Below are 113,205 nucleotides of genomic sequence, written 5' to 3' on the forward strand. Positions count from 1 at the left end.
TCGTAGCGCGCCGCGGGCGGCGGGGCCGGGGCGGGCTCCGCGGGGGACGCTGCGCCATGCCACGCCATCGGCCGCAGCAGCGTGCCCACGGTCGGCAGGGCCGACGCCGACGCCATCACGGTGGCGCCGTCCTGCCGCTGGTGCAGCCACGAGATGCGCAGCAGCTGGCGCACGTAGCGGTCGGCCACGGCGGGCTTGCCGGCCGCGCGCGCCAGCTGCGTGATCATGAGCAGCACCTGCGGGTCCTTCGCGAGCGGGCCGATCTCGCGCTCGGCCATCTCCAGCGCGTCCGCGGGGCGGTTGCCCGACTGCAGGGTGCGCACCGCGGCGAGGTAGTACTCCTTGGCCTTGCCCGCGTCGGGCGTGGCGCTGCGCGCCAGCAGGTACAGCTCGGCGGAGCCGGCGTAGTCCGACTGGCCGAGCGCCTCCTTGGCGGCGCGCTCGTAGAGCTGGGCCGCCTCGCGCGGGTCGGAGGCTTCCTCGGCCATCCGGCGCGTCATCGCGGCGCCGAGCACCCGGTCCTGCAGTTCCGCGGCGCGGCGGGTGAGGAGCACGCGGCGCTCCAGCGGCCAGGGCTCCGCGGACAGCACGCGCAGCTGCCGCAGCAGGTCCTCGCGCATCGCCTTGCGGTAGGTGGCCTCGCGCTCGGGCGTGCGCTGGTAATCGGTGTACGACAGCTCCCAGAGCGCCCAGAGGGCGTCGCGGTGGATCTGCGGGTCGGGCGAATCCAGCGCGGGCTGCAGCGTGGCGCGTGCGTCCGCCATCTGGCCGACGGCGATCTGGCGCTGCGCGAGCAGCAGCCGCAGCCGGGGGTTGTCCGGGTCGCTGCGCAGCAGGTTGTGCAGGTAGGCCACCGAGAGCGCGGAGTTCTCGGTCTCGGCCAGGCGGCGCTCCAGATCCTGCCGCGGATAGAGCAGCCAGAGCCCGCCGCCCACCATGCCGGCGAGCAGCGTGATCAGCCAGGGCGGCGCCAGGACGGGGCGCTCAGCGTGCTGGGCACTGGAGCTGGATTTGCGCAGCAGCATGGGTCAGTCGGAAGGCGAGGACATCGTTGCCGCCAGGGGGGGCGGTGGAGCGTTCGGGGGAGAGCGTGCGCTGGTCGGCGCGCACCTGGCAGCCGCGCGCGTTGGCGAGGCTGAAGGCCAGGGGCGCATGGCCCTGGAGCCGGAAGTCGGTGCGCGTGCCGTCGGCGGCCACGCTCCAGTCCGCGAGGCGCGCGTTGGCGTCGACGAGGTAGGGCAGGGGCCGTGCGGGAACGGGTGCCGATGCCGATCCCGGTTCTGCCGGGGCGGCGGCGGGTGCTTCGGCGCCGGTCAGTCCCGCCGCCGGGGCCGGGGCCGCCGACGTCTGCGCCGTCCGCAGCCAGGCCGAGCCGCCCGCCAAGTGCACGTAGAGCCCCTCGGCGCCGCTGCGGTAGCCGGCCACGTTCCGGCTGGCCGCGATCTGCGGCGTGCCGAGCGCGGCGGGCAGCCGCAGCGTGCGCAGTTCGCCGTCGCCGCGCACGCGCCAGCCGCCGCCGTCGCGCGCGATGGCGATGGTCTGGAAGTCGCGCACCTTGCGGATGTATTCGGACGCGAACACGGGATGCAGCGGCTGCGCGATCGCCCAGCCGTACACCTTGTGCAGCGCCGTGAGGCCCGCGCGCTTGCTGGCGGAATACACGTGGTAGTAGATGTCCACCGGCTTCAGGCGCCGGGGCTTTTCCGTCATCTCGAAGCTCTGGATCACCTGCTCGAACCCGTAGTAGGGGCCCTTCCAGAGGTTGGTGTAGATGTTCTCGTTGGTGATGGGCGCGTACACCTGCAGGTAGCCGTTCTTGCGGATGCCGAAGGCGCCCACCGCGGTGAGCGACGGGTTGGTGCGCGTGATGGAGGTGTCGCCCCCGTTCATGTTGAGCAGGCCCGCGCGCTCGGTGATCTCCAGCGCCTCGGCGCTGGGCGCGGTGTCGCCCGACCACAGCAGGATCTTCACGCGCTTGTCGGGCGGCGCGAGGCGGCTGTTGATGTATTCGGTGGAACCCACGATCTCGCGGCGCAGGTCCATCGTGTAGCCCGGCACGTCCAGGCTCATCGCGGCCTCGGAGTTGTCGTTGAACAGGCCGTGCCGCACGCTGCGGTCCCAGAGGAACGGGTGCGAGTAGGTGTGGCTCGCGATCTCCACGTGCGGCAGGCGGAACATGCGCCGCGCGATGTCCTCCATCTCGGCACTGGTCTCGGGGTGCAGGCCGTGCGGTGCGACCTCGGCCTCGATCACCGACATGGTCTGCGGCACCTGGGTGTACTTCTCGAAGATCTCCTTGAGGAGCACGGCGCCCGCGTTCGGGCTGCCCGCCAGCTCGGCGCGCGAGGGGAATCCGTCGCCGTCCACATGCGAGAACAGCAGGCGCCGGCCGTTCTCGGTGGTGACGTCGGGCACCGGCAGGGGCTGCAGCCGCAGCGCCTGCGTGAGGAAGGCGAACGGGTCGACCATCCAGCGCGCATAGTCGGTGCCGGGCACTTCCGTCACCACGAACGGATCGACGACGAAACCGCCCCACGGCAGGATCGCGCCGCCCAGGTAGGAGGCGCCGCGCGCATCGCGGTGTTCGATCAGCGCGCGGGCCGGCTGCTGCGCCGGAGCGCCGTTCTTCAGCACCCATTCGAAGCGCGAGCCGCTGGAGGGCTGCACGGCCAGCTCGAAACCCATCATCGCGTCCTGGGCGGCGACCTTCTGCTCGCCGCGCGGCGGGCTCGCATTGCCCTTGATGCCCAGGGCCTCGTTGAACTGCCGGTCGAGCGCGAAGCCGAAGTTGCCCATCACGGCGAGCGGCATGCGCTCGCCCAGCCGCGCGAGCAGCCACTGGTTCACCGTGCGCACGCGCCCCTCGGGCAGGAAGCCCGAGAACCAGGTGACGATGCCGGCGTACCGGTCCTGGAAGACGCCTTCGGGCAGCGGGTTGCGGACGTCGGCATAGTCCACCACGTAGCCCATGTGGTTGAGCGGCATCTGCAGGAAGCGGTGGGGCGACGCATAGTTGAGCGACGCCGATTCGCCGCCGTAGTAGAGGATGAGCACGCGGCGCGGCACCAGCTCGACACTGCCCACGCCCACGGTGCCCACCTGCCCGTCGGTCACCCAGGGAATGAAGCCCAGGGCCTTGATGCGCCCGGCCGTCGCGCGGGTGAGTTCCCGGTCGGCGGGCGGCACGTAGTCGATGGCCAGCACCGGCAGCCCATCGCGCTCGTGGATGGTGCGCAGCTGCCCCAGCAGCCATTCCCGGTCGGAGGCCTTCACTTCCTCGTAGCGGCGCGTGCCGGCGTTCCATCCCTGGAAGAGCGATTCGGCGGCGACCATCTGCACCTTGTCCTTGACCCGGGGCACGATCTCGAAGCCCCGGTTCAGGATCAGCCGGATGCCGGGAAAGCGCTGGTGCAGCGTCTCGATCACCCGCACCAGGCCCTGCTGCTGCGCCGCCTCGTCGAACTGCTTTGCCAGCCGGTACGAATCCAGCGTGTCGAGGAAGAAACCCCGATAGCCTTTCTCCCACAGGGGGGCGACCACCCGGGTGGCGAAGAATTCGGGCCACTCGGCGGGCGTCTGGTCGACCACCTCGGAGTTCCAGGCGCCGTTGCGGGCCATCTTCCAGGCCGCCGGAATGTCGCCGAAATAGGGACGCGAGGACTGCACCTCGGCGACCGACACGTAGGCGTACAGGGCGCTGCCGGTCTTGGCGAAGGCCTGCGGGTCGTAGCCGTGGCCGGGTTCGACCACCACGATGTCGAACACCTTCAATTCGGCCAGCGGGGCCGCCGGGCCGTAGTGCAGGGCCACGGCCGGCGGAGCGGCCCAGCCCGCGACGCACCACGGCGCCAGCAGGCAGAAAAACAACAGTCTGAGGCGTCTGGACACGGAAATTCTGGTCTTATGGAAGAAACATCCAGGGTTTACCCCCGGGCTCTGAACACGTCTCCGGAGCGTTTCCCTGTCACCTCGGACAGCCGCTCCCTCCTATGGCGCACATCGTGTCTCAACAGGCGCGCCGTCGTCCTCTTCATAGAAAAAAACAATTCATTATATTATTTTGATAATTATCATTTCATACGATGAATTATTCGATTCCGCCAGATGGGTCATGAGATCTCGCATTTCAGCGCCCCAGGCGGGCACGGACGCAGGTCAGGACGTGCATATGCGTAGATACGCAGTCCAGAATAGGCCGGATTCAACGGGAGAACATCGTGATACTTGTGACGGGCGGGGCCGGATTCATCGGCTCGCACACCTGCGTGGCACTGGCCGAGGCCGGGCTGCCATTCCTCATCCTCGACAACTTCTGCAACAGCCGCCGGTCGGTGCTGGAGCGCGTGGGACGCATCACGGGCCGGGTGCCGGACCTGGTCGAGGGCGATGTGCGCGACGAGGCCCTGCTGGCCCGCATCTTCGCCGAGCACCGCATCGAAGCCGTGATCCATTTCGCGGCCCTGAAGGCGGTGGGCGAATCGGTGCGCGAACCGCTGTCGTACTACGACAACAACGTGGCGGGAACGGTGTCGCTGCTGCGGGCGATGCGCGCGGCGGACGTCCGCACCCTGGTGTTCTCGTCGTCCGCGACGGTGTACGGCGAGCCGGCGTCGCTCCCGATCCGCGAGGACTTCCCGCTCTCCGCCACCAATCCCTACGGGCAGAGCAAGCTCATGATGGAGCAGGTGCTGGCCGATCTGGACGCCTCCGAGCCCGGCCGCTGGCGGATCGCGCGGCTGCGCTATTTCAACCCGGTGGGCGCGCATGAGAGCGGCCTCATCGGCGAAGACCCGCAGGACGTGCCCAACAACCTGCTGCCCTACGTGGCCCAGGTGGCCGTGGGACTGCGCGAGCGCCTGAGCATTTATGGCGGCGACTATCCCACGCCGGACGGCACCGGCGTGCGCGACTACATCCACGTGTGCGACCTCGCCGACGGGCACGTGGCGGCGCTGCGCTACCTGCGCGCGCACCCCGGCCTGCTCACGGTGAACCTGGGCACGGGGCGGCCGGTGTCGGTGCTGGAGATGGTGCAGGGTTTCGAGCGCGCGAGCGGGCGTCCCGTGCCCTACCAGGTGGTGGCGCGGCGCCCGGGCGACGTGGCCGCCTGCTGGGCCGATCCCGCGCTGGCCGAGCAACTGCTGGGCTGGAAGACCCGCCACGGCCTGGAGCGCATGTGCGAGGACGCCTGGCGCTGGCAGGACGGCGTCGCGCGCACCTTGCAGGCGGGCTGACGTCGGCCGCCCGCGGCTGCTGTGCGGGGGGGCCGCGCCCGGCCCGTCCGCTGCACCTTGCCAGGGGCTGCGCAGCGCGGGCCGGCCCGCTACGGCATCAGGCGGCGGGCGCCGCCGCGCCCGGGGTGCCGGCCGGGGGCGCGTCGTCGGGCTGCGTGTCGAGCGTGGCCGCATGCACGGCCGCGTCTTCTTCCGACAGCAGCGCGCCTTCCCACTTCGCCACCACGGCGGCGGCGATCGAGTTGCCGACGGCATTGGTCGCCGAGCGGCCCATGTCCAGGAACGTGTCCACGCCCAGGATCAGCAGCAGGCCCGCTTCGGGAATGTGGAACTGGTTGAGCGTGGCGGCGATCACCACCAGCGAGGCGCGCGGCACGCCGGCCATGCCCTTGGAGGTGAGCATCAGGATCAGCAGCATGGTGATCTGCGTCTCGATCGGCAGGTGGATGCCGTAGGCCTGCGCGATGAACAGCGTCGCGAACGTGCAGTAGATCATCGAGCCGTCGAGGTTGAAGGAGTACCCCAGCGGCATCACGAAGCTCGACACGCGGCGCTTCACGCCGAACCGGTCGAGCGCGTCGAGCAGCTTCGGGTAGGCGGCCTCGGAGCTCGCCGTGGCGAACGACAGCAGGAAGGCTTCGCGGATGTTGCGCAGCAGCCTGAACACGCGCCCGCGCAGCGCCACGAAGCCGGCGGTGACGAGCAGCGTCCAGAGCAGCACCAGGCCCAGGTAGAACTCGCCCATGAACACGGCGAACTTGAGCAGGATGCCCAGGCCGTTCACGGCCACGGTGGCCGCCATGGCGGCGAACACGGCGGCGGGCGCGAAGCGCATCACGTAGCCGGTGATCTTGAGCATGGCGTGGGAGAGTTCCTCCACGCAGCGCACCAGCGTGCGGGCCTTGTCGCCGAGGCTGGCGAGCGCGATGCCGAAGAACATCGAGAACACCACGATCTGCAGGATCTCATTGTTGGCCATCGCCTCGGCGAAGGATTTGGGCACGAGGTGGTTCACGAACTCCTTGAGCGTGAACTTGCCCGTGGCCAGCTGCGTCGCCTGGTGCGTGTCCGGCAGCGGCAGGCCGAGGTTGGCGCCGGGCTGCAGCACGTTCGCGAGGATCAGGCCCAGCGCCAGCGATACCAGCGAGGCCGTGAGGAACCAGGCCATGGCCTTGAGGAACACGCGGCCGACCGACGAAGCGTCGCCCATGTGGGCGATGCCCACCACCAGGGTGGAGAACACCAGCGGCGCGATCAGCATCTTGATCAGCCGCAGGAACACGTCCGAGATGATCGATATGTAGCCCGCCACACCCGCCTTGTCCGCGACGTGGGCGTTGATCAGGTAGCCGGCGAGGATGCCGAGCAGCATCGCGACCAGGATGCTGACGGTGGGGGGGAGTCTTCTTTTGTTCTCTGGCATGGTGCAGGGCAGAAAATGGGCAATGGCCCCCCGGCGCTCTCCGGGCACCGTGGCGGGGACGCGCATTGTCGTTCAAGACGCGGCGCGCGCCCCGGCCCGCGCGTGCCGTTCTTGCGGCGCCGCAAGGGGCCGCACTCCTACAATCCGAAATATGCCGAACCCTGCCTCCGCCGCCGCCGCGGCCTCCGTTCCGATGTTCCCGGACCTCCCCGCGGTCCGGCTGCAAACGCCCCGCGCGGGCTCCGCCACCGTGGCGCTCCAGGGGGCGCAGGCCGTTTCCTGGACCACCGCGGACGGCGTCGAACGCCTGTTCCTGAGCCCCGTGTCGTCCCATGACGGCCACACCGCGATCCGCGGCGGGGTGCCGGTCTGCTGGCCCCAGTTCAGCCAGCGGGGGGCTCTGCCCAAGCATGGGTTCATGCGAAATTTGCCTTGGAAATGGGTGTCCGAGCCGTCGGAAGGCGCCGGCGCCCGGGCCGTGCTGGCGGTGCAGGACGATGCCGCGACCCGCGCGCTCTGGCCGCACGCCTTCGCCGCGCGCCTGGAGGTGGAACTGGCGGAAGACACGCTGCGGATCGCGCTCACGCTGCGCAACCGGGGCGATGCGCCCTGGTCGTTCACCGGCGCGCTCCACAGCTACCTGCGGGTGGCGGACATCGCCGCGGCGCGGGTGGACGGCCTCGATGGCTGCGCCCGCTGGGACGCCGCGACCGACCGCCGCGGCGTGCAGGAGGGCCCCCTGACGTTCGACGGCGAGTTCGACCGCGTGTTCGATGCGCCCGGCGCGCCGCTGCGCGTGGAGACCGGGCTGGGCGTGCTGTCGGTCACCCAGGGCGGGTTCGCCGAGAACGTCGTCTGGAACCCCGGCGCAACGCTCTGCGCCAAGCTGCCCGACATGCCGCCGGACGGCTACCGCCACATGCTGTGCGTGGAATCCGCCTGCGTGCATGTGCCCGTGGAGCTCGCCCCGGGTGCCGAATGGACCGGCTGGCAGCAACTGCAGGTCGTCCGCTGAGGCGGCACCGCCGCTCTCCCGTTTTCCGCTTTTCTTCCCCGATCCCCTTCTTGCAGGACCGCCCATGCTGGCCAAACGCATCATTCCCTGTCTGGACGTCACCGGAGGCCGCGTCGTCAAAGGCGTCAACTTCCTCGAGCTGCGCGACGCCGGCGATCCGGTGGAGATCGCCGCGCGCTACAACGGCCAGGGCGCGGACGAGCTCACTTTCCTCGACATCACCGCCACGAGCGACGGCCGCGACCTGATCCTGCCGATCATCGAATCCGTGGCCAGCCAGGTCTTCATTCCCCTCACGGTGGGCGGCGGCGTGCGCACGGTGGAAGACGTGCGGCGGCTGCTGAACGCGGGCGCCGACAAGACGAGCTTCAACTCGGCCGCCATCGCCAACCCGGACGTGATCGATGCCGCTTCCGCCCGCTACGGCGCCCAGTGCATCGTGGTGGCCATCGACGCCAAGCGCCGCACGCCCGAGGAAGCCGCCCGCCCGGGCCCGGACGGCGCGCCGCGCGGCGAAGGCTGGGACGTCTACAGCCACGGCGGGCGCAAGAACACCGGCCTGGACGCCGTGCAGTGGGCGACCGAGATGGCACGCCGCGGCGCGGGCGAGATCCTGCTCACCAGCATGGACCGCGACGGCACGAAGTCGGGCTTCGACCTGGCGCTGACGCGTGCCGTGAGCGATGCGGTGAGCGTGCCGGTGATCGCCTCGGGCGGCGTCGGCGGCCTCGACGATCTGGCCGACGGCGTGCAGCAGGGCGGCGCGGACGCGGTGCTGGCCGCGAGCATCTTCCACTACGGCGAATACACCGTGGCGCAGGCCAAGGCGCGCATGGCCGAACGCGGCGTGCCCGTGCGGCTGTGAGCCGATCTCCCGGACGGCGTCCGGGTTCATGCTGCAGTGCAGCAAAATGGCGGAGAATGGGGCGATGAACTGGCTCGACGAAGTGAAATGGGATGCGCAGGGCCTGGTGCCCGTGATCGCGCAGGAAGCGGCCACGGGCGACGTGCTCATGTTCGCCTGGATGAACCGCGAGGCGCTCGGCAAGACCGCCGAACTCGGCCGCGCGGTGTATTTCAGCCGCTCGCGCGGCAAGCTGTGGTTCAAGGGCGAGGAATCGGGCCACGTGCAGACGGTGCACGAGATCCGCCTCGACTGCGACAACGACGTGGTGCTGCTCAAGGTGACCCAGCTCGGCCACGAGCCCGGCATCGCCTGCCACACCGGCCGGCACAGCTGCTTCTTCAGCGTCCTGAAGGACGGTGCCTGGCAGGCCGTCGATCCGGTCTTGAAAGACCCTGAATCCATCTACAAGTGACAGCGATGACGAACGTTCCTTCCTCTGCGGCCGCCGCGCCGTCCGTGCATTCCGGCGACGCGCTCGCCCGGCTCGCCGCCGTGATCGAGAGCCGCAAGCCGGCCAACGGCGGCGATGCCGACAAGAGCTACGTCGCCCGCCTGCTGCACAAGGGCCCGGACGCCTTCCTCAAGAAGATCGGGGAAGAGGCGACCGAGGTGGTCATGGCCGCCAAGGACGTGGACCATGGCGCCGAGGCCTCCAAGCTCGTGTACGAGGTGGCCGACCTGTGGTTCCACTCCATGATCGCCCTGGCGCACTACGGCCTCGCGCCCGCCGACGTGGTGGCCGAGCTGGAGCGTCGCGAGGGCACGAGCGGCATCGAGGAAAAGGCGCTGCGCAAATCCCTGCAGCGCGCCGCCGACGAATCCCAACCCTGAGGACCGCTGCCATGGACCGCAACGACATCACCGACATCGACCTCGACGCACGCGCCGACGGCCTGAAGACCGTCGGCTGGGTGAGCTACATCCTGCACCTCATCGTCGCGGTGGGGGCCGTCATCCCGGGCGCGCAGCCCGGCGCGGCCCTGCTCATCATCGCCCTCGTCATCGATCTGGTGAAGAAGGGCGATGCCGAGGGCACGTGGCAGGCCTCGCATTTCTCCTGGCGCATCCGCACCGTGGTCTGGGCCGGGGTGCTCTACCTCGTCACCGCGCCGCTCTGGCTGCTGTTCTTCTTCCCCGGCTGGATCGCCTGGGGCCTGATCTCCATCTGGTTCCTCTACCGGATCGTGCGCGGCATGGTCGCCATGAACAAGGGCCAGGCGATCGATGTCTGATCCGGCCGCGCCGGCACCGGGATCAGTGCCGCTCAACCTCGCGCTGCAGGGCGGGGGATCGCACGGCGCGCTCACCTGGGGCGTGCTCGACGCCTTGCTGGAAGACGGCCGCTTCCACTTCGAGGGCATCAGCGGCACCAGTGCGGGAGCCATGAACGCCGTCGCGCTGGCCTCCGGCTTCGCCCAGGCCGCCCGCCAGCACCCCGATCTGCGCGGCGAGGAACTGCACCTGCGCGGCTGCGCCATGGCCCGCGAATCGCTCGCCCGGCTCTGGGAGGGCGTGGGCGCGATGGGCAGCCTGATGTGGGGCGTGCCGCTCGCCTCCACGCCGTTCATGGGGATGGTGTCGCAGTGGCTCTCGCCCTACCAGACCAATCCGCTGGGCATCAACCCGCTGCGCCGCCTGCTGGAGCGCGAGGTCGACTTCGACGTGCTGCGCGACGCGCCGGGGCCGCGCGTCTTCGTCTGCGCCACCAACGTGCGCACCGGCCGCGGCGTGATCTTCTCCGGCCAGCGCCTGAGCGCCGACGCCGTGATGGCGTCGGCCTGCCTGCCGCTGCTCTTCAAGGCGGTGCAGATCGAGGGCGAGCCCTACTGGGACGGCGGCTACTCCGGCAACCCGGCACTGCACCCGCTCATCTACAAGACGCGCTGCGCCGACATCCTGCTCGTCCAGATCAACCCCATCGAGCACCATGCGCTGCCCGACAGCGCCGCGGACATCATGGAGCGCATGAACGAGGTGACCTTCAACGCCAGCCTGCTGGCCGAGATGCGCGCCATCGAGTTCGTGCGGCGCCTGCTGGCCGAGGGCAAGCTGGACGCCCAGCGCTACAAGAGCGTGCGCATGCACCGCATCGACGGCGGCTCGGTGCTCGCGGAGTTCGGCGCCTCGAGCAAGCTGCGCGCCGACCTGGCCTTCGTGCGCCAGCTGTTCGCGCTCGGGCGCGCGTCGGGCCAGGCCTGGATCGCCCGGCACCACGGCGACATCGGAGTGCGACCCACGGTGAACATCGCCGACAATGCCTGACGCGTTTCCCGATCCGATCCATTACCCCGCCATGCACGATCCCGACTGCCTCTTCTGCAAGATCATCGCCGGCCAGATCCCCTCGCGGAAGGTCTACGAGGACGACGAAGTCTTCGCCTTCCACGACATCCACCCCGCCGCGCCCGTCCACTTCCTCATGGTTCCCAAGGAGCATGTGCACTCCATGTCCGGTGTCTCCGACGCGCATGCCGGCCTGCTCGGCCGCATGATGGTGCTGGCGCCGCGGCTGGCGCTGGAGCAGGGCTGCAATCCGTACCCGGACGGTGGTTTCCGCATCGTGGTGAACACCGGCACGGAAGGCGGCCAGGAAGTGCACCACCTGCATCTCCACGTTATGGGCGGCCCACGCCCCTGGCTGAAGGGCTGAACCGCCCCCGGCGGCGGTCAGGGATATGAAACTTCCATGACATGCGCCGGGTCTAGAATGAACCGTATTCGTTAGGAGATTTCCATGGGTTCCTTTTCCATCTGGCACTGGCTGATCGTGCTGCTCATCGTGGTGATGGTGTTCGGCACCAAGAAGCTCAAGAACATGGGCTCCGACCTGGGCGGCGCCGTGAAGGGCTTCAAGGACGGCATGAAGGACGGCAGCGCGCCCGACGTTCCGCCCACCACGACCACCACCACCGCCCCCCCGGCCGGTCAGGTGACCAACCAGCAGGTGCACGCCGCCGACAAGGGCACGATCGACGTCGAGGCTCGCCACAAGGGCTGACCGGCGCTGTCGTCTTCCCGCACTGAACCGCCTTTGCTGCTGATTTCACCTCCATGATCGACATCGGCTTGTCCAAGATGGCGCTGATCGGCGCCGTGGCGCTCATCGTCATCGGTCCCGAAAAGCTGCCGCGCGTCGCCCGCACGGTGGGCACGCTGCTGGGCAAGGCACAGCGCTACGTGTCCGACGTGAAGGCCGAGGTCAACCGCTCGATGGAGCTGGACGAGCTGCGCAAGATGAAGGACACGGTGGAGGCCTCCGCGCGGGACGTCCACCAGAGCTTCCAGACGCACGCCAGCGAGTTCCAGAAGGACTGGCAGGAGCACGGCCCCGGCAGCACGCCGGCGGACGGCTCCGGCCTCGACCACGACCCGTACGCCCCCCTGGCGCCCATCGTTCCCACCTACCGCCATCCCGGCAAGAACTGGCGCCTGAAGCGCAGTGCCACCCCGCAGTGGTACAAGGCCCGTGCCGGCGTGCGCACCAAGGCCCAGTCGGGCGCGGCGCGGGTGGCGCGCTTCCGGCCCCGCAAGTTCCAGTGATTTCCCGCTGACGGCCGCGTCCGCGCGGCCCCGCGGGGCCGCTCTCTCTTCCCACAATGTCCGAAACCCCCTCCCACGAAGACGAGCTGGCCGGCACCGAGCAGCCGTTCGTCGCGCACCTCATGGAGCTGCGCGACCGCCTCATCAAGGCGGTCATCGCCATCGGCATCGCCGGCGCCATCCTCTTCTTCTACCCCGGGCCGGGCCACCTCTACGACCTGCTGGCCGCGCCGCTCGTGGCGCACCTGCCGGCCGGGGCGACGCTGATCGCCACCTCGGTGATCTCGCCCTTCATGGTGCCGCTCAAGATCCTGCTGATGTCGGCTTTCCTGCTGGCGCTGCCCGTGGTGCTCTACCAGGTGTGGGCCTTCGTGGCGCCGGGCCTCTACTCGCACGAGAAGAAGCTGGTGCTGCCGCTCGTCGTCTCCAGCACCGTGCTCTTCCTCTTCGGGGTGGCGTTCTGCTACTTCTTCGTCTTCGGCCAGGTGTTCAGCTTCATCCAGAGCTTCGCACCCAAAAGCATCACCGCCGCGCCGGACATCGAGGCCTACCTGAGCTTCGTGCTCACCATGTTCCTGGCCTTCGGCCTGTCGTTCGAGGTGCCCATCGTGGTCGTCGTGCTGGCGCGCATGGGCATCGTCGACGTCGCCAAGCTCAAGAGCTTCCGCGGGTATTTCATCGTCATCGCCTTCATCATCGCCGCCGTCGTCACCCCGCCGGACGTGGTGTCGCAGCTGGCGCTGGCCGTGCCGATGTGCCTGCTGTACGAGCTGGGCATCTGGGCCGCGCAGATCTTCATCCGGCATACGCAGGCGCCGGAGGATGCGAAAGAGCAGGAGACGTCGGCCTGAGGAGGGTATCCGCAGGGGGTGCCCGAGCCGGCGCGTGGACGGCTGGCCAGCGCCTCGGCGGAGAAACCGCCGTGTACCGGAAAAGCGGAGGCGTGCGGGAGACCATGGCCTGAACGCCTCCGGCGTCCGTGGTGATTCGGAAGAGGGGCACAACGCTTCGGCTGCTGGTGCACGGATTCCCGCGGGAGACGGATGCTGGGGGGACGCCATTCAACCCACGAGGATCCTCCATGATCAACGCGTCTCTCAGAACGACCGGCGGCCATGCCGCCCATACCTCTTCCACCCCCGCCTCCCCGCCCCAAGCCCCGCAAAAAGGCGCAGGCTCCGCCTCCGGCGTGGCTCATCCGGCATTGAAAGGGCTGCCGCCGACCCAGCACGGCGAGCGGGCGCCGCGGCAGGAGCTGGCCGGTACTCCTTCGTCCGAGCATGCCCGGCGTACCCAGGCTTTCAAGGCCCAGCGCCAGGCCCTCACCGCGCAGGCAGGCCCGTCCCATCACCGGCACCTGATCGCCCTTGACCAGCTCCAGGCACGCAACTTCGAGCCGGCACCCGGGGGGATGAAAATTCCCCTCCCGCCCCATGCACTTCCGGGTGGAGGCAAGCGGGTCCAGACGGTCGGCACGTCATCACGTGACGTTCACGTGGTTCCCGTGGGAGTCATCAATGAACTCAGAGAAGCCATCGCGGACAAGCAACTGATGATTCAGACGCTGGCCGGAGATCTGGCGCAGGCCGAGGAAGAAGGCAATCCCGTCGAAATAGCGCGGCATCAGCAACTTCTGACCCAGGCTCGAGAGGATCTGCGCAACTACATGCGGCAAGCCGCGGTCTACGGAGAAGAGCACCGCCGGATGAACCGTTGAGGCTCGGGTGCCCTGATCCGCCTGCCTGCCGGCGTTCAGCCCGCCCCTCCCTGGCCCGCTCCGGTGCCTACCCTCACCGCCGCTGCGCCCGCTGCTGCCGCGGACGCGTCCCCGGCACCACGTTCACCTCCAGCTGCGCATCCCCGCGCTGCAGCTGGAATGCCGTCGGCTCGCCGGGCTTGAGCGCCGCGACCGCGGTGAGCAGGGCGGAGACGTTCTCCGTGGGCTTGTCGCCCACGCGCACGATCACGTCGCCGGGGCGGATGCCGGCGCGGGCGGCGGGGCCGTCCTGCAGCACGCCGGTGATGATGACGCCCTCGGTGGCGCGCACGCCGAAGGTGGCGGCGAGTTCGGGCGAGAGTTCGTTGGGCTCCACGCCGATCCAGCCGCGGGTGACCTGGCCGTCCTTCACGATGCCGTCGAGCACCAGCTTGGCGGTCGAGACGGGGATGGCGAAGCCGATGCCCATGCTGCCGCCCGAGCGGGAGTAGATGGCGGTGTTGATGCCCATCAGGTTGCCGTTGATGTCCACCAGCGCGCCGCCGGAGTTGCCGGGGTTGATGGCGGCATCCGTCTGGATGAAGTTCTCGAAGGTGTTGATGCCCAATTGGCTGCGGCCCAGGGCGCTGACGATGCCGCTGGTCACCGTCTGGCCGACGCCGAAGGGGTTGCCGATGGCCAGCACCTGGTCGCCCACGGAGAGCTGGTCGGAGTTGCCCAGCACCATGGCGGGCAGCTTGTCGAGGTCGACCTTCAGGATGGCGAGATCGGTGTCCGGGTCGGTGCCGATCACGGTGGCCCGCGTGCGGCGGCTGTCGGCCAGGGTGACTTCGATCTCGTCCGCGCCTTCCACCACGTGGTTGTTGGTGAGGATGTAGCCGTCCGGGCTCACGATCACGCCGCTGCCCAGGCCCGTCTGCGCCTGCTGCTGCCCTTGGTCGCCGAAGAAGAACTGGAACCAGGGGTCGTTGCTGCGCGGGTTGCGCACGGCCTTGCTGGTGTTGATGCTCACGACGGCCGGCGCGGCCTTGCGCGCCGCGGCGCTGAAGCTGCCCGCCACCGGCTGGGAGGAGGGCGCGGGAGGCGCCTCGATCAGCGAGATGCCGGCGCTGCTGCGCGTGGCGCCGCGGCGGATCCAGTCCGGCTGCAGGGTGGCGACGACGAAATAGGCCGCGACGAACACGGTCACGGCCTGGGAGAACAGCAGCCAGAAGCGCTTCATGGTGGCGATGGGGATCGGAAAGGGTAGGGGGAGAACCCGCCCATTGTCGTCCCTTTGCGTGGCCGTGGCCGTGGGAAGAGATGCCGCACCTGGCCGCGGCCTCGGTCCGCGCACCGGGCGCGCAGCGAGGCCATTCGCGCAGGTGACCGGAGGCGGACGGGGAAAACCCTAAAATCGGGGCATGGCCGCCACCCGCGGCCTTTTGCTTTCGCGTCGGCGTCTCGTTGCGCCTTCCTTCCTTCGTTCCCTTTTCTTTTTCTTCTGCCCGCCGGCCCCGTGCCCGGCCGCCCGCACCCCATCCCCGCGGCCGGCCCTGCAGCCCGCGCCACCCCCCGCCACGCTCCCCCGCGGTCCGGCGGCCGCAAGAAAAAGCCCGGGCGCCGCCGCATGCGTGGCCGCGCCCGGGCCGCACCGTGCATTTCCGGACCCCGCCATGACTTCCTCTCCTTCCGCTGCCGCGAGCGCTGACGCCGCGCAGCACCACCGTCCCCTCACCCGCGGCGATTACAAGACCCTGGGCCTGTCCGCGCTGGGCGGCACGCTCGAGTTCTACGACTTCGTCATCTACGTCTTCTTCGCCACGGTGGTGAGCGGCCTGTTCTTCCCGGCCGACATGCCCGACTGGCTGCGGCAGCTGCAGACCTTCGGCATCTTCGCGGCCGGCTACCTGGCCCGGCCGATCGGCGGCATCGTGATCGCCCACTACGGCGACAAGCTCGGCCGCAAGCGCATGTTCAGCCTGTCGATCTTCCTGATGGCGGTGCCCACGCTGGTGATCGGCCTGCTGCCCACCTACGCGAGCATCGGCGTGGCCGCGCCCCTGCTGCTGCTGGCGATGCGCGTGCTGCAGGGCGCGGCGATCGGCGGCGAGATGCCCGGCGCCTGGGTGTTCGTGGCCGAGCACGTGCCGAAGAACCGCTACGGCCTGGGCGTGGGCACGCTGACGGCCGGCATCACGGGCGGCATCCTGCTGGGCTCGCTGGTGGCGATCGCCATCAACCGCAGCTACACGCCGGCCGAGGTGCAGGGCTTCGCCTGGCGCATCCCGTTCATCCTGGGTGGCGTGTTCGGGCTGGTGTCGGTGTACCTGCGCCGCTTTCTGCACGAGACGCCGGTGTTCCAGGAACTGGCCGCGCGCCGCGCCGTGGCGCGCGAGCTGCCGCTCAAGACGATCTTCCGCGACCACAAGGGCGCGATGCTGCTGGTGGCGCTGATGACCTGGGTGCTCTCCACCGCGGTGGTGGTGGTGGTGCTGATCACGCCGTCGTACCTGCAGAAGGTGTTCCACCTGCCCGCCACGCTGGCGCTGGAGGCGAACGCCGTGGCCACGCTCACGCTGACCATCGGCTGCGTGGTGATGGGCTGGGCCACCGACCGCTTCGGCACGCGCGCCGTGATGCTGGTGGGCTGGGGCGGCCTGTTCGTGACCTCGTACCTGTTCTACCTGGGCCTGCCCGGCACGCCGGAGACGCTGGTGCGCAACTACGCGCTGATCGGCTTCTTCGTGGGCTCGATCGCGCTGCTGCCGATCGTCGGCGTGCGCGCGTTCCCGCCGGAGGTGCGCTTCTCGGGGCTTTCGTTCTCCTACAACATGGCCTATGCGGTGTTCGGCGGCATCACGCCCATCCTGATCACCGTGTGGCTGCAGCGCGACCCGATGGCGCCGGCCCACTACGTGGCGGCCATGGGGGTGCTCGGCTTCGTGCTGGGCTTCGTGCCGCTGGCCTCGCGCGGATGGCAGCCGGCGCCTGCGCGGGCCTGATGGACGCCTGATTCCGCGGGGGGCCGGGGACGGGCGGGGGCAGGGCATCCGGGGATGCCCGCGCCGCTCAAGCCGTGGGCTGGGTGCCGCGCATCGCCTCGTCCCATTCCTTCTGGATCGACCGCTTGAAGTCGAGATAGGCCCAGTCCGAGTCGGGCCGGAAATGCTCGACGTGGTGTTTGTCGTCGTCGATGAAGTCGAAGAATTCGTAGTGCTGGCGGTCCTTGTTGGCGTACCGGTAGCACTGGATCGTGGCGCAGAAGTCGCCGCCCGGATACGGCGACGGGTTGCTGAGCCGGTGGATCTGGTAGTACTGGGGCGTGAGGAAGGTCACGTCGCCCGCATGCGCGGTCATGTGGCCCCAGGAGGTTTCATCGTCCGGGCTCAGGGTGCCGAACCACTCGATCCGGATCTGCCCGTGCAGTACCTTGATGATCGCATTGGCCTGCCCGTGGTCGTGGATCGGAGAACGGCTGCCCGCGGGCCAGATCTCCAGCACGTAGGGCTGGCCCGGCGAATCGCCCAGGTTGCCGTCCAGCGTGATGCGCAGGTAGCTGAAGTGGTCCGGGCCCTTCGACTTCTTCTGCAGTTGCTCGAAGCACATCTTGCCGGGCGTGACGATCGAGTACTGGATCGCCTGCGCGAATTCGGGAAAGTCCGGCGATGCGAGGCGGATGTTCGGCCCCGCCACGTTGGCGTAGAGCAGCTGGCATTCCTTGGGCAGGTTCTGCGCCACGCTGACGCTGTTGTTCGCGATGAGGTCGAGCGTGATGTCCTCCGGCCGGACGACGAGCGGGGCCGGATCGAGGTTGACGGGAATCGGCCGCAGCACGAGGTGCGGATGCTCGCCCGCTCCGCGCACTTCGACCCGGCCCAGCGTGGGGGCCAGCTCCCCGAGCCGCAGCGGATCGGACGTCTCCGGAAAGGCATATTCCAGCTGCATCAGGTGCAGCAGCATCTCGCCCTTGCCGAAGCGCAGGCGGCGGTTGTTGCTGTCCAGGCTCAGCCAGTACGACTGTTGGACGCCGGTCTGCAGCAGCGCCCTGGGGTCGGCGGTGCTTGCGAGGGGGTAGCGCTCGCCGTTCTTCTCGAGCCAGAGCACGGCACTTTTCGCATCGACCGTCAGGCCGACGGCGAGGGGCGCGCCGCCGTGTGCCCTGGCCGGCTGGAGCTGGAGGGTGAGCGAGCGCACGCCCGCGCCCTCGGGCAGGCGCACGGAGGCCGTACCCTGGCCGGTGATGCGAAAGTCGCCATGCGGCGCCTCCCTGGACACGAGGTGGAGCCGGATCGGCGAGACGGTGGCGGTGGTGGTGGTGGTGGTGGCTGGCTGTGCTGGGGGCATGGCGTGGCGGGGTGGTCAATGGATGGTGGAGCGGATCGGTGCGGATGCGGGACCGCCGGCCGCGCGCGCAGCCGGGCGTGGCCCGTGGGAGAGCGGTAGCTGTGTGTTCGGAATCCCTCCTGTCGCGGTGCCGTCGAGAAGCGGGCCCGCCGTTTTTCTGGTGTGTCGTTCCCACGCCGGGCGGCCGTGGACGGCGCCCCTCCCGAGCGCCCGCCCTGCCACAATGCCGTGCATGACGGACTCAGTTGTACCTTCTCCCACGGATGACTTCACCCCCGGGGTTTCCCGGCAGTCGCTGCTCGCCGCGTTCGACGAGCTGCTGCAGCCCGGCCGCTTCAAGGACTACGGGCCCAACGGCCTGCAGGTGGAGGGCAGGGACCGCATCCGCCGCATCGTGAGCGGCGTGACGGCGAGCCGCGCGCTGATCGACGCGGCGATCGAAGACGGAGCGGACGCGGTCTTCGTGCACCACGGCCTGTTCTGGCGCGGCCAGGATGGACGCGTGACGGGCTGGATGAAGCAGCGCCTGCAGCGGCTGCTGGCGCACGACATCAACCTCTTCGCCTACCACCTGCCGCTCGACGCGCACCCGGAACTCGGCAACAACGCCCAGCTGGGCCGCGTGCTGGGCTTCGCGCCCGCCGACGTGCGCTTCGGCGAGCAGGACCTGGGCTTCTGCGCGCCGGCCGACTTCGCCGACGCGGCCACGCTCGCGGCGCGGGTGCAGGCGGCGCTGGGCCGGCCGGTGACGCTGGTGGCGCCCGGCGAGTGCGAGGCCCGGCCGATCCGCCGCGTGGCCTGGTGCACGGGCGGCGCACAGGGCTTTTTCGAAGGCGCGATCGCCGCTGGGGCGGATGCCTTCATCACGGGCGAGATCTCCGAGCCGCAGGCGCACCTGGCGCGCGAGGCGGGTGTGGCCTTCATCGCCGCGGGGCACCACGCCACCGAGCGCTATGGCGCGCCGGCGGCGGCGGCGTACGTGGCGGCGGCACTGGGCATCGAGCACCGCTTCATCGAGATCGACAACCCGGCGTGAGGCGGGCTACAAAACTCTTCCGAACCACCACAGCGATAGCAGGCCCGCCAGCACCAGCAGCGCGGCGCCCGCCAGTGCGAACAGGGCGGCCACCTCGGTTTCCTTCTTCTCCACGGTGAGGCGCGAGCTGAGGGTTTCGTACACCTTCTTCAGATCGGCCGCCGTGGCCGCGTGGAAGTACTCGGCCTGGGTGCGCTGCGCCACGGCCTTGAGCGTATCTTCGTCGAGGCGCACGCGCATCGACCAGCCTTCGAAACCGATCGTCTCCCCGGCCACGGTGCCCACGCCCACGGTGTAGACGCGCACGCCGCGGTCGGCGGCCCATTGCGCGGCCTCCAGCGGGTCCACGCCGGTGGTGCGCTGGCCGTCGGTGAGCATGATGATGGCGGCCGAGGTGTAGGAGCCCGGCGCCACGGGGGCGGGGCGGTCCGCGCCCCGGCCGCCGCGGTGGGGCGGCTTGCCGACCTCGTCGATCGCCTGCGGCCGCACCATCGCCTGGCGCCCGCCGAGCGCGGAGACGTCGATGCCCGTGTCCGGGAACAGCGTGGCTAGCGACAGCAGGATGCCGTTGCCCGTGGCGGTGCCGCGCTGCAGCTGGAAGCTGTCGATCGCGCGGACGAGGTCTTCGTGGTTCTGCGTGGGCAGCTGTGCGAGCTGCGCGCTGCCCGCGAAGGCCACGATGCCCACGCGGACGTGGCGCGGCAGGTCGGCGATGAAGGCCTTGGCGGCGTTCTGGGCGGCGGTGAGGCGGTCGGGCTGCACGTCGGCGGCGCGCATGCTGCCGGATACGTCCATGGCGAGCATGATGGTCTGCTGCTGCGAGGGCAGGGCGAGCACGGCCAGCGGCCGCGCGGCCGCGACCAGCAAAGCAGCGAGGCCGAGCAGGAACAGCAGCGGCGGCACATGGCGCCGCCAGCGCGAGCGCGTGCCCTGGGCTTCGCGCGCCAGGGCCAGGGCGGGGAAGTGCAGCACGGCGGCCTTGCGGCGGCGCAGCAGCCACACGTAGAGCAGCACCAGCAGCGGCAGCGCGAGCAGCAGCCAGAGCAGGTCGGGCCAGAGAAACACCATGGGGGCTCCTTTCTGGTCGTGTCGTGTATTCGGGGGGAATGGGTACGGCGCCGCGCGGCCCTCAGGCGCGGGTGCCGGCCTGCGGCGCGGCGGCCATGCGCGGGGGCGGCACGAGCGGGGCACGCCGGCGGGCGCGCACGGGCTGGCCGCGCAGTTCCATGAAGCGCACCAGCGCGCCGAGCAGATCGTCGTCGGTGGCGAGTTCGAGCGTATCGGCACCGGCGCGCGCCAGGGCCGTGCGCAGGGCCGCCTCCCGGTCGGCGGCGAGGCGGGCGAAGCGCTGGCGGAAGGCCCTGTCGCGCGTGTCCACCGTGAGCCGTTCGCCGGTCTCGGGGTCGCGCAGATGCAGCAGGCCCACGTCGGGCAGTTCCAGCTCCAGCGGGTCGAGCAGCCGCACGGCCACCACGTCATGCCGTTGCGCGAGCCGTGCGAGGGGCTTCTCCCAGCCCGGGGCCGAGAGGAAGTCGGACACCACGAACACGGCCGAGCGGCGGCGCAGCGCGCCCGCGGCGGCGCCGAGCAGGCGGTGCAGTTCGGTGGTGCCGGGCAGCGCGCCCGATGCTCCGGCAGCGCGTGCCGCAGGCGCCAGCGCGTCGATCAGCCGCAGCACCTGGGTGCGGCCGGTGCGTGGCGGCAGCACGGTGGCGGCGCTGCTGCCGGCGGGAGTGGATGCACCGCCCAGCAGCAGGGCCCCCACGCGGTTGCCGTGGCGCGTGAGCAGCCGCGCCAGCACGGCGACGAAGCCGGCCAACTGGTCGCGCTTGGTGGCGCCGGGCGGCCCGAAATCCACCGAAGGGCTCAGGTCGAGCAAAAACCACGCATTCATCTCGCGGTCTTCGGAGAACACGCGCACGTGGGGCGTGCCGAGCCGCGCGGTGACGTTCCAGTCGATGTGGCGCACGTCATCGTGCGGCTGGTATTCGCGCAGGTCCGCCAGGTCCACGCCCGCGCCGCGCATCAGCGTGCGGTATTCGCCCTGCAGCAGGCCGTCGAGGCGGCGCACCACGGTCCATTCGAGCCGGCGCAGCAGCCGGTCCGCGGCGCCCGCGGCCCCGCCGGCCGCGGCGGCCCGCACCGCGGGCGCGGTGGCCTCAGGCCCGCTGCGCCGCGGCATGCAGCACCTCGTTCTGGGCATCGTGCGCGAGCGGGCGGGCCGGCGCGGGCAGCCGGGCCATGAGCTGGGCGATGAGCGCGTCGGCATCGAGCCCGTCCGACAGCGCCTCGTACGACAGCGTGAGGCGGTGGCGCAGCACGTCGGGCACAAGGTCGGCCATGTCCTCGGGCAGCACGTAGCCGCGCCCGCGCAGCAGCGCCAGCGCCCGCGCTCCCTCGGCGATGTGGATGGTGGCGCGGGGGCTGGCGCCACAGGCGATGCGCGGCGCGAGTTCGGGCAGGCCGTACTGCGCCGGCGCGCGCGTGGCCGCCACCAGGCGCACCGCGTACTGCAGCAGCGATGGATCGACGTACACGCGGCGGCACTCGGCCTGCAGCACCGCCAGCTGCTCCGTGGTGGCCACGGCGGCCACCTGCACCGGCTCGGCGAGCGCGCGCTGGGCGATGACGAATTCCTCTTCCTCGGTGGGGTAGCCGACGAGCACCTTCATCATGAAGCGGTCCACCTGCGCCTCGGGCAGCTGGTAGGTGCCCTCGGTCTCGACCGGGTTCTGCGTGGCCATGACGAGGAACGGGCGCGGCAGCGGATGGGTCTCGCCCGCGATCGTCACCTGCCGCTCCTGCATCACCTCCAGCAGCGCGCTCTGCACCTTGGCCGGCGCGCGGTTGATCTCGTCGGCCAGCAGCAGGTGGGTGAACACCGGCCCCATGGTGGTGGCGAACTCGCCCGTGCGCTGGTGGTACATGCGCGTGCCGATGAGATCCGCCGGCACCAGGTCGGGCGTGAACTGGATGCGCTTGAAGGTGCCGCTCACGGTGCCCGCGAGCGTCTTCACCGTGAGCGTCTTGGCCAGACCCGGCACGCCCTCCACCAGCAGGTGGCCCTGCGCCAGCATGGCGACCATCACGCGCTCCAGGAACCGGTCCTGGCCGACCACCACGCGCTTGACCTGGTAGAGGATCTGCTCCATCAGCGTGGCGGTGGCGGCGGCCGCCGGCGGCGGGGTGGTGTCCATGGGATCTCCTGGCGTGGGGCCTGCGTGCGGTATCAGAACGGCGGCATGCCGGCCGCCTGCGCCGCGTTCTCGATCGGCACGGCGAAGCCGATGCCGATGAAGGTGCGCGCGGGCGTGGGGTTGAGGATGGCGGTGACGATGCCGACCACCTCGCCGTCCATGGTGACGAGCGGCCCGCCCGAATTGCCGGGGTTGGCGGCCGCGTCGAACTGGATGAGGTTGCGCATCTCCTGCTTGCCCTGGGGCGAGTCGAATTCGCGCTGCAGGCCCGACACCACTCCGGCGGAAACGGAGGGCCCGATGCCGAACGGGAAGCCGATGGCGACCACGCCGTCGCCGGGCTTCAGGCCGTCGGTGGAGCGCAGCGGCGCGGCCTGCAGGTCGTCCGGCACGTGGTGCGCCTGCAGCACGGCGAGATCGTCCGCCGGGCGCGCACCCGTGAGGGAGGCGTCGCTCTCGGAGCCGTCGGCGAAGGTCACCTGGATGCGCGAGGCCCCGCGCACCACATGCAGGTTGGTGAGGATCACGCCCTTGTCCACGATCACGATGCCCGAGCCCACCCCGCGCTCCTCTTCCGGGCCCTGGTGCTTGCCTTTCTTGGTGCGGGCGAAGCCGGTGACGCGCACCACCGACGGCGCGACGGCCTCGGCGGCGCGCGCGGCGGCCGAGGGCAGGGGCTGGGTGGAGAGCGTGTGCAGGACGGCCGCGTCGATGTCCTGCTGCGTGAGGCGCTGCGGCACGGCCCGAGACTGCTGCCAGCCCCACCAGAGGCTGGCCGCCAGCGCTGCGGCGAGCAGCGCCGCAGCGGCCCTCCAGCGCAGGCCGCCGTGCGCCGCAGGGGCAGGCGCACGTTCAGAAGAAGCCGGGGAGGGGGACGGGGCAGCCGGTGCGCTGCTTTGTGCTGCCTCACCCCGGGATGCGTGCCGGCCCGGCGCTTGCGGGCCTGCGGCCTGCGCGTGGCCGGGCGCAGAAGCCCGTGCGGCCGCATCGTCCGCCGTGCGGGCTCGGGGGCTGGGGCTGTAGCGGGCGGGCCTGGGCATGCGGTCACCTCGGGGCAGGAGCGGCGTCGGACGCGGGTGCAAAGGGCGCGGATGCAGGCGTGGAGGCGGAAAGAGGCGCGGACCGGCGCGGCCACAGTGCCTCCGCACGGTAGCACGGAAAGCGCTCCGGTGCCTGTGACAGGCAGTATCCACGACGGCATGGCGGCCACCGCCTGGGGCATGATCGCGGCATGCCAGAACGCCATGCTTCTCCACCGCCCGGCAGCGGGCCCGCGGAGCGCGCCGCGGCGGCGCCCCCGCTGCCCGGCCCCGCCGCGGGACCGTGGATCGACACGCACTGCCATCTCGACGAATTCGAGGCCCACGCGGGCCGCGCCTACCAGGACCGCGTGCGGGCCGGTGCGGCGCGCGCCGGGGTCGCGCACTGCGTGGTGCCGGCCGTGGAGCTCGGCAACATGGACACCGTGCGCGCACTCGCGCACCGCCACGGCGACAGCTATGCGCTCGGCATCCATCCGCTCTTCACCGGGCGCGCGGGCGATGGCGACCTGGACGCGCTGGCCCGGGCGCTGGAGCAGCACGCGCAGGACCCGCGCCTGGTCGCCGTGGGCGAGATCGGACTCGACTTCTTCGTGGAGGACCTCGACCCGGAACGGCAGGCGCATTTCTTCCGCGAACAGCTGAAGCTCGCGCGGCGATGGAAGCTGCCGGTGATCCTGCACACGCGGCGCTCGGTGGACAAGGTGCTCAAGGGCCTGCGCGACGTGGGCGCGGAGGGCGGCATCGCGCACGCATTCAACGGCAGCCTGCAGCAGGCGAGGGCGTTCATCGACCTCGGCTTCAAGCTCGGCTTCGGCGGCGCCGTGACCTTCGACCGCGCGCTGCAGTTGCGCCGCCTGGCGGCCGAGCTGCCGCTGGAATCCATCGTGCTGGAAACCGACGCGCCGGACATCCCGCCGCACTGGCTCTACGTGACGGCCGCGGAGCGCGAGGCCGGCGCGGCCCCGGCGCGCAACACCCCGGGAGAGTTGCCGCGCATCGCGCAGGTGGTGGCGCAACTGCGCGGCATCCCGGCCGAAGCGCTGGGCCGGGCCGTACGCCACAATTCGCTGGCCGCGCTGCCGCGCCTGGCGGGGCTGGTACCCGGCGTGCCGGCGCAGGGCTGACGTCGCCCCGGGGCACCGGCCTCGCCTGGGCACGCCGCGCGAACGGCTACGATAGTCCATCGCCCCCGTACCGCATGCCGACCCGCCCGAACGCTTCTCCCTCCCTGCCTGCCGACGGCCCGGCGCCCATCGCGCCCGCACGCCTGGTGGGCCTCGCGCCGGTCGTGTCCGAGCGCACCGTGGTGCTGGTGCTCGGCAGCTTTCCCGGCGTGGCCTCGCTGCGCGCGGGCCAGTACTACGGCCATCCGCAGAACCATTTCTGGCCGATCCTGCAGGCGCTCTGGCCGCGGCATCCTCTGCCCGGGCGGGACCGTTATGCGGAGCGCTGCGCCTGGCTGCTGGACCGCGGCCTGGGGCTCTGGGACGTGTACGCCGCCTGCGAGCGCGAAGGCAGCCTCGACACCAGCATCCGCAACGCGGCGGTGAACGATTTCGCGGCGCTGCGCTCGCGCTGCCCGCGGCTGGCAGCCATCGCCCACAATGGCGGCGAAAGCTTCAAGCACGCGCGCGCCGTGCGCACCGCGCTTGCGCTGCCCGCCGGGCTGCAGGACGGCCCGGTGCCCTCGCTGCGCCTGCCCTCCACCAGCCCCGCGAACGCGTCGTGGAGCTTCGAGCGCAAGCGCGCCGCCTGGGCCGCGGCCTTCGCCCCCTTTGGATTGATGGACTGAATGACCACCCGCAAGAAAGCCGCAGCCGCCGAGCTGCCCGAAGTCAGTGTTTCCGACGATGGCGACGTGCGCCACCTGCACCTGGGCACGCCCTGGATCCAGGGCTCCATGCGCATCGACGAGCCCTTCGAGATCGAGCTGGAGTACGTGCAGCGCATGATGGCGTGGCTGCTCTTCGTGGAGCCCGCGGGCGTGGCCAAGCGGCATGCGATGCAGCTGGGCCTGGGAGCGGGCGCGATCACCAAGTTCTGCCACAAGAAGCTGCGCATGTGCTGCACGGCGATGGAGCTGAACCCGCAGGTGCATGCCGTGTGCCGCGCCTGGTTCAAGCTGCCGCCCGACGGCCCCAAGCTGCGCGTGGTGCTGGCCGATGCGGCGCAGGAGATCCGCAAGCCTGAATGGCACGGCACGGTGGATGCGCTGGCCGTCGATCTCTACGACCACGAAGCGGCGGCGCCGGTGCTCGACAGCGCCGAATTCTATGCCGATTGCCGCGCGCTGCTCACCGAAGACGGTGCGATGACGGTGAACCTGTTCGGCCGGTCGTCGAGCTACGAACGCAGCCTGGCGCGCATGGCCGAGGCCTTCGGCGCCGACGCGCTCTGGGCCTTCAAGCCCACGCGCGAAGGCAACACCGTGGTGCTGGCCCAGCGCACGCCGACGCGCCCGCGCCGGGCCGACCTGCTCGCCCGTGCCGAGGCCGTACAGGCCCGCTGGGATCTGCCCGCGGCGAAGTGGCCGCGCGTCTTCAAGCCCGTGGAGTGAACCCGCCATGAACTCCAGCCTGCCCCCCTTCCCGGAAAGCGCTGGAGCTGCGGCGCGGCCCGCGTCCGCGCCCGCCGGCGGGCTGCAGGCCGGCGCAGGCTCGCCAGGCCGTTTCACCGGCCCGCTCGACTGGCGCCGCATCGTCGAATGGCTGCGCGCCGACGGCGCGATCTCGCCGGAGGAGGCGGCCCGCACCATCGCCCGCTGCTCGCAGGCCGAGAGCCGGCAGCACCCGCTGGTGCGGCTGGCCAGCGTGGCGATGGCGCGCGCAGGCGACGGCAAACCGCTGGATCTGGAAACGCTGACCGAATACCTCGCGGGCCGCAGCGGCCTGGCCTACCTGCGCATCGATCCGCTCAAGGTGGACGTGGGCCGCGTCGCCGACACCATGAGCGCGAGCTACGCCGAGCGGCACAAGGTGCTGCCGGTGCAGGTCACGCCGCGCGAGGTCGTGGTGGCCACGGCCGAGCCGTTCATCGACGACTGGGTGGCCGAGGTGGAGCGCCAGTCGCGCCGCACGGTGCGCCGCGTGGTCGCCAACCCGCAGGACATCCACCGCTACACGGCGGAATTCTTCGCGCTGGCCAAGTCGGTCAAGGTGGCGCAGAAGGCCGGCGGCGCGAGCGCGGGCAGCAGCTTCGAGCAACTGGTGGAGCTGGGCCGCAGCAACAAGCAGCTCGACGCCAACGACCAGGGCGTGGTCAAGGTGGTGGACTGGCTCTGGCAGTACGCCTTCGACCAGCGCGCGAGCGACATCCACCTGGAGCCGCGGCGCGAGCAGGGCGTGATCCGCTTCCGCATCGACGGCGTGCTGCACCCCGTCTACCAGATGCCGATGGGGGTGCTCAATGCGATGGTGTCGCGCGTGAAGCTGCTCGGCCGCATGGACGTGGTCGAGAAGCGGCGCCCGCAGGACGGCCGCATCAAGACCCGCAACCCGCGCGGCGACGAAGTGGAAATGCGCCTCTCCACCCTGCCTACGGCCTTCGGCGAGAAGATGGTGATGCGCATCTTCGACCCCGACAACACCGTGAAGGACCTGGATGCGCTGGGCTTCACGCCGCACGACGCGCAGCGCTGGGAGGCACTGGTCAAACGGCCGCACGGCATCATCCTGGTGACCGGGCCCACGGGCTCGGGCAAGACCACCACGCTCTACTCCACGCTGCGGCGCCTGGCCACCGAGGAGGTGAACGTGAGCACGGTGGAGGACCCGATCGAGATGATCGAGCCCAGCTTCAACCAGACGCAGGTCCAGCCGCAGCTCGACTTCAGCTTCACGGAAGGGCTGCGCGCGCTCATGCGGCAGGACCCGGACATCCTCATGGTGGGGGAGATCCGCGATCTGCAGACGGCCGACATGGCCGTGCAGGCGGCGCTCACGGGCCACCTGGTCTTCTCCACGCTGCACACGAACGACGCGCCCTCGGCCGTGAGCCGGCTGATGGAGCTGGGGGTGCCGCCCTACCTGATCAACGCCACGCTGCTCGGCGTGCTCGCGCAGCGGCTGGTGCGCACGCTGTGCCGGCAGTGCCGCCAGCGCGACGATGCGGCGGCCATCGAGGGGCTGGCCGAGGCGGTGCGCCCCTGGAAGCTCAGCGGCGGCTACCACCCCTACCGGCCCGTGGGCTGCGTGGACTGCCGCATGACCGGCTTCCGCGGCCGCATGGGGCTCTACGAGCTGCTCACGGTGAGCGAGGCGCTCAAGGAGCGGATTACCCAGTCGCCCTCCATCGACGCCCTGCGGCGGCAGGCCCTGCAGGACGGCATGCGCCCCCTGCGGCTGGCGGGCGCGTTGCGCGTGGCCGAAGGCGTGACCACGATGGAGGAGGTGGTGGCCGCCACGTCGCCGCTGGAGTAACGTGACCGGGCCGCGCCGGCCGCCCCCGCCTGACCCTGCTCTGTCGCCTTTCCGTAGAACGAAAAAGTCCAAAACCGTTCCGTACGCCGGAGCGCGGTTTTCGCTGTGCGCGTTGCGGTTTTCCCTAGGTTGCGGGTAGGTGGTATCCACATCGCGGGGGCAGGGGCGCGATTGCACAATCGCCCGTCAACTTCGTGTAAGGAGTCGTTTCGTGAAAATCAAGAGCCAGAAAGATTTCTTTTCAGGCCTCATGTTCATGGGTGTGGGGGTCGCTTTCGCTGTGGGCGCCACCAATTACAGCGTCGGCAACGGCGCGCGCATGGGCCCGGGGTACTTCCCGCTGATCCTGGGCATCCTGCTCGCCATCCTGGGGACCGCCATCACGTTCTACGCCACCGTGGTGGAGAGCGCCGACGGCGACAAGATCGGCAAGTGGGCGTGGAAGCAGCTGTTCTTCATCCTCGCTTCCAACTTCGCCTTCGGCGTGCTGCTGGCCGGCCTGCCGAGCTTCGGCGTGCCCGCCATGGGCCTGATCGTCGCCATCTACGCGCTCGTGTTCATCGCGAGCCTGGCCGGCGAGAGCTTCAACGCCAAGGAAGTGTTCATCCTCGCCACCATCCTCGCGGTGGGCAGCTATGTGGCTTTCGTGTGGGCGCTGAAACTGCAGTTCCCCGTGTGGCCCAGTTTCATTTCGGGTTGAGCGGGAGCATCGAAAACCATGGAATTGTTTGACAACCTGGCGACCGGCTTCGGCGTCGCCTTCACCTTCCAGAACCTCATCTACTGCCTGATCGGCTGTATTCTGGGGACGCTGATCGGCGTGCTGCCCGGCATCGGGCCCGTGGCCACCATCGCCATGCTGCTGCCCGCCACCTACGCGCTGCCGCCCGTGGCCGCGCTCATCATGCTGGCCGGCATCTACTACGGTGCGCAGTACGGGGGCTCGACCACCGCCATTCTGGTGAACCTGCCGGGCGAGTCATCCTCGGTGGTGACAGTGATCGACGGCTACCAGATGGCGCGCAAGGGCCGTGCGGGCCCGGCGCTCGCCGCCGCCGGCCTGGGCTCGTTCTTCGCCGGTTGCGTGGGCACGCTGATCCTGGCCGCCTTCGCGCCGCCGCTGACCGAAGTCGCCTTCAAGTTCGGCCCCGCCGAATACTTCTCGCTGATGGTGCTGGGCCTGATCGGCGCCGTGGTGCTGGCCTCGGGCTCGCTGCTCAAGGCCGTGGCCATGATCGTGCTGGGCCTGCTGCTCGGCCTCGTGGGGACCGACGTGAACTCGGGCGTGGCCCGCTACAGCTTCGACATTCCCGAACTGACCGACGGCATCAACTTCGTCGTGATCGCCATGGGTGTGTTCGGCTACGGTGAAATCATCGCCAACCTCTCCAAGCCCGAGGACGACCGCGAGGTGTTCACGGCCAAGGTGCAGGGCCTGTTCCCCACCAAGGAAGACTTCAAGCGCATGATTCCCGCGGTGCTGCGCGGTACCGCCCTGGGCGCGGCCCTGGGCATCCTGCCCGGCGGCGGTGCGCTGCTGGCGGCCTTCGCGGCCTACACGATCGAGAAGAAGACCAAGCTGCAGCCGGGCGAAGTGCCCTTCGGCAAGGGCAACATCCGCGGCGTGGCGGCTCCCGAGTCGGCCAACAACGCCGGCGCGCAGACCTCCTTCATCCCGCTGCTGACGCTGGGCATTCCGCCCAACGCCGTGATGGCGCTGATGGTGGGCGCGATGACGATCCACAACATCCAGCCCGGCCCGCAGGTGATGACCAGCAACCCGGAACTGTTCTGGGGCCTGATCGCCTCGATGTGGCTCGGCAACGCGATGCTGATCATCCTGAACCTGCCGCTCATCGGCATGTGGATCAAGCTGCTCACCGTGCCCTACCGCTGGCTGTTCCCCTCCATCGTGCTGTTCTGCGCGGTGGGTGTGTACGGCACGAACAACAACACGTTCGACGTCTGGCTGGTCGGCATCTTCGGCTTCATCGGCTACGTGTTCCACAAGCTGGGCACCGAACCCGCGCCGCTGCTGCTCGGCTTCATCCTGGGCCCGATGATGGAAGAGAACCTGCGCCGTGCCCTGCTGCTGTCGCGCGGCGACTGGAGCGTGTTCGTCACGCGTCCGATCTCCGCCGGCCTGCTGGCTGCCGCCGTGCTGCTGCTCATCATCGTGCTGCTGCCGGCCGTGAGCAAGAAGCGCGAAGAGGCATTCGTCGAGGACTGACCCCCGGCGGGTACCCCTCCACGATTGGGAACGACGGCACCTTCGGGTGCCGTTTTTCTTTGGTGGGTGGGGGTTATTGCAGTGGGGCGAGGCGGGAGCGCAGAGGGAAGGCGCTCGGGGTATGACGGCGGAATCCGGGAGGGGGTGGGCAGTCCGTGCACTCCGGCGGGATGTTCTCGAAGACCACGTCGCGGCCTACGCGGACCTTGTTCATCGGGGGATTCAGGTACCAGTAGATCTGTCCATTGATCCAGAGGTCTACTACGTCGCTCTCTCCAAGCAGTGTCTTTGGATCGACACGGTAGAGCCGGATGATGTGGGGGTAGCGCATGTCCTGATGAACAAGCTTTTGTAGCCATGAGGCTTCGTAATAGTCCAGGCGGTATACACGGTGGGGGCTGTAATGGCTTCGCTGGTATTGGTTTTTCGTCAAGCATTGGTGAGCGCCAGCAACGACCAATGCGGCAAGAAAAAGCAGTTTGAATGATTTTATGCGCCAGGGTGCAATCATTTTATTTTTTACATTCGACTGCCGAAGCGAAGCTGCCACAAATTAATTGTTGAGATTCTTTCGCCCATCGTCGAGGGCGATTAAGGCATCACTGCCGATTCAGGTAGGGGTAGGCAGTCTGTGCATTCCGGTGGTATGTTGTCAAAAACAATATCTCGCCCCACGCGGACTTTGTTCATTGGTGGGAATGTGTACCAGTACAATTCTCCATTCATCCATAGGTCGACTACATCGCTTTCTTTTATCAGTTTTTCTGGGTTGATGCGGTATAGCCTGGCGAAGGCAGGCATCTTGTATTTGCGATGCACCATTTCCTGCAAGAAAGACGCCTCATAATATTCAACTCTATACAACTTGTGAGGGCTGATGGCGGAGTGAAAAAGTTTTGGCTTCGATCCCTGCCATAGGCCTACTACTGCAAAAAGCAGCATGGCTAGGTAGGCTAAATTTTTAAGACTGTTCTTTTTTTTGACTTTTACCATGAGAAAGTCTGTGGAAAGGCGAGTTTGATGCGGTGGACGTCGGAAACAATCATGAAATCGGCACCCTTGTTGTTCTTTTCTCTCCACCGCCTGAAGTCTTGATTCTGTATGACATATTTGTAGGCTTGGACTGATTCAGGAGATTCATCTACTGAAGTTTCTTCAATAGGTACCCTGAATTGCGTGTGAATGCCGCATTCCATTCTACCGAATCCCCAGCAGCCGAGAGGCTGAGAAATAAAGGATCTACCGTCATTGAAATCATAGGAGTCACGTAGATAGAATGCCAGTTCATCAACTTTGACCGTGGTTTTGCCATTGTCCATTGGAACTACGACTCCGGACGCCGCCACCTTCATTTGCGCTTCTCCCATCGCACCGTAGAAGTCGTCCAATGGATCACTCAACCGGCCAAAAACCAAATAGTTGACCTGGCAGGTGTTGTCGAGAATCTTAGCGTGCAGACCGAGGTCGCCGAGTCGCCAACACTGTTGTTGCCGTCCCAGCCTTTGCCTGTCCACATGTTCCTTCAACTGCGCAATCCCAGCCGGACTGGCCCAGTTGGTCCGCAGTTGTTCGAGGGCTGCTTGAACTCGTGAAAATCCCAGCGCCCACGCCATCGAGACGGTGTTTTCATCCAGTTGCGCTGCTGGCAGTTGGCTCAGACGTTGCCCTTCCACGCTGCCTTTAACCGCAGGCGTCATCTGATACGCCGACCCATTGAACCACCGCTCCATCAACGCCGCAGCTACCGGCCATCCCAGCCGCGAGCGCATCACGGACGGGATGTCGCGCAACTGGAACAGGCGCGTGGCATATTGCGGCGGCTTCTTCCGCCCGAGCAACGTGTTGAGCGCTTCCTCCGGCGCCTTCAAGAGATCGACCATCTATTTTCCCTCTCTGCTTTTATGGATCGGCAGGCCGCGCAGCCTGCCGGGCCGCGCGGATTATCAGCAGGAAAGGGCACTGTGGCGCGATCTCCCACGGATGAGTTGGTTGCGAGAGGTAACCGATCCGTGGATGGTGCGGGGGGCCAGGTAATTTCTGCGGCATCGGCTCGGAGGATCGAGGCCCGGCAGGACAGGACTGCACAAACCGCCATGTTCTAAAGCGGGCCTGCTCCCGCCGACATTGGCGTGGTGGCAGCCCGAGGGTGGTCTGTCTACGTGCGCCGTCACCCGGGTACGGCGATTGCCGAAGACTTCGGAATGGATGCGGCTGGTGCGTCCGGCCAGGCCCGCGGGCTGCGGATGCGGTGCGTAATCCACGGAGCAGAGATGGCAGCAGACATGGCGACAGGCAACTCAACGGGCCCTAATGACGGAATCGGAGATTTCGACAGCAACAGCGACGTGCTCGTCATCGGCGGCGGCCCGGCCGGGCTGACGGCGGCGCTCTACCTTGCGCGCTTCCGGCGATCGGTGGTGCTGGTGGATGCCGGCGACAGCCGCGTCGCGAAGATCCCCCGCTCGCACAACTATCCCGGTTTCGTGGACGGGATTCCGGGCCATTCGCTGCTGGAGACGCTGCGCGCGCAGATGCAGCGCTATCCGATCCGCACCGTGCGGGCCGTGGTCGATCGTATCGAGCGCGTGGTGCCGGACGCGGGCGCATCCGGCCCGGCGGGAGGACGAGGGTTCTTCCATGCGCACTGGCGCGGCGGTGGCAGCGTGCGCGCGCCGTTCGTGCTGCTGGCCACGGGGGTGGAAGACGTCCCGCCGCCGATGCCGCACGTGCGGCAGGCCCTGGAGGACGGGCTGCTGCGCTACTGCCCGGTGTGCGATGCCTACGAGGCGATCGGCCAGGCGATCGGGGTCATCGCCGAGGGGGCGCACGGGGTCGGCGAGGCGGTCTACCTGCGGCATTTCAGCGCCGACGTCACGCTGTTCCTCGCGCCCGGCGATGCGGTGCTGTCCGATGACGACCGCGAGCGGCTGGTGCGCGCCGGCATCCGCTGGACGCAGGCGCCGGTGGACGCGATCCGCCGCGAGGGGGACCGCGTGGTGGTCCATCATGCGGGCGGGAGTTCGTCGTGCGACACGCTCTACTGTGCGCTGGGCCTGCAGATCCATGCGGGCCTGGCCGCCGGGCTGGGGGCCGCGCTGGATGCTTCCGGCTACGTGGTGGTGGATGCCCACGGCGCGACCACGGTGCCGGGCCTGTATGCGGCCGGGGACGTGGCCCAGGGGCTGAACCAGATCGCGGTGGCGGCGGGCGGCGCGGCCATCGCGTCCTCGGCGATCCATCTGGCGCTGGGGCCGTCGTTCCAGGCGTGAGCGTTGCTGCCGCGGAGCCGGCATCGCGGTTCACGGCGCCTGCATTCCGCACTGCAGGGGGCCCGCCGGCGCCGTGCGTGCGACACTGACCGGCTACCCACGATCGCCCGAGCGCCTCTCCCGTGCCTTCTTCCGACTCCGCCGTTCCTTCCCCGTCCGGCAAAGCCGCCACCGGCCTCGCCCTCGCGCTCATCGGAGCCATCGCCTTCAGCGGCAAGGCCATCATCGTGAAGCTCGCCTACCGGTACGGCGTGGACGCGGTCACGCTGCTGATGTACCGCATGCTGTTCGCGCTGCCGATCTTCGCGGCCATGGGCTGGTGGGCGAGCCGCGGCAAATCGCCGCTGTCGCGCCGCGACTGGCTGGGCATCGCCTGGCTGGGCGTGACGGGCTACTACCTCGCGAGCTTTCTCGATTTCGCCGGGCTGGCCTACATCACGGCCAGCCTGGAGCGGCTCATCCTGTACCTCAACCCCACGCTGGTGGTGGTGCTGGGCTGGCTGCTCTACGGGCGCGTCATCCGCCGCGGGCAGGTGCTGGGCATGGCGATCAGCTATTGCGGCGTGGTGCTGGTGTTCGGCCACGAAGCGAGCCTGCAGGGCAAGGACGTGGCCTGGGGCGTGCTGCTGGTCTTTCTCTCGGCCGTGAGCTACGCGGTCTATCTGGTCTACAGCGGTGAGATGGTGCGGCGCGTGGGGTCGCTGCGCCTGGTGGGCCTGGCCACGACGGTGGCATGCGTGTGCTGCATCGCGCAGTTCGTGGTGCTGCGGCCGCTTTCGGCGGCGCTGGTTGCGCCCGAGGTGCTGGGCCTGTCGGTGCTCAACGCTGTGTTCTGCACCGCCGTGCCGGTGCTGCTGGTGATGATGGCCATCGAGCGCATCGGCGCGGGCGCGGCGGCGCAGGCCGGCATGATCGGGCCGCTCTCCACCATCCTCATGGGCGTGTGGCTGCTGGGCGAGCCGTTCACGCTCTGGGTGGCGGCCGGCACGGCGCTGGTGGTGACCGGGATCTTCGTGTTCACGCGCATGAGAAATTGATCCCTCTTGAGTCGCCTTCGGCGCCTTCTCCCCAGGGGGACGACGCCAGCGGCCGGGCAGAACCCGTTCCGCGGCGTCTGCTGGCGTGGCCTGCTCCGCGGCCGTCGGAACGGTGACGCTGCAAGGATTGCGGTAATGCGCCCAGTCATCGGCTATTCCCCGGCGCCCCACGCGGATGCCGGGCTTCCGTACCATCGCGGTTCCGGCGCCGGGGCGCGCCACCACCAACCACCACCACTGCGTCGCCGCGCTGCACGGCGCGGCGCGCAACGAAAGGACGAGCACTATGGATCTGGGTATCACGGGCAAATGGGCACTGGTCTGCGGCGCGAGCAAGGGCCTGGGCTACGGCTGCGCCGAAGCGCTGGTGCGCGAGGGCGTGAACGTCGTCATCAACGCGCGCAATCCCGAGGACCTGCGGCTGGCCGCCGCGCAGCTCGCTTCCGCGGGCGCCGAAATCACCGCGGCCGCCGGCCAGAAGGGCCCGCCGCCGCAGGTGGTGGTGGTGGCCGCCGACATCACCACGCCCGAAGGCCGCGAGGCCGCGTTCGCGGCGCCGGGTGGGCCGGGGCGCGATTTCGACATCGTGGTGACGAACGCGGGTGGCCCGCCGCCCGGCGATTTCCGCGACTGGGACCGCGAGGCCTGGATCCGCGCCGTGGACGCCAACATGCTCACGCCGATCGAGCTGATCCGCGCGACGGTGGACGGCATGGCCGCGCGCGGCTTCGGCCGCGTCGTGAACATCACGTCGAGCGCGGTGAAGGCGCCGATCGACATCCTGGGCCTGTCCAACGGCGCGCGCAGCGGCCTCACGGGCTTCGTGGCGGGCGCGGCGCGCAGCGGCATCGCCGCCAAGGGCGTGACCATCAACAACCTGCTGCCGGGCAAGTTCGACACCGACCGGCTGGCCGCCACCATCCAGGCCGCGGTGAAGAAGTCGGGCAAGAGCGAGGACGACGTGCGCCGCGCGCAGCAGGCGGCGATCCCCGCCGGCCGCTATGGCACGCCGCAGGAGTTCGGCGCGATCTGCGCCTTCCTCTGCAGCATGCAGGCGGCCTACCTGACCGGGCAGAACGTATTGGCCGACGGCGGCGCCTACCCGGGCGCGTTCTGATCGCCGGGCACGGGGCAGGCCGCCGGCCTTGCCTGCCGTGCCGCCCGCGCGCCGTCAGGCGCCGAGCTTGAAGAAGCCGACCGTGGCGTTGAGGTCCTTGCCCTGGTGGTTGAGCGACTGCGCCGCGGCGGAGATCTCCTCCACCAGCGCGGCGTTCTGCTGCGTCGCCTGGTCCAGCACCGCGACGGCCTGGTTGACCTCCGCGATCGACCGGCTCTGCTCGCGGGCCGAGGCCGCGATCTCGCCCGTGATGGTGGCCACGCCGGAGATGGCTTCCGTCAGCTCGCCGATGGTCCTGCCGGCCTGATCGATCTGCCGCGCGCCAGCCTGCACGTTCTCCACCGACGCTTCGAGCAGTGCCTTGATCTCCCGCGCCGCCTCGGTGGAGCGGTGCGCGAGGCTGCGCACCTCGGATGCCACCACCGCGAAGCCGCGGCCGCTCTCGCCAGCGCGCGCGGATTCGACCGCCGCGTTGAGTGCCAGGATATTGGTCTGGAAGGCGATGCCTTCGATCAGGCCGACGATGCCCACGATGCGGTCCGATTGCTCGGCGGCCGTGTGCATGGTCCTGGCAGCGCCCGATACCGCATCGTTGCCCCGCCGGGCCACGTCCACGGCGCCGGAAGCCACCTGGGTCGCGTGGGCGGCCTGGTCGGCCGTGGCGCTCACGGTTTCTGACAGCTCGTTCATGGCTGCGGAGGTCTGCTCGATCGACGCGGCCTGCTGTTCGGTGCGGGCCGACAGGTCGTGGTTGCCGGCCGATACCTCGTGCGCCGCCACCTCGAGCTGGCGGCTGTTGTTCATGACGTTGAGCAGCACGCCGTGCAGCTTTTCGACGAACGCGTTGAACTGCACGGCGAGCTGGCCGACCTCGTCGCGGCTCACGACCGGCAGGCGGCGCGTCATGTCGCCATCGCCGGAGGCGATTTCCTGCATTGAATGCGTCAGGCTGCGGATCGGGTCGGTCATCCGGCGCACGAGCGCCGCCATGCCTGCCAGCGCCACCGCGAGCACGGCGATCCCGCTGCCCACGAGGATCCAGGCCAGGCGGTTGGCCGCCGCCATCATCTCCGTCTCCGGTACGAGCGCATAGTACTTCCAGCCGTTCCGCGGCGAGGTGTAAGCCGTCGCGCGGTAGGCGATGCCGTCCAGAGTGATGGCCGCCAGGCCGTCGGCCGACTGCGCCAGCTGTTCGTAGCCACCGCCCAGGCTTTTCAGGTCCTTGAATTCGTGCTGCTTGTCGCGCGGGTCGATGAGGATCTTGCCGTTGTTGTCCGCCACGAGCAGGTAGCCGCTTTCGCCGAAGACGATGCCCTTGGTGAGCTGTGCGAACCCCTCCAGGGACAAGTCGCCCTCGAGTGCGCCGATGACGTCGCCATTCGGGCCCTTGATGGCCCGCGCGAAGGGAATGATGGCGCCGCCCGATCCCGCCGCGCTCAGGTAGGGTGCGGGCCGCACCACCCGGTCGGTCGCCGTCATCGCGAGCTGGTACCAGGGCCGCACGCGCGGGTCGTAGTGGTCGTTGATGCGCTCGATGGGCCACTGCACGTAGCCGCCCCAGCGCGTTCCCACGTCGAGGTAGCGCATGTTCGGATGGGTGTCGCCGAACTGCTTGAGCAGCGAGAAGATCGACTGCTCCACCGGGCCGTTGGCGTCGGGCGTCATCATGCCGCCGCGCTCCAGGTACGTGGTGAGGCGTTCGTCGGCGGATCGCACCTGCACGGTCTGCGCAAGGTAGTTGAGGTTCTGCTCCACCTCCTTGAAGGTGCCGTCGAGCGACTCGTCCGCCTGGGCGATGCGCGTCCGGCTGGAGCGGGTGAAATCATCGACCGCCTGCTGCCGCACGTTCCAGACGCCGACGGTGGTGAGCAGCAGGAACGTCAGGACGAGGGCCGTACCGGCGGCGGCGCTGAACTTCAGCGTGATCGAATGCGTGGTTTTCAAGGAAGACCTCGAACGTTGGGTAAGGGTGGTGCTTCCAGCCCCGCCGGCAAGCCCTCCCCCTTTATCGGCAACTATGGCCGCCGGTACAACGTTATCCGCAAAGATTTCTGCTGATTCTGGTTTTTTCGATAATTCCGTGCGCCACGGTCGCGTTTCACAGGGCCCAGAGACGCGGCCGGTGCGGCGGCAGGCTCCAGAGCTGCGCGCGCCAGGCGCTCCACACGTGCCGCAGCAGGTCCATGGCCGGCTCGACGACCGGGGCCAGCACACGCACCACCACCACCTGCGGATGCGGGCTGGTCGCACCGGCGGTTCCCTGCAGCGCATGCGCGTCGATCACGGCGCGTGCGGCGTCCAGCGCAGCCTCCCGGCGCTCGCGCGGCAGTGCCTCGCCCGCCACGAAGAACACCGAGGCCAGGCAGCGGTGCCCGTCGAGCCCCAACCGGCCGTCCATCAGCAGCGCATCGGCGGCGTCGATCGTGCCGCGCTCCAGCCAGATGCCGGGCACCTCGATGTGCTGCGTGAACCGGCCTTCCGCGAAAGGCTGGCCGGAATGCGGCAGTCCCAGCGCGGTGACGTCCCAGGCGATGCATTCGGCGCCGGGCGCGACCGACAGCGTAAGCCGGTTCTCGGCCTGGCAGGCGCTGTAGCAGAGCGCCTCCAGCGGCAGCCATTCGAGCCGGGCGCCAGTGGCCAGCGTGGCCTGCGTGCGCTGCAGCGCCGGCGCGCCCGCGGACCGGTAGAAGCGCGAGGCCCCCGGTGTGGTGACGAGGCCGTGCGCCCCCGGCGCCACGGTGGCGGTGATGTCCAGCGTGTCGCCGCCCACCAGCCCCCCGGGCGGATGCACGAGCACGTTGTGGCAGATGCCGTCGCCTTCCGGGTAGAGGCTCTGCAGGATGCGCAGCGGCCCGTCGTGCAGGAAGCGCGCCACGGTGCGCGGGCCTTCCCGCCGGTAGTCCAGTTGCAGGCGGGCGTGCCAGGTCATCGTGCGTCGTACTCTCGGCTGTGGGGATGGGCGCGCATGATAAGCCGGGCGCGATGCCGGTCTCAGTCGGCTTTCCACGCGCCTTCGTGCGAGGCCGACGCCTCCGCGACCAGCGCGGGGCCGATGCAGTCGATCGGATGGGGCGAGGCATCGAACACGTCGCGGCAGGAGAGTTCGGCATCGCGCTGGTCCTGCCGCTCGCCGCGGAAGGCGCGCAGGCGCACCGCGTCGATGCCGTAGACCACGCGGCCGATATTCGCCCAGAAGATGGCGCCCGCGCACATCACGCAGGGCTCGCCTGACGAATACAGCGTGGCGCGCGCCAGCACCTCGCGCGGATGCTTCGGGCTGGCGATGCGGATGGCCGAGGTTTCGGCATGGGCGGTGCAGTCGCCGGTTTCGCCATTGGCGTTCCAGGCTTCGGCCAGCACCGTGCCGTCATCGCCGACGATCACGGCGCCGAACGGCCGGTTGCCGCGCGCCCGCGCCCTGTCCGCCAGCGCGATCGCCTGCCTCAGGTAGCGGCCGTCGCGCTCGCTGATCGGCGTCTCTTCGGGCGGCGTCGCGGCGCCCGTGGGGCCGTGTGCTGCTGCTGCGGGCGAGCCATGGGGCATGGCGGGGCGGCCGCTCATGCCGTGCCCTTCGCGCCCGCAGCCGGCAGGAAGCCGGGGTTGAATACGCGCTCCGGGGCGGGCTTCGCGGCGAGCTGGAACACCGTGGCCGCCTCGTCGAGCTGGCGGCCCAGCACGGTGGGCTGCACGCGGCCCAAGGCACCGGGTGGCAGGTCCGGCGGCGCCAGGTACTGCCGTGCGATCGCCCAGCGTTCGCGCTCCACGTCCATGTTCAGGATGGGTTCGCGGGCCTTCACCGCGGCCAGCGCCTCGTCGGGGTTGGCGAGCGCCTCGCGCAGCGCGCGGTGGCTCGCGCGCACGAAGGCCCGGGCTGCCTCGGGCTTCTCCTGCAGCAGGCGGCCGGCGAGCAGGGCATTGCCGTAGAGGTGCAGGCCCGCACGGCCGTAGTCGAGCACGGCGAGGTCTTTGGGCGGCATGCGCGCGAACAGCGACACGGCGGAATCGTGGAAATAGGTGGCCGCGTCCACGTCGCCGCGCACCACCACGTTGTCGCGCGCGCTGAAATCCGTGGTCACCCATTCGAAGAGATCGGGGCCGGTCTGCAGCGCGCGGGCCACCATCGGCCAGCAGCGGCGCGTGGATTCCACCGCCGCCGCCGCCACGCGCTTGCCCTTGAGCGAGAGGAAGTCCTCGGTGATGCCGCGGTCCCTGCGGCCGATGATGACGAAGGGCGCGCGCTGGTAGTACTGATAGATCGCCTGCACCGGCGCGGTGGGGTTCTGCGACTGGAACTCGGCCAGCGAACTGAGGTCGCCCAAGCCCAGATCGTAGGCGCCGCTGGCCACGCGCGTGATCGACGCCACGGAGCCCGCGCCCACGTCGATGCGCACGTCCAGGCCCTCGTCGCGGTAGTAGCCCTTGGCAAGCGCGAGGAAGAAGGGCGAGGTCTGGCTGGTCACGCGGAAATCGAGCGTGAACTTCAGCGGCGTGAGCGCGCCCTGCGCATGGACGAGGGGCGCGAAGGAAGCGCCCAGGGCCGCGCCGGTGGAGGCGGCGAGGGAGCGTGAAAGAAACTGGCGTCGTTGCATGGCCGTACCTCGAAAGGGGTGTGCGGTGGGCCGGCTCCGGGGCCGCGGCGCGCCGCGCAGCACGCGGCGCACCGCCGGGAACGAAGGCCGGTGCGGGACGAGCAATTTCCGGGCGACGGCGGAACGGGCCTGCCGTGCTGAACGCTTCTACTCGGCGGCGTCAATGCATGAAGCGTGCCCGGAGTGATGCGGCCGGCATGGCGTGCGCGGCATGCCCTGGAGCGTGGCGGCTGCGCGCAGCAATGTGCAGCGATGCAATGCGATGTCCTGTGCTGTGCGGCCGGGTACGCTGGCGCACCCCGCAGGCCGGGATTCCTCGTTCTGGTGCGGTGCTTCACCGCCGCGGGGCGTGCCGCGCGCTGCGCGTGCCGGCGCCGCACCATCGCCGCTGGCCCGCCGATTGCATGGGTATGCGGCGAGAGTAGAAGCGTTCAGTACGGCCGCCGGGCCCCTTCGCGGGGCAGGGCGGGCGGCGGGTCATTGCTCTTGAAGCCGGCGGCGGTCGTCCGCGGTGCGCGTGGCGAGGCCGCGCGCTCGGGGAGCACTGCCGCCTTCATCCACTTCAAGGGCCGCGCTGCACTGCGCCACCGGCGCGATCGTGCGCATTCCCGGCCCTTGCGTGCTGCAACGACGAGGAAACCACCATGACCCTTTCCATCCTTACCGGCGCGACCGCCCGCGCCGACGTCCAGGAAGAACTCTCCCGCGAGGCCCGCATGGGCGGCCTGGGCGAAGAGACCCGCGAGCGCGAAGTGCGCTGCATCGACATCTCGGACTTCGACCGCCGCAAGGAAGAGATCGCCGAACAGCTCTGGAGCGCCTCGGTCGACATCGGCTTCTTCCAGGTCTCGCACCACGGCATTCCGCTGGAGGACATCCACGCGGCCTTCGAGCGCGCCGAGGCCTTCTTCGCCCTGCCGCGCGACACCAAGGCGCAATGGCCGCTCGCGCGCAACGCGGGCTGGGAGCACAAGGCGCAGATCCGGCCGTCCACGCGCACGCCGGACCAGAAGGAGTCCTACCAGGTCACGCGCCCGCGCATGGGGGGCCTGTGGCCCACGGAGGAGGAACTGCCGGGCTTCCGCGCAGCGACGCTGGCCTTCGAGCGCCAGTGCTGGGAGGTGGGCATGCGCCTGCTCTCGTGCTTCGCCTGGAAGCTCGGCTTCGACGATGCGTTCTTCACGCGCGCGCACGATCCGTCCGTGCCGGCCTACCAGAGCACGCTGCGGATGCTGCATTACTTCGCGGTGGACCCGGCGCTCCAGGACGAGCTGGGCCTGTGGCGCGCGGGCGCGCACACGGATTTCGACTGCCTCACGCTGCTCTTCCAGCGCGCCGGGCAGGGCGGGCTGCAGGTGCTGCCGGGCAAGGAGATGGAAGGGCGCCGCTGGACGCCGGTGGATCCGGCCGAGGGCGTGATCACCTGCAACATCGGCGACATGCTCACGCGCTGGAGCGATGACGTGCTGCCGAGCAATTTCCACCGCGTGCGCAATCCGCTGCCGCACGAATACCAGGGTGCGCGCTACAGCCTCGCGTTCTTCTGCCAGGCCAACGAGGACGCGGTGATCGAAGGGCCGGCGGGCACGCATCCGCCCATCACCGCGGGCGAATACCTGCGCCAGCGCATCAGCGCGAATTTCTCCAACCGCTATTGAGGGGGTGGAGGGCGGTCCGGCCGCGCGCCGGGCCGGACCGGGCAGGGGGCATCGGAGCCCCCGAAGCGTCAGCGCGCGCCGGGACGTGCCGGCGGGCGGCCCGCACCGCGGCCTTCGATGTGCCGGAAGGTGAGCCGGCCCTTGTTGAGGTCGTAGGGCGAGAGTTCGAGCGACACGCGGTCGCCGGCGAGCACGCGGATGCGGTGCTTGCGCATCTTGCCGCCGGCATAGGCGATCAACTGGTGCCCGTTGTCGAGCGTCACGCGGAATCGGGAGTCGGGCAGCACTTCATCCACTTTGCCCTGCATTTCGATCAGATCTTCTTTGGACACGGAACTCCTTCGTTGGGAATGAAAAAACGGTCAGGCGGCCGCGCCCTGCAGCGCGATCTCGCGGCCCTGGTCCAGGGCATAGCGCTCGGCCAGCACGTCGCTGTCGAAGCGGGGAAGGAAGCGGAAGATGCGGTCGTGCATGCCTCTGCGGACGGAAACGGAAGCGGCGTAATGGCCCGTCTCGGTGCGCCGGGTGAGCGGCGTCACGAGAAAACGGCCCACCGCGAAAGCGGTCGGTGCGTGCATATCGGAAACAAAGTGACAACGGCGTGCCGTGGCACGCGCGAACAACAGGACGCCGGGAGAGCCCCGGGTGCGGCCGGCGGTGCGGCGGCGCGGAGCGCAAAGGTGGCGAACGGGTCGCCGGAGGGCAGCGCGGGCCGGGAGTCCGGAAACGGAGCGCGCTGGAGGAGGGGAGGGCTTGCCGGGGGCGGGAGCCGCTGTGCTGCGGGCTGCCGGGCGGTGGGGGAAGGGGCCGTGCGCTGGCACGTGCCGCAAGCCCCGGCGAGGCAAGCACATCGCGAGGGCCCATGAGTGTAGCGCATGCAGCGCTTTTCGGGTAGCGCGATTGCATTGTGTTGCGCGTCGGCACCGGCCATCGCGCTGGCACCGGGCCGTGCTAGCCTGCAGTGTGATTTCTCAACCGAAGGTACGTTGCATGGCCACCGCGTCCACTACCACCGCCCGCATGGGCGAACTGCGCGAGGCTCTGCCCCGCATCGACACGCTGCTGCGTGGCAACCGGGCGGGCGAGATCGGCGAGGACGTGATCGACGAACTCGTGCAGCATGCCTGGATGGAGTGGAACGGGGGCGCGTTGCGCCTCACGGCCACCGGCCAGAACATCTGCCGGCAGATGCAGGCCCGCTGAAGCCCGCCAGGGCCGGCACGGCCGGGCGCTGCCGCGCTCCAAGCGCTCCGGTGCGCCAGGCCCGGCGGCCCGGGCGTCAGCCGGCCGCTCCGCTGCCTGCCGCCGCGCCGGTCCACGGCGCGAGCCAGCCCAGGCCCGCGGAGGTGCCGCCCGCCACCGCGCCGCGCGCGGGGCGGTATTCGCAGCCGATCCAGCCCGCATAGCCCAGCGCGTCGATCAGCTGGAACAGGTAGGGGTAGTGCAGCTCGCCCACGTCGGGTTCGTGCCGCTCCGGAACCCCCGCGATCTGCAGGTGGCCCACGCGGCCCGTGGGCAGGTAGCGGCGCAGCTTCGTCGCCACGTCGCCTTCGGCGATCTGGCAGTGGTAGAGGTCCATCTGCACCTGGACCTGCACCGGTCCATCTCCATTCGCCGGGCCCGCGCCCTCCGCGATCTCCAGCGCCAGCGCGTGCGCGTCCTCCTGCCGCTGCAGGAAATAGCCCGGCATGTCGCGCCCGTTGATCGGCTCGATCAGCAGCGCGATGCCGTGGGGGGCCGCCAGCGCCGCGGCATGGCGCAGGTTGGCCGCATAGGTGGCGCGCAACGCGTCGGTCGCCACGCCCGCTGGCGCGATGCCCGCCATCACGTGGATGCGCCGGCAGCCCAGCACGCGGGCATAGGCGATGGCCTGCACGATGCCCTCGCGGAACTCGGCTTCGCGGCCCGGCAGGCAGGCGATGCCGCGCTCGCCGGCGTCCCAGTCGCCCGGCGGCGCATTGAAAAGCACCTGCTGCAGGCCGTAGCGCTGCAGCAGAGCGGCGAGGTGGCCTGCCTCGTGCGCGTAAGGAAACAGGAACTCCACGCCCCGGAACCCGTCGCGGGCAGCGGCGGCGAAGCGGTCGGTGAATTCGAGCTCCGGATAGAGCAGGGACAGGTTGGCGGCGAAGCGGGGCATGGCGGCGGGCGGAAGTGGGCCGCCATTGTGCCGCCCGCGCGCCTGCTGTTCAGAGCAGCTCACAGAGCCCAGCGAAGCGGTCCTGGCCAGGCGCCGAATCGCAGACAGTACGAGTAGTACGACAAGATGAGGCAACGACGCCAGAAGGGTTCTGTGAGCTGCTCCTACTGCTCGGCGTAGTGGTAGGTGAGCCCGCCATCCACGAAGTGCGTGCCGCCGGTGATGTAGCGCGCCTCGTCGCCGGCCAGGAACGCCACGAGGCCGGCCACGTCCTCCGGCTGGCCCAGGCGGCCCAGCGGGATCTGCGCGGTGAGCGCGCGCAGCTGCTCGGGGTTGTTCAGCAGCTGCGTGTTGATGGGCGTGGCGATCGCGCCCGGTGCGACGTTGTTGATGCGGATGCCCAGCGGCGCGAGTTCGGTCGCGAGGTTGCGCGTGAGCATGCGCAGCGCGCCCTTGCTCGCGCAGTACGAGGCGAAATGCGGGAACGCGATCTCCTCGTGCACCGAGCTGATGTTGACGACGACGCCGCGGCCGGGGGGAGCCCCTTCGCCCGACGGCTTCGCCTCGCCCGTGTGGTTCCCGCCCTGGCCGTGCGCGCGCACGTGCCGCACGAACGCCTGCGTGGCGAAGAACAGGCCCTTCACGTTGGTGTCCATGACGAGGTCGTAGTCCTCCTCGGTCACGTCCCAGAAATCGGCACGGCGCTCCACGCCGGCGTTGTTCACGAGGATGTCGAGCCCGCCGAGCGCCGTGGCGGCTTCCTGCACCAGCCGCGCGGCTTCCGCGGCACCGCCGCTGATGTCCGCTGCCACGTAAACCGCGCGGCGGCCCAGAGCGGCGATGCGATCGATGAGTTCCCGGGGTGCACCGTCGGGATCACGGCCGTTGAGCACCATGTCCGCGCCGTCCTGCGCGAAGCGGAGCGCGATCGCCGCGCCGATGCCCTGGGTGCTGCCGGTGACGAGGGCCTTGCGGCCGGCGAGGTGTCCATTCGCCATGGGATTGCCTTTCCTGGAAGAGCTGGAATGAGGCTTTCCACTGTAGAGATGGTGCCGGGCCCCCCGCGTAGTCCACCGCCCCATGGCAAGGCGAAAACGTGCCGCGACGTAGCGGCGCCCCGGCCATCCCGGCGAGGGCGGCCGCCGCCGTCAGTCTCCCTGCGATCCCCGCCGGGCCCAGCCCGTGGTGTGCTTCTCCAGCACGCTGAACAGCTCGTACATCACCATCGCCATCGCGCCCACCACCATCAGGCCCGCGAAGGCCAGGCCCATCTGCATCGACGAGCCCGCCGAGATCAGCAGGTAGCCGATGCCCTCGTTGGCGGCGGTCATCTCGCTCACCGTGGTGCCCACGAACGCCAGCGTGATGGCGACCTTGAGCGAGCCGTAGAAGTAGGGCATCGAGCGCGGCAGGCCGACCTTGGTGAGCACGTCCCAGCGCCTGGCGCCCAGCACGCGCAGCACGTCTTCCAGCTCGGGCTCCAGCGTGGCCAGGCCGGTGGCGATGTTCACCATGATCGGGAAGAAGCTGATCAGGAACGCCGTGAGGATGGCCGGCCCCGCACCGATGCCGAACCACACCACGAGGATCGGCACGAAGGCCGCCTTCGGCAGTGCGTTGAATGCGGTCATCAGCGGATAGACGGCCGCATAGGCGAGCCGCGAGGAACCGATCAGAAAGCCCAGCAGCACGCCCACCACGATGGCGATGCCGAAGCCCGCCATCGTCACCCAGAAGGTGCGCCAGGCATGGCCGGCGATCACCCACTTGAACTCCACCAGCTGGTTCCAGATGGCGAGCGGGCTGGGGAAGATGAATTCCGACACGCCCAGGCCCGAGCAGACGACCTGCCAGAGCACGATCACCGTGAACAGCAGGACCCAGGGCGACCAGCGCTCGACGCGTTTGCGGTGCTGTGCGTTCATTGCGTGATCTCCCCGCCGGACTTGCGCAGCGCGCCGATGTGGCCGCGCAGTTCCAGCACGACGTCCGTGAATTCCTTGGTGTAGGTGATCTCCAGCTCGCGCGGGCGCGGCAGGTCGATCTCGCGGCGCACGACGAAGCGGCCGGGGCTCTTGCTCATCACATAGACCGTGTCGGCCAGGAACACGCTCTCGCGCAGGTCGTGCGTGACGAGGATCACGTTGAACCGCTGCTCGGCCTGCAGGTCGCGCAGGATGCACCACAGCTCTTCGCGCGTGAAGGCGTCGAGCGCGCCGAAGGGCTCGTCGAGCAGCAGCATCTGCGGCTCGTGGATGAGCGCGCGGCAGATGCTCGCGCGCTGCTGCATGCCGCCCGAGAGCTGCCACGGGTACTTGTCCTCGTAGCCGCCGAGGCCCACCTTCTGCAGCAACGCGCGGGCGCGCGCCTCGTACTCCTTGCGGCGGGCCTTGAACTGCGAGCGGTGCGGCTCGACGATCTCCAGCGGCAGCAGCACGTTGTCGACCGTGGTGCGCCAGGGCAGCAGCGAAGGCGCCTGGAAGGCCATGCCCGAGATCTTCAGCGGCCCGGTCACCGGCTCGCCCGCGATGCGGATGCGGCCCATGGAGGGCATGCGCAGGCCGGTGGCCAGCTTCATGAAGGTGGATTTGCCGCAGCCCGAGGGGCCGACGATGGCGATGAACTCGCCGCGCCGCACCTGCAGGTCGATGGCCTCCACCGCGAAATGGTTGGCGCGCAGCAGCTCTTCGTTGTAGGCGAGCCAGACGTCGCGGAAATCCACGAAGTACGCATCGTCGGCCTGCGGGGGCGTGGGCATGGGGGCGGCCTTTCGGGTCACTTCTTCGGCAGGATGTTCAGCTCGGCCGCCGTCGGCAGGAAGCTGCCGTTCCACACGGTGGCCGGATCCACGCGCGTCTTGGTGCCGTAGGCGTCGGACACCTGCGAGGCCATCAGCGCGAGCCGCTGCGGCTTGGCCTGGCCGAAGCCTTCCGCGCGCGCGTCCGGGCTGTTGACCACGGTATCGATCGCCAGCTGCAGGCGTCGGGTCTCCAGCTGCGTGTTGACGATGCCGTCGCGCTCCTTCACGTAGGCGATGGCGGCGCCCGGGTTGGCGATGACTTCCTTCGCGCCGCGGGTGAACGCCTTCAGGAAGGCCCTCACCGCGTCCGGGTTCTCCTTGAGGATCTTCGGGCTCGCGATGATGGCGTTGCCGTAGAGCTTCACGCCGTAGTCCGCGTACGGCATCACGACCACGTCGGAAGCCTTGGCGCCGCGCGCCTCCAGGTTCAGCAGCGAGGTGAAGGTGAAGCCGGTGATGGCATCGACGTCGCCGCGCACCAGCATGGTCTCGCGCAGCGGCGGGTCCATCGCGGTCCACTGCACGCCGCCGATGCCGTTGGCCTTGGCGAAGATCGGGAAGCCGCGCCGGCCCGCGTCGAACACCGGCGCGCCGAGCTTCTTGCCGTTCAGGTCGGCGGGCTTGGCGATGCCGCTCTTCTTCAGCGCCATCACGGAGGCCGGCGTGTTGTTGTAGACCATCATCACCGCCACGGGCCGGTTCTGCGCGTCCGGGTTGTTTGCGTGGAATTCCATCAGCGCGGCCATGTCGGCGAAGCCGATGTCGTACGAGCCCGAGGCCACGCGCTGCACCGCGGCGCCCGAGCCGTTGCCGGCATCGACGGTGACGTTCAGGCCCGCCTCCTTGAAGTACCCCTTGGCCGCCGGCAGCAGGAAGAACGCCGCGGGCCCTTCGAAGCGCCAGTCGAGCTGGAACTTCACCGGCGTGGGCGCACCGGTTTGGGCCAGGGCGGCAGGCACCATCAGGCCGGAGGCGGCGAGCAGCAGGGCGGATTGCAGGAAGGAACGCTTGATCATGGGGTCTCCATTCGTGTCGATCGATACCGTGCGTATCAGCAAGATCGATGCCCGTCCTGCGCCGGGTGCGTGGCGCCGTGCGCCGGGGGTGCACCAGCTTGGTGCGGTGCCGGTGCCAGCCCCGCTCAGCGGTGTTCCCAGAAACCCTGGTGGGCGGCGACGAGCGCGTCGCGCAGTGCGGGGACCGGGCCGGTCACTTCCACGGCGCGCTGGCCCCGCGAGAACACCTCGCGGCAGGGCAGGTCGAGCGTGGGGTTCTCGGGGTGGCTGCCGGTGAGGGCGCGCAGCGCCGATTCCTCGGCGCCGTAGAGCACGCGCCCGATGCCGGCCCAGTAGATGGTGCCGGCGCACATGGCGCAGGGCTCGAAGGTGGTGACGAGGGTGCAGCCGCTCAGGACGTCGGCGGGCCACCGCGCCGCGGCCTCGCGCGCGAGCGTGGACTCGGCGTGGTTCACGGTGTCGATGTTGCCCTGCTCGGCGAGCACGGTGTCGCCATCGGGCGCGACCAGCAGCGCGCCGAACGGATGGCGGCCGGCGTCCATCGCGCGGCGCGCCACGGCGTCGGCCCGCAGCAGGTGGCGGGCGATGCGCTCCGGCGTGAGCGGGGCGGCGGGTAACGGTGGGGAGTGGGGTGCGGAGTTCTGCATGCGCTGGCGCACGCAAGCCGCGTACCTGGTGGCCGCCCGCCGCCCCGGGGTCGGGCGGCGGGCCGGGCGCAGGATCAGCGCTGCGCCTTGGCGGCGGCCGCGCCGGCGGCGGCCAGCGCCGTCATGTTGACCACGCGGCGCACCGTGGACGAGGGCGTGAGCACGTGGGCGGAGGCGGCCGCGCCCAGCAGGATCGGGCCGATGGTCGTGCCGTGGCTGCCGGTGATCTTGAGCACGTTGAACAGGATGTTCGCCGCGTCGAGGTTCGGGCAGATCAGCACGTTGGCCGAGCCGGTGAGCGTGCTGTCCTCCAGCGCGTTCTGGCGGATCGTCTCGGACAGGGCGGCATCGCCGTGCAGCTCGCCGTCGCTCTCGATGTGGGGCGCCGCCTTCGCGAACAGGTCGCGCGCCGCGCGCATCTTGCGTGCCGAGGGCCGCGTGGACGAGCCGTAGTTGGAGTGCGAGAGGAACGCCACCTTGGGCGGCAGGCCGAAGCGCTGCACTTCCTCGGCCGCCATCTGCGCGATGTGCGCGAGCTGCTCGGCGCTCGGGTCCTCGTGGATGTAGGTGTCGGCGATGAACAGCGTGTGCTGCTCCAGCGTCAGGGCGTTCACCGTGGCGAGGCCGGCGGCGCCGTCCTTCAGGCCGATCACCGCGCGCACGTGCTCCAGGTGGTGGTCGAAGCGGCCGACCAGCCCGCACAGCAGCGCGTCCGCGTCGCCCAGGTGCACCATCAGCGCGCCGATGAGCGTATTGGAGCGGCGCACCGCGGCCTTGGCGGCCTCGGGCGTGATGCCGTCGCGGCCCATCAGGCGGTGGTAGGCCTCCCAGTACTGGCGGAAGCGCGGATCGTCCTCGGGGTCGCAGACCTCCACGTCCTTGCCGAGCTGGATGCGCAGGCCGGCCTTCTTGATGCGCACCTCGATCACGGCCGGGCGGCCGATCAGGATGGGCCGGGCCAGGCCGTCGTCCACCGCCACCTGGGCGGCGCGCAGCACGCGCTCGTCCTCGCCCTCGGCATAGGCCACGCGCTGCTGCGCGGCCTTGGCGGCGGCGAACACCGGGCGCATGAACATGCTGGTCTGGTAGACGAAGCGCGTCAGGCTCTCGCGGTAGGCGTCGTAGTCCTGGATGGGGCGCGTGGCCACGCCGGAGGCCTCGGCGGCCCGGGCCACGGCGGGGGCGATGCGCAGGATCAGCCGCACGTCGAACGGCGTGGGGATGAGGTAGTCGGGGCCGAAGGAGAGTTCCTTGCCCGCGTAGGCGGCGGCCACCTCGTCGCTCATCTCGGCCTTGGCGAGGTCGGCGATCTCGCGCACGCAGGCGAGCTTCATCGCCTCGGTGATCTTCGTGGCGCCGCAATCGAGCGCGCCGCGGAAGATGTAGGGGAAGCACAGCACGTTGTTCACCTGGTTCGGATAGTCCGAACGGCCGGTGGCGATGATGCAGTCGGGGCGGATGGCCTTGGCGAGTTCCGGGCGGATCTCGGGCTCGGGGTTGGCCAGCGCCAGGATGATCGGCTTGTCGGCCATGGTCTTCACCATGTCGGCCGTGAGCACGCCGGGGGCCGAGCAGCCCAGGAACACGTCGGCGCCGTTCACCACGTCGGCCAGGGTGCGCGCCTCGGTCTTCTGGGCGTAGCGGGCCTTGGATTCGTCCAGCGGGCCGCGGCCGTCGTAGATCACGCCCTTGGAGTCCACCACGTAGATGTTCTCGCGCTTCACGCCCAGGCCGACCATCACGTCCAGGCAGGCGATGGCGGCGGCGCCGGCGCCGGACACGGCCACCTTCACGGCGCCGATGTCCTTGCCGACCAGCTCCAGGCCGTTGAGCAGCGCGGCGCTGGAGATGATGGCCGTGCCGTGCTGGTCGTCATGGAACACCGGGATGTTCATGCGCTTGGAGAGCTCGCGCTCGATGTAGAAGCACTCGGGCGCCTTGATGTCCTCGAGGTTGATGCCGCCGAGCGTGGGCTCCAGGCTGGCGATGATCTCTACGAGCTTGTCCGGATCGCGCTCGGCCAGTTCGATGTCGAACACGTCGACGCCGGCGAACTTCTTGAACAGGCAGCCCTTGCCCTCCATCACCGGCTTGCCGGCCAGCGGGCCGATGTCGCCCAGGCCCAGCACGGCGGTGCCGTTGGTGATCACGCCCACGAGGTTGCCGCGCGAGGTGTATTCGGCGGCGAGCGACGGATCGGCCTGGATGTCCAGGCACGGATAGGCCACGCCGGGCGAATAGGCCAGCGACAGGTCGCGCTGGTTCGACAGCGGCTTGGTCGGCGTGACGGAGATCTTGCCGCGGCCGGGGTTGCGGTGGTATTCGAGCGCGGCTTCGCGCAGGGCCGCTTCCGCGGCGGAGAGGGGCTGGGTCATACGGGTTTTCCGGAAAAGGGGCGCAATTGCAGTGCCAGTCGAAGCTTAACCGCCGTGCCCGCGGAAAGCAGCCTCTGCCCATGCCATGTGTGCATGGGGACGAACGCCCCGCGCCGGGTGCGGAGCGGGGTGGGTGCGGGCGGGGCCGGGCTCAGTGCGCGTCGGCCTGCCGGGCGGCGTCCACGGCCGCGGAGGTGTCGCGGCTGGCGCCATTGAAGAAAACGTTCAGGAGCACGGCAGTGATCGAGGCCAGCAGAATACCGGATTCGATCAGCGGATGGATGGCGTGCGGCATCCACTGGCGGAAGTTGGGCGCCACCAGCGGCACCATGCCCACGCCGATGGAGACGGCCACGATTATCGCGTTGAAGCGGTTGGTCTTGAAATCCACCGCCCCCAGGATGCGGATGCCGGTGGCCGCCACCATGCCGAACATCACCAGCCCCGCGCCGCCCAGCACCACGGTGGGCAGGGATTCGACCAGCGCCGCCATCTTCGGCAGCAGCCCCAGCAGGACCAGGATGAGTCCGCCCGCCACGCAGACGAAGCGGCTCCTGACGCCCGTCACGGCCACCAGGCCCACGTTCTGCGAGAAGCTCGTGTAGGGAAAGGTGTTGAAGATGCCTCCGATGAGCGTGCCCAGGCCGTCGGTGCGCAGCCCGCGCGTGAGGGCCGCCTGGTCCACCTTGCGGCCGGTCATCTCGCCCAGCGCGAGGAACATGCCGGTGGATTCGATCATCACCACCACCATCACCAGCGTCATGGTGAGGATCAGCACCGGGTCGAAGATCGGCAGCGCGATCTCGAAGGGCAGCACCAGGTCGAACCACTGCGCCTTGGCCACCTTGTCGAAGTTCATCAGGCCCAGCGCCGTGGCGGCCACGCCGCCGATGCAGATGCCGAGCAGCACCGAGATGTTGGCGACGAAGCCGCGCGCGAACTTGGCGATCAGCAGGATAGAGAGCAGCACCAGGGCCGAGACGCCCACGCCCGTCAGGTCCCCGTAGCGCGGGTTGGGCACCGTGGGCACCACGGCGAGGCCCTTCGGGATCGGCGGCAGCGACGAGCCCGGCGCGCCGGCCGCGGCCTGCGCCTCGGCCAGCCATTTGACGTGGTCGGGGTTCACCACCGTGGGCGCCGTGGGGCCCGCCGGGTTGCCGAAGATCCAGTTGATGCCCACGCGCATCAGGCTGATGCCGATCACCGCGATGATCGTGCCCGTGACCACGGGCGGGAAGAAGCGCAGCATGCGGCTGACGAGCGGTGCGATCAGGATCGAGACCACGCCCGCGCCGATCACCGAACCGAAGATCAGCCCCGCGCCGGCCGGCCCGGCGGTCGTCTGCGCCATCGACACCATGGGCGCGACGGCCGCGAAGGTCACGCCCATCATCACCGGCAGCTGCACGCCGAACCAGCGCGTGGCGCCCAGCGCCTGGATCAGCGTGACCAGGCCGCAGCAGAACAGGTCCGCCGAGATGAGCTTGGCCACCAGATCGGGGGTGAGGTTGAGCGCGCGGCCGATGATGAGCGGCACCGCCACCGCGCCCGCGTACATCACCAGCACGTGCTGCAGGCCCAGGGCGGTGAGCTGGCCCGCGGGCAGGCGCTGGTCTACCGGATGGAGGTCGGACGGGCTGGAGGGCATGGCGGGAATCCCGGGCAGGGCGAAGTTGCACACATCGATGTATGGAAAAAATGTATGCAATTTGGGTGCCCACCGCACGCAGGAAAACCCGCGCGCCCATGCACCGCCGCGGTGCGCGGCACCGGCACGGGCGTGGTGCGTCAGGCCAGCAGGGCCTTGACGAGGTCGAGCTGCCGGTCGGCGCGCTCGCTGTCGAGCTCCAGGCTGGATTCGATGCGGTTCAGGTGGTCCACCATGCAGGCGACGGCGGCCTCGGCGTCGCCGCTGCGGCACACGCGCAGGAACGCGGCGTGCTCGCCGGACGAGCAGTGCGGATCGTTCGACGAGTGGTAGAGCATGGCGATCAGCGAACTGCGCGCCACCATCTCCTGGACCAGCTGCGCCAGCGTGCGGTTGCCCGCGGCCTCGGCGAGCGCGACGTGGAAGTCGCCCAGCAGCTTCTCCTGCACGCGGCCGGTGGCGGAGTTCAGCGTGGTGCGCTCGAAGCGGATGTGCTGCTCCAGCAGCTGGTATTCGGCGCGGCCCGCCTGCGCCACGAAGAGCCGCACCACTTCGCTCTCGAGGATGCGGCGCACGGCGAACACCTCGCGCGCCTCCTGCACGCTCGGGCGGCTCACGAACGAGCCCTTGTCGGGAATGGTCTCGATCAGCCGGTCCTTGGCGAGCATCACCAGGGCGGCCCGCACCTTCGTGCGGCTCACGGAATAGATGCGCCCCAGCGCCTCCTCGCGCAGCCAGGTGCCCGGCGGCAGGCGCTTCTCGACGATGGCCGTCGCCAGGTCGCGCGCGATGCCTTCGATGGAAACCTGGGCCGCTTCGGGAGCGGCGGCATCGGGGGTGCCGGCGGGTGCGGAGTCGGTCTTGGGGGAGGGGCGGGGCTTGGGAGCAGGGGCGGCGCGTGGCATGGCTGGGATTGTCGCTTCCTGCCGCCGCGCCGCTATCAGGCCCTCTTGAGCGCAGCGGGTGCGGCCTCCGGGGCGGCCGATGACGCCGCAGATGCCGCAGGCGCAGCGGAAGCCGTGGGCACGGCAGCCAGCGTGAATCCCGACAGCGCCCCGGCCATCGCCTTGGGCAGCGGCCGCGCCAGCTCGCCGTGCTTGCTCGTGGCGAGCCGCAGCGTCACCAGCGATTCGACCAGCGTGGTGGCGGCCGCCACGCCGTCGATCACCGGCACGCCCAGCACCTGGCCGATGTGCTCGCACAGGTCGGCCATGCCGGCGCAGCCCAGCACGATGGCGTCGCAGCCGTCCTCGGCCAGCGCGCGGCGGCACTCGTCGATGATGCGTTCGCGCGCGTTGGAGCCCGGCACCTCCAGCTCCAGCACGGGCAGTTCGCAGGCCCGCACGTTGGCGCAGAAGCGCTCCATGCCGTAGATCTCGGCGAGGTGCCAGGCCTGGCCCATGGTGCGGCCGAGGGTGGTGACCACGGAGAAGCGCGTGCCCACCATGCTCGCCAGGTGCATGGCGGCCTCGGCGATGCCGATCACCGGCCCCCGCGCCAGTTCCCGCGCGGCCTTCAGGCCCGGATCGCCGAAACAGGCGATCACGTAGCCGTCCACGCCGGCCGCCTCGCCGCGGGCGATCTCCTGCAGCAGGCCCGGCACGGCCAGTGCCTCGTCGTAGTGGCTCTCGATGGAGGCCGGGCCCATGGCGGGGCTCACGGCGATGACCTCGGTGCCCGGCCGCGCCACGGCGCGCGCGCAGGCCCCGATCTTCTCGGTCATGCTCCAGGTGGTGTTGGGGTTGATGATCTGGATGCGCACGTCGGTCAGTTCTTTCGGTTCAATGCGAGGTAGAAGATGAAGCCCAGGCCCATGCCCATGAACCAGGCGTAGCTCGCCGCGCCGCGCCACGACGGCACGATCACGCAGAGGATGGGGATCAGGGCGGCGGGGACCAGAGCGCCCACGGCGCGCGGGTTGTAGCCGCCGCTGTACCAGTACGCGCCGCGCGGCTCCATGGTGTAGAGCTCGTCCACCAGCACCTTCTGGCGGCGCACGAAGTAGTAGTCGGCGATCAGGATGCCGAACAGCGGGCCGATGAAGGAGCCCAGCACGTCCAGCGTGTAGTGGATGACCTGCGGGTTGTTGTAGAGGTTCCACGGCGTGATGAAGATCGAGCCGACGGCGGCGATCATGCCGCCCGTGCGCCAGCTGATGTGCTGCGGCGCCACGTTGGAGAAGTCGAACGCCGGCGACACGAAGTTCGCCACGATGTTGATGCCGATGGTGGCGATCATGAAGGTGAGCGCGCCCAGCACCACGGCGGTGGTCGAGTCGATGCGGCCCACGGTGTGCACCGGGTCGGTGATGAGTTCGCCGAACACGGGCAGCGTGGCGGCCGTGGTCACCACGGTGAGCAGCGAGAAGAACACGAAGTTGACCGGCAGGCCCCAGAAGTTGCCCTTCTTCACCGCGTCGAAGCTCTTGCCGTAACGGGAGAAGTCGCCGAAATTCAGCATCGGTCCGCTGAAGTAGCTCACCACCAGCGCGATGGCCGAGAGCATCACCGGCACCGCGTCCCAGCCCTGGAAGCGCACGCCGCCCAGGTTCAGGTCGATGTTCTTCCAGCCGGCCTTCCAGACCAGCCAGCCGCACAGGATGGCCATCACCACGTACACGCCCGGGCCGGCCCAGTCGATGAAGCGGCGGATGGCTTCCATGCCGTGCCAGAACACCAGTGCCTGCAGCACCCACATGACCATGAACGACACCCAGCCCAGCGTCGAGAGGCCCGCGAATCCGTGCTGCGCGACGTCGGCGTAAGCGTCCAGCGAGGGGTAGAAGTGCAGCGCCAGGATCATGAAGGCGCTGGAAGCCAGATAGGTCTGGATGCCGTACCACGCCACCGCGATCAGGCCGCGGATGATGGCGGGGATGTTGGCGCCCAGCACGCCGAAGGAGGCGCGGCAGATCACGGGGTAGGGCGTGCCGGTCACCTGGCTGGGCTTGGCCACCAGGTTGCAGAAGAACTGCACGATCACGATGCCGATCAAGAGCGCCGCCAGCACGTGCCAGCTGGAGAGTCCCAGCGCGAACAGGCTGCCGGCGGTGACGTAGCCGCCCACGCTGTGCACGTCCGACATCCAGAACGCGAAGATGTTGTACTGGCCCCAGGTCTGGTTCTTGAGCGGTGCCAGGTCTTCGTTGGTCAGGCGCGGGTCGTAGCCCGGCTTGATCAGGGCATTGCCCGCGTGGGGCGATGCGCCGGACGACGCCGCGGGCGCCGTGGCGATGGGCGGCGGCTCCGAGCCGGCAGCGCTGACGGGGTGGGTGGCGGACTGCATGGTGTTCTCCTCGTGGCGGGGTTCGGGCCGGCGGTGCCTGCGTCTGCAAGCGATGCATCCATGTTTGTATACAAAAAAAGGATGCAAAAAAAGGCCCATTCATGGTGCGTGGCCTGGGGCTTACCCGGATGCCGGCAGCGGTGTATGCAAGATGCGTGCGCACGCCGCGGGTGTGCGTACGGCTGCGGTGCGGGTGCGCATCCAGGTGCGGATACGGGGCCCGAAGCGCGCCACGGAGGGGAGTGCAGGAAGCCGGGGAGGCGCTGCGGCTGCACGCGGATGGTGCAGGAGCGGCCGCCGCGCTGGCGCACGGGGGGGGTGCGCTGCGGGCGGAGGGAGAGGCGTGAAAAAGGGGAGGGCGCGGCCGCGCAGTGCGGCCCCGCGCCCCCGGGTCAGCGCGGCAGCGCCACCAGATGGCCCGCCGGCGCGGAACCGCCGTGCGCCGCGTCGTCGAGCGTGAAGCCCGCCACGGTGCGCGAGAGGTGGTGGGCCTGGTCGTTGAGCACGCCGGAGGCCGCCGTCGATTCCTCGACCAGCGCGGCGTTCTGCTGCGTGGCGCGGTCCATCTCGGCCACGGCCTGGTTGATCTGGCCGATGCCCGCGCTCTGCTCGGCCATCGAGCCGTTGATCTCGCCGATGATCTGGGTGACGCGCTGGATGCCGTCCACGATCTCGCCCATCGTCTCGCCCGCGGCGCGCACGCGCTGGGTGCCCGTGACCACGCTCGCTCCCGAGGCGTCGATCAGGGTCTTGATCTCCTTGGCCGCTTCGGCGCTGCGCTGCGCGAGGCTGCGCACCTCGCCGGCCACCACCGCGAAGCCGCGGCCCTGCTCGCCCGCGCGGGCCGCCTCCACCGCGGCGTTCAGCGCCAGGATGTTGGTCTGGAAGGCGATGGAATCGATCACCCCGATGATCTCGCCGATCTTCGACGATGCGCCGGAGATCTCGTCCATGGTGCTCACCGCGCTGGCCACCACCTCGCCGCCCTTCAGGGCCGAGGCGCTCGCCGCATTGGCCAGGCGCGTGGCCTGGGCCGCGGCGTCGGCCGATTGCTTGACGGTCACGGTGAGCTGCGACAGCGAGGCCGAGGTCTCCTGCAGCGCACTGGCCGAACCTTCGGTGCGGTTGGAAAGGTCCTGGTTGCCGGCGCGGATCTCGTCGGTGGCGGTCTTCATCGACTCCACGCCGTGGCGCACGTCCTTGAGCACGGTGCCGATCTGCTCCACGAAAGCGTTGAACGAGGACGCGATCTGCGCCACCTCGTCGCGGCCCGAGACGGGCAGGCGCTGGGTCAGGTCGCCGCCGCCGGAGCCGATGCGGTCCATCGCGTCGCGCACCTGCGACAGGCGGCGGAAGGACGTGGCCGTGAGCAGCGCCGCGACACCGGCCGCGGCCAGCGCCAGCAGCACGATCGCGATGGCCAGGGTGTGCAGCACGCTGCGCAGGCCGGCCGTGGCCTCCGCCTTGTCCAGCGCGACGACGAGCGTCCAGTCCGTGCCCTGCACGGGGCGGCCCTTCAGCAGCTTGGCGGCGCCGCCCATCTCCACCTCGACCGGCTTGTCGGCCGTGGCGAGCGACGCCATGGTGGCGGGGGTGAGCAGCGGGGAGATCTCGGTGACGGGCTTGAGCGCCAGCTTGGCATCGGCATGGGCCAGCACCTGCCCGTCGCTGTTCACCACGAACCCGAAGCTGCCCGGCGTGGGCCGGATGGCGGAGACCACGTCGCGCACGCCGTCGAGCGGAACCGCACCGCTCAGCACGCCCTCGAGCTTGCCGGCGCGCAGCATGGGCGCCACGAACGCCACGTAGGGCACACCGGTGGTGGAGTCGCCGTAGGGCTTGGTGACGGCCAGCTTGCCGGCCTGCACCGCGGTCTTGTACCAGGGCCGCGCGGTGGGGTCGTAGCCCGCCGGGGTGGTGGTGGTGGAGAAGAAGGTCTTGTCCTCCCAGCCCACGGTGGTGATCGGGAAGCCGTTGGCCTTGCCCATCAGGGCCACGTAGCGCTGCGGATCGCCCATCTCCACGGCCGCGGCGGTCGCCTCCACGGCCCGGGCCTTGGCGGCGACCCACTGGTCGACGGCCATGGCATTGCCCGCCGTCACCGCATTCAGGTCCTGCTCGATGGTCTCGAAGGTGCTGGAGCGGGTGATGCTGTACGTGGCGGCCCCGGTGACCGCCAGGGCGCATACCATGGTGGCGGTGCTGATGAAGAGAATTTTGGAGCGCAGTGTAGGGAGCATGTCAAACCTTCTTGCAAAGAAGCGTTTGGATTACACCCCAGTATGTTTCTTTCGTTTACGCAAATATCCAAAGTGTTGCGTACGTGCCGCTCGGCAGTAAGCAGTTTGCAGGCAACGGGCTCATGTCAGCGGAGGGACATCCTTGCCGTCGAGCACGGCATGCGCGCGGCTGCGGTCGATGTCCCCCTCCCATGCGGCGATCGCCACCGTGGCCACGCAGTTGCCCACGAGGTTGCCCAGCGCCCGCGCGATGCCCATGAACCAGTCCACCGACAGCACCAGCACCAGGCCGATCGCGGGAATGGCCGGGATGGCGTGCAGCGTGGCCGCCAGCACCACGATGGCCGACCCCGGCACGCCGTGCGCACCCTTGGAGGTCACGAGCGAGATCGCGAGGATGGTCAGCAGGTCGGCCATGCTGATCGGCGTGTTGGTCGCCTGCGCGATGAACACGGCCGCGAGCGTGATGTAGATCGAGAAGGCGTCCAGGTTGAACGAGTAGCCGGTGGGGATCACCAGGCCCACGGTGGAGTCGCGCACGCCCATGTGCTTGAGCTTGGCCATGATCTGCGGCAGCACGCTGTCGGACGAGGTGGTGGCGAACACCACGGCCAGTTCCTCGCGCAGGTAGCGCAGCAGCTTGAACAGGCTGAAGCCCGAGAAGCGCATGATGAGACCGAGCACCACCACCACGAACAGCGCCACGGCCAGGTAGAACAGCCCCACCAGCATGCCGAGCTGCTTGAGCGAGCCGACCCCGTACTTGCCCACGGTGAAGGCGATGGCGCCCAGCACGCCGAGGGGCGCGAGCTGGATGATGAGGCCCATGGCGCGGAACAGCACCACCGAGAAATCCTCGATGAGCCCCGCCACGCGGGCCCCGCGCTCGCCCACCAGCGCCAGCGCGCAGCCGAAGATGATCGAGAACAGCAGCACCTGCAGCACGTCGCCCGAAGAGAAGGCGCTCACGGCCGTGGTGGGAATGAGCTTGAGGGCGAAATCGCTGAAGCCGCCGCCCGAGAGCTTGTTCGCGTTGTCGGTGTAGGCGCTCAGCGCCGAGGCGTCCAGCCCGCGCGGGTCCACGTTCATGCCCACGCCGGGCTCGAACACGAACGCCAGCACCAGGCCGAGCGCCAGCGCGACGGTGGTGACCACCTCGAAGTAGATCAGCGACTTGATGCCCACCCGGCCCACCCGCTTCAGATCGCCCGTGCCGGCGATGCCGTGCACCACCACGCAGAACACCACCAGCGGGATCAGCATCTTGATGAGCTTGATGAAGCCGTCGCCCAGCGGCTTGAGCTGCACCGCCCAGTGCGGCGCGAACAGGCCCAGCAGAACGCCAGCCACGAGCGCAAGGACCACGCGGCCGAAAAGGGTGCGGAAGAGAAAGTGCATGAGGGTTCCTGGAAGGGGCGCATCGTCAACTTGTGCGCCGAACTTGCATACAAAAAATGTAGACAGGAAACGGTCGAGCCCGCTGGGGGTAATCCCGGGTTGCGTGTCGCGCGGGCGAAAAAAAAGCCGGGCGGGTGCCCGGCTGAGGTGTATCGGTCGCGCAGCGCGCCGCGCGTCAATCCGCCAGCAAATCGTGCAGCGCCCGCGCAATCACCTTGGTCGCGCGGCGCAGGTCCTCCAGTTCCACGCGTTCGTCCGCGCGCTTGGCGTGCGAATCCAGCACCGTGCGCGGGCCCGCGCCGTAGATCACGCCGGGGATGCCGCGCTCCACGTAGAGCCGCACGTCGGTGTAGAGCGGCGTGCCCACCGCGGGCGGGCGTTCACCGAACACTTCTTCCGCGTGGCGCTGGATCGCGTCCACCAGCGGGCGGTTGCCTTCCAGCGGCGTCATCGCGTTGGCGAGCAGCAGGCGGCGCACTTCCACGCGGATGCCCTCCATTCCGGCGGCGGCTTCGTCGATCACGCGGCGGATCGCGGCTTCCACTTCCACGGGGTTCTCTTCCGGGATCATGCGGCGGTCGAGCTTGAAGACCACCTTGCCGGGCACGACGTTGGTGTTGGTGCCGCCTTCGATGCGGCCCACGTTGAGGTAGGGGTGCTTGATGCCCTCGACCTTGGACGTGACCTGCCGGTAGAGCGTGTTCTGCTGGTAGAGGGCGTTCAGGATGCGCACGGCGCCCTGCAGCGCATCGACGCCCGTGTGCGGCACGGCGGCATGGGCCATCTTGCCGTGCACGGTCACTTCCATCTGCAGGCAGCCGTTGTGGGCCGTCACCACCTCGTAGCTGAAGCCGGCGGCGATCATCAGGTCGGGCTTCGTCAGGCCCTGTGCGAGCAGCCAGCCGGGGCCGAGTTCGCCCCCGAATTCCTCGTCGTAGGTGAAGTGCAGTTCCACCGCGCCTTGCGCGGGCGGGGCGACGGCCTCCAGTGCGCGCACCGCGAAGGTGAACGAGGCGAAGTCGCTCTTGCTCACGGCCGTGGCGCGGCCGTACATCTTTCCGTCCACGATCTCGGCGCCGTAGGGGTCGTGCGTCCAGCCTTCGCCGGGCGGAACCACGTCGCCGTGCGCGTTGAGCGCGATGGTCCTGCCGCCGCCGCCATAGGGGCGGCGCACGATCAGGTTGGTGACCGATTCCATGCCGTAGGCCCGCACCTCGCTCTCGGGCACGGCGTGCTTCTCCGCCGCATAGCCGAAGCCCTGCAGCAGCTCCGCGGTGCGTTCGGCATGCGGGGCATTGTTGCCGGGCGGCGTGTCGGTGGGCACGCGCACGAGGGCCTGCAGGAACTGCACCTCCTCGTCGAAGTGCTGGTCGATCCAGGCGTCGATGTGGGCGTAGGTGCTGTGGCTGCTCATGGGTTGTTTTCTTGGGCGAGTTGGTTCAGGAGGTGGGAGAAGGCATCGATGGCGAGCTGCATGTCGTCGCTCGTGGTGCTCTCCAGCGGGTTGTGGCTGATGCCGCCGTTCTGGCCGCGCACGAACAGCATGGCCTGGGGCATGATCTCGTGCAGTTTCATCGCGTCGTGCCCCGCGCCGCTGGGCATGCGGAAGACCGGCAGGCCCGCGGCCTCGACGGCGGCCTCCCAGCGCCGCTGCCAGCCGGCATCGCTCGGGGCGGCCGACACGAGCATGGCGCGTTCGGCGGTGAAGCGCAGCCCGCGGCGCTGGGCGATCGCGGCCAGTTCGGCCAGCACGTCCGCCACCAGCGCGTCGCGCTGCGGGTCGGTGGGCGCGCGCAGGTCCAGGCTGAACGCGCAGCGGCCGGGCACCACGTTGATGGAGCCGCCGGGCACGTTCAGTTGGCCGATGGTGCCCACCGAGTCCCCGTCCTGCGCGGCGCGGCGCTCCACGTAGAGCGCGAGTTCGGCCACGCCGCTGGCCGCGTCGCGGCGGCGGTCCATCGGCGTCGTGCCCGCGTGGCTCGCCACCCCCAGCATTTCGCACACGTAGCGCGCGCTGCCGTTGATCGAGGTGACCACGCCCAGCGGCAGGCCGAGTTCGTTGAGCACCGGGCCCTGCTCGATGTGCACCTCCACGAAGCCCAGGTAGCCGGCCGGATCGCGCCGCAGCTTCGGGATGTCGTCGATGCACAGGCCGGCCTGCTGCATGGCCTCGCGCATGGCGATGCCGTCGGCGTCGCGCTGGTCGAGCCACTCGGGGCGGAAATCGCCGATCAGCGCGCCGGAGCCGAGGAAGGTGGCCTTGTAGCGCTGGCCTTCCTCTTCGGCGAAGCCCACCACCTCGATGCCGAACGGCAGGCGGCGGCCCGCGCGGTGCAGCTCGCGCACGCAGGCCATGGGGATGAAGATGCCCAGGCGCCCGTCGTACTTGCCGCCGTTGCGCACGGTGTCGTAGTGGCTGCCGGTCATGAGCCATTTCTGGCGCTCGGGATCGGCCCCGTGGTAGCGCCCGACCACGTTGCCCACGGCGTCCACCTCGACTTCATCGAAGCCGCAGTCGCGCATCCAGTGGCTGATGCGCTGCGCGCAGGCGCGGTGCGCGTCGGTGAGGTAGGTGACGGTGAGCTGGCCTTGTTCGGCGAAGCCCGGGTCGCTGTGCTGCGCGAGTTTCTCCTGCCAGTCCCAGACGTCGTTGCCGAGGGTGGGCTCCACCCCGAACTTGTCGTTCAGGCGGATTTCCGCGATGCGGTGGATGTTGCGCAGCGCCTCGTCGAATTCGGCGTCGGGATGGTTCACGAGGCGGCGCGCGAAGGTCTCGATGATCTCCTGGCGCGGCAGCCCCGTGCCGCGCGGGCCGCGCACGGCCAGGATGAAGGGGAAGCCGAAGCGCGCGTTGTAGTCGGCGTTCAGCTGCTGCAGGCGGTCGAATTCCTCGGGCGTGCAGTGCGTGAGGCCGGCGCGCGACTGCTCACCGGTCGATTCGGCCGTGAGCGTGCGCGCCACCATGGCCTTGCCGGCAAGCTCCGGGTGGGCGCGGATGAGCGCGAGCTGCGCATCGCGCGGGGCGGCGGCGAGTACGCGCACCATGGCGTGCTTCAGCTGCGCGAGCGAGCGGAACGGGCGTTCGGCGAGCGCGCCTTCGGCGATCCAGGGCGAGTGCTCGTAGAGGCCGTCCAGCATTTGCAATGCGTCGGCCGCGGGCGCGGCGTTGAGCTGGTCGAGGGTCATCAGGGTCATGGCGTCACCTTCGGGCAGGGATGGGTCGCGGCCCAGTGGCGCGCGAGGTCGATGCGGCGGCACACCCAGACGTGCTCGTGCCGCTGGATGTGGTCGAGGAAGCGCTGCAGCGCCGTGATGCGGCCGGGGCGGCCCAGCAGGCGGCAGTGCATGCCGATGCTCATCATCTTGGGCCGGTCGTCGCCGGCCGGATCGCCTTCGGCGTAGAGCGCATCGAAGGTGTCCTTCATGTACTGGAAGAACGGGTCGGCGTGCGAGTAGCCCTGCGGCAGCGCGAAGCGCATGTCGTTGCAGTCGAGCGTGTAGGGCACGATGAGCTGCGTGGCGTCGGTGCCGTCGGTCTTCTTCACCTTCATCCAGAACGGCAGGTCGTCGCCGTAGTAGTCGCTGTCGTAGGCGAAGCCGCCGTAGTCGGCCACGAGGCGGCGGGTGTTGGGGCTGTCGCGGCCGGTGTACCAGCCCAGCGGCCGGCTGCCGGTGAGCCGGGTGAGGATGTCCATGGCCTCGGCCATGTGGGCGCGCTCCACGTCCTCGGGCACGTTCTGGTAGTGGATCCACTTCAGGCCGTGGCAGGCGATGTCGTGGCCCAGTTCGCCGAAGGCGGCGGCCACGTCGGGATGGCGCTGCAGCGCGGAGGCCACGCCGAACACGGTGAGCGGCAGGCCGCGGCGCTCGAACTCGCGCAGCAGCCGCCAGACGCCCGCGCGCGAGCCGTATTCGTAGATGCCTTCCATGCTGATGTGGCGGTCGGGGTAGCTCGCCGGGTTGAACATCTCCGAGAGGAACTGCTCGCTGCCCGCGTCGCCGTGCAGCGTGGCGTTCTCGCCGCCTTCCTCGTAGTTCAGCACGAACTGCACGGCGATGCGCGCGCCGCCGGGCCAGCGGGCGTGGGGCGGGTTGCGGCCGTAGCCTGCGAGGTCGCGCGGGTAGGGCAGGGTGGCGTCGTAGAGCGGCGATGCGGTCATGTCGGTGGATCGGCTGGGAATGGGGGAAGGGTTCAGGACAGCGCGCGGGAGAGTTCGTTGGGCGGGTGCGCGCGGTCGAAGGCCAGGCTGGCCTCCACGTGGCGCAGGTGCTCGTCCATGAGGCGCACGGCCAGGTCGGCATCGCGGGCGGCCAGCGCCTTGACGATGTGGCCATGCTCCTCGTGCGAATGGGCGGCCTCGGCGGCGCTCTGGTACATGAGGGTGATGAGGGCGCAGCGCGAGATCAGCTCGCCCAGCAATTGCGCGAGCACCTCGTTGCCCATGAGTTCGGCCATGCGCACATGGAAGTCGCCCAGCAGTTCGGTGCGGCCCGGCACGTCGGCCTGCTCCACCGCCTGCTGCTCGCGCGCCACGTGCTCGCGCAGGGCGCGGATGCGCGCGGGCGTCACCTCGCGCACGAAGGCGCGCGTCATCTCGGCCTCGAGCATGCGGCGCACGGCGAAGACCTGCCGGGCCTCTTCGGCCGACGGTGCCGCCACGAAGGCGCCGCGCGCGGGCTCCAGCGTGACGAGCCGGTTCTGCGACAACTGGAAGAGCGCCTGCCGCACCAGCGTGCGCGACACGCCGAAATGGTCGGCGAGCTTCTGCTCGGCCAGCTTGGCGCCGGGCTGCAGCCGGTGCTCCACGATGGCTTTGGTCAGGCTCGCGACGATGGCGCTGGTGGTGGAAGTCTCCATCGGGCCATGATAGCCGCCGTGGCCTGATTTTGTATGCAGTTTTTGTGCACCATGGTGGGGATGGGCATCGGGGCATACCCGCACCGGGCCGGTGCGCGCAGCGGACGCCTTGCGTCAGAATCCGCGCATGACCTCCACCCGCACGCCGTCCGCCGCCGCCATTTCCTCGCCGGTGCCCGATCCCGCCGCCGACCCTGCGCGCTTCCTGCGCCACCTCTACGACGTGGCGGTGCGTGCGGCCCTGCCCTCGGTGCGCATGGCGGCGCGCCTGCCCGCGCCGCCCAGGGGCCGCACGGTGGTGCTGGGCGCGGGCAAGGCGGGGGCGTCGATGGTGCATGCGCTGGAGGCGCTGTGGCCGGCCGCGGCGCCGCTCTCCGGACTCGTCGTCACGCGCTATGGCCACGTGCCGCCGCGGCCCGAGGGAACGCCCGCGCGCGTAGAGGTCGTGGAGGCCGCGCACCCGGTGCCGGACGCGGCGGGCGAGGCGGCGGCGCGGCGCATGCTGGAACTGGTGCAGGGGCTGAGCGCCGACGATCTCGTGCTCTGCCTGATCTCCGGCGGCGGCTCTGCGCTGCTCACGCTGCCGGCCGAAGGCCTGTCTCTGGAGGACAAGCAGCGCATCAACCGCGCCCTGCTGGAGAGCGGCGCGGGCATCGCGGACATGAACTGCGTGCGCAAGCACCTCTCGCGCATCAAGGGCGGGCGGCTGGCCGCGGCCTGCGCACCCGCGCGCGTGGTGACGCTCGCGATCAGTGACGTGCCGGGCGACGATCCGGCCGTGATCGCCAGCGGCCCGACCGTGCCCGACGCGACGACCTGCGCCGATGCGCTGCGCATCCTGGACCGCCACGGCATCGGCCTGCCGCCGGTCGTGCGCGCGGCGCTGGCGGCCGGTGCGCTGGAGACGCCCAAGCCCGAGCCGGGCCAGGCGCCGGAAGTCCACCTGATCGCCACGCCGCGGCAGTCGCTGGAGGCGGCGGCCGCGGCGGCACGGTCCGCGGGCCTGGCGGTGCACCTGCTGTCGGACGAGATGGAGGGCGAATCGCGCGAGGTGGGTGCCGTGCATGCCGCGCTCGCCCGCTCGGTGGCGCGGCACGGCGCTCCGTTCGCGCGGCCCTGCGTCATCCTCTCGGGCGGCGAGACCACGGTGACCGTGCGGGAGCGCGCGCCGGGCGCGGTGCGCGGGCGGGGCGGGCGGGCCGGGGAGTTCTGCCTGGGACTGGCACGCGCGCTGCGGGGCCAGGAGGGCGTCTGGGCGCTGGCCGCCGATACCGACGGCATCGACGGCCTGGAGGACAACGCGGGCGCGCGGGTGGCGCCGGACACGCTCACCCGCGCGGCGGCGGCGGGCCTGCGCGTGGACGAGCACCTGGCGCGCAACGACGCCTACGGTTTTTTCGAGGCGCTCGGCGACCTGGTCGTCACCGGGCCGACGCACACGAACGTGAACGACTTCCGCGCGCTGCTGGTGCTGTAGCAGGAGTTGCTCGGAGCGCATGGAGGCGCCCGACAGAATGTCTCCGGTCCGCGGCCCTATGCGAGGGGATCGACGACGAATGCCGGCAGTGGCACCTGGGCCCGCAGGCTGCGCCGGTAGCAGTCGGCCACGTCCAGTGCTTCGGCGATCGTCACATGCATGTCGATGTAGCGGTAGGTGCCCAGCCGGCCGAGGAAGGTGACGCCGCGTTCATCGCGGGCCCGCTCCACGTAGTGCGCCAGCAGTGCTTTTTCCGCCACGAGCCGGATGGGGTAGTACGGCGTGTCGTCCGGCTCGCAGAAGCGGCTGTATTCTTTGAAGGTCACCGTTTTCGAGTGCTGTTCCCAGGGAGCGAAGTGCTTGTGCTCCGAGATGCGCGTCCAGGGCACGGACGCATCGCAGTAGTTGATGACCGCGTTGCCCTGGTGGTCGCCCTCGTGGTCCTCGCGCTTGAAATCCAGCGTGCGGTAGCCCAATCGGCCCGCGTCGTGGCCGAACCACGCGTCGATCGGCCCGCTGCAGAAAACGTGGTCGTAGTCCGCCGCCTGCGACCGCTCGAAATGCGTGCCCAGGTGGACTTCCACGTTCGGCAGGTCGAGCAGGTTCTCGACGATGGCGGTGTAACCGTCGCGGGGAATGCCCTGGAACCTGCTGTTGTAGTAGTTGTCGTCGTAGTTGAAGCGCACCGGCAGTCGCTTCAGGATGCTGGCGGGCAGCGCCGAGGGCGGCATGCCCCACTGCTTGGTGGTGTAGCCCTCGAAAAAGGCCTCGTAGAGCTTGCGGCCCATCAGCGCCAGGGCCTGCTCCTCGAAGTTGGCGGGTGCGTGCTCCGTCTTTTCGCCGACATCATCGAAGAACGCCGCCGCCTCCGCGGGGGAGAAGGTGTTGCCGGTGAATTGGTTGATCGTCAGCAGGTTGAGCGGCAGCGAGAACACGCGGCCGCCGGTGATCGCCTTGACGCGGTTGACGAAGGGCATGAACTCGCCGAATTTGCGAATGTAGTCCCACACCCGCTCGTCGCTCGTGTGGAAGATGTGCGGGCCGTAGGTGTGGAGCATCACGCCGCTGGCCGCGTCGCGGGCGGTGTGGCAGTTGCCGGCAACGTGCGGCCGCGTGTCGAAGACATCGACGCGGTGGCCCGCGCGGCCCAGCTCCTGGGCGAGCACCGCGCCGGAGAAGCCGGCGCCTGCGATGGCGATATGGGTCATGGGGTGGGATCCGGGATGGGGCGGGCCTGCATGCAGCCGTTTCAGGCCGTGGGAACCGCGGCCGGCTTCGTCGCGGCGGCCGCCGTGAAGGCCGGCAGCCACTGCGGCCTCGCCGGCCGGGCGGACGTGGGACCGTCGAAGCGTTCGAGCAGGACATGCATCGCGCCCGATGTGAGATCCCACGACGTGGCGGCCACCACGGCGGCGGCCGCGGCCTGAAACGCCGCCTGTTCCTGCGGCGAGCGCGCCAGTACGCTTTCGCAGGCTGCCACGAATTCATCGGCCGACGCGGCGATCGGCACCACGGCGGCGTACTGCTGCGCCACGTCCCGCACCGCGGTGCTGACGACCGCCTTGCCTGCGGCCAGGTACTCCAGGGTCTTGGTCGGGCTGATGAAGCGCGTGGAGGCGTTCAATGCGAACGGCATCAGGCACACGTCCCAGCCCGCGAGGAACGCCGGCAGTTCGTCGTAGCGCCGCTGGCCCATCCAATGCAGGTTGGCTCGGCGCGGCAGCCTGTCCGGATCCAGCTTGGCCACGGGGCCCACCATCACGATCTGCCACTGCGGATGCGCGTCCGCCAGGGCCGCCACCAGCGCGAGATCGAGCCGCTCGTCGATCACGCCGTAGTAACCCAGGCGCGGGCCGGCGAGAACCGCCTGGTCGGGATGGTCCGCGACACCGCGCCGGCCGAAATGCGCGTGGTCCACGCTGCTCGGGAAGCAGTGCACGTGCGGATGCCTGGCGCGCTTGGATTCGTAGAGGCTCCGCCCTCCGGTGAACACGAGGTCCACCATGCCGAACAGCGCGTCTTCGCGGGCGATCAGGGCTGGCGGGGCGAAATCGAAGGCCGAGAGTTCGTCCATGCAGTCGTAGACGCTGCCGCGCGGAGCCAGCCCCCGCGCCAGGGGAAGGGCCATGGGGGTGTAGAACCAGAGAAGGTACTCATCGATGCCCCGATCGACCAGGTGCCGGGCGAGCATGGCGCGCATGCCGTCGATGTGCTCGTCGGCGAAACCGGTGGCGCGGCCCGGCACGTGCATGCGCAGCACTTCCACCCCGGCGCACGGGCTGTAGCGTTCGAGCCGGAGGCGGTCCGCGCCGGGCACGGGCTCCTCCACGAAAAGCACCGCGCGACCGGCGGCCAGGCGGGACATCAGCTGCTGTGGGCGTTGGTAGACGAAGTCCCAGCGCAGGTGGGAGAAGACGATGAGAGGGGTCATGGGGTTGTCCGTTGGAGAGGCGGTGAAAGGAGGAGAGGGGGCGTCGAGCGCCTTCAGCCAGTGCCGCAATCGCTCGGCGTAGGGAAGGCAGAGGGAGCGCGTGCTGTCGCCGGCGTCGGCACCGGGAACGTTCCACAACCCGCTGTGGTGCCAGTGGTGCGCGTCCTGCCAGTCCGGCCGGTCGATGAGCGGATACAGGCACAGTCCCGCGATCGAAATGCCGCGCGACCGGCAGTCGGCGACCTGCGCCGCCATCTCGTCGAGCCAGGCCCCGCGGCCTTCTCCGACGTGCCCTGTTTCCGAAATGCACAACGGCCTGCCGTACCGGCGCCACAGCGTGCCGGCCAGCTCGCGGAAGGGGCGCCTGCGGCGGTCCTGCAGGTGCCAGTGCAGCCGTGCCTGGGAACCGTGCTCCCATTGGTTGTTGTGGTAATAGTTGATGCCGACCAGATCGAGGTAGCGCGGCGCACCGCCCAGTTCGGGCGACGCGCGGCCGCAGAGCATGTCCCAGGCCTCGAACTGGCTGGCGGTTTCCCGTGCGGCGGCCTCGCTCTCGGCGGGGCCGGCGCCGAGCGGCGGCTCGACGTGGATGGCCGGGTCGGTATGGACGATGCGCGCGCCGGGCGCGACGGACCAGAGCGCATCGATGCCGCGCAGTGCCGCTCCCACCAGGACCCGCTTGAGTTCGGGGCCGCGTTCGGGAGCGGGTGGCCGACAGCAGTGGATCAGCTCGGTGCTGGTGGCGGCCCAGGCGAGGAAGGAGATTTCGTTGATGGGCTGATAGACGGGGGGCGGACCTTCGACGTCCGCGATCAGTTCGGCGACCCGCGTGCAGTGCCAGGAAAACGCATCGATGAACTGCCCGGGACGGGCCAGGGGATCCAGCCGGTCCGGCCAGCCGTAGTGCATCAGGCTCCACACCACCTGCACCCCGTGGGACGCCGCCGCGCGCGCCTGGGCCTGCAGCGACAGCATCGCTGCCGCGCCGCCGGCTTCGAAAATCCGCCATCCGATACTTTCACGGACGACGTGCAGGCCCAGGCGTTTCGCTGCCGCGTAGTCTTCCGCAAAGCGCACCGCATGTCCGTTGCGCATGTTCGGGTCCAGCGGCTGTCCATGGCCGTTGACGTGGTCGGCACCTTCGAAGCCGCCCATCCAGAAGCCGAGAAAGGGGCGCGCATCGTGGCCGGGCCCAGTGCCTGAGCGCCCATGTCCTGCGGCAGGAGACATGGTGCAGCGCCCGGTGCGCTCAGCGATCGGCGGCCTCTTCGATGGAGGCGGCCTGGCCCAGCAAGCCGAGCCGCTCGTCCGTTGCTTTCTCTTCGGCCAGCGTGGCCTGGAGCAGCGGCACCGCGTGGTCGTAGCCTAGCTTGGTCGCCAGCAGCACGAGGGTGGTGTAACTGGCGATCTCGTAATGCTCCGCCCGCTGGCCCGCGCCGATCAGCGCGGCGTCGAGCACGGGACCCTTGGCGATCCCATCGATCAGGTCGTTGCCTTCCTCGACCAGGCCTTCCATGGCCGCGCACTTGACGCGCTTGAGCTTGAGACCGGCAACCGCCACGAGTTCGTCAATGCGTTCGACCTGGCCTCGTGTCTCCTCCAGGTGGTCCAGGAAGGCCTGCGAGAGTTCTTCGGACGTGGCGGCACGCGCCATTTTCGGCAGCGAGCGGGTCATCTGCTTTTCCGCGCTGTAGGTGTCCGAGAGTTCGTGGATGAACAGGTCTGCGACGGTTTTGATGGCCATGGTGTTTTCCATAAAGTGAAAACCATGGTGCGCCTGGCCGCATGTCGATGCCGTGGGACAGCACGCCGCATACAGATGGGCGCAGCGGGCCGGTGCGCCAGCCCCGCTGGCAGGCTGGCGCGGAAATGCTCCGGTTCCTCCCCGCCCCCCGATGCGGCCCATGGACCGACGGCGGGTGGTGCGGCCCCGCTTCAGTACCCCAGCGTGAGCCCGTCCGGATTGCGCGGATCGGAATAGCCGAACAGCACGCCGTCCTTGAACTGGATGGTCTGCGTGCGGCCCATGGAGGGTTTGAGGGCCAGGTCGTGACCACGCGACTTCAAAATGGCCAGCGTGTCGGGCGACAGGCCGTTCTCGATGCGCAGCTCGTCCGGCGTCCACTGGTGGTGGATGCGCGGTGCCGCGGCGGCCTCGGCGGGGTTCATGCCGAAGTCGATCACGTTGACCACGGTCTGCAGCACCGTGGTGATGATGCGCGCGCCGCCGGGGCTGCCCGTGACCAGCACCGGCTTGCCGTCCTTCAGCACCAGCGTCGGCGTCATCGACGAGAGCGGCCGCTTGCCGCCGGCGACCGCATTCGCGTCGCCGCCCACGAGGCCGTAGGCATTGGCCACGCCCGGCTTGGCGGCGAAATCGTCCATCTCGTTGTTGAGCAGGATGCCGGTGCCCTTGGCGACGATGCCGCTGCCGAAGTTGGTGTTGAGCGTATACGTCACGGCCACGGCGTTGCCGGCCTTGTCCACCACCGAGAAATGCGTGGTTTGGTCGCTCTCGTAGGGCTGGGGCTGGCCGGGCTTGATGTCCCTGGCCGGGCGTGCCCTGTTCGGGTCGATGGTCTTCGCGAGCGAGGCGGCGTACGCCTTGGAGGTGAGGCCCTTGAGCGGGATCTTCACGAAGTCCGGGTCGCCCAGGTATTCGGAGCGGTCGGCGTAGGCGAGCTTCATGCTCTCGGCCATCATGTGCAGCGTCTGCGCGCTGCCCGCGCCCCACTGGGCGAGCGGCATCGGCTCGAGCATGTTGAGGATCTGCACGAGGTGCGCGCCGCCGGACGACGGCGGGGGCATGGTCACCACTTCGTAGCCGCGGTAGGTGCCGCGCACGGGCGTGCGTTCCACGACCTCGTAGTCGCGCAGGTCCTGCAGCGTGAGCGCGCCGGGGTAGGGCGCCATCTCGGCGGCGATGCGGCGCGCGATCGGGCCCTGGTAGAAGGCCTTCGCGCCCTGCTGCGCGATGAGGCGCATGGACTGGGCCAGGTCCTTCTGCACCAGCCGGTCGCCGATCTTCAGCGGCGCGTCGCCGCGCCAGAAGATCTGCCGGGTGGCGGGCCAGCGGCCCATGGTGTCGCGCTCCTGCGCGAGCGTCTTGGCGAGCGTGAGGCTCACGGGGAAGCCCTTGTCGGCCAGCGCGATCGCGGGTGCGATCACCTTCGAGAGCGGCATCGTGCCCCAGGACTTGAGCGCATGCTCCAGGCCCGCCACGGTGCCGGGCACGCCCACGGCATAGTGCGTGTGCAGCGATTTGCCGTCGATCACGTCGCCCTTGTCGTCCAGGTACATGTCGCGGCTCGCCTTGCGCGGCGCGACCTCGCGGAAGTCGAGCGCCACGCTCTTGCCGCTCTTCGCGTCGTACACCATCATGAAGCCGCCGCCGCCCAGGTTGCCGGCGTTGGGCAGCACCACCGCCAGCGCGAAACCCACGCCCACGGCCGCGTCGATCGCGTTGCCACCCGCGCGCAGGATGTCCAGCCCCACCTTCGATGCCAGTTCCTGCTCGGTGGCCACCATGCCGCTGCGCGCGACGACCGGGTGGAACACGTCCATGTCCATGTCGTAGGCGCGGCCGGCGGCGCGCGCGGCGGGCGTCTGCGCGGGCGCGCTGTTCGCGTCGGGCGCGGCCGCGGCCGGCTCGGAGCCGCCGGGCAGGTTGGCGCAACCCGTGATCGACAGCAGCGCGAGCACGGAACTTCCGGCCAGCAGCCAGGGACGTTGGAGGCGGAGAGATGACATCGGCTGGAGCCCTTCCCTTCTTGTCGTTGATGTGTGCCGGAGCGTGGAATGCCGGCGGAGCGGCGGACAGTGTAGAACGGGTGTCCGCTCCGGCACGTCACGGTTCGTTACGGCGGGGCGCCGCCGTGCATACACTGCCGCATGGCGCGCGCCGGTGCAGTGGGCACCGGCCGGCGCGCCGGCTTTTCCCATCCATTCCCCTCACGGACCGACAGGAGATACGCCCCATGGGCCTCAGCACGCACGTTCTCGACACCATGCACGGATGCCCCGCCGCGGGCATGGCCGTGGCGCTCTACGCGACGGAGGGCGGGCAGGCCCGGCTGCTGCAGTCGCTGGTGCTCAACCACGACGGCCGCACCGATGCGCCGCTCTTCGACAACGCGAGCCTGCGCACCGGCACCTACCGCCTCACGTTCGACGTGGGCGCGTATTTCCGTGCGCGCGGCGTGGCGCTGCCCGAGCCGAATTTCCTGGACCGGGTGAGCCTGGACTTCGGCGTCGCCCATGCCGACCAGCACTACCACGTGCCGCTGCTGGTCAGCCCGTGGAGCTATTCGACCTACCGTGGCTCCTGACGCACGGCAGCGGCGGCATCCGGGTCGGGCGCCGGAACGGGCTTCAGAGCTGGCCTTCGGTGAGCGTGTCGAGCTGGAAGCGGCCCGACTTGTCCCAGAGCCAGGTGTCGGTGTAGGTGACGCGGCCCATGCGCGTGGGCACGGGGTAGGGCGCGGCCGCGCGCACGGTGCGCTCGATCTCCGCGATGACTTCAGGCGCATGGCGCGGCGCGCGCATCCAGTGCAGGCGGGTGACCTGGCCGCTGCGGTCGATATCGACCTGCAGCGTGCCGATGGCGTACAGCATGGGCGGCAGCTTGCCCGGGTAGATGCGCGACTGGTTCAGCCCGTAGAGGTGGGTGGCCGCATCCTGGCGGTAGGCGCGCGGGTCCGCCGCGGCCGACGGGCGTGCGGAACCCCGCGCCGCCGGCTCGGGGCCGGCCACGCCCGCGACCGGGCTGGCCGGCGCGGCCGTCTCTCCGGGCGCGGTGGCCGGCTCGGGGCCCGACTTGCAGGCGGCGAGGAGCGAGGCCACGGCGGCCATCAGGCCGGCCAGGAGCCAGTGGCGGCCGCCGCGCGGCGTGCCGTGGGAAGGGGTGGGCGAAGGCTTCATCGGTGGGTCGTGGCTGGAGGCGGGGGCAGGGAACCGGCATGCGCGCGCGCCGGAGGGCTGCCCGGGCAACGCGGGGGCGCGCCATGGCGTTGACGCAGGCCCTGAACGCCTTGCTCCAGGGCCTTGCCGGGCGGCCCGCCTGCGTAGTGGAGGTGGAGTCTACCCAAGGCTCGGTGCCGCGCGAGCGCGGCGCCTGGATGGCCGTGTTCGAAGACGGGCCACCGCTGGGCACGATCGGCGGCGGGCGGCTGGAATGGGATGCGATCCGCGAGGCGCGGGCCCGCCTGGCGGCCTGGGCGCATCCCGTGGCGCAGGCCGGTCCCGGGATGGCGGCCGAGTCCGCCCTGCGGTTCGCGCTCGGCCCGAGCCTGGGGCAGTGCTGCGGCGGGGTGGTGCACCTGCGCTTCACCTGCGCGGGGCCGCAGGACCGGGCGGCGCTCGCCCGGCGCCTGGCGCCCGCGCGCGTGCCGGTGGCGCTGTTCGGAGCCGGGCACGTGGGGCATGCGCTGGCGCGGGTGCTGGCGCCGCTGCCGTTCGAACTCACCTGGATCGACAGCCGCGACGGCGTGTTCCCCGCGGACGCGGAGGCCGGCGGCGTGCACTGCGAGCATTCAGAGCCGGTGCATGCGGCCGTGCCCGGCCTGGCGCCCGGATCGCGCGTGCTCATCATGAGTTTCAGCCATGCGGAAGACCTCGACGTGGTGGCTGCCTGCCTCGCGCGGCAGCGCGCGCGGGCCGACCTGCCGTTCGTCGGGCTCATCGGCAGCCGCACCAAGTGGGCGACGTTCTCGCACCGGCTGGAGGCCCGGGGGTTCGGGCCGCAGGAACTGGCCCACGTCACCTGCCCGATCGGCCTGCCGGGCATCGCGGGCAAGGAGCCGGAGGTGATCGCCGTATCCGTGGCCGCGCAGCTGCTGGCCACCCTGCCGGCCCCGTCCGGAATGTGAGGGGCCGCGCGTGACGGGGCCGCGGCAGGCCCGCGCCTGGCGGTGTGGCATCCGCGCCCGTTGCGGGCCCGCCCCGTTCCGGCGGGAACGGAACCTGCATACACTCGGGCCACAGGTCGCAGCGGTGCAAGGCGATGCCGCCCTTCCGCCCTTTGGCGGGGGCGCATCCAGCGCGGCCTTCCCGCTGCTCAGAGCGCCCGCCGTGGTGAGCAGGTTGCCGCGCGGCTTCTCCCCCAAAGGAACGGGCCGCGCGCGAAGTTGAGAGCCACCATGGAAAGCTACCTTCTCGACTGGGCCAACCTGCTGCTGCGCTGGGTCCACGTCATCACCGCCATCGCCTGGGTCGGGTCGTCGTTCTATTTCGTCTTCCTCGATTCCAGCCTCACCCCGCCGGTCGATGAGGACCTCAAGCGGCAGGGCGTGAGCGGCGAACTCTGGGCCGTGCACGGCGGCGGCTTCTACCATCCGGTGAAGTTCGCGGGCGCGCCGCCGCAGTTGCCGAAGCACCTGCACTGGTTCTTCTGGGAGAGCTACAGCACCTGGATCAGCGGCTTCGCGCTGTTCACGGTGTCCTACCTCTGGAGCGCCAGCACGTACCTGATCGACAAGTCGCGCATGGACTGGGCGCCGGCCACCGCCGTCATGGTCGCGCTGGCCTTCCTGGCCGTGTTCTGGCTGCTGTACGACGCCATCTGCCGCATCTTCGGGCAGCGCAGGAACGGCGACGCGATCGTCGGTGCGCTGGTGTTCGTGCTGGTGTGCGCGGCCTCGTGGCTGGCCTGCCACTGGTTCGCGGGCCGCGCGGCCTTCCTGCTGGTGGGCGCGATGATCGCCACCTCGATGAGCGCCAACGTGTTCTTCTGGATCATTCCGGGCCAGCGCAAGGTCATCGCGCAGATGAAGGCCGGCCAGCCGGTGGACCCGATCCACGGCAAGCGCGGCAAGCAGCGCAGCGTGCACAACACCTACTTCACGCTGCCGGTGCTGTTCTGCATGCTGTCCAACCACTACAGCTTCACCTGGAGCCATCCGCAGAACTGGCTGATCCTGATCCTGATGATGTTCGCGGGCGCGTCCATCCGCCAGTTCTTCGTGATGCGCCACGGCTGGAAGCTCGGACGCAACGCGCATCCGCTGCCCTACGCGCTGGTGGGCTGCGCGGTGATCGTGGGCACCATCGTCGGGCTGCGGCTGGCGCAGCCGCCGGCGGCTGCGGGCGCGCCGGCCGCCGGCGCGGCAGGGCCCGTGGACTATGCCCAGCTGCAGCCGGTGCTCGCGCAGCGCTGCTACATGTGCCATGGCGAGCAGGTGCAGATGAAGAACCTGCGGCTGGATTCCGCCGCGTCGGTGGCGCAGCATGCGCAGGCCCTCTACCAGCAGGCGGTGGTGCAGAAGCTCATGCCCATGAACAACGCCACCGGCATGACGGACGCCGAGCGCGACCTCGTGCGGCGCTGGTTCGAAGGGGGTGCGTCCACGCGGTGACGCGGTGACGCAGCGCACGGGCCGCGTGCCGTCAGTGCGGTTGTGCGGCGGCCTGCGGATCGGCGGGAGACCGTGCCGGCAGCCAGGGCCGGAGGCTGTCCTGCGGCGGGGTGGGCGCCGGCGCATGCGTGGGCGGAGCGGCGGACGCCCGGGGCGCGGGCTCCGCGGTGCGCCAGGCCAGGCCGCTGGTGCAGCCCTTGGCGTCGTGCTTGGCCAGGGCCGCGGCGTTGGCGACCTCCTCGGCATGGCGCATGCTGCCGGGCACCACGCGCGCGGCGCCGATCGACAGCGTCGTGCAGGGGAAGAAGCGCTTCACTCCGTGCCGGTCTTCCGCCCAGATGCCGCCGGCCTCCCGCGCCGCGTCGTCGAACAGGGCGCGCGCCTCGCCCGCGAATTCCTGCACGATGCGCTCGCAGCGCTGCAGCCAGTCGCCGCTCTGGAACAGCAGCATGAAATCGTCGCCGCCCACGTGGCCGACGAAATCGCGCTGCGCGTCGCAGTGCGACACGGCCAGGCGCGCCACGAGCCGGATCATCTGGTCGCCGCGCCAGTAGCCGTAGTAGTCGTTGAAGGGCTTGAAGTGGTTCAGGTCGGCGTAGCAGGCGACGAACTCGGTGCCGCTGTCGATGAGCCGCTGCATGTGCAGGCTGATCGGGATATTGCCCGGCAGGAAGGTGAGGGGGTTCGCGTGGCGCGCCGCCTCGATGCGCGCCTCGGTTACGCTGCGCACCAGCTGCTCGCCGGTGCCCAGGCCCACGTAGCGGCCGTTGTCGGTGGCGATGAAGCCGTCGTTCAGGTAGCGCTGGTCCTGCGAAGTCAGGATGCCGACGAGCTGGTCCACGTCGCAGTCGAGCTCGACCACGCGCGGCGCATGGTTGGCGAAGGCCGCGCAGGGCTTGCGGCCGTGCACCTCGCGGAAGTAGAGCGTCGCGTAGTGGTTCATGAACTGCTGGCGGTTGATGAGCGCCACGGGCCGCGCGCCGTCGAGCACCGGCAGCGCATGCAGTTCGGGGTGGGCCTTGAAGAAGGCGGCCACGGTGTCGTTGCTGGTGTCTGCCGTGGCCGTGGGCGCATGCACCACCAGGAGGTTGCGCAGGATGCCGGGGCGGGCGTGCTGGCCGCGGTGGGGCAGCACCGCCACGCGGCGGTCGCGCAGCACCTCCTGCGCCGCCGTTTCGATGTGGTCGCGCGGTGCCGGGGCCGGCCGCCCGAGCAGGTAGCCCTGGCCGTAGGGAATGTCGAGGTCGCGCAGTGCGCGCAGGTCGTCCCGCGTCTCGATGCCCTCGGCGATCAGCGTGGTGCCGAACACGTCGGCGATGCCCTTGATGGCCTGCAGCATCTGCAGGTTCTCGGGATGGGCGCTGATGTCGCGCACGAAGTACTTGTCGATCTTGACGAAGTCGGGCCGCGCCTCGGACCACAGCCGCAGGCTGGAGCGGCCGTCGCCGAAGTCGTCGAGCGCGATGCGGGCGCCGCAGGCATGCACCTGCTTGAGGGCCTCGCGCAGCAGGGCCATGTCGGTCACGCGCTCGTGCTCGGTGATCTCGAGCACGACGTGTTCGGTGCTGACGCCGGTGGCGCGCACGGCGGCCCACACGGATGCGCTGGCGCACAGCGCCACGCCGCGCACCAGCGCGTCCGCGCTGATGTTGACGAACAGCCGGCCGTGCGCACCCAGGTCGCCCCACTGCTGCAGCGCCACGGCGACGCACAGCAGCTCGAAATCCTGCAGCAGGCCCTCCTGCAGCGCGGTCTGCAGCAGCCGGTCGGGCGTGTGCAGCGGCGTGCCCTTCGGGCCGCGGATCAGTGCCTCGTGCGCATAGACATGGCCTTCGCCCAGGTCGGCGAGCGGCTGGAAGACGCAGTGCAGGCCACCCTCGCGCATCAGCCGGGCGAGCGGCCCCGTACCGCCGCGCGCGGCAGGCGACAGCGCGGCCAGCACCGCTTCCTGCACGGTACCGGGAGTGGCGGCGGGCGTTGTTACAGTCATACGCAGTCACGGGGAGATTAACCATCCCCGATGACGGGGCCGTGACACGGCCGTGCGTTGCGCGGCCCCGGCCTGGAAGTCAGTGCCCGGGCGGCGGATCGCAGCGGATGTCCGCGTAGGCCACGGCGTATTTCACCAGCGCGGCCTGCCCGTCGATGCGTAACTTGCGGCGCAGGTGCAGGCGGTGCGTCTCCACCGTCCGCACCGAGGTGCCCATGCGTTCGGCGATGTCGCGGTTGGAGCGGCCTTCCGCCAGCAGGCGCAGCACGGCGGCCTCGCGCGGCGTGAGCGAGCGGGCGGAGGGCTGGACGGGCGGCCCTGCGTCCAGCAGGGCGCGCACCGCATCGCTGAAATGGCTGCCGCCGGCGTGCACGGCCTCGATCGCCTGCACGAGCTGCCCCGCGGGCGCGTCCTTGAGCACGTAGCCGCGCACGCCCAGGCCGACGGCGCGCTGCACGTATTCGGCATCCTGGTGCATCGACAGCACCACCACGCGCACCAGCGGGAAGCGCTCGCGGAACACGGCCGCCAGCTGGATGCCGCTGCCGTCGGGCATGCGGATGTCGGTGAGCACGAGGTCCGGCGCCACGCTGTCGGCGAGCGCCACGGCCTCCTGCATGCTGCCCGCCTCGGCGGCGACGCGGATGTGCGGCGTGGCCTCCAGCCGCATGCGCACGCCGTCGCGCACGAGCGGGTGGTCGTCCACCAGCAGGACGCGGATGGTGGCCGGGCTCTCGGCGGCGCTCATGCGGGCACCTGCGATGGGTCCAAGCCCGGGTGGCCTTCGATCGTTGCATCACCGCGCCGGTCGAGCACCGCCAGGATGCGCGTGCCCCCGCGGCCGGAGGTGATGGCGAAGCGGCCGCCGAGCCCCTCGATGCGCTCGCGCATGTTGCGCAGGCCGATGCCGCCCTGGCCGTCGCGCTGCACGCGCTGCATGTCGAAACCCCGCCCGTCGTCGCGCACCGACAGGCTCACGCGCCAGCGCGTGAACCGCAGCGCCACCTCCACCTGCGAGGCGCCGGCATGCATGCGCGCGTTGGTGAGCGCCTCCTGCGCGATGCGGAAGAGCGCCGTGCCGTGGCTGGTGGGCAGCGGGCCGGCGGGGCCGCGCAGCACGAAGCGCACGTCGAACGCGCCCTGTTCCTTCACTTCCTGCACCATCAGTGCGAGCGCGGGCGCCAGGCCGAGGTCGTCGAGCAGCGCCGGCCGCAACCCGTGCGAGACGCGGCGGATCTCCAGGAGCGCATCGTTCAGCCGCGCCAGGCCCTGGTCCAGCATCTCGCGCGGAACCGGGGCCGCGCGGCCCGTCCACTGCACCTGCGCCGTCTCCAGCAGGAACTTGGAGGACACGAGCACCTGCACCACGCCGTCGTGCAGCTCCCGGGCCACGCGCACCCGCTCTTCCTCCTGCGAGCGCACCACGCGCTGCGCCAGCCGGCGCAGCTTGGCGCTGGCCACGCGGTGGTCGCTCAGGTTGAGCGCGAGGCCTGCCAGGCCGATGAGCACGATGCACAGCGCGGCGATCGCGCAGATGCGCCGCTGCGTGCCGCCGATGTTCTCCTGCGCGGCGCGGTCGATGTGGCGCAGCGTTTCCTGCACGTCGTCGAGGTAGAGCCCGGTGCCGATCACCCATTCCCATCCGGGCATCGTCGTGACGTAGGTGAGCTTGGGCACGGTGAGCCGCGACGACGGCTTCTGCCACGCGTAGCGCACCATGCCGCCGCCCTCGCGCGCCCGCGCGAGGATGAGGTTGGCGGGCGCCTCGCTGCGCGGATCGCCCGGATCGCAGAGGTCCACGCCCGACAGGCCCATGTGCCGCGCGTCCAGCAGCACGTTGCCTTCGCGGTCGTAGACGAAGAAGTAGCCGTCCTTGCCGAACTGCATGCGCGCGAGCAGGGCCAGGGCCTGCCGCTGGCGTTCCGCGGCATCGGCTTCTTCGGCGGCGATGCGCGCGAGGGCGCTCTGCGCGAGCTGCACGTACTGGCGCAGCTCGGTCTCCTTGCTGTGCAGGTACGCGGCCTCCACCAGTTCGCGCTCCTGCTGCGCGAGCTTCAGGGTCTGGTGGCGGGCGGTGACGGCCACGGAGCCGAGCGCCAGGAGGATCGGCAGGGTGGACAGCAGCAGGAGCTTCAGCCGCAATTGCATGGGGATTTTCTCTCGGAGTGGGGCGACTATCCGCCGCGCATGCTGGAAGTCAATCGGGTTATGTCCAGGGCGGGCGAGGTTTTCCGTGGGGCGGTGACAAGGTGTTAATGCGGTCGAGCTGATGAATATCCTTTCCGGTGCTGTCCATGCGAACGAATGGTTACGAAGACGGTTGGGGGAGCAATAATGGGGTTAACCGCACCGCCCTGGTGATATTCATACCTGCATCGGTGCGGATGGGGGCCTGCAGCCGGAGTTCGTGCCCGCCGCCGGTGCATCTTCCGAAGCCCGGCAGGGCGCATGTGGTCTCGCTGTGCGGTCCGCAACCCCTCTGCAGGATGCATGCCGGAACCCCGTCTGCGTAGTACTGCGCAGGCCGGTCTGCGTAGTGCTGCGTAAGGGAAAAATGTGCTGTCGCCTGGCGTAAGGCGGGCACAGAATGCGTTCGCGCTTTCCATTTTTCCGGTGATATTCGATCGCGTGGCGGAGATTATCGGAAGGAAGGCCGAGGCGGTATGGTGTAGCGCCGGGACGGCCTGCAGGGCAGGGCGGCCGGATATTCCATGCCATGGTTCGCGTCATTCAATCGAAGGAACGTCATGGATATTCGGTATCCCCTCGCCAGGGGCCTGGCGGCATGCACCGCCCTGGCGGCGGCGGCACTGCTGGCGGGCTGCGCCGCGCCCGCCCAGCGGCAGGTGCTGTCCACCACGCAGATCTATCCCGCGATCGGCCCGTACTCGCAGATGGTGGCGCACGGCAACACGATCTACTTCTCCGGCGTGCTGCCCCTGAACGCCGCCGGCAACGCGGTGCAGGGCACCACCATCGAGGAGCAGACCCGCGCCGTGCTCGACTTCATCGGCGCCAAGCTGCGCTCCCAGGGGCTGTCGTACGACGACGTGCTCTCCACCACGGTCTACATGAAGGACCTGGGCGAGTTCGTCGCCATGAACAAGGTGTACGGCGAGTATTTCCGCAGCGCGGCGCCCGCGCGCGCCACGGTGGAAGTCGCGCGGCTGCCGCGCGACGTGAAGATCGAGATCGCCGCCATCGTCGGGCGCCGCTGAAAGCGCCCGGCCCGTTCCCCCTTCCCAGGAGCATTCCCATGATCGAAACCTCTCCCCTGGCGGCCGCTGGCGCTGCCCGCGATGTCCTCGTGCAGCCCGAGGCCGCCGGCCTGGCGCGCTGGAGCGCCAAGCGCCGCGATTTTCTGCGCATGATGGGCTACGGCGCGGGCGCCGCCACGCTGGGGCCGCTGGTCGCCGCCTGCGGCAGCAGCGGCGCGCAGACCGCCGCCGAGGCGCTGCGCGCGCAGCTCGTGCGCGACGAGGCGTTCTGGAGCGGCGTGCAGGACATGTTCGTCCTCAAGCCCGAGAAGACCTACATGAACATCGGCACCGGCGGCTCCATGCCCAAGCTGGTGCTCGACGTCTTCGACGGCGAGAACCGCAAGAAGGCCGCCGACTCGGGCAGCGGCTACGGCAACCTGCTCGACCTGCGCAAGCAGGTGGCCCCGGGCTTCGGCGTGGATGCGGACGAACTGGCGTTTTCCGCCAACACGTCCTCGGGCATGTGCCATGCCATCCTCGGCATCGACTGGCAGCGCGGCGACGTGGTCGTCACCACCAACCACGAGCACGGCGGCGGCGACACGCCGCTCAAGATCGCCACCGACCGCTACGGCATCGAGGTCTCGCGCATCGAGATGCCCGTGGGCAACAACCAGACCGCGGCCACCTACGTGAACCTGTTCGACGAGCGCATCCGCGCGCTCAAGGCCCAGGGCAAGCGGGTGCGCGCGATGATGTGGTCGTCGCCCACCTACAAGACCGGCACCATGCTGCCGATCGCCGACCTGATGGGCGTGGTGAAGGCGCACGAGCTCATCAGCATCGTGGACGGTGCGCACCTGCCGGGCATGATGGCCTACAACTACGCCGAGCTGGGCATGGATTTCATGTCCGGCGCCGGCCACAAGTGGCAGTGCGGCCCGGGCTCCACCGGCATCCTGATCGTGCGCAACAAGATGCGTGCCTCCAACCCGCTGCCGCTGCCCAAGTGGTATCCGGTCCACACCAGCTCCTACGCCGCGAAGGACCGCACCACCAACGGCACCGAGACCTACGACATCGCCGCCACCATCACGAGCTGCGGCAGCCTGCACACGCCCATGTTCATGGCGCTCGCGCAGGCCTGCGCGCAGTGGGACGGCATCGGGCGCAAGAAGATCGAGACCTACGACCTCACGCTCTCGTCCTACCTCAAGGAGAAGATCGCCGAGCGCTGGGGCGTCGATGCGCTGTACTCGCCCAAGGACGATCCGAAGCTGCTGTCCGCGCTCACGTCCTTCAATCCGTTCCCCAACAAGGCCGACGTGATGAACGCGCAGAAGTCCACCGCCTTCGTCGCGCGCATGCTGAGCGACTATCCGCAGGGCTTCGTGGTCCGCAACGCGGACTTCCCCGTCATCGGCGCGCCGTCCAACCACTACGGCATCCGCGTCTCCACCCACCTCTGGCACGACGCGCGCGACATCGATCTGCTGGTCGATGCGATGTGGGAGCTGTCGCGCAAGATCTGATGCGGGCGCCGCCCGTGCCTGTGGCGGCCGGGCCATGAAAAAAAGAGCGCGGGAATCGCTTCCCGCGCTCTTTCACCTTGGAGACTGCCGCAGGGATCAGAACCGGTGGCGGATGCCCAGGCCGATGCTGTTGCCCGTGCTGCGCGAAGTGATGCGGTCGTTCATCAGCATCGCGTAGACATCCGTGCGCTTGGAGAGGAAGTGGTCGTAGCCCAGCGTGAAGGTCTTGCGGTCGATGTCGGTCTGGGTCATCTCGGTCTTCACCCACTCGACCAGCACCTTGCCGGACGGGCCGACCGGCACGGAGGCGCCGATCTGCATCGTCTTGGCCTTGTTGTCGGTGTTGTCCGCCTTGGCCTCGCCGTAGCTCAGGAAGGGCTTGACCACGCCGAAGTCGTAGGCGCCCAGCAGCATCCAGTCCTTCTTGGTGGTGCCGAGGTATGCGCCCTGGCCCGGGTTGGCGATCTGGTCGCGCTCGTAGAAGCCGGTCAGCGTCAGCGGTCCGCCGAAGTAGAAGAAGTTCGCGCCCACGTTCTTGCGGCCGTTGTTGCCCGCCTGCTCGCCGAACTGGTACTGGATGTTGGCGGAGAAGCCGCCGAACTTCGGCGTGCTGTAGACGATCTGGTTGCTCCAGCCCGTGTCGGCCGGCGTCGTCGCGGCCCAGCCCGTGCCGTTGAAGAGGGGCACGTTCATGTGCAGGATCAGCGGCGAGAACGTGAACGAGTCGCCCAGCGGATTGCCCACCACCGACGGGAGGAAGTTGGGCGACATCCAGCGGCCCAGCAGCACGGAGCCGAAGTCGCCCGACAGGCTCACGTTGGCATCGCGCGAGAAGAAGGTGTCGCCCGTGAAGCGGCCCTGCGTGCCGGTGTCGACCTGCAGGAACGAGGTCAGCTGGAAGCTGGCCTTCAGGCCGCCGCCCAGGTCTTCCGTGCCCTTGAAACCGAACCACGAGGTGGTCAGGCCGCCGCTGTTGACCACCGAGCGGCGGTCCGCGTCACCGGCCATCTTCATGGAGCCCACGTAGGCGTCCGACAGGCCCGTCAGCTGGACCGAGCTCTGGGCGTGTGCACCGGCGGCGCACAGCAGCGCGGCGCTCAGGGCGATCAGGTTTTTTTTCATAGGATTCCCGTCCACAACGACAAACACATACAAAAGAAGGGGGAGGACCCCGGCGCGGCCTGGAATTCCGCCCTCGGGGAGAAAATGTAACCAGCAATTACCGTGCCGGTTCAACCGCGTGTGGAATGCGTTGCGCGGTGCGGCAAGAATGCGACACGGCCGTGCAGGGGCGCGCAGCGCTGCGCAGGCGGCACCCGTTTGACTTCGCTCAACACGCCGCAAGCGCGGGCGCGCCACAGTGCGCACCATGTTCCCGATCCCTTCCACCGATCCCTCCGTGCCGTGCGAAGTCGTCGCCGCCGGCCAGCTGCTGCGCCAGCGCCGCCAGCAGTCCGCCTCGGTGCTGCACCTCGACAGCGGCCGCGTGGTGTTCGGCGTGCGCGAGGAAGGACAGCTGCGGCACCAGCTCGGTGCGGTGGAGGGGCCCTTCTGGCTCGATGCCGCATCGGCCCTGCTCGGCCAGCCCTGCCCGGTCGACATGGTGGCGGATTCGCGCGTGCAGCTGCGCCGCGTGCCGCTGGCGGCTTTCCAGCAAGAGGTAGCGCTGCTGCCGGACACCGTGCGGCGGCTGGTGCGCGACATGGCGGCCGGCTACCTGCAGCAGACCGAGCTCGCCGTGAGCCGGCTCGCGCAGGATGCGGAATCCCGGTGCGCCCAGTGGCTGCTGCGCCATGCCGAGCCCGGCGACGGCGGCGCGCTGCGCGTGACCCTGAGCCAGCGCAAACGCCTCATCGCGGCGCAGCTCGGCATCGCGCCCGAGACCTTCTCGCGCGTGCTGCGCCACCTGCGCGAGCACGGCCTCATCGCCGGCACGGGCAACGTGCTGGTGCTGCCACAGCCCGGCGAACTGCGGATGGTCGCCGGGGGCTGACGCGCCGGCCGCGGGGGTGCGGCCCGCCGTGGGCGCGGGTCACGTGACTGCCGGGCCGGGAAGCGTTTGCCGTCGGCGTTGCAATCCGGATTCACCCCCAGCGCGCTCCCCGGGTTCTACCCAACTCCCGGCGCAGGGTGGCTGCGTATAGTGGACCGGGACGCCCCCTGGCAACTGCCGCGGGACGACCCGCCCTGCAGCATGCCCCGCGACACCCCGACCTCCCGCCCCGCATGCGCACTCTCCCGGGAGCGCGCATGACCCGCCCGACGGCCGCACCGGTGGCCGCGCGCATGCGCCTGCGCCCTTTCGCGACGGTGCACGATGGGCGGGAAGGCGGCTGGCACATGCCCGGGCCGCTGGTGCTGCGCATCATCGCGGCGGCGGTGGTGGCCGTGCTGCTGGCCGGGGGGCTCGGTGCCTGGCTGGTGGCCCGCTCCGCGCAGCACGCGGCGCTGGAGCGGCTCATGGAGCGCCAGGCCGACGAGGTCGAGGCCGTGGCGCTGCTGCTGTCCAGCAAGATCGAGCAGAACCAGCGCGTGCTGGCCACGCTGGCGGAAAGCATTCCGGCCGCGCTGCTGGAGTCGCCCGGCGCGCTCGACGTGGTGCTGCGGCAGGGCCTGCCCGCCGCGCGCTTTTTCGACGCGCTGCAGATCGCCCGGCGCGACGGCAGCCTGAGCCTGCAGTGGCAGAACGGCCGCCTGCATGAAGGCGCGCAGCTGGACCCGGCCGAGCGCGACCAACTGCGGCGCACGCTGCTGGAAGGCAAACCGCTCGTGTCCGGCGTGATCGGCAGCACGCCGGCGGACGGCCGCATCATGTTCAGCCTGCCGCTGCGCACCGCGGAGGAGGGGGCCGTGGTGCAGGGAGCTCTCGCGGGCACGCTGCGGCTGCAGTCGCAGGGTTTGCTGCCGCCGTCGGCTGCGCTGCCGGCGCGCGCCGATTCGAAACTGGTCGTCTTCACGCGCGACGGCACCATCCTCGCGCACCCGGACGCCTCCCGCGTGTTCGGCCGGGTGGGCGACGAGGACGGCCTGGCCCCGGTCTACGAGAAGGCGCTGCAGGCCGGCCAGGCGGCGGTGGCGGGCCGGGGGTTTTCTGAGGCCGTGGGCGGCCACGTGGTGAGCGTGGCCGGCATGCCGCTGCCGCAGTGGCTGGTGGCGCGCGTGAGCGACGGCGCGGCCTCCGGGCTGGATCCGGTGGCGGGATGGCGCCAGTGGGGGCTGGGGCGCGCGGCCCTGGTCACGGCCTGCGCGGCGCTGCTGGCCGCGCTGGCCATCGCCTGGTTCGCGCAGCCGCTGGCCCGCGTCTGCCGCCGCGCGTCCCACGCGGGCGGCGCCGATCTCTCCGGCGACGCGCCCTGGCCGCGCGGCGCCGGCGAGGTGGATGCGATCGGCCAAGCCTGCCGCGCGCTGCTGCAGGACTGCCGCACGGCGCGGCAGGAAGCCGGCGTGCTGCAGGACCGGTTCCAGGCCGTGCTCGACCATGCGCCCGCGGGCATCGTCATCACCCGCGCCGGCACGCTGGAAGTGGTGGGCATGGAGGCCTGCCGTCTCCTGGGCTACGAGCCGCACGAACTGCAGGGCCAGCCCGCGCGGCGGCTCTACGTGAGCGATGCGGCGTATGCGGAACTCGGCCGGCGCGTGCGTGCCGAATTCGCCGCCCATGGCGCCTTCGACGGCGACGTGTGCTTCCTGCGCAAGGACGGCAGTGTCGTGTGGGCGCGCGTGCTGGGCCGCGCGGTGCGCGACGGCGCGACGGCGGAGGCGAGCGGCACCGTCTGGATGCTGGAAGACCTGACCGCCGCGCGCGAGGCCCGGCGCCAGCGGGACTGGCCGGCGGGGCACGACCCGCTCACCCAGCTGGCCAACCGCGAGGCCTTCCGGCAGCGGCTCTACGCGCTGCTCACCGACCACGCGCAGCGGCCCGTTCTGGTGCGTGCGCCGCACCAGGATGGTGCTGGCGCAGGGGGGCATGCCAGCGGGCCGGCCGGGGCGCAGGAGGAATCCGCTGCCGGTGGCGCCTTCCGCGCCGCGCAGGCGGCCGATGCTTCGGAGGAGGGCGGTGCCGGCGTGGTGCTGTTCCTCGATCTCGACCACTTCACGGTGGTGAACGCCATCGCCGGCCACGATGCCGGCGACGACGTGCTGCGCCATGTCGGCCGCCTCATCGAGAACCAGGTGCGGCACGTGGGCTGGGCCGCGCGCCTGGGCGGCGACGAGTTCGCGGTGGTGCTGCCCGGCTGTGCGCTGGCACGCGGCATGTCGATCGCGGCGCAGCTCTGCGCGGCCGTGCATGCGTGGGAGCCGGCCTATGCCGGCCGCACCTACACGCTCGGCGTGAGCATCGGCCTGGTGCCGCTGGACGGCAGCGCCTACGACGTCTCGGCCGTGCTCCATGCGGCCGACATGGCCTGTTACGAGGCCAAGCGTGCGGGCCGCAACCGGGTGGAGGTGCGCCGGCTGCGACCGGAGCCCCAGGGGGCTGCCGCCTCCGGGAGTGCCGAGGCGTATTGAACGCGCTGCCGTACGCGAGCGTGGCAAAGGGGCGAAATGCAGGCGAGAACTTCCTGCTTGGCGTGATCCGGATGGCATGTCCATAGCCATCGTGGAAACATTCTGTTCCTCGGAACACGGGCGGTCCCGGCATAGGCAATGGCGCTTACGTCGGCCATAGTGCGTGCCGTACGCAGGGCACCTGTCCCAGTGCTTGCAGCGAGCCGGCAGCAGCGCTGCCGCGGCGTGCATCACAGGGAGGAATCAAAAGAATGTCGCTTGCGTACTGGTTTCAGGAGCAGCCTGCAGAGCCCGTCGAGGAAGGATGTATCCAGCATGGACCTGGGAAAGGGTTGCCCAAACTGATTTTCAGAGTCTGGATGCTTCCAGGGCCGTCGTGAAAAAAATCGCGACCGTGGACCGGGTGCGAAGAAAAATCATCCTGATACAGCCTTCGGACAAGGCTCTGTATCTGTCCGACCTGCGAGAAAGAGGCGTTCCGGGGTACGTTTACATTTTTGCCCACGCACGGTCGAACAGCCTCCAAGGGGTAACGCGGCAGGACATCGTCGTGGATCTCATCCGCCGCAGCGGAATATGGCATGGGCAGCCCATCATGATCGATGCATGCAATGCTGGTGCTGAGCCTGAGGGTATTGCGAGTTCCCTTGCATTGGCCCTGCGTACATTCGTCACCGCCCGACCACCACCACTTGGAACTATGCCATGGGCGGCTCGGCGATTGGTCAGGGTGCTTTCGAGAAACTGCCGGGCGTACTCGCTGGACTGCCTTTCCCGGATCTGTTCCGTCCCGGGCGCTGGCGTACCTGGGGGCCGGATGGGAAGCCGATTGCCAGCACTCGGACCTCTCCGCGTGACGGGGGCGAACTCGTCAAAGGTCCGCTGGCAGATGTGTTGATGAAAAAACCATGAAGATATTCCGCTGGTGGAGAAAGTCCTCCCTGGCTACCAAACTGCTCCTGGCCTTGTTCCTGCTGGCAGGCGCCTGGACGGCCTGGTGGTGGGCCGACAGCGCGCATTGTGATCGCCAGGATGAATTTACCTTGCGTGGCATTTGCCTGATCCAGATCCGTAACAGTGCCGAGCAGGGCCAGGTGCCCGCCCAGTGGATCTACGGCAATTACCTCGAAGGGGAAGACCGGAAGCAGGAGGGGAACGGCTGGCAGCTTCGCGCCATGCACGGCGCCAGGAAAGGGGTTGAACTACACGACAACATGATCGGCTACTGCGACCGCATCTCCGGCTTCGAGGCGCGCACGGTCGAAGCCATCGTGCAGCGCGTGGCGGCGGACAGCCCCGATGCCCATCTGCGGCTGCTGCAGCTCTACACATACCAGCGCTGTAGTGCTTTCGACCTGGACAAGGCCGCAGCGCAGATTCCGCTGCTCACGCAGTGCGCGCATCTTTCCCTGGAGCAATACCTTCGGGTGGCGCAGGAAGCCGGCCGCCCTGTCGATCCCGCCACGCGGCAGGCCATCCGGGCGAATCTTGCGCTGTGCGCCCGAGAGGTGGCCGATCCGCCGCCCATCGCCAATACCGTCCAGGAATTCATGCCCGTACGCCAGAGCGACCTGGATGCGCTGTCACGCCAGCTGGAAGCGCTGGACCGCTGAGGTGGCCTGATGGCAAGGCTGTCGTGGTGGCACCGGTGCAGCTGCGGATGGAAGTTCCTGCTCACCTTCCTGTCCGTGTTCGGCGCATGGACGGCCTGGTGGTGGATCGACAGCGCCCGCACCTGCGACCGGCAGGCGCCGGCCGCGCTGCACGGCTTCTGCCTGATGCAGGTGCGCGAGCGGGCCGGGCAGGGCGATGCCGCGGCGCAGCAGGCCTATGAGCGCTACCTCGAAGCCCACGGGGAACGCGGGCCGGACAGCGCTCAGGCCGATCGCCGGTAGCGCGCGCCTTCAATCGTCCCGTACGCCGCCGAGCGCGCGCAGCACGTTCTCGGCCGTGGCCGGCGCCAGCAGATGGACCGGCGCGTCCGCTATGCCCTCTGCGCCCTCCGCGCCCTCTGTACGTGCCGCCGCCACGGCATCGCGCAGCGCCTCGTAGACGCTCACGGCCAGCATGAAGGGCGGCTCGCCCACGGCCTTGCTGCCGCCCACGTTGTCCTCGCGGTTGGCCTCGTGCCACAGCTCCACCCGGAAGTGGGCCGGGATGTCGCCCGTGGCCGGGATCTTGTAGGTGCTGGGTGCATGCGTGGCGAGCCGGCCGCGGCCGTCCCAGACGAGCTGTTCGGTGGTGAGCCAGCCCATGCCCTGCACGAAGCCGCCCTCGATCTGGCCGATGTCGATGGCGGGGTTGATGCTGCGGCCCGCGTCGTGGAGGATGTCCACGGCGAGCACGCGGCTCTCGCCGGTGAGCGTGTCGATCGCCACCTCGGTGCAGGCCGCGCCATAGGCGAAGTAGTAGAACGGCCGCCCGGTGAGCGTGGCCTTGTCGTAATGGATCTTGGGCGTGCGGTAGAAGCCGTCGCTCCAGAGCTGGATGCGGTTGGCATAGGCGGCCTGCACCACGTCGCGCCAGGCGTGCGAACGCTTCGGCGAAGTGATCCGGCCGTTCTCGAACTGCACCGCGCCCGCGCCGCAGTGGTCCAGGCCCGCCACGAAGGCCGCGAGGTTGTCGCGCACGTGGCGCGCGGCGAACTGCGCGGCGCGGCCGTTGAGATCGGTGCCGCTGGACGCCGCGGTGGCGCTCGCGTTGGGCACCTTGCTGGTGTCGCTCGCGGTGACCAGCACGCGGTCGAGCGGCACGCCCAGTTCGTCGGCCACGATCTGCGCCACCTTGGTGTGCAGGCCCTGGCCCATTTCGGTGCCGCCGTGGTTCACCTGCACACTGCCGTCGGTGTAGACATGCACCAGCGCGCCGGCCTGGTTGAACAGCGTGGCCGTGAAGCTGATGCCGAACTTCACCGGAGTGACGGCGAGGCCCCGCTTCAGGGTGGGGTGGCGCGCGTTCCAGGACGCCACCGCCGCGCGCCGCTCGCGGTACCGCGCGGTCTGCTCCAGCCGGGGTAGCAGGTCGTGCAGCACGTTGTCTTCCACGGCCATCTGGTAGTGCGTGACGTTGCGGTCTTCCAGCCCGTAGAGGTTGGCCATGCGCACGTCGAGCGGATCCAGCCTGAGCGCGCGCGCCACGTCGCCGAGGATGGTCTCGATCGCGATCACGCCCTGCGGCCCGCCGAAGCCGCGGAAGGCCGTGTGGCTTTGCAGGTTCGTCTTGCAGCGGTAGGACGCGATCTCCACGTGCTCGAGGAAGTACGCGTTGTCGCAATGGAACACCGCGCGGTCGGCCACCGGGCCGGAGAGGTCGGCCGAGAAGCCGCAGTTCACCGCCATGCGCAGCCGCAGGCCGTGGAGGCGGCCGCTATCGTCGAAGCCCACCTCCCAGTCGTAGGCGAAGGGATGGCGCTTGCCGGTGACTATGAAATCGTCGTCGCGGTCCAGCCGCAGCTTCACGGGTCGGCCCGTCTTGTGCGCGGCCACCGCGGCCCACACCGCCATGTGGCCGGCCTGCGTCTCCTTGCCGCCGAAGCCGCCGCCCATGCGGCGGCAGGTCACGGTGACGCGGTGGCTGTCGAGGCCCAAGGCATGCGCCACCCAGTGCTGCACTTCGCCCGGGTGCTGGGTGCTCGAATGCACCTGCCACTGGCCCTGCTCCTGCGGCAAAACGTAGGCGATCTGGCCTTCCAGGTAGAAATGCTCCTGGCCGCCCACTTCGAGGGTGCCCTGCAGGCGGTGGGGCGCCGCCGCCAGGGCCGCGGCCGCATCGCCGCGGCGCACGGTGACGGGCGGCAGCACGTAGCTCTCCTGCGCCAGCGCCTCGCGCACCGAGAGCACCGGCGGCAGTTCCTCGATGTCCAGCCGCACCAGCCGTGCGGCGCGTCGGGCCTGCGCCACGGTATCGGCCAGCACGAGGCCGATCACCTGGCCGGCGAACTGCACCGTGTCCTGCGCGAACACCGGCTCGTCGTGCGCGAAGGCGGCGAGCACCCGGTCGCCCGGCACGTCGGCCGCGAGCACGATGTCGCGCACGCCGGGCAGGGCGCGGGCCGCCACGGCATCCACGCCGCGCAGGCGGCCGTGCGCCACGGGCGAGAGGATGGGCGCCGCGTGCAGCGTGCCCTTCCATTCCGGCAGGTCGTCGATGTATTGCGCCGTGCCCGCCACCTGGGCGCGGGCGCTTTCATGGATCTGGGAGACGCCCACGGCGCGGCGCGCGCTGCGGGGCGTGCCGTCCAGCCCGGGCGGCGGGGCCTCGCCGGCCATCGGGCCGGCGGCACCTTCCGCATCGGCGCGTGCCGCCACCGGGTCCGCATCCGCGTCCCGGCTCAGCGGGCCTTCGGGCGCGGTGCTGGCGGGCAGGGTGTCGTCGCGGCGGTTCATGCCTGTTCCTCCGCCTGGGCCTGTACCTGCGAGGGCGGTTGCGCCACCGGCAGGAGCCGTTCGAGCGACACGGGCAGGGCATCTGCACCGGCGGGATGCTCCGGGCTCTCCAGCCAGCAGCGCCGCATCAGCGAGGCCAGCACGGCGCGCCGGTAGGCGCCGCTCGCGCGCATGTCGGAAATGGGGGTGAACTCCGCCTGCAGCGCCGCGCCCGCCCGCAGCGCGGCGGCTTCGCTCCAGGGCTGGCCGGTGAGCGCGGCCTCGGCACCGCGTGCGCGTGCCGGCACCGCCGCCACGCCGCCCGCGCCGATGCGGGCCGACTGCACCGTGCCGTCCTTCATCGTGAGAAGCACCGCCAGGCAGACGGCGGAGATGTCGTCGTCGAAGCGTTTGGAGACCTTGTACGCGGCCAGCCGGTCGCCCGGCGCGGGCAGGGGCACGTCGATGCGCGCGACGATCTCGTCGGGCGCCAGCAGGTTCTTGCGGTAGCCGGTGTAGAAGTCCTCCAGCGGCAGGCCGCGCTCGCCACGCACGCTGGCCAGCACGATGCGCGCGCCGAGCGCGATCAGCACCGGCATCGAGTCTCCGATCGGCGAGCCGTTGGCGACGTTGCCGCCCAGCGTGCCGGCATTGCGCACCGGCAGCCCCGCGAAGCGTTCGCCGAAGCGCCGCAGCGCTGGCCAATGCGAGGCCAGCGCCGCGAAGGCATCGTCCAGCGTGACGGCCGCGCCGATGGACACCCGGCCGCCCTCGGTATCGATGCGCCGCAGTTCAGCGGCCCGGGTGACGTCCAGCACGCGCTCGAAGCGGCGGTGCTGCTTGGTGATCCACAGCCCCACGTCGGTGGTGCCGGCGACCACCTGCGCATCGGGATGCGCGGCGCGCGCGGCCAGCAGTCCGGCGAGCGTGCCGGGGGCCAGGTAGCTGCCATCCGCGAGGGCATCGCCGTCCGGCCGCGCCGGGCCGGCCTGCAGCGCCTGCAGCCGCTCCAGCAGCGCGCTTTCGTCCACCGGCTGCAGCGGCAGCCCGGCCATGGACTGTGCTGCATCCAGGATCGGGCGGTAGCCCGTGCAGCGGCAGAGGTTGCCCGACAGCTCCGCCACCGCGAGTTCGCGCGTGACTTCGCGGCCGCGGCACACGTGGTTCTGGTACATGCCGAAGAGGCTCATCACGAAGCCCGGCGTGCAGAAGCCGCATTGGGAGCCGTGGCACTGCACCATGGATTCCTGCGCGGGATGCAGCGGCGCGGGGGCGCCGCCGGCCTGCGATGGCGCTCCGCGCTGGATGAGCGGGTCGCGCGCCAGGTCTTCCACCGTCCAGAGCGCCATGCCGTCGACCGCATGCGCGAGGCGGATGCAGCTGTTCACGGCCCGGAAGCGCACGCGGCCGTCCTCGGCCGAGCCCAGCACCACCGTGCAGGCGCCGCAATCGCCTTCGCCGCAGCCTTCCTTCGTCCCGCAGTCGCCGAGATCTTCCCGCAGCACCTCCAGCAGCGTGCGGTCGGGCGGAACGTGGTCCAGCGTCACGGGCTGGCCGCGGCGGAGGAAGCGGATCGGTCGGGAAACAGCGGTCATTCGCGGAGGCTTTCGTGGGATCGGCGCCCGGTGTCCGTCAGGAAGGGACCGGGTGCAGGCCGTGTGCGGCCAGGAACGCACAGCGTAACCTGTCCAGGGGGCTCCTGCCACCGCAAATTCGATGCCAGCGGCGGCACCTCGGACACCGCCGCGGCGGGCGCTTGCCGCAGCGGCAGTGCGGCGGCACGGCGCTTGCATACTGTTGTGGTCGCGCCGTTTCCGCGCCGGCCAATTCAATCCAAGAGACAATCCCCCGCATGAATGCTCCCCCCTCCCCGCAAGCTGCCGCTGGCGCGCCGCCGCGCCTGCAGCTGGCGGGCATCACCAAGCGCTATCCGGCCGTGGTGGCCAACAGCGGTGTGTCGCTCACCGTGCAGCCCGGCGAGGTGCACGCGGTGCTCGGCGAGAACGGCGCCGGCAAGTCCACGCTGATGAAGATCATCTACGGCTCGGTCAAGCCCGACGAGGGCGCCGTGTGGTTCGACGGCCGGCCGGTGGCGGTGCGCAATCCGCAGGAGGCGCGGCAGCTGGGCATCGCCATGGTGTTCCAGCATTTCAGCCTGTTCGACACGCTCACGGTGGCCGAGAACGTCTGGCTAGGGCTGGACAAGCACCTGGCGCTGGCCGAGGTGACGCGTCGCATCCGTGACACCGCCGCGCAGTACGGGCTGGACATCGATCCGCTGCGGCCGGTGCACACGCTGTCGGTGGGCGAGATGCAGCGGGTGGAGATCATCCGCGCGCTGCTCACCTCGCCGCGCCTGCTGATCCTGGACGAGCCCACGTCGGTGCTCACGCCCCAGGCGGTGGAAAAGCTCTTCGTGGTGCTGCGCCAGCTGAGCGCCGAGGGCTGCAGCATCCTCTACATCAGCCACAAGCTGCACGAGATCCGTGCGCTGTGCACGGCGTGCACGGTGCTGCGCGGCGGCAAGGTGACGGGCGTGTGCAATCCGTCGGAGGAATCGAACGCCTCGCTGTCGCGGCTCATGATCGGCGCGGAGCCGCCGGCCCTGCAGCACCGGCCCGCGCGCACGGGCGATGCCGTGCTGGAGGTCGAGGGCCTCAGCCTGCAGCGCGGCGATCCGTTCGGCGTGGAGCTGATCGACGTCGGGTTTTCCGTGCGGGCCGGCGAGGTCGTCGGCATCGCGGGCGTGTCGGGCAACGGCCAGAAGGAACTGCTCTACGCGCTCTCGGGCGAGGACACGCGCGCCGCGCCCGCCATGGTGCGGGTGGCGGGGCGCCCGGCCGGCCGGATGGGCCCGCGCGCGCGACGCGCATTGGGCCTGCATTTCGTGCCCGAGGAGCGCCTGGGCCGCGGCGCCGTGCCCACCATGGGCCTGGCGGACAACCTGCTGCTCACGCGCTCGGACTGCGTGGGCGCGGGCGGCTGGGTGCGCACCGGCGCGCTGGCCGCGCAGGCGCGCCGCATCATCGAGCGCTTCCAGGTGAAGGCGGGCGGTCCGCAGGCGGCGGCGAAGTCGCTCTCGGGCGGCAACCTGCAGAAATTCATCGTCGGGCGCGAGATCGACGCCGGCCCCAAACTGCTGATCGTCTCGCAGCCCACCTGGGGCGTGGACGTGGGCGCGGCCGCGCAGATCCGCGGCGAGATCCTGGCGCTGCGCGACGCGGGCTGCGCGGTGCTGGTGCTGAGCGAGGAGCTCGACGAGCTGTTCGAGATCTCCGACCGCCTGCACGTGATCGCCAAGGGCCATCTGTCGCCCTCGATCGACCGGGCCGACGCCACGGTGGAGCGCATCGGCGAATGGATGAGCGGACTGTGGAACGCCGACGTGCAGGCGCACCTGGGCCGCCGGGAAAGCCAGGACCATCCGGAGGGCGTGCATGCTCAAGCTTGAACCGCGTCCGCAGGCCTCGCGCCTGTGGACCTATGGCTCGCCGCTGCTCGCGCTGGCCTTCACCGTGCTGATCGGCGTCCTGCTGTTCGCCGCCCTGGGCAAGGACCCGGTGCGCGGCCTGCAGGTGTTCTTCTGGGAGCCGATCAAGACGCAGTACGCGATCGGCGAACTGATGGTCAAGGCCACGCCGCTCTTGCTGATCGCGCTGGGGCTGGCCGTGTGCTTCCGATCCAACGTCTGGAACATCGGCGCCGAGGGCCAGTTCGTGATCGGCGCCGTGGCCGCGGGCGGCATCGCGCTGCTGGCGGACAAGACCACCGGGCCGTGGATCGTGCCGGCCATCCTCGTGGCCGGCGTGCTGGGCGGCATGTGCTGGGCCGGCATCACCGCGCTGCTGCGCGACCGCTTCAACGCCAACGAGATCCTGGTGAGCCTGATGCTGGTCTACGTCGCCACGCTGGTGCTGGGCTACCTCGTCTACGGCCCCTGGAAGGACCCGATGGGCTACAACTTCCCGCAGACCCGCACCTTCGAGCGGGTGACGCAGATCCCGCGGCTGATGCAGGGCTCGCGCCTGACCATCGGCCTGCCGATCGCGCTCGCCGCCGCGGCGGCGCTGTGGGTGTTCCTGTTCCGCACGCGGGCCGGCTTCGCCCAGCAGGTGGGCGGGCTCGCCCCGGCCGCCGCGCGCTATGCCGGCTTCTCGTCGCGCCGCGCGCTCTGGACGGCGCTGCTCATCTCCGGCGGCGCGGCCGGCCTGGCGGGCGCGCTGGAAGTGGCCGGCCCTCTCGGCCAGCTCACGCCCTACGTGCCGGCGGGCTACGGCTTCGCCGCCATCATCGTGGCCTTCGTCGGCCGGCTGCACCCGGTGGGCATGGTGTTCTCCGCGCTCCTCATGAGCATGTTCTACATCGGCGGCGAACTCGCGCAGTCGCGCCTGGGGCTGCCGAAATCGCTCACGGGCGTGTTCCAGGGCCTGCTGCTGTTCACGCTGCTGGCCTGCGACACGCTGATCGCCTACCGCGTGCGCTGGGTCGGCGCGCCGGCCCGGAAAGGAGCCGCGTGATGGAAGCCTACGCACTGCTCCTGGGCTCCACGCTCAGCGCCGGCACCGTGCTGGCGCTCGCCGCGCTCGGGTTGCTCATCAACGAGAAGGCGGGCATCGTCAATCTCGGCGCGGAGGGCATCATGCTCTGCGCGGCGATCGCGGGCTTCGCCACCGCCGTGCACACCGGCAGCACCTGGGCGGGCTTCGCGGCCGGCATGGGCGCCGGGGCGCTGCTCGCGGCCGTGTTCGGCGTGCTGGTGATCTGGCTCAACACCAACCAGTACGCCACGGGCCTGGCGCTCAGCCTGTTCGGCGCGGGCTTCTCGGCCTTCGCGGGCATCCAGTACGTGCAGGCCAAGCTGCCCACGCTGCCGCAGTACGCGCTGCCGGTGCTGGGCGACCTGCCGCTGGTGGGGCCGGCGCTGTTCCGCCAGCATCCGCTGGTGTATGGCGCGATGGCGCTCACCGCGGGCCTCGCCTGGTTCCTCTATCGCTCGCGGGCGGGACTGGTGCTGCGCTCGGTGGGCGAATCGCCCGAATCCGCGCACGCGCTCGGCTACCCGGTGCGGCGCATCCGCCTCGCGGCGGTGGTGGCGGGCGGCGCGCTGTGCGGCCTTGCGGGCGCCTACATCTCCACCGTCTACACGCCGCTCTGGGTCGAGGGCATGGTGGCCGGCCGCGGCTGGATCGCGCTGGCGCTCACCACCTTCGCCACCTGGCGCCCGGCACGGGTGTTGCTTGGGGCCTATCTGTTCGGCGGCGTGACGATGCTGCAGTTCCACCTGCAGGCCACCGGCGTGCAGGTGGCCAGCCAGCTCCTGAGCATGCTGCCCTACGTCGCCACCATCGTGGTGCTGGCGCTGATCTCGCGCAATCCGGCCTGGATCCGCGCGAACATGCCGGCCTCGCTGGGCAAGCCGTTCCATCCCGGGGGCTGACCGGGGCGCCGCGCCGTGCCATCATCGCCGTTTCCAAACGTTTCCGATTCATCTCTCTCACCTGTTTCCCTGGAAGGACACTCGACATGACCGATCTGCACAAGCGCTCGCTGATGAAGGCCGCCGCGCTCTCCGCCCTGGCCGCCGCCGCGCTCGCGGGCTGTGGCAAGAAGGACGAGCCGGCACCGGCGCAGACGCCCGCATCCGCGCCCGCCGCCTCGGCCCCCGCGGCCAAGGCCGAGCCGCTGAAGATCGCGTTCGCCTACGTCGGCCCGGTGGGCGACGGCGGCTGGTCGTTCGCGCACGACAACGGCCGCAAGGCCATCGAGAAGGAATTCGGCGACAAGGTCGTCACCAGCTTCGTCGAGAGCGTGCCCGAGTCGGCCGATGCCGAGCGCGTACTGCGCGACATGGCCGGCCAGGGCAACAAGCTGATCTTCGGCACCACCTTCGGCTACATGGAGACGATCCAGAAGATCGCCCCCGACTTCCCCGACGTGAAGTTCGAGCACGCCACCGGCTACAAGACCGCGCCCAACGTGCGCACCTACGACAGCCGCACCTACGAAGGCGCCTACATGGCCGGCGTGATCGCGGGCGCGATGACCAAGTCGAACACGCTGGGCGTGGTCGGCTCGGTGCCGATCCCCGAGGTGATCCGCAACATCAACAGCTTCACGCTGGGCGCGCAGTCGGTCAACCCGAACGTCAAGACCAAGGTGGTGTGGGTGAACGAATGGTTCAGCCCGCCGAAGGAAACCGAAGCCGCCACCTCGCTGATCAACGGCGGCGCCGACGTGCTGTTCCAGAACACCGATTCGCCCGCCGTGCTCAAGACCGCGCAGGAAAAGGGCAAGCGCGCCTTCGGCTGGGATTCCGACATGACCGCCTACGGCCCCAAGGCCCACCTGGGCTCGGCCGTGATCAACTGGGGACCCTACTACGTGAAGGCCACGCGCGACGTGCTCGAAGGCAAGTGGACCACCGGCCAGAGCTGGTGGGGCGTGAAGGAAGGCGCGATCGATCTCGTCTCCATCGCCGACGACGTGCCCGCCGAAACCAAGGCCAAGGTCGATCAGGTCAAGGCCGGCCTGAAGGACGGTTCGTTCTCCATCTGGAAGGGCCCGATCCTCGGCCAGGACGGCAAGGAACTGCTCGCCAAGGACGTGGTCGCCGACGACAAGTTCCTCTCGGGCGTGAACTTCTACGTCAAGGGCGTGGAAGGCACGGTGCCGGGCGGCGACAAGAAGTGATCCGGTAGACCGGGGTTCGGGCCGTTCGCCAGCGTGATGCTGGCGGGCCCGGCCCCTCTCTTCGACAAGGCCGCCTCCGGGCGGCCGTTGTCTTTGCGGCCCCGCTTTTTCCCCATTTGCCTGCGTCGATCCATGACCCGTTTGCTCATCATCGAAGACAACCCGGAGCTGGTCGCCAATCTGTACGGCTTCTTCGAACCGCTCGGCTACGTGCTGGACGATGCCCGCGATGGCGCCACCGGCCTGCGCATGGCCACGCAGAACGGCTACGACGCCATCGTGCTGGATCTGATGCTGCCGCGGCTGGACGGCATGGGCCTGTGCCGCCGGCTCCGCGAGGAGTTCCAGAATCCCGTGCCAGTGCTGATGCTGACCGCCCGCGACCCGGTGGAAGACCGCGTGCAGGGCCTGGCGCTGGGGGCGGACGACTACCTGGTGAAGCCCTTCTCGCTGAGGGAGCTGCATGCGCGCATCCAGGCCCTGGTGCGCCGGGCCCAGGGCCGGCAGGTGCAGGGCCTGCTGGCCTGGGAAGATCTGCAGGTGGACACCCGCACGCCGCGGGCCTGGCGGCAGGGCCGGGCCATCGGCCTCACGCCCACCACCCACAAGCTGGCGCTGTGCCTGGTGCGCGCCGCGCCGGCCGTCGCCAGGAAGCAGGAGCTGGAATACCTGCTCTGGGGCGACGAGCCGCCGGAGAGCGGCGCCCTGCGCACGCACATCCACGATCTGCGCCAGCAGGTTGACAAAAACTTCACGCAGCCGCTGATAGAAACCGTGCACGGCGTCGGATGGCGCCTGCGCAGGCCCGGCGAGGCCGCGCCGGAGTGAGTGAGACGCCGCACTGCAGGAAGAAGGCCCCCATGAAATCCCTTGCCGGGCGCATGACGCTCAGGACGCGCATCACGGTGTCGTTCGTGCTGCTGATGCTGGCGGTGATGGCGTTCGTGGTCATGGCGGAGCAGCTCGATTACGAAGAGCTGCGGGCCTACGTGGCGTCGAAGAGCCTGCAGGGCGAACTGCCGCGGCTGCAGGCCGACATCGCGCGCGGCACCACGCCCACCATGCCGCAAGGCAGCGCGCTCTACACCCCGACCACGGTGCCCGAAGCCCTGCACCCGTATGCGCCGGGCTACCACCGGCTGGCAGGGCCGGAGGTCCGGCATTTGCTGGTGTTCGAATCCGGCGGCGCGCACTATTACCTGCTGCGCAGCGGTGCGCATTACCGGTATCTGGAGCATGCCATCGACGGCTACGCCCTGCTGGTCATCCTGCTGTGCGTGCTGTGCGCGTTCTGGATCGGCCGGCTGACGTCGGAGCGCGTGACCGCACCCATCGCGCGCCTGGCGGACGCCGTCGAGCGCGGGCACAAGCCGTTTCCGTTCCTGGACGCGCACGATGAGATCGGTGTGCTGGCGCGGGCCTTCGCACGGCACAGCGACGAGGCGGAGCAGTTTTTGCAGCGCGAGCGATGCTTCGTGGGCGATGCCAGCCATGAGCTGCGCACGCCGCTGGCCATCATCGGCGGTGCGGCGGAAACCATCGCGGAGCAGTTGCCCGCCGGTAGCCCGCTGGTGCCCAGCGCCGAGCGCATAGTGCGCACCACGGAGGAAATGCAGCGCCAGCTGTCGTGCCTGCTGCTGCTCTCGCGCGATCCGCAACGCCTTGCGCGGGCGGACGTGCTGCTGCGTCCGTTGGTCGAGGAATGCATGGCGCGCTGCCGGCCGTGGCTCGCGAACAAACCGGTGGCGCTGGTCCTGGATGCGCCGCAGGGCGTGCACGTGCACACGCATGCCGAACTGGCGCGCAGCGTGGTCTGGAACCTGCTGCGCAATGCCTGCCAGTACACCGACGCGGGCGAGGTGCGCATCACGCTGCGGGGCACGTTGCTGATGATCGCCGACACGGGCCCGGGACTGCCGCCGAGCATCGACCCGCAGCAGTTCCGGCGCTTCGCGCCGAGTGCGTGCCAGAGCGGCGAGGGGCTGGGCCTGTCGATCGTGCAGCGCATCGTGGAGCACCTGGGCTGGCGCATGGCGGTCGACAGCTCGGACCGGGGCTGCCGCTTCACGCTGGAGATGGGCAGCGCGGAAGCCTGAGTCTTGGAGCAGGTGCTACAGAACTGAATCGGCGCGCAGGCCGTCGGCGGCCAGGGCTTGCGGCGGGCGTCGCTCCGCCCCGCGGCAGGGAGCGAACAGGTCCAGGTCCGCGTCGTACACGCGGGTGCGAACGTCGAGCAGCCCCAGCACCGAGTGGTAGAAGTGGTCGTGGCGGTAGGCCCGGGTGGCCGCATGGGCGCGCAGGCATGCGAGATCGAGCCCGGCCCGCTGCGCGAACCCCGGAGAGAACCACATCACCATCGGTACATGGGTCTGCTCCTGCGGCGCGATGAAGTAGGGTGTGCCGTGCAGGTACATGCCGCGCTCGCCGAGCGATTCGCCGTGGTCCGAGAGGTACACCAGCGCCACGTCGCGCTGCGTGGCATGCCGCTGCAGCAGATCGATCGCCATGCCCAGCACGCGGTCCGTGTAGACGAGCGTGTTGTCGTAGGTGTTGACCAGCGCCTCGCGGCTGCATTTCTGGATCTGGTTGCTGTCGCAGGCGGGGTGGAACACCCGGTCCTGCGGCGGATAGCGCTCGAAATAGGCCGGCCCGTGGCTGCCCAGCTGGTGCAGCACGATCAGCGCATCGCCCTGCAGCGCATCGATGTGCGCATCGAGCCCGTGCAGCAGCACGGCGTCATGGCAGGTGCCATCGCGATGGGTGCAGTGGCCGGCCGGTTTCAGCGTGGGCATGTCTTCGGTCGGAACGCGCTCGCATACGCCCTTGCAGCCGCCGTTGTTGTTGTTCCGCCAGAGGATCTGCATGCCCGTGCGCTGCAGGATGTCGAGCAGATTCTCTTCGGTGGCCGCGCGCACCTCGTCGTACTGCGTGCGCGGCATGCGCGAGAACATGCAGGGAAGCGAGACCGCCGTCGCGGTGCCGCAGGACGCCACCTGCCGGAAGCTGATGACGTCTTCCCGTTGCGACAGCACCGGATTCGTCGGCCGCGGATAGCCGTTGAGCTGGAAGTTCTGCGCCCGCGCCGTCTCCCCGACCACGACCACCACGAGCCGGGGCCGCTCTCCGGCGCCCGCCGCGGAGCGCATCGCATCCTCGCCCACGGTACGCAGCAGCTGCCGTTTCGCGATGAAGCGGCGCTTCAGGTAGCCGTTGGCGTTGCGCACCACATTGAAGGGCAGTGCCTGGTCCCGCAGGTGCCGGTGGTTGCGCAACAGCGAGGCGTAATCCTTGTAGAACACGAAGGTCACCGCGGCCAGCACCGCCGCCGTCGCCAGCACGTTGCCGGCCCACCAGAGCAGGGTCTGCACTGGATGCCCACCCGGCTTGTCCGGCAGCAGCACCATCACCGCGGCCGGCAGCACGCCCAGCACGAGCACGGTGAGCAGCAGCGGAAGCGAGAGGTACGCCGTGAGTTCCGCTTGGTTGGTTTCGAACACGTTCTGCACCATGCCGCGGTCGATCAGCACGTTGTAGTGCAGCATGAAATAGCTGCAGCCCGCACTGGTGACGACCAGCAGCGCGAGCAGTGGCTTGCGCACGCCGGGCAGGGCCAGCACCGGCGTGAGCAGCAGATTCGCGAGGCAGAAGACGAAGACCGGCAGGCTGGCAAAGAACAACAGGCTGCGCAGGCCGTCGATCTCCACGGTGGACCAGAGGGTCCGCCACAGCACGACGTTGCCGAAGGTGGTGAAGAACAGTGCGGCGATCCAGGTGCGTTGCACCGGATGGAGCCGCACGGAGATCGGACGTCGGAGCACGCGCAATTCCCATGAGTGGTGAAAGTGCGCGCAGTGTCGACAAGAGGGCGTCAGGAATTCGTTAAGAGCCGCTGACGGCGCCCTCCGGCATGGATTTTCTTCTGCGGACGGCGCCGGTCAGCGCTCCAGCACCCGGCCCGGCCGCTGCCCCGTCGGCTGCCGGCCGTCCCAGACCTGCCGGCCGTTCACCCATACGCCCTCGATGCCGAGGCTCGCCTGCACGGGACGGTCGAAGGTCGCCACGTCCTGCACCCGCGCCGCATCGAACACCACGAGGTCGGCGTTCCAGCCCGCGCGCAGCAGGCCGCGGTCGGCGAGGCCGTAGTTCTCCGCGGCCAGGCCCGTCATTTTATGGATGGCCGCCTCCAGCGTCAGCAGGCCCTGGTCGCGCACCAGCCGCGAGAGCACGCGCGTGAAGGTGCCCCACTGGCGCGGGTGCGGATGCGGATCGAAGGGCAGGCCATCGGAGCCGACCATGGTGCGCGGGTGCGCCAGGATGCGCTCCACGTCGCGCTCGTCCATCAGGAAATAGATCGCGCCCGCGGGCGCGAGCCGCTGCAGCATCGCCTCGTCGTCCAGGCCCCATTCGCGCTGCAGGTCCGCATAGTCGCGCCCCTGTGCGGAGGGGGCGCCCTTCGACCAGGCGATGAGCGTGCGGCGCGCGAGCCGCACGCGGTCCAGGCGCAGCATGGTGGAGGTGGCGGGATACGGGTGGCAATCGAGGCACACGGGCTGCAGTGCGGCCGCGCGGTCGATGCGCGCGAGCGTCTGCACCGAGCGGCCGTGGTTGCGCTCGCCGGCCAGCTTGTGGTGTGAGAACACGACGCGGGCGCCCAGGGCGCGGCCGATGTCCAGGGCTTCCTCGATCGCTTCGTCGATGCGGTCGGATTCGTCGCGCAGGTGGGTGGCATAGACCATGCCGGCACGGCCGCGCATGGCCTCGCCGATGTCGATGATCTCCTGCGTGGTGGCGTGCTGCGCGGGCGGGTAGAAGGTGCCGGTGGACAGGCCGAAGGCACCCGCCTCCAGCGCTTCCTCCAGCAGCCGGGCCATGCGTCCGCATTCCTCCGCCGTCGCGGTGCGCTGCAGGTCGTCCATCGCGCTCACGCGCAGGCTGGCGTGGCCCACCAGGGGGATCACGTTGACCGCCGCGGGCGCATCGCGCAGCGCCTGCATCCATGCATGGAAGCCGGGGTAGCGGAACAGATCGGGCGGGCCCAGCAGGTCGAGTGGCTGGGGCAGGGCGCGGCCCGGCGGCACGGGCGCGAGGCTGATGCCGCAGTTGCCGGTGACCACCGTGGTCACGCCCTGCGAGACCTTGGGCACCATGTCGGGGTGGGCCAGCAGGTAGCCGTCGTCGTGGGTGTGCGAGTCGATGAAGCCCGGCGCGATCACCTTCCCGGCGATGTCGATCACCGCATGGGGGCCATCGACCCCGGTGCCTGGCTCCAGCACGGCGGCGATCGTCTCGCCGTCGACCAGCAGGTCGGCGGGCCGCGGCGCCGCGCCGCTGCCGTCGATCAGCAGGCCGCCGCGCAGCAGCAGGCGCGTGGGGGCGGCGGGCGAGGAAGAGGATGCGGATCCGGCCATCAGTCCAGCTTCTCGATGTTGTTGCGCTCGATCAGCTCGCCCCAGCGCCTCGTCTCGCGGTCGATGGTGCGCTGGAAGTCGGCGGGCGTGCCGCCAGCCGGCACCGCCCCGAGCTTGGCCAGGCCGTCGCGCACGGCCGGCGTGGCCAGCGCGGCGTTGATCGCGGCGTTCAGCTTGGCGACGATCTCGGGCGGCGTGCCGTGCGGCGCCACCACGCCGCCCCAGGCCACCGTCTCGTAGCCCTTCACGCCGGACTCGTCCAGCGTGGGCACGGTGGGCATGAGCGCGATGCGCTTCGCGCTGCTCACCGCCAGGGCGCGCACCTTGCCGGCGGCCACGAGCGGGCCCACTTCGGAGGAGTTGGCGAACAGGTAGTCGATGCGCCCGCCCATCAGGTCCTGCAGCGCGGCCGGGCCGCCGTTGTAGGGCACGAAGAGCACGTCGATGGCCGCCATGCTGCGGAACAGCTCGCCGCCCATGTGTCCGGTGGTGCCCACGCCGGGTGCGCCGAACGACAGCTGGCCCGGTGCCTTGCGCGCCGCGGCGATCAGGCCGGCCACGTTTTGGATCGGGGAATCCTTGGGCACGATCAGCACGTTGTAGAGGTCGAACGCATGGGCCACCGGCACCAGGTCGCGGTCCACGTCGTAGGGCAGCTTTTTGAACAGCGTGCGGTTCACGGCCAGCGTGTTCACGTTGCCGTAGCCGATGGTGTAGCCATCCGCCGGCCGGCTCTTGATCTGCAGGATGCCGATGTTGCCGGCGGCGCCGGGCCGGTTATCGACGACCACCGGCACGCCGAGCGACTTCGCAAGCTCGTTGGTCACGAGCCGCGACAGCACGTCGGGCGAGCCGCCGGCGGCCGAGGGCACGACGAAGGTGATGGGTTTTTCGGGCCATGCGGCCTGCGCGGGCAGGGAGGCCGCCGACAGGCAGGCGGCCGAGGCCAGCAGGGCGAGGGAGCGGGACAGCATGCGGTGGATCATGTTGGGCTTTCTCAAGGAGGCGGGAGGGGGGCTCGGCGTTTTCGCGGGCTCAGGGCAGCGGATCGCCCGCGCCGGTGCGCTCGACGATCAGGCGGTAGTGCTCGGGGCGGCGGTGCTTGGCGAAGTTGAAGACGTGCTCGCGGAAGTGCTCGCCGAGCGACAGGTCGGCGCGCACGCAGATCACCTCGTCCTCTTCGCTGGTGGTGCGCGCGACGATCTCGCCGCTGGGCGCGACGATCACCGAGCTGCCGATCATGTGGTGCCCGTCCTCGGCGCCGCACTTGGCCGCGGCCGCCACCCAGATGCCGTTCTGGTAGGCATTGGCCTGCAGCGAGATCAGGTGCGTGGTGGTGCGCAGGTGGGCCGGCTCGTCCCAGTGGATGTTGACCGAGGGCGTGTTGTAGCCCAGCACCACCACTTCGGCGCCCTGCAGCGCCATCACGCGGTAGGTCTCGGGCCAGCGGCGGTCGTTGCACAGGCACATGCCCATGCGCACGCCGTCGGTGTCGAACGCGCGGAAGCCCAGGTCGCCGACCTCGAAGAATTTCTTCTCCAGGTGCTGGAAGGGCGCCTCGGGCTTGTGGTCCGCATGGCCGGGCAGGTGGATCTTGCGGTAGCGGCCGCGGATGGCGCCGTCCTGCCCCACGATCACCGCCGCATTGAAGCCGCGGCCTTCCGAGGTCAGTTCCGCATAACCGAGGTAGAAGCCCACGCCGAGCTCGCGCGCCGCGTCGAACAGCGGCTGCGTCTCGGGACCCGGCAGGCTGCGCTCGAAGAAGCGCTCGTGCGCCTCCGACTCCGGCATCCAGTAGCGCGGAAAGAACGTGGTCAGGGCCAGCTCGGGAAACACCACGAACCGCGCGCCGCGGCCGTGCGCCTCGCGCAGCATCGCGACCAACCGCGCGACCACCGAGGGCCGGCGGTCGGCCAGGTGGACGGGGCCCATCTGGGCGACGGCCAGATCGAGGAACCGGCGTTCGGTAGCGGGGCGCGATGTCATGGAAACCTTCTTCTCTTCGATGCAGCGGGGTGCGATGCGATCGATTATTCGAAGCGGCGTCTGGTGCGTCGAATGACGCTTTGTCGCGCGGGTTTAACCACGTGTTAAGCCTTCGCCTGCTTGCGGTGCACGCGGGCCGGCCATGCACCGGCAGGGGGCGGGAACGCGGGCTGCATGCCGGCGTGGTGCGTCCCGGCCCGCCCGCCGCGCGCGGTGGAGGCGCTTCAGCCGGCCGCGGCGCCGTCCTCGAACGGCAGCGCCAGCCCGCACTGCAGCAGCACGCTGTGCAGCGCGTGCAGCAGCGCATGGGCGGCCGGGGAGAGCGGAGCGTTCTGCAGATGCACCAGGTCGGCCACGATGGGCTGCGCGCCCCGCACCGGGATCACCTTGAAGCGCGACTCCAGCCAGCCCTGCAGCGAATACTCGTCCACCAGCGCGGCGCCCGCGCCCGCATGCACCAGCGCGCAGGCGTAGTGGGGCGAGGTGACCTCCACGTGGAAGCGCGGCGCCGCATCGCAGTCCGCGAACATCTGGTCGATGCGCAGCCCGAGCGGCGAGCCGTGCGGATAGCCGATGAGTGCGTGGGGCAGCAGCTCCTCGGTGCCGACTTCCTCGTACGCGGCCAGCGGATGGCTGCGCGGGCAGATGCACAGCAGCCGCGCGGCGGCGAGCGGACGGGCGACGAGGTTCGGGTGATCGACCGGGAAGGTGGAGATGCCCAGGTCGGCCCGCTGCTGCAGGATGCGCTCCTTCAGCGCTTCGTGATTCAGGCAGTGGAAGTGGACCTGCAGGTCCGGCAGCGTCGTCCGCAGCTGGGCGATCGCCAGCGGCACGATCATCTGTCCGAGGCTCGGGCTCGACAGGATGCTCACGAAACCCCGGGCCCGCGCCGCCAGCTCGCGCGTCAGGCTGCCGATGCGCTGCACACCGCCGTGCACCTGCTCGACTTCCAGGTACAGCCGCCGGGCCTCCGCCGTGGGGTGCAGGCGGCCCTTGATGCGCTCGAACAGCGCGAAGCCGAGCCGGCTCTCGGTGTGCGACAGCAGCCGGCTGATCGCGGGCACGGACACGTGGAGCAGGCGCGCCGCCCCGCTGACGGACCCGGTCACCATCACGGCCCGGAAGGCTTCGATCTGTCGCAGATTCATGGGCCCGATTCTGCGGCGTCCAGGCCGGGGCAGCACGGTTTCGCCTGGCATCCCCCGTGCTTGCCCTATGCTTTCCGCGCGGGCGGCCCCACGGCCCGTCCGCGGACCACAGCCACTTTCCCACGATGATCGAACACCACCACTGGCACCCCGTCGCCGCCGCCTGCGACCTGGGTGCCGCGCCGCTCGCGGCGCACCTGCTCGGGCAGCCGCTCGCCCTCTGGCGCGACGATGGCGGCCGCGCCCATGCCTTCGCCGACCGCTGCCCGCACCGCGGCGCGCGCCTGTCGCTCGGCCGCGTGGAGGGCGGCCGGCTCGAATGCCCCTACCACGGCTGGCAATTCGAAGGCGCGGGGCGCTGCGTCCACGTGCCGGCGCTGCCGCAGTTCCAGCCGCCGGCGGGGCACCGCGCGGGGGCCTTCGGCGTGCAGGAGGCGCACGGCCTGGTCTGGGTGCGGCTCGCCTCCAGGCCGGAGGGCGAAGGTGCCGATGCCGATGCCGGGCTCCCGCTGCCCGCCTTCGCCGCCGAAGGCGACGCGCGCCTGCGCAAGCTCGTCTGCGGCCCCTACGACGTGGCGGCCAGCGCGCCGCGCATCGTCGAGAATTTCCTCGACATGTCGCACTTCGGCTTCGTGCACGAAGGCTGGCTGGGCGCGCGCGGCGCGGCGGCGATCGACGACTACCGCGTGGAGCCCACGCCCACGGGGCTGCTCGCCACCGGCTGCAAGGCCTGGCAGCCGCAGTCCAACCTGCACTCCACGGCTCCCGCGCAGGTCGAGTACACCTACGAAGTGACCGGGCCCTACGCGGCGGTGCTCACCAAGCTGCCCGAGGCCGGCACCACGGCGGTGGAAGGCTGGCGCGAATCCATCGCGCTCTACATCTGTCCCGTCACGCCCGAGTCGAGCCGTGTGTGGTTCCGGCTGGCGGTGGCGGACTTCGACGCGCCCGACCAGAAGCTGCGCGACTTCCAGCACACCATCTTCACGCAGGACCAGCCGGTGCTGGAGTCGCAGGAGCCCAAGCGCCTGCCGCTGGACCTGCGGGCCGAGCTGCACACGGCCGCGGACAAGGCCTCGTCCGCCTACCGCCGCCACCTGAAGGCGCTCGGCATCACCTTCGGCACCTGCTGACGCAGCGGCCGCGCGGGCCTCTGCGCGGGCGGCCGCGGCAATAGCGGAGGGCGGCGACATGTTTTTACGGCCGGGCCGGCGCGGCCGTGGGCACAATGGAACCTGCGCCGGCGCGGCCTCTCCACTCAGGATGCCGCTCCCGTCCGCGGCCCGCGCCGGCCTTGTCGCCCAGGCAGCCGCCCGCCGCATCCGCCCCCGCATGCCATGACAGACCATCCCCTCGACGCCCCCTCGCTCGCGCTGATCGACGCCTGTTCCGAGGCCTCGCTCGCGCTGCTCGAGCGCAACCTCACGCCCCACGGCATCCTGGCCGCCAGCCACACCGCGGCGGCCGTGGCGCGGCGCTACACGCGGATCTTCGGGCGCGACGCCGCGATCTGCGTGATGGCGATGTGCGGCAGCGGCGTGCCGGCGCTGGAAGACGGCGCCGTCGCCAGCCTGGACGCGCTCGCCGCGCAGCAGGCGCCCAACGGGCAGATCCCCAAATACGTCGATCCCGAAGGCCGGGACGCCGACTTCTGGTACCTGGGCTGCATCGACGCCACGCTCTGGTGGCTGATCGCGGTGGACCACGTGCAGCGCCACGGGCAGGTGCCCGCGGGCCGCTGGAGCGACGCCGTGGAGCGCGCGATCGGCTGGCTGCTCGCGCAGGAGCACCAGCACTTCCGGCTGCTGCAGCAGAACGAGGCCAGCGACTGGGCGGACATCATGCCGCGCTCGGGCTACGTGCTCTACACGAATGCGCTGTGGTTCGACGTCAAGCGCCGCTACGGGCTCTGCCACATGGACGAGACCCACCACCACTTCAACCACCTCTTCAACCCGTTCCAGCGCGACCTGCCCGCCTACCACCGCGCCCGGCTGCTGCAGCACTACGCGCGCCGCGGCCGCCGCGACCCGGGCCTCTACCTGAGCTTCGTCAACCTGGCCGTGGTGGGCGACGAAGGCGACGTGTTCGGCAACCTGCTGGCCATCCAGGCCGGCATCGCCGACGAGGCCATGGCGCACAGCATCGTGAACACCGTAGGCGCCGCGCACGCCGGCAGCTCGCTGCCCGTGCGCGTGGTGCTGCATCCGCTCTCGCACGAGCACGACCTGTGGCGCGCCTACATGGGCCGGCACCGCCAGAACCTCATGCACCAGTACCACAACGGGGGCATCTGGCCCTTCGTGGGCGGCTTCTGGGTGATGGCGCTCGCGCGCACGGGGCTGCAGGCGGCCGGCTGGTCCGAACTCGCCCGGCTGGCGCACGCCAACGCGCTGGACGACTGGCGGTTCACCGAGTGGTTCCACGGCCGCACGCTGGTGCCGATGGGCATGGCGGGACAGAGCTGGAACGCGGCCACGTTCATCCTGGCGCGGCGCGCGCTGCAGGGCGAAGACTCGGCCTGGTAGTCGCGGGGTTTCGCGTCGGGCAGGGCGCGGGGGGCGGCGCGGCCTTATGCTGTGCCCTGCGCGCGACCGGCGCCCGCTTACCGTCCCACGAGGCTCCCCCATGACCACCGATTCACTGACTGCCGCACCCTGGCGCCCCGCCGACATTCCCGCCGGGCGACTGCCCGACCTGCTGCGCGCCATGCCCAAGGCCGAGCTGCACATGCACATCGAGGGCTCGCTCGAACCCGAGCTGATCTTCGCGCTCGCGCAGCGCAACGGCGTGCAGCTGCCGTATGCGAGCGTCGAGGAACTGCGCAGCGCCTACGCCTTCACCAACCTGCAGAGCTTCCTCGACATCTACTACGCCGGCGCGAGCGTGCTGCTGCACGAGCAGGATTTCTACGACATGGCCTGGGCCTACCTGCAGCGCGCGGCCGAGGACCACATCGTGCACACCGAGATGTTCTTCGATCCGCAGACGCACACCGCGCGCGGCGTGGGCATCGACGTGGTGATCCAGGGCCTGCACCGCGCCTGCGAGGATGCCCGCACGCAGCTGGGCGTGAGCGCCTCGCTGATCCTGTGCTTCCTGCGGCACCTGAGCGAGGAAGAGGCTTTCGAGACGCTGGAGCAGGCGCTGCCGTACCGCGACCGCTTCATCGGCGTGGGCCTGGATTCGAGCGAGGTGGGCCATCCGCCCGAGAAATTCGCCCGCGTGTTCGCGCGCTGCCGCGAACTGGGCCTGCACCGGGTCGCGCATGCGGGCGAGGAAGGCCCGCCGGCCTACATCTGGGGGGCGCTCGACGTGCTGCACGCCGAGCGCATCGACCACGGCGTGCAGGCCGTGCACGACGCGGACCTGATGCGCCGGCTCGCGCAGGACCGCGTGGCGCTCACCGTCTGCCCGCTGTCCAACGAGAAGCTGTGCGTGTTCCCGGACCTGGCGGACCACAACATCCAGGTGCTGCTCGACGCGGGCCTCGCCGCCACGGTGAATTCCGATGATCCCGCGTATTTCGGCGGCTACCTGAACACCAATTTCGTGCGCCTGTTCGCCGCGGTGCCCACGCTCACGGCCGCGCACGCCTACCAGCTCGCGTCCAACAGCATCGCGGCCAGCTTCGCGCCCGAGGCCGACCGGCAGCGCTGGGAGGGGCAGCTGCGGGAGTGCTTCGAACGCTTCGCCGCGCCGACCTGAGCCTGGGCCGCCCGTGGCGGGAGCCCCGAGGCCATCGCGGATTTCGCTGCGGGCCGCGGGCTGGCGCACAATCGGAGCACACCGTCCGGCCGTTCCCCGGCCCTCCGCCGCGGAGCGCTCCGGCACCCGGCCTCCGGGTGCCCGCCGTCCCTTGCCCTGGAAGCATCCACCGTGTCCACTCCCCGCATTCCCCTTCTGGCCCTCAACACGCTGTCGCCGCAGCACCAGGCGCAGATCGCCGCCGTCTACGACCTGCACTACGCGCCCACGCCCAACGACCGCACGCAGGCGATCGCCACCCAGGGCGGCCGCTTCCGGGCGGTGCTGACCATCGGCTCCACCGGGCTCACCGCCCAGGAGATGCAGGCCATGCCCGCGCTGGAACTCGTCTGCGCGCTCGGCGCGGGCTACGAGAACATCGCGCTCGACGCGGCCCGGGCGCGCGGCATCGCCGTGGCCAACGGCGCCGGCACCAACGACGACTGCGTAGCCGACCATGCCTTCGGCCTGCTCATCGCCATCGTGCGCGGGCTGCGTCCGCTCGACCGGCTCTGCCGCGAAGGCGTCTGGCGCGATGCCATCGGCCTGCCGCCGAACGTCTCCGGCAAGCGGCTGGGCATCTTCGGGCTCGGCACCATCGGCCAGAAGATCGCGCGCCGCGCCGCCGGCTTCGACATGCAGATCGGCTACCACAACCGCAAGCCGAAGGACGGCGTGCCGCACCAGTACTTCGGCAGCCTGCGCGAGCTCGCCGAGTGGTGCGACGTGCTGGTGTGCGCCACGCCGGGCGGCCCGGCCACGCGGCATGCGGTGAACGCCGACATCCTCGATGCGATCGGCCCGCTGGGCTATCTGGTGAACATCGCGCGCGGCAGCGTGGTCGATACCGAGGCGCTGGCCGACGCGCTGCGTGGCCACCGCATCGCTGGCGCGGGCCTGGACGTGTACGAGAGCGAGCCGCATCCGCCCGAGGCGCTCGTCGGGCTCGACAACGTCGTGCTCACGCCCCATGTGGCAGGCTGGTCGCCCGAGGCCGTGCAGGCCAGCGTGGACCGGTTCATGGCCAACGCGCAAGGGCATTTCGCCGGGCGCGGCGTGGTGTCGCCGGTGTGATGCCAAGAGTGGCTGACACGGCCCAGCGAAGCGGTTTTGGCTAGGCGCCGTATGATGAGTACGACAAGATGCGGCAACGACGCCAGAAGGGTCGTGTTAGCCGCTCTAAAGGCCCCGCCAGGGCGGAGGAAGGCACGGCACGGCTAGAATCCCGCCGCGTATCCGCCCCTGCGGACGAAAGGCTGCTGTCCCGGCAGCCTTTTCTTTTTCCAGTTCCGGGACCATGTAGAGGACCACCATGTACAAAAACCTCGCTGCCGCGCTCGCGGCCGCCTGTCTGTTCCTGTCGCCCGCCGCCTTCGCGCAGCAATCCGCCGCACCCGCCGCGCCTGCCAAGGTCCCTCCCGTGAAGGCCGGCTTCGTCTACGTGTCGCCGATCACCGAGGCGGGCTGGACGCGCCAGCACGAGGAAGGGCGCCGCGCCGTCGAAAAGGCCCTGGGGCCGCAGGTGCGCACCACCTTCGTCGAGAACGTGGCCGAGGGCGCGGACGCCGAGCGCGTGATCCGCGACCTCGCCGCCACCGGCCACCAGATCATCTTCACGCCCAGCTTCGGCTACATGGAGCCCACGCTGCGCGTGGCGCGCGACTTCCCCGACGTGAAGTTCGAATCGATCACCGGCTACAAGACCGCGCCCAACGTGGCCACCGCCAACGCGCGCTACTACGAGGGCCGCTACCTCGCGGGCGTGGCCGCGGGCCGCATGACGCGCTCGCACGTCGCGGGCTTCGTGGCCGGCTTTCCCATTCCCGAGGTGCTCCAGGGCATCAACGCCTTCACGCTCGGCATGCGCTCGGTCGACCCGAAGGCCACCGTGAAGGTGGTCTGGCTCGACGTCTGGTTCGATCCGCCCAAGGAGCGCGACGCGGCCATGGCGCTCTTCAACGAGGGCGTGGACGTGGTGGCCTTCCACACCGGCTCCACCGCGGTGATAGCCGCGGCCCAGGAGCGCGGGCGCCTGGCCATCGGCTACCACTCGGACATGCGCGGCGTCGGCCCGGATGCGCAGATCCTTGCCGTCACGCACCAGTGGGGCGCCTATTACACCGAGCGCGTGCGCGCCGTGCGCGACGGCCGCTGGACGAGCGGCAACGTCTGGGGCGGCGTGCGCGAGGGCATGGTGCGCGTGGAAGGCTTCGGCAGCCGCGTGCCGCCCGCCGTGCAGAAGGAAGTGCTCGCGCGCCAGGACGACATCGCCCGCGGGCGCCTGCATCCCTTCGCGGCCGGCGCCGTGCCCGTGCGCGACAACACCGGCCGCGAGGTGATCGCGCCCGGCCGCACGCTGACCGACGGGCAGATCCTGCGCATGGATTGGCTCGTGGACGGCGTGCAGCGCCAGGCGCGCTAGGGCGGACTGGACCGCCCAGGCCCTTCCGCGTCGTCCGCCCACGTGCCCATCCATCCCCTCCATTCCCCTGCCCGACCATGCGCCCCCGAGGGGCCGCCATGTCATCATTCCCGCATGCCCACGCCGATCCTGCCCCCGACCCCCGACACCGCCACCCACGGCTGGCGCGCCGCGCTGCTGCGCTTCGACGCCGAAGGCCGCCCGATCTACGACCAGGACGGCCTGCTCGCCGTCGGTTCCGGTGCGGACGGCGTGCAGCGCGTGGTCGCCGCGGGCGACTGGCGCACGCTCTCGCCGCGGTTCCCCGGCCTGCCGGTCACCCACTGCCCCGGCCGGATCATCGCGCCCGGCTTCGTGGACATGCACGTGCACTTCCCGCAGACCGACGTCATCGGCTCGCCAGCGGAAGGGCTGCTGCCCTGGCTGGAGAACTACACCTTCCCGCACGAGTCGCGCTTTGCCGACCCGGAATACGCGCGCGGCGTCGCCACCGTGTTCGTCGACGAGCTGCTGCGCAACGGCGTCACCACGGCGCTCACTTTCGCCACCTCGCACCCCGCGTCGGTCGATGCGCTGATGGAGGAAGCCGCGGCCCGCGGCCTGCGCCTCATCGCCGGCAAGGTGCTGCAGGACCGCAATTCCCCCGACGGCGTGCGCGACGACACCACCCGCTCGCTCGCCGACACCGAAGACCTGATCCGCCGCTGGCACGGCCGCGGGCGGCTGGGCTATGCGATCACGCCGCGCTTCGCCCCCAGCTGCAGCGAGGCCCAGCTGCGCGGCGCGGGG

General features: G+C 70.1%; 97 protein-coding genes (1 of these 97 only partly in view). 47 read left to right on the forward strand and 50 right to left on the reverse strand.

The features are described 5' to 3' along the window. Positions 1–1,025: tetratricopeptide repeat protein (locus tag Q9R47_RS15390; protein WP_311234076.1), on the reverse strand; the 1,025-nt coding region annotated here is incomplete at its 3' end. Next, entirely contained in the window at positions 985–3,888 is a 2,904-nt protein-coding gene (locus tag Q9R47_RS15395; RefSeq protein ID WP_311234077.1) for a bifunctional glycoside hydrolase 114/ polysaccharide deacetylase family protein, read from the reverse strand. The genes Q9R47_RS15390 and Q9R47_RS15395, both read right to left, overlap by 41 nt. A gap of 329 nt (positions 3,889–4,217) precedes the next feature. Between Q9R47_RS15395 and galE the strand changes: the two genes are divergently transcribed. Then, entirely contained in the window at positions 4,218–5,234 is a 1,017-nt protein-coding gene (gene galE / locus Q9R47_RS15400; protein WP_311234078.1) for a UDP-glucose 4-epimerase GalE, read from the forward strand. A gap of 97 nt (positions 5,235–5,331) precedes the next feature. Here galE and Q9R47_RS15405 read toward each other — a convergent pair whose 3' ends face one another. Beyond that, positions 5,332–6,657, reverse strand: a complete 1,326-nt coding sequence (locus tag Q9R47_RS15405) for a dicarboxylate/amino acid:cation symporter (protein ID WP_311234079.1) — start codon at positions 6,655–6,657, stop codon at positions 5,332–5,334. 151 nt (positions 6,658–6,808) lie between these two features. Here Q9R47_RS15405 and Q9R47_RS15410 point away from each other — a divergent pair, with 151 nt between their 5' ends. The 11 genes from Q9R47_RS15410 (at position 6,809) to Q9R47_RS15460 (ending at position 13,836) form a co-directional block, all read left to right on the forward strand. Next, positions 6,809–7,672: a D-hexose-6-phosphate mutarotase gene (locus Q9R47_RS15410; protein ID WP_311234080.1), complete on the forward strand. Its 864-nt coding sequence runs from the start codon at positions 6,809–6,811 to the stop codon at positions 7,670–7,672. 64 nt (positions 7,673–7,736) lie between these two features. After that, on the forward strand, positions 7,737–8,537 hold the full coding sequence (gene hisF, locus Q9R47_RS15415; protein ID WP_311234081.1) for an imidazole glycerol phosphate synthase subunit HisF: 801 nt from the start codon (positions 7,737–7,739) through the stop codon (positions 8,535–8,537). 46 nt (positions 8,538–8,583) lie between these two features. Then, the gene (gene hisI / locus Q9R47_RS15420; RefSeq protein ID WP_311234082.1) at positions 8,584–8,991 is read left to right on the forward strand and encodes a phosphoribosyl-AMP cyclohydrolase; all 408 of its coding nucleotides are present in this window, start codon (positions 8,584–8,586) and stop codon (positions 8,989–8,991) included. Positions 8,992–8,996: 5 nt separating this feature from the next. Continuing rightward, positions 8,997–9,410 (forward strand): phosphoribosyl-ATP diphosphatase, encoded by a 414-nt coding sequence (locus tag Q9R47_RS15425; protein WP_311234083.1) that lies wholly within the window; start codon positions 8,997–8,999, stop codon positions 9,408–9,410. 11 nt (positions 9,411–9,421) lie between these two features. Then, entirely contained in the window at positions 9,422–9,811 is a 390-nt protein-coding gene (locus tag Q9R47_RS15430) for a hypothetical protein (RefSeq protein WP_311234084.1), read from the forward strand. Further along, the gene (locus Q9R47_RS15435; protein WP_311234085.1) at positions 9,804–10,841 is read left to right on the forward strand and encodes a patatin-like phospholipase family protein; all 1,038 of its coding nucleotides are present in this window, start codon (positions 9,804–9,806) and stop codon (positions 10,839–10,841) included. Before Q9R47_RS15430 ends, Q9R47_RS15435 begins: the two co-directional genes overlap by 8 nt. 31 nt (positions 10,842–10,872) lie before the next feature. Then, a complete protein-coding gene (locus Q9R47_RS15440; protein WP_163884786.1) occupies positions 10,873–11,229 on the forward strand; it encodes a histidine triad nucleotide-binding protein in 357 nt (118 codons plus the stop codon). A gap of 84 nt (positions 11,230–11,313) precedes the next feature. Continuing rightward, a complete protein-coding gene (gene tatA, locus Q9R47_RS15445; RefSeq protein ID WP_311234086.1) occupies positions 11,314–11,577 on the forward strand; it encodes a Sec-independent protein translocase subunit TatA in 264 nt (87 codons plus the stop codon). A gap of 53 nt (positions 11,578–11,630) precedes the next feature. Further along, positions 11,631–12,119, forward strand: a complete 489-nt coding sequence (gene tatB, locus Q9R47_RS15450; RefSeq protein ID WP_311234087.1) for a Sec-independent protein translocase protein TatB — start codon at positions 11,631–11,633, stop codon at positions 12,117–12,119. Positions 12,120–12,175: 56 nt separating this feature from the next. Continuing rightward, entirely contained in the window at positions 12,176–12,970 is a 795-nt protein-coding gene (tatC, locus tag Q9R47_RS15455; protein ID WP_311234088.1) for a twin-arginine translocase subunit TatC, read from the forward strand. Between the two features lie 230 nt (positions 12,971–13,200). Beyond that, a complete protein-coding gene (locus tag Q9R47_RS15460; RefSeq protein WP_311234089.1) occupies positions 13,201–13,836 on the forward strand; it encodes a hypothetical protein in 636 nt (211 codons plus the stop codon). 73 nt (positions 13,837–13,909) lie between these two features. Here the strand turns inward: Q9R47_RS15460 and Q9R47_RS15465 are convergent, their stop codons facing one another. After that, positions 13,910–15,058: a trypsin-like peptidase domain-containing protein gene (locus Q9R47_RS15465; protein WP_311234090.1), complete on the reverse strand. Its 1,149-nt coding sequence runs from the start codon at positions 15,056–15,058 to the stop codon at positions 13,910–13,912. Positions 15,059–15,491: 433 nt separating this feature from the next. Here Q9R47_RS15465 and Q9R47_RS15470 point away from each other — a divergent pair, with 433 nt between their 5' ends. Continuing rightward, positions 15,492–16,820: an MFS transporter gene (locus tag Q9R47_RS15470; protein ID WP_311234091.1), complete on the forward strand. Its 1,329-nt coding sequence runs from the start codon at positions 15,492–15,494 to the stop codon at positions 16,818–16,820. Between the two features lie 67 nt (positions 16,821–16,887). Here Q9R47_RS15470 and Q9R47_RS15475 read toward each other — a convergent pair whose 3' ends face one another. Next, positions 16,888–18,162 carry a cysteine dioxygenase family protein gene (locus Q9R47_RS15475; RefSeq protein ID WP_311234092.1) on the reverse strand — a complete coding sequence of 425 codons (1,275 nt, stop codon included), beginning with the start codon at positions 18,160–18,162 and terminating at the stop codon, positions 16,888–16,890. A 232-nt stretch (positions 18,163–18,394) separates the two neighbouring features. On the opposite strand from Q9R47_RS15475, the gene Q9R47_RS15480 reads away from it, so the two are divergent. Next, entirely contained in the window at positions 18,395–19,198 is an 804-nt protein-coding gene (locus Q9R47_RS15480; RefSeq protein ID WP_311234093.1) for a Nif3-like dinuclear metal center hexameric protein, read from the forward strand. A gap of 6 nt (positions 19,199–19,204) precedes the next feature. Here the strand turns inward: Q9R47_RS15480 and Q9R47_RS15485 are convergent, their stop codons facing one another. The 4 genes from Q9R47_RS15485 to Q9R47_RS15500 all read right to left on the reverse strand — a co-directional run bounded on the left by Q9R47_RS15485 (position 19,205) and on the right by Q9R47_RS15500 (position 23,435). Continuing rightward, positions 19,205–20,266, reverse strand: a complete 1,062-nt coding sequence (locus Q9R47_RS15485) for a VWA domain-containing protein (protein ID WP_311234094.1) — start codon at positions 20,264–20,266, stop codon at positions 19,205–19,207. Between the two features lie 61 nt (positions 20,267–20,327). Then, on the reverse strand, positions 20,328–21,380 hold the full coding sequence (locus tag Q9R47_RS15490) for a DUF58 domain-containing protein (protein ID WP_311234095.1): 1,053 nt from the start codon (positions 21,378–21,380) through the stop codon (positions 20,328–20,330). Further along, on the reverse strand, positions 21,358–22,395 hold the full coding sequence (locus tag Q9R47_RS15495) for a MoxR family ATPase (protein WP_311234096.1): 1,038 nt from the start codon (positions 22,393–22,395) through the stop codon (positions 21,358–21,360). Before Q9R47_RS15495 ends, Q9R47_RS15490 begins: the two co-directional genes overlap by 23 nt. Before the next feature lie 32 nt (positions 22,396–22,427). Then, positions 22,428–23,435, reverse strand: a complete 1,008-nt coding sequence (locus Q9R47_RS15500; RefSeq protein ID WP_311234097.1) for a trypsin-like peptidase domain-containing protein — start codon at positions 23,433–23,435, stop codon at positions 22,428–22,430. 191 nt (positions 23,436–23,626) lie between these two features. On the opposite strand from Q9R47_RS15500, the gene Q9R47_RS15505 reads away from it, so the two are divergent. From Q9R47_RS15505 to Q9R47_RS15530, 6 genes are all read left to right on the forward strand, one after another. Then, positions 23,627–24,562 (forward strand): TatD family hydrolase, encoded by a 936-nt coding sequence (locus Q9R47_RS15505; RefSeq protein ID WP_311234098.1) that lies wholly within the window; start codon positions 23,627–23,629, stop codon positions 24,560–24,562. Positions 24,563–24,636: 74 nt separating this feature from the next. After that, positions 24,637–25,230, forward strand: coding sequence for a DNA-deoxyinosine glycosylase (locus Q9R47_RS15510; protein ID WP_311234099.1), 594 nt, complete (start codon positions 24,637–24,639; stop codon positions 25,228–25,230). After that, positions 25,231–25,995: a spermidine synthase gene (locus Q9R47_RS15515; RefSeq protein ID WP_311234100.1), complete on the forward strand. Its 765-nt coding sequence runs from the start codon at positions 25,231–25,233 to the stop codon at positions 25,993–25,995. It begins immediately after the preceding gene. A 7-nt stretch (positions 25,996–26,002) separates the two neighbouring features. Then, positions 26,003–27,856 (forward strand): ATPase, T2SS/T4P/T4SS family, encoded by a 1,854-nt coding sequence (locus Q9R47_RS15520; RefSeq protein WP_311234101.1) that lies wholly within the window; start codon positions 26,003–26,005, stop codon positions 27,854–27,856. Between the two features lie 211 nt (positions 27,857–28,067). Next, a complete protein-coding gene (locus Q9R47_RS15525; RefSeq protein ID WP_311234102.1) occupies positions 28,068–28,556 on the forward strand; it encodes a tripartite tricarboxylate transporter TctB family protein in 489 nt (162 codons plus the stop codon). Between the two features lie 18 nt (positions 28,557–28,574). Next, positions 28,575–30,086, forward strand: a complete 1,512-nt coding sequence (locus Q9R47_RS15530) for a tripartite tricarboxylate transporter permease (protein WP_311234103.1) — start codon at positions 28,575–28,577, stop codon at positions 30,084–30,086. A 591-nt stretch (positions 30,087–30,677) separates the two neighbouring features. Here Q9R47_RS15530 and Q9R47_RS15540 read toward each other — a convergent pair. Together Q9R47_RS15540 and Q9R47_RS15545 are read right to left on the reverse strand one after the other, a co-directional pair. Further along, positions 30,678–31,079: a hypothetical protein gene (locus tag Q9R47_RS15540; RefSeq protein WP_216619432.1), complete on the reverse strand. Its 402-nt coding sequence runs from the start codon at positions 31,077–31,079 to the stop codon at positions 30,678–30,680. Next, on the reverse strand, positions 31,073–31,966 hold the full coding sequence (locus tag Q9R47_RS15545) for a DUF6402 family protein (RefSeq protein ID WP_311234104.1): 894 nt from the start codon (positions 31,964–31,966) through the stop codon (positions 31,073–31,075). The genes Q9R47_RS15540 and Q9R47_RS15545 overlap by 7 nt, the downstream gene beginning before the upstream one ends. A 402-nt stretch (positions 31,967–32,368) precedes the next feature. Here Q9R47_RS15545 and Q9R47_RS15550 point away from each other — a divergent pair, with 402 nt between their 5' ends. The 3 genes from Q9R47_RS15550 to Q9R47_RS15560 all read left to right on the forward strand — a co-directional run bounded on the left by Q9R47_RS15550 (position 32,369) and on the right by Q9R47_RS15560 (position 35,509). Further along, complete coding sequence (locus tag Q9R47_RS15550) at positions 32,369–33,355, forward strand: NAD(P)/FAD-dependent oxidoreductase (protein WP_311234105.1); 987 nt, start codon at positions 32,369–32,371, stop codon at positions 33,353–33,355. A gap of 122 nt (positions 33,356–33,477) precedes the next feature. Next, positions 33,478–34,392, forward strand: a complete 915-nt coding sequence (locus Q9R47_RS15555) for a DMT family transporter (protein ID WP_311234106.1) — start codon at positions 33,478–33,480, stop codon at positions 34,390–34,392. 286 nt (positions 34,393–34,678) lie between these two features. Continuing rightward, positions 34,679–35,509, forward strand: coding sequence for an SDR family oxidoreductase (locus Q9R47_RS15560; protein WP_311234107.1), 831 nt, complete (start codon positions 34,679–34,681; stop codon positions 35,507–35,509). Between the two features lie 54 nt (positions 35,510–35,563). Here the strand turns inward: Q9R47_RS15560 and Q9R47_RS15565 are convergent, their stop codons facing one another. The 4 genes from Q9R47_RS15565 to Q9R47_RS15580 form a co-directional block, all read right to left on the reverse strand. Beyond that, complete coding sequence (locus tag Q9R47_RS15565; protein WP_311234108.1) at positions 35,564–37,453, reverse strand: methyl-accepting chemotaxis protein; 1,890 nt, start codon at positions 37,451–37,453, stop codon at positions 35,564–35,566. A 154-nt stretch (positions 37,454–37,607) separates the two neighbouring features. After that, complete coding sequence (locus tag Q9R47_RS15570) at positions 37,608–38,438, reverse strand: urease accessory protein UreD (protein WP_311234109.1); 831 nt, start codon at positions 38,436–38,438, stop codon at positions 37,608–37,610. A gap of 62 nt (positions 38,439–38,500) precedes the next feature. Continuing rightward, positions 38,501–39,052 (reverse strand): nucleoside deaminase, encoded by a 552-nt coding sequence (locus tag Q9R47_RS15575; RefSeq protein WP_311234192.1) that lies wholly within the window; start codon positions 39,050–39,052, stop codon positions 38,501–38,503. 14 nt (positions 39,053–39,066) lie between these two features. Beyond that, on the reverse strand, positions 39,067–40,098 hold the full coding sequence (locus Q9R47_RS15580; RefSeq protein WP_311234110.1) for an ABC transporter substrate-binding protein: 1,032 nt from the start codon (positions 40,096–40,098) through the stop codon (positions 39,067–39,069). Positions 40,099–40,742: 644 nt separating this feature from the next. Between Q9R47_RS15580 and Q9R47_RS15585 the strand changes: the two genes are divergently transcribed. Next, positions 40,743–41,756 (forward strand): 2OG-Fe(II) oxygenase family protein, encoded by a 1,014-nt coding sequence (locus Q9R47_RS15585; protein WP_311234111.1) that lies wholly within the window; start codon positions 40,743–40,745, stop codon positions 41,754–41,756. Between the two features lie 68 nt (positions 41,757–41,824). Here the strand turns inward: Q9R47_RS15585 and infA are convergent, their stop codons facing one another. Both infA and Q9R47_RS15595 read right to left on the reverse strand, forming a co-directional pair. Further along, entirely contained in the window at positions 41,825–42,088 is a 264-nt protein-coding gene (gene infA, locus Q9R47_RS15590) for a translation initiation factor IF-1 (protein ID WP_201520229.1), read from the reverse strand. Positions 42,089–42,118: 30 nt separating this feature from the next. Continuing rightward, positions 42,119–42,334 carry a hypothetical protein gene (locus Q9R47_RS15595; protein WP_159502644.1) on the reverse strand — a complete coding sequence of 72 codons (216 nt, stop codon included), beginning with the start codon at positions 42,332–42,334 and terminating at the stop codon, positions 42,119–42,121. A 412-nt stretch (positions 42,335–42,746) separates the two neighbouring features. On the opposite strand from Q9R47_RS15595, the gene Q9R47_RS15600 reads away from it, so the two are divergent. Continuing rightward, positions 42,747–42,959 carry a hypothetical protein gene (locus Q9R47_RS15600; RefSeq protein ID WP_311234112.1) on the forward strand — a complete coding sequence of 71 codons (213 nt, stop codon included), beginning with the start codon at positions 42,747–42,749 and terminating at the stop codon, positions 42,957–42,959. 76 nt (positions 42,960–43,035) lie between these two features. Here Q9R47_RS15600 and otnI read toward each other — a convergent pair whose 3' ends face one another. From otnI to Q9R47_RS15685, 17 genes are all read right to left on the reverse strand, one after another. Then, a complete protein-coding gene (gene otnI / locus Q9R47_RS15605) occupies positions 43,036–43,893 on the reverse strand; it encodes a 2-oxo-tetronate isomerase (RefSeq protein WP_311234113.1) in 858 nt (285 codons plus the stop codon). A 164-nt stretch (positions 43,894–44,057) separates the two neighbouring features. Next, positions 44,058–44,891: a glucose 1-dehydrogenase gene (locus Q9R47_RS15610; protein ID WP_311234114.1), complete on the reverse strand. Its 834-nt coding sequence runs from the start codon at positions 44,889–44,891 to the stop codon at positions 44,058–44,060. 150 nt (positions 44,892–45,041) lie between these two features. After that, the gene (locus Q9R47_RS15615; protein ID WP_311234115.1) at positions 45,042–45,818 is read right to left on the reverse strand and encodes an ABC transporter permease; all 777 of its coding nucleotides are present in this window, start codon (positions 45,816–45,818) and stop codon (positions 45,042–45,044) included. After that, positions 45,815–46,651: an ABC transporter ATP-binding protein gene (locus tag Q9R47_RS15620; protein WP_311234116.1), complete on the reverse strand. Its 837-nt coding sequence runs from the start codon at positions 46,649–46,651 to the stop codon at positions 45,815–45,817. Before Q9R47_RS15620 ends, Q9R47_RS15615 begins: the two co-directional genes overlap by 4 nt. A gap of 17 nt (positions 46,652–46,668) precedes the next feature. After that, positions 46,669–47,709 carry an ABC transporter substrate-binding protein gene (locus Q9R47_RS15625; RefSeq protein WP_311234117.1) on the reverse strand — a complete coding sequence of 347 codons (1,041 nt, stop codon included), beginning with the start codon at positions 47,707–47,709 and terminating at the stop codon, positions 46,669–46,671. A 125-nt stretch (positions 47,710–47,834) separates the two neighbouring features. After that, positions 47,835–48,356 (reverse strand): nucleoside deaminase, encoded by a 522-nt coding sequence (locus Q9R47_RS15630; protein ID WP_311234118.1) that lies wholly within the window; start codon positions 48,354–48,356, stop codon positions 47,835–47,837. Between the two features lie 74 nt (positions 48,357–48,430). Beyond that, a complete protein-coding gene (locus tag Q9R47_RS15635; protein WP_311234119.1) occupies positions 48,431–50,731 on the reverse strand; it encodes an NADP-dependent malic enzyme in 2,301 nt (766 codons plus the stop codon). A 151-nt stretch (positions 50,732–50,882) separates the two neighbouring features. Beyond that, positions 50,883–52,379: a nucleobase:cation symporter-2 family protein gene (locus Q9R47_RS15640; protein ID WP_311234120.1), complete on the reverse strand. Its 1,497-nt coding sequence runs from the start codon at positions 52,377–52,379 to the stop codon at positions 50,883–50,885. Between the two features lie 140 nt (positions 52,380–52,519). Next, entirely contained in the window at positions 52,520–53,284 is a 765-nt protein-coding gene (locus tag Q9R47_RS15645) for a GntR family transcriptional regulator (protein WP_311234121.1), read from the reverse strand. Between the two features lie 35 nt (positions 53,285–53,319). Then, positions 53,320–54,141: an aspartate/glutamate racemase family protein gene (locus Q9R47_RS15650; RefSeq protein WP_311234122.1), complete on the reverse strand. Its 822-nt coding sequence runs from the start codon at positions 54,139–54,141 to the stop codon at positions 53,320–53,322. Positions 54,142–54,146: 5 nt separating this feature from the next. Then, positions 54,147–55,664 (reverse strand): NCS1 family nucleobase:cation symporter-1, encoded by a 1,518-nt coding sequence (locus tag Q9R47_RS15655; protein WP_311234123.1) that lies wholly within the window; start codon positions 55,662–55,664, stop codon positions 54,147–54,149. Positions 55,665–56,056: 392 nt separating this feature from the next. Further along, positions 56,057–57,904 (reverse strand): methyl-accepting chemotaxis protein, encoded by a 1,848-nt coding sequence (locus Q9R47_RS15660; protein WP_311234124.1) that lies wholly within the window; start codon positions 57,902–57,904, stop codon positions 56,057–56,059. Positions 57,905–58,024: 120 nt separating this feature from the next. Then, positions 58,025–59,302 (reverse strand): C4-dicarboxylate transporter DctA, encoded by a 1,278-nt coding sequence (locus Q9R47_RS15665; protein ID WP_311234125.1) that lies wholly within the window; start codon positions 59,300–59,302, stop codon positions 58,025–58,027. A 175-nt stretch (positions 59,303–59,477) separates the two neighbouring features. Further along, complete coding sequence (locus Q9R47_RS15670; RefSeq protein WP_311234126.1) at positions 59,478–60,716, reverse strand: ArgE/DapE family deacylase; 1,239 nt, start codon at positions 60,714–60,716, stop codon at positions 59,478–59,480. Then, entirely contained in the window at positions 60,713–62,497 is a 1,785-nt protein-coding gene (gene uraD / locus Q9R47_RS15675; RefSeq protein WP_311234127.1) for a 2-oxo-4-hydroxy-4-carboxy-5-ureidoimidazoline decarboxylase, read from the reverse strand. Before uraD ends, Q9R47_RS15670 begins: the two co-directional genes overlap by 4 nt. After that, entirely contained in the window at positions 62,494–63,462 is a 969-nt protein-coding gene (gene puuE / locus Q9R47_RS15680; protein WP_311234128.1) for an allantoinase PuuE, read from the reverse strand. Before puuE ends, uraD begins: the two co-directional genes overlap by 4 nt. 32 nt (positions 63,463–63,494) lie before the next feature. Then, positions 63,495–64,160, reverse strand: coding sequence for a GntR family transcriptional regulator (locus tag Q9R47_RS15685; RefSeq protein WP_311234129.1), 666 nt, complete (start codon positions 64,158–64,160; stop codon positions 63,495–63,497). Positions 64,161–64,287: 127 nt separating this feature from the next. Between Q9R47_RS15685 and Q9R47_RS15690 the strand changes: the two genes are divergently transcribed. Beyond that, a complete protein-coding gene (locus Q9R47_RS15690; protein ID WP_311234130.1) occupies positions 64,288–65,637 on the forward strand; it encodes a glycerate kinase in 1,350 nt (449 codons plus the stop codon). A 56-nt stretch (positions 65,638–65,693) separates the two neighbouring features. Here Q9R47_RS15690 and Q9R47_RS15695 read toward each other — a convergent pair whose 3' ends face one another. The 4 genes from Q9R47_RS15695 to ggt all read right to left on the reverse strand — a co-directional run bounded on the left by Q9R47_RS15695 (position 65,694) and on the right by ggt (position 71,818). Next, on the reverse strand, positions 65,694–66,845 hold the full coding sequence (locus Q9R47_RS15695) for a UDP-galactopyranose mutase (protein ID WP_311234131.1): 1,152 nt from the start codon (positions 66,843–66,845) through the stop codon (positions 65,694–65,696). A gap of 41 nt (positions 66,846–66,886) precedes the next feature. Continuing rightward, entirely contained in the window at positions 66,887–69,223 is a 2,337-nt protein-coding gene (locus Q9R47_RS15700; protein WP_311234132.1) for a glycosyltransferase, read from the reverse strand. A 94-nt stretch (positions 69,224–69,317) separates the two neighbouring features. Then, entirely contained in the window at positions 69,318–69,812 is a 495-nt protein-coding gene (locus Q9R47_RS15705) for a ferritin-like domain-containing protein (RefSeq protein WP_311234133.1), read from the reverse strand. A 191-nt stretch (positions 69,813–70,003) separates the two neighbouring features. After that, positions 70,004–71,818 carry a gamma-glutamyltransferase gene (gene ggt / locus Q9R47_RS15710; RefSeq protein ID WP_311234134.1) on the reverse strand — a complete coding sequence of 605 codons (1,815 nt, stop codon included), beginning with the start codon at positions 71,816–71,818 and terminating at the stop codon, positions 70,004–70,006. Between the two features lie 227 nt (positions 71,819–72,045). Between ggt and uraH the strand changes: the two genes are divergently transcribed. Further along, entirely contained in the window at positions 72,046–72,396 is a 351-nt protein-coding gene (gene uraH / locus Q9R47_RS15715; RefSeq protein WP_311234135.1) for a hydroxyisourate hydrolase, read from the forward strand. A gap of 43 nt (positions 72,397–72,439) precedes the next feature. Here the strand turns inward: uraH and Q9R47_RS15720 are convergent, their stop codons facing one another. After that, the gene (locus tag Q9R47_RS15720; RefSeq protein WP_311234193.1) at positions 72,440–72,919 is read right to left on the reverse strand and encodes a hypothetical protein; all 480 of its coding nucleotides are present in this window, start codon (positions 72,917–72,919) and stop codon (positions 72,440–72,442) included. Between the two features lie 152 nt (positions 72,920–73,071). Here Q9R47_RS15720 and xdhC point away from each other — a divergent pair, with 152 nt between their 5' ends. Together xdhC and Q9R47_RS15730 are read left to right on the forward strand one after the other, a co-directional pair. Continuing rightward, entirely contained in the window at positions 73,072–73,935 is an 864-nt protein-coding gene (gene xdhC / locus Q9R47_RS15725) for a xanthine dehydrogenase accessory protein XdhC (RefSeq protein WP_311234136.1), read from the forward strand. 270 nt (positions 73,936–74,205) lie between these two features. Next, positions 74,206–75,420 carry a urate hydroxylase PuuD gene (locus Q9R47_RS15730; protein WP_311234137.1) on the forward strand — a complete coding sequence of 405 codons (1,215 nt, stop codon included), beginning with the start codon at positions 74,206–74,208 and terminating at the stop codon, positions 75,418–75,420. 31 nt (positions 75,421–75,451) lie between these two features. On the opposite strand, the gene Q9R47_RS15735 is transcribed toward Q9R47_RS15730, so the two are convergent. The 3 genes from Q9R47_RS15735 to Q9R47_RS15745 form a co-directional block, all read right to left on the reverse strand. Beyond that, positions 75,452–77,410, reverse strand: coding sequence for an EAL domain-containing protein (locus Q9R47_RS15735; RefSeq protein WP_311234138.1), 1,959 nt, complete (start codon positions 77,408–77,410; stop codon positions 75,452–75,454). Between the two features lie 79 nt (positions 77,411–77,489). Then, positions 77,490–78,158 (reverse strand): response regulator transcription factor, encoded by a 669-nt coding sequence (locus Q9R47_RS15740; protein ID WP_311234139.1) that lies wholly within the window; start codon positions 78,156–78,158, stop codon positions 77,490–77,492. Next, complete coding sequence (locus Q9R47_RS15745) at positions 78,155–79,558, reverse strand: cache domain-containing protein (protein WP_311234140.1); 1,404 nt, start codon at positions 79,556–79,558, stop codon at positions 78,155–78,157. Before Q9R47_RS15745 ends, Q9R47_RS15740 begins: the two co-directional genes overlap by 4 nt. A gap of 599 nt (positions 79,559–80,157) precedes the next feature. On the opposite strand from Q9R47_RS15745, the gene Q9R47_RS15750 reads away from it, so the two are divergent. Together Q9R47_RS15750 and Q9R47_RS15755 are read left to right on the forward strand one after the other, a co-directional pair. Next, positions 80,158–80,628, forward strand: a complete 471-nt coding sequence (locus tag Q9R47_RS15750) for a Rid family detoxifying hydrolase (RefSeq protein WP_311234141.1) — start codon at positions 80,158–80,160, stop codon at positions 80,626–80,628. 38 nt (positions 80,629–80,666) lie between these two features. Then, a complete protein-coding gene (locus Q9R47_RS15755; RefSeq protein ID WP_311234142.1) occupies positions 80,667–82,142 on the forward strand; it encodes an aminotransferase class V-fold PLP-dependent enzyme in 1,476 nt (491 codons plus the stop codon). Between the two features lie 96 nt (positions 82,143–82,238). Here Q9R47_RS15755 and Q9R47_RS15760 read toward each other — a convergent pair whose 3' ends face one another. Further along, positions 82,239–83,264, reverse strand: coding sequence for a porin (locus tag Q9R47_RS15760; protein WP_311234143.1), 1,026 nt, complete (start codon positions 83,262–83,264; stop codon positions 82,239–82,241). 247 nt (positions 83,265–83,511) lie between these two features. Between Q9R47_RS15760 and Q9R47_RS15765 the strand changes: the two genes are divergently transcribed. The 4 genes from Q9R47_RS15765 to Q9R47_RS15780 all read left to right on the forward strand — a co-directional run bounded on the left by Q9R47_RS15765 (position 83,512) and on the right by Q9R47_RS15780 (position 88,546). Next, on the forward strand, positions 83,512–84,135 hold the full coding sequence (locus Q9R47_RS15765; protein ID WP_311234144.1) for a Crp/Fnr family transcriptional regulator: 624 nt from the start codon (positions 83,512–83,514) through the stop codon (positions 84,133–84,135). Positions 84,136–84,392: 257 nt separating this feature from the next. Beyond that, entirely contained in the window at positions 84,393–86,651 is a 2,259-nt protein-coding gene (locus Q9R47_RS15770) for a diguanylate cyclase (protein ID WP_311234145.1), read from the forward strand. Between the two features lie 908 nt (positions 86,652–87,559). After that, complete coding sequence (locus Q9R47_RS15775; protein WP_311234146.1) at positions 87,560–88,264, forward strand: hypothetical protein; 705 nt, start codon at positions 87,560–87,562, stop codon at positions 88,262–88,264. Positions 88,265–88,273: 9 nt separating this feature from the next. After that, the gene (locus Q9R47_RS15780; RefSeq protein WP_311234147.1) at positions 88,274–88,546 is read left to right on the forward strand and encodes a hypothetical protein; all 273 of its coding nucleotides are present in this window, start codon (positions 88,274–88,276) and stop codon (positions 88,544–88,546) included. Positions 88,547–88,555: 9 nt separating this feature from the next. Here Q9R47_RS15780 and xdhB read toward each other — a convergent pair whose 3' ends face one another. Further along, positions 88,556–91,036 carry a xanthine dehydrogenase molybdopterin binding subunit gene (xdhB, locus tag Q9R47_RS15785; protein ID WP_311234148.1) on the reverse strand — a complete coding sequence of 827 codons (2,481 nt, stop codon included), beginning with the start codon at positions 91,034–91,036 and terminating at the stop codon, positions 88,556–88,558. Further along, positions 91,033–92,610: a xanthine dehydrogenase small subunit gene (xdhA, locus tag Q9R47_RS15790; RefSeq protein ID WP_311234149.1), complete on the reverse strand. Its 1,578-nt coding sequence runs from the start codon at positions 92,608–92,610 to the stop codon at positions 91,033–91,035. Before xdhA ends, xdhB begins: the two co-directional genes overlap by 4 nt. A gap of 257 nt (positions 92,611–92,867) precedes the next feature. Between xdhA and Q9R47_RS15795 the strand changes: the two genes are divergently transcribed. From Q9R47_RS15795 to Q9R47_RS15820, 6 genes are all read left to right on the forward strand, one after another. Further along, positions 92,868–94,466, forward strand: coding sequence for an ABC transporter ATP-binding protein (locus Q9R47_RS15795; RefSeq protein ID WP_311234150.1), 1,599 nt, complete (start codon positions 92,868–92,870; stop codon positions 94,464–94,466). Further along, positions 94,453–95,532: an ABC transporter permease gene (locus Q9R47_RS15800; RefSeq protein ID WP_311234151.1), complete on the forward strand. Its 1,080-nt coding sequence runs from the start codon at positions 94,453–94,455 to the stop codon at positions 95,530–95,532. The genes Q9R47_RS15795 and Q9R47_RS15800 overlap by 14 nt, the downstream gene beginning before the upstream one ends. Next, complete coding sequence (locus Q9R47_RS15805; RefSeq protein WP_288495424.1) at positions 95,532–96,452, forward strand: ABC transporter permease; 921 nt, start codon at positions 95,532–95,534, stop codon at positions 96,450–96,452. The genes Q9R47_RS15800 and Q9R47_RS15805 overlap by 1 nt, the downstream gene beginning before the upstream one ends. Before the next feature lie 86 nt (positions 96,453–96,538). Further along, on the forward strand, positions 96,539–97,705 hold the full coding sequence (locus Q9R47_RS15810) for a BMP family ABC transporter substrate-binding protein (protein WP_311234152.1): 1,167 nt from the start codon (positions 96,539–96,541) through the stop codon (positions 97,703–97,705). A gap of 132 nt (positions 97,706–97,837) precedes the next feature. Then, a complete protein-coding gene (locus tag Q9R47_RS15815) occupies positions 97,838–98,533 on the forward strand; it encodes a response regulator transcription factor (RefSeq protein ID WP_311234153.1) in 696 nt (231 codons plus the stop codon). Positions 98,534–98,565: 32 nt separating this feature from the next. Next, positions 98,566–99,801, forward strand: coding sequence for a HAMP domain-containing sensor histidine kinase (locus tag Q9R47_RS15820; RefSeq protein WP_311234154.1), 1,236 nt, complete (start codon positions 98,566–98,568; stop codon positions 99,799–99,801). Positions 99,802–99,816: 15 nt separating this feature from the next. On the opposite strand, the gene Q9R47_RS15825 is transcribed toward Q9R47_RS15820, so the two are convergent. The 5 genes from Q9R47_RS15825 to Q9R47_RS15845 form a co-directional block, all read right to left on the reverse strand. After that, on the reverse strand, positions 99,817–101,523 hold the full coding sequence (locus Q9R47_RS15825; protein WP_311234155.1) for a phosphoethanolamine--lipid A transferase: 1,707 nt from the start codon (positions 101,521–101,523) through the stop codon (positions 99,817–99,819). A gap of 117 nt (positions 101,524–101,640) precedes the next feature. Then, the gene (locus Q9R47_RS15830; protein ID WP_311234156.1) at positions 101,641–103,113 is read right to left on the reverse strand and encodes a D-aminoacylase; all 1,473 of its coding nucleotides are present in this window, start codon (positions 103,111–103,113) and stop codon (positions 101,641–101,643) included. Next, entirely contained in the window at positions 103,113–104,099 is a 987-nt protein-coding gene (locus Q9R47_RS15835; RefSeq protein WP_311234157.1) for a tripartite tricarboxylate transporter substrate binding protein, read from the reverse strand. The genes Q9R47_RS15830 and Q9R47_RS15835 overlap by 1 nt, the downstream gene beginning before the upstream one ends. Before the next feature lie 49 nt (positions 104,100–104,148). Then, a complete protein-coding gene (locus Q9R47_RS15840; protein ID WP_311234158.1) occupies positions 104,149–105,099 on the reverse strand; it encodes an N-carbamoyl-D-amino-acid hydrolase in 951 nt (316 codons plus the stop codon). 224 nt (positions 105,100–105,323) lie between these two features. After that, complete coding sequence (locus tag Q9R47_RS15845) at positions 105,324–106,247, reverse strand: LysR family transcriptional regulator (RefSeq protein WP_311234159.1); 924 nt, start codon at positions 106,245–106,247, stop codon at positions 105,324–105,326. Positions 106,248–106,372: 125 nt separating this feature from the next. Here Q9R47_RS15845 and Q9R47_RS15850 point away from each other — a divergent pair, with 125 nt between their 5' ends. The 6 genes from Q9R47_RS15850 to guaD all read left to right on the forward strand — a co-directional run. Continuing rightward, positions 106,373–107,380: an aromatic ring-hydroxylating dioxygenase subunit alpha gene (locus Q9R47_RS15850; protein WP_311234160.1), complete on the forward strand. Its 1,008-nt coding sequence runs from the start codon at positions 106,373–106,375 to the stop codon at positions 107,378–107,380. Positions 107,381–107,584: 204 nt separating this feature from the next. After that, positions 107,585–108,775, forward strand: coding sequence for a glycoside hydrolase 100 family protein (locus Q9R47_RS15855; protein ID WP_311234161.1), 1,191 nt, complete (start codon positions 107,585–107,587; stop codon positions 108,773–108,775). 100 nt (positions 108,776–108,875) lie between these two features. After that, complete coding sequence (locus tag Q9R47_RS15860) at positions 108,876–109,955, forward strand: adenosine deaminase (protein WP_311234162.1); 1,080 nt, start codon at positions 108,876–108,878, stop codon at positions 109,953–109,955. A 171-nt stretch (positions 109,956–110,126) separates the two neighbouring features. Continuing rightward, positions 110,127–111,068, forward strand: coding sequence for a 2-hydroxyacid dehydrogenase (locus tag Q9R47_RS15865; protein WP_311234163.1), 942 nt, complete (start codon positions 110,127–110,129; stop codon positions 111,066–111,068). A 238-nt stretch (positions 111,069–111,306) separates the two neighbouring features. After that, positions 111,307–112,416 (forward strand): BMP family ABC transporter substrate-binding protein, encoded by a 1,110-nt coding sequence (locus Q9R47_RS15870; RefSeq protein WP_311234164.1) that lies wholly within the window; start codon positions 111,307–111,309, stop codon positions 112,414–112,416. A gap of 114 nt (positions 112,417–112,530) precedes the next feature. Next, positions 112,531–113,205, forward strand: partial view of a guanine deaminase gene (gene guaD / locus Q9R47_RS15875; protein WP_311234165.1) — the 5' portion only. The gene runs 648 nt beyond the window's last position; only the first 675 of its 1,323 coding nucleotides appear in the window; its start codon is at positions 112,531–112,533; its stop codon lies off the right edge, out of view.

Origin of the sequence: Acidovorax sp. PRC11 (assembly GCF_031844105.1) — a bacterium.
Taxonomy (GTDB): Bacteria; Pseudomonadota; Gammaproteobacteria; order Burkholderiales; family Burkholderiaceae_C; genus Paracidovorax.

Excerpts from the sequence above, each read along its gene's own strand:
- Q9R47_RS15735 (WP_311234138.1), bottom strand. The coding sequence starts at position 77,410 with ATGACTGTAACAACGCCCGCCGCCACTCCCGGTACCGTGCAGGAAGCG.
- Q9R47_RS15665 (WP_311234125.1), bottom strand. The coding sequence starts at position 59,302 with ATGCACTTTCTCTTCCGCACCCTTTTCGGCCGCGTGGTCCTTGCGCTC.
- Q9R47_RS15695 (WP_311234131.1), bottom strand. The coding sequence starts at position 66,845 with ATGACCCATATCGCCATCGCAGGCGCCGGCTTCTCCGGCGCGGTGCTC.
- Q9R47_RS15855 (WP_311234161.1), top strand. The coding sequence starts at position 107,585 with ATGACAGACCATCCCCTCGACGCCCCCTCGCTCGCGCTGATCGACGCC.
- Q9R47_RS15700 (WP_311234132.1), bottom strand. The coding sequence starts at position 69,223 with ATGGGCGGCTTCGAAGGTGCCGACCACGTCAACGGCCATGGACAGCCG.
- otnI (WP_311234113.1), bottom strand. The coding sequence starts at position 43,893 with ATGCCCCGCTTCGCCGCCAACCTGTCCCTGCTCTATCCGGAGCTCGAA.
- Q9R47_RS15425 (WP_311234083.1), top strand. The coding sequence starts at position 8,997 with ATGACGAACGTTCCTTCCTCTGCGGCCGCCGCGCCGTCCGTGCATTCC.
- Q9R47_RS15575 (WP_311234192.1), bottom strand. The coding sequence starts at position 39,052 with ATGCCCCATGGCTCGCCCGCAGCAGCAGCACACGGCCCCACGGGCGCC.
- Q9R47_RS15570 (WP_311234109.1), bottom strand. The coding sequence starts at position 38,438 with ATGACCTGGCACGCCCGCCTGCAACTGGACTACCGGCGGGAAGGCCCG.
- ggt (WP_311234134.1), bottom strand. The coding sequence starts at position 71,818 with ATGTCATCTCTCCGCCTCCAACGTCCCTGGCTGCTGGCCGGAAGTTCC.
- xdhB (WP_311234148.1), bottom strand. The coding sequence starts at position 91,036 with ATGAACCGCCGCGACGACACCCTGCCCGCCAGCACCGCGCCCGAAGGC.
- Q9R47_RS15760 (WP_311234143.1), bottom strand. The coding sequence starts at position 83,264 with ATGAAAAAAAACCTGATCGCCCTGAGCGCCGCGCTGCTGTGCGCCGCC.
- Q9R47_RS15495 (WP_311234096.1), bottom strand. The coding sequence starts at position 22,395 with ATGGACACCACCCCGCCGCCGGCGGCCGCCGCCACCGCCACGCTGATG.
- Q9R47_RS15540 (WP_216619432.1), bottom strand. The coding sequence starts at position 31,079 with ATGGTAAAAGTCAAAAAAAAGAACAGTCTTAAAAATTTAGCCTACCTA.
- hisI (WP_311234082.1), top strand. The coding sequence starts at position 8,584 with ATGGCGGAGAATGGGGCGATGAACTGGCTCGACGAAGTGAAATGGGAT.
- Q9R47_RS15805 (WP_288495424.1), top strand. The coding sequence starts at position 95,532 with ATGGAAGCCTACGCACTGCTCCTGGGCTCCACGCTCAGCGCCGGCACC.
- Q9R47_RS15660 (WP_311234124.1), bottom strand. The coding sequence starts at position 57,904 with ATGCTCCCTACACTGCGCTCCAAAATTCTCTTCATCAGCACCGCCACC.
- Q9R47_RS15840 (WP_311234158.1), bottom strand. The coding sequence starts at position 105,099 with ATGACATCGCGCCCCGCTACCGAACGCCGGTTCCTCGATCTGGCCGTC.
- Q9R47_RS15520 (WP_311234101.1), top strand. The coding sequence starts at position 26,003 with ATGAACTCCAGCCTGCCCCCCTTCCCGGAAAGCGCTGGAGCTGCGGCG.
- Q9R47_RS15625 (WP_311234117.1), bottom strand. The coding sequence starts at position 47,709 with ATGATCAAGCGTTCCTTCCTGCAATCCGCCCTGCTGCTCGCCGCCTCC.
- Q9R47_RS15780 (WP_311234147.1), top strand. The coding sequence starts at position 88,274 with ATGGCAAGGCTGTCGTGGTGGCACCGGTGCAGCTGCGGATGGAAGTTC.
- Q9R47_RS15560 (WP_311234107.1), top strand. The coding sequence starts at position 34,679 with ATGGATCTGGGTATCACGGGCAAATGGGCACTGGTCTGCGGCGCGAGC.
- Q9R47_RS15860 (WP_311234162.1), top strand. The coding sequence starts at position 108,876 with ATGACCACCGATTCACTGACTGCCGCACCCTGGCGCCCCGCCGACATT.
- Q9R47_RS15645 (WP_311234121.1), bottom strand. The coding sequence starts at position 53,284 with ATGCCACGCGCCGCCCCTGCTCCCAAGCCCCGCCCCTCCCCCAAGACC.
- Q9R47_RS15595 (WP_159502644.1), bottom strand. The coding sequence starts at position 42,334 with ATGCACGCACCGACCGCTTTCGCGGTGGGCCGTTTTCTCGTGACGCCG.
- Q9R47_RS15475 (WP_311234092.1), bottom strand. The coding sequence starts at position 18,162 with ATGCCCCCAGCACAGCCAGCCACCACCACCACCACCACCGCCACCGTC.
- Q9R47_RS15490 (WP_311234095.1), bottom strand. The coding sequence starts at position 21,380 with ATGCCGCGGCGCAGCGGGCCTGAGGCCACCGCGCCCGCGGTGCGGGCC.
- Q9R47_RS15765 (WP_311234144.1), top strand. The coding sequence starts at position 83,512 with ATGTTCCCGATCCCTTCCACCGATCCCTCCGTGCCGTGCGAAGTCGTC.
- Q9R47_RS15810 (WP_311234152.1), top strand. The coding sequence starts at position 96,539 with ATGACCGATCTGCACAAGCGCTCGCTGATGAAGGCCGCCGCGCTCTCC.
- Q9R47_RS15435 (WP_311234085.1), top strand. The coding sequence starts at position 9,804 with ATGTCTGATCCGGCCGCGCCGGCACCGGGATCAGTGCCGCTCAACCTC.
- tatA (WP_311234086.1), top strand. The coding sequence starts at position 11,314 with ATGGGTTCCTTTTCCATCTGGCACTGGCTGATCGTGCTGCTCATCGTG.
- Q9R47_RS15850 (WP_311234160.1), top strand. The coding sequence starts at position 106,373 with ATGATCGAACACCACCACTGGCACCCCGTCGCCGCCGCCTGCGACCTG.
- Q9R47_RS15470 (WP_311234091.1), top strand. The coding sequence starts at position 15,492 with ATGACTTCCTCTCCTTCCGCTGCCGCGAGCGCTGACGCCGCGCAGCAC.
- Q9R47_RS15430 (WP_311234084.1), top strand. The coding sequence starts at position 9,422 with ATGGACCGCAACGACATCACCGACATCGACCTCGACGCACGCGCCGAC.
- Q9R47_RS15610 (WP_311234114.1), bottom strand. The coding sequence starts at position 44,891 with ATGGCGAATGGACACCTCGCCGGCCGCAAGGCCCTCGTCACCGGCAGC.
- Q9R47_RS15500 (WP_311234097.1), bottom strand. The coding sequence starts at position 23,435 with ATGCCCAGGCCCGCCCGCTACAGCCCCAGCCCCCGAGCCCGCACGGCG.
- Q9R47_RS15835 (WP_311234157.1), bottom strand. The coding sequence starts at position 104,099 with ATGATCCACCGCATGCTGTCCCGCTCCCTCGCCCTGCTGGCCTCGGCC.
- Q9R47_RS15465 (WP_311234090.1), bottom strand. The coding sequence starts at position 15,058 with ATGAAGCGCTTCTGGCTGCTGTTCTCCCAGGCCGTGACCGTGTTCGTC.
- Q9R47_RS15740 (WP_311234139.1), bottom strand. The coding sequence starts at position 78,158 with ATGAGCGCCGCCGAGAGCCCGGCCACCATCCGCGTCCTGCTGGTGGAC.
- Q9R47_RS15620 (WP_311234116.1), bottom strand. The coding sequence starts at position 46,651 with ATGCCCACGCCCCCGCAGGCCGACGATGCGTACTTCGTGGATTTCCGC.
- uraD (WP_311234127.1), bottom strand. The coding sequence starts at position 62,497 with ATGACCCTGATGACCCTCGACCAGCTCAACGCCGCGCCCGCGGCCGAC.
- Q9R47_RS15405 (WP_311234079.1), bottom strand. The coding sequence starts at position 6,657 with ATGCCAGAGAACAAAAGAAGACTCCCCCCCACCGTCAGCATCCTGGTC.
- Q9R47_RS15830 (WP_311234156.1), bottom strand. The coding sequence starts at position 103,113 with ATGGCCGGATCCGCATCCTCTTCCTCGCCCGCCGCCCCCACGCGCCTG.
- Q9R47_RS15515 (WP_311234100.1), top strand. The coding sequence starts at position 25,231 with ATGACCACCCGCAAGAAAGCCGCAGCCGCCGAGCTGCCCGAAGTCAGT.
- Q9R47_RS15815 (WP_311234153.1), top strand. The coding sequence starts at position 97,838 with ATGACCCGTTTGCTCATCATCGAAGACAACCCGGAGCTGGTCGCCAAT.
- Q9R47_RS15410 (WP_311234080.1), top strand. The coding sequence starts at position 6,809 with ATGCCGAACCCTGCCTCCGCCGCCGCCGCGGCCTCCGTTCCGATGTTC.
- Q9R47_RS15550 (WP_311234105.1), top strand. The coding sequence starts at position 32,369 with ATGGCGACAGGCAACTCAACGGGCCCTAATGACGGAATCGGAGATTTC.
- tatC (WP_311234088.1), top strand. The coding sequence starts at position 12,176 with ATGTCCGAAACCCCCTCCCACGAAGACGAGCTGGCCGGCACCGAGCAG.
- Q9R47_RS15510 (WP_311234099.1), top strand. The coding sequence starts at position 24,637 with ATGCCGACCCGCCCGAACGCTTCTCCCTCCCTGCCTGCCGACGGCCCG.
- Q9R47_RS15730 (WP_311234137.1), top strand. The coding sequence starts at position 74,206 with ATGGAAAGCTACCTTCTCGACTGGGCCAACCTGCTGCTGCGCTGGGTC.
- Q9R47_RS15505 (WP_311234098.1), top strand. The coding sequence starts at position 23,627 with ATGCCAGAACGCCATGCTTCTCCACCGCCCGGCAGCGGGCCCGCGGAG.
- Q9R47_RS15800 (WP_311234151.1), top strand. The coding sequence starts at position 94,453 with ATGCTCAAGCTTGAACCGCGTCCGCAGGCCTCGCGCCTGTGGACCTAT.
- Q9R47_RS15640 (WP_311234120.1), bottom strand. The coding sequence starts at position 52,379 with ATGCCCTCCAGCCCGTCCGACCTCCATCCGGTAGACCAGCGCCTGCCC.
- Q9R47_RS15690 (WP_311234130.1), top strand. The coding sequence starts at position 64,288 with ATGACCTCCACCCGCACGCCGTCCGCCGCCGCCATTTCCTCGCCGGTG.
- Q9R47_RS15750 (WP_311234141.1), top strand. The coding sequence starts at position 80,158 with ATGGATATTCGGTATCCCCTCGCCAGGGGCCTGGCGGCATGCACCGCC.
- Q9R47_RS15630 (WP_311234118.1), bottom strand. The coding sequence starts at position 48,356 with ATGCAGAACTCCGCACCCCACTCCCCACCGTTACCCGCCGCCCCGCTC.
- Q9R47_RS15545 (WP_311234104.1), bottom strand. The coding sequence starts at position 31,966 with ATGGTCGATCTCTTGAAGGCGCCGGAGGAAGCGCTCAACACGTTGCTC.
- Q9R47_RS15685 (WP_311234129.1), bottom strand. The coding sequence starts at position 64,160 with ATGGAGACTTCCACCACCAGCGCCATCGTCGCGAGCCTGACCAAAGCC.
- Q9R47_RS15580 (WP_311234110.1), bottom strand. The coding sequence starts at position 40,098 with ATGCAACGACGCCAGTTTCTTTCACGCTCCCTCGCCGCCTCCACCGGC.
- hisF (WP_311234081.1), top strand. The coding sequence starts at position 7,737 with ATGCTGGCCAAACGCATCATTCCCTGTCTGGACGTCACCGGAGGCCGC.
- Q9R47_RS15440 (WP_163884786.1), top strand. The coding sequence starts at position 10,873 with ATGCACGATCCCGACTGCCTCTTCTGCAAGATCATCGCCGGCCAGATC.
- Q9R47_RS15705 (WP_311234133.1), bottom strand. The coding sequence starts at position 69,812 with ATGGCCATCAAAACCGTCGCAGACCTGTTCATCCACGAACTCTCGGAC.
- tatB (WP_311234087.1), top strand. The coding sequence starts at position 11,631 with ATGATCGACATCGGCTTGTCCAAGATGGCGCTGATCGGCGCCGTGGCG.
- Q9R47_RS15655 (WP_311234123.1), bottom strand. The coding sequence starts at position 55,664 with ATGCAGTCCGCCACCCACCCCGTCAGCGCTGCCGGCTCGGAGCCGCCG.
- Q9R47_RS15845 (WP_311234159.1), bottom strand. The coding sequence starts at position 106,247 with ATGAATCTGCGACAGATCGAAGCCTTCCGGGCCGTGATGGTGACCGGG.
- puuE (WP_311234128.1), bottom strand. The coding sequence starts at position 63,462 with ATGACCGCATCGCCGCTCTACGACGCCACCCTGCCCTACCCGCGCGAC.
- xdhC (WP_311234136.1), top strand. The coding sequence starts at position 73,072 with ATGGCGTTGACGCAGGCCCTGAACGCCTTGCTCCAGGGCCTTGCCGGG.
- Q9R47_RS15485 (WP_311234094.1), bottom strand. The coding sequence starts at position 20,266 with ATGGTGTTTCTCTGGCCCGACCTGCTCTGGCTGCTGCTCGCGCTGCCG.
- Q9R47_RS15635 (WP_311234119.1), bottom strand. The coding sequence starts at position 50,731 with ATGACCCAGCCCCTCTCCGCCGCGGAAGCGGCCCTGCGCGAAGCCGCG.
- Q9R47_RS15755 (WP_311234142.1), top strand. The coding sequence starts at position 80,667 with ATGATCGAAACCTCTCCCCTGGCGGCCGCTGGCGCTGCCCGCGATGTC.
- Q9R47_RS15775 (WP_311234146.1), top strand. The coding sequence starts at position 87,560 with ATGAAGATATTCCGCTGGTGGAGAAAGTCCTCCCTGGCTACCAAACTG.
- Q9R47_RS15615 (WP_311234115.1), bottom strand. The coding sequence starts at position 45,818 with ATGAACGCACAGCACCGCAAACGCGTCGAGCGCTGGTCGCCCTGGGTC.
- Q9R47_RS15820 (WP_311234154.1), top strand. The coding sequence starts at position 98,566 with ATGAAATCCCTTGCCGGGCGCATGACGCTCAGGACGCGCATCACGGTG.
- Q9R47_RS15870 (WP_311234164.1), top strand. The coding sequence starts at position 111,307 with ATGTACAAAAACCTCGCTGCCGCGCTCGCGGCCGCCTGTCTGTTCCTG.
- Q9R47_RS15530 (WP_311234103.1), top strand. The coding sequence starts at position 28,575 with ATGGAATTGTTTGACAACCTGGCGACCGGCTTCGGCGTCGCCTTCACC.
- Q9R47_RS15600 (WP_311234112.1), top strand. The coding sequence starts at position 42,747 with ATGGCCACCGCGTCCACTACCACCGCCCGCATGGGCGAACTGCGCGAG.
- Q9R47_RS15720 (WP_311234193.1), bottom strand. The coding sequence starts at position 72,919 with ATGGCCGCCGTGGCCTCGCTCCTCGCCGCCTGCAAGTCGGGCCCCGAG.
- Q9R47_RS15460 (WP_311234089.1), top strand. The coding sequence starts at position 13,201 with ATGATCAACGCGTCTCTCAGAACGACCGGCGGCCATGCCGCCCATACC.
- xdhA (WP_311234149.1), bottom strand. The coding sequence starts at position 92,610 with ATGACCGCTGTTTCCCGACCGATCCGCTTCCTCCGCCGCGGCCAGCCC.
- uraH (WP_311234135.1), top strand. The coding sequence starts at position 72,046 with ATGGGCCTCAGCACGCACGTTCTCGACACCATGCACGGATGCCCCGCC.
- Q9R47_RS15745 (WP_311234140.1), bottom strand. The coding sequence starts at position 79,558 with ATGCAATTGCGGCTGAAGCTCCTGCTGCTGTCCACCCTGCCGATCCTC.
- Q9R47_RS15770 (WP_311234145.1), top strand. The coding sequence starts at position 84,393 with ATGACCCGCCCGACGGCCGCACCGGTGGCCGCGCGCATGCGCCTGCGC.
- Q9R47_RS15480 (WP_311234093.1), top strand. The coding sequence starts at position 18,395 with ATGACGGACTCAGTTGTACCTTCTCCCACGGATGACTTCACCCCCGGG.
- Q9R47_RS15585 (WP_311234111.1), top strand. The coding sequence starts at position 40,743 with ATGACCCTTTCCATCCTTACCGGCGCGACCGCCCGCGCCGACGTCCAG.
- Q9R47_RS15795 (WP_311234150.1), top strand. The coding sequence starts at position 92,868 with ATGAATGCTCCCCCCTCCCCGCAAGCTGCCGCTGGCGCGCCGCCGCGC.
- Q9R47_RS15670 (WP_311234126.1), bottom strand. The coding sequence starts at position 60,716 with ATGAGCAGCCACAGCACCTACGCCCACATCGACGCCTGGATCGACCAG.